The organism is Sphingomonas oligophenolica (assembly GCF_039522915.1).
Lineage (GTDB): Bacteria > Pseudomonadota > Alphaproteobacteria > Sphingomonadales > Sphingomonadaceae > Sphingomonas > Sphingomonas oligophenolica.
This window is the reverse complement of sequence record NZ_BAAAEH010000010.1, coordinates 109,356-199,763: the sequence shown is the minus strand read 5'-3', so window position 1 is coordinate 199,763 and position 90,408 is coordinate 109,356. Positions and strand designations below refer to the sequence as shown.

The following is a 90,408-nucleotide window of genomic DNA, read 5'->3' as shown; positions in this document are numbered from 1 at the left end:
ATATGTCGATGAAGACCCGGTAGCGGCCCTCGACATGCAGGCGATCAATCGCCTGGGTGAAGATCCGCGAGTAATCGACTCCCCGCTGCGCCGTGCCGTCCGCTTCCATGGAGGTTCACCTAACGCCGCCCGCCGCGGATTTCCAGCGATTTGCTCAAAATAGCGCCCCAACCGGCGGCAATTGGAAAAAAGAGTCGCCGATCTTGTTTTATATCAACCGCGACTCGGGCGGCTAGTGGTACAAGTAGGCATACAAGCCGACATCGCTGCCCGTCAGCCGCAAGCCCGCCGCGACCGAGAGACGATGCGCTCCCACTTGATGCAAGGAGCTTGACCGTGAACGATCGACCGGATTCGAGACATGATTATTATGCGCGCCGGGAGGCGCAGGAGCGCGCCCAGGCCGAACGCGCGGGCGACCCTATCGCCCGCCGAGTCCATGGCGAGCTCGCGACTCGCTACGCCGAAATCGCTGCCTGTGCCGCCGAGGCAGCCCCCGCCCAGAACAACGCATAAACCAGGCAGGACGAGATCCAATCGACCGGCTTGTCCAGGCCGTTGTGCGGGATCGTGAAACGCTGAAAACCGGTACCTTAGAACGTCTCGATCCGGCCGAGACCATATCCGCGCAGCGCGGGGGCGAGTCGGTCGTCAAGCGCGCCGGTGAAGATGGCGAGGCCTTCGCCGGGTGAATCGGGCCAATCCTGGCCCTGGGTAAGATGGGCGATCCGGCGTGCAATGCCGGCCGATCCGTCAACGAACCGCACCTTGTGCGCCGCCGCCGCCGCCAGCTCCTCGGCGACCAGCGGGAAATGGGTGCAGGCATTGACGATCATGTCGATCCGTTCGCCGCCGGGCTGATCGAACAGGCCGTTCAGAATCGCCGCATAGCGCTCGCGCGGTGCCGTTTCGCCACGCAGCTTCGCCTCGGCGAGCGTGACGAGCTCGGCCGAGCCGTGGCGCAGGACGCGGCAATCACGCGCGAAGCGCGCCGCCAGATCGTCGACATAAGGCTGGCGCACCGTCGCGTCAGTGCCGAGCACGCCGATTACCCGGGTCAGGCTCGCCTCGGCGGCCGGCTTGATCGCCGGCACGGTGCCGACGATCGGCAGGTCGAGTGCCGAGCGCACCGCGGCGAGCGCGATCGTCGAGGCAGTGTTGCAGGCGATCACGATCAGCCGCGGATGATAGCGCTCTGCGAGCCGGCCGAGCAGCGCCGGCACTCGGCCGGCAATCTCCGCCTCGGTCTTGGTGCCATAAGGGAAGCCGGCTGAATCAGCGACATAGATGAAGGGCGCGCGCGGCAGCAGCGCGCGCGTCGCCGCCAGCACGGAAAGCCCGCCGACGCCGGAATCGAAGAACAGGATCGGCCGGGTGTCCGCCATCGCCCGCGATGTAGCGCCGGCGCTGCGTTTGACAATGTCGCATGTTGAGCCTGATTGTTGGCGATACCGCGATGCAGGGCTATATCGCGGTGACGTGGGGGTTCGTTTTTGCCGACAGACTATCTCTGGATGGCTCCTGCAGGAGCGGCGCTGCTCGGCTATCTGCTGGGCTCGATCCCGTTTGGCGTGATCCTGACCCGCCTGTCGGGCGCGGGCGACCTCCGCCAGATCGGCTCGGGGAATATCGGCGCGACCAACGTATTGCGCACCGGCCGCAAGGGGCTCGCCGCGGCCACCTTGCTGCTCGATGCCGCCAAGGGCTTTGCGGCGGTGTGGCTCGCCCGGCATTTCTTCGGCGGTCAGGATGACAGTATCGCGGTGATCGCGGCCGCGGCCGCGTTTCTCGGGCATCTATACCCGATCTGGCTGCGGTTCCGCGGCGGCAAGGGCGTCGCGACGCTGATGGGGATCGTGCTCGCGCTGCACTGGCCCTGCGCCCTGGTCTATGCGGTGGTCTGGCTCGGGCTGCTCGCGACGCTGCGCATCTCCTCGGTTGCCGGGATGGCGGCCGCGGTGAGCGCGCCGGTAAGCGCCGCCTTCTTTTCCGCCTTCGACATCGTCCTGCTGCTGCTCGCGCTCGCGCTGCTTGTCCTGTGGAAGCACCGCGACAATATCGATCGCCTGTTGAACGGCACCGAACCCCGGATCGGCGCCAAAAAGGCCCCGAATCCCGCCATGCCCGACCCCGATGCCTGAAGAGGCGGCGATTGCGCGCCTGCAGCTGATCCGGACACCGCAGATCGGCCCAGTCACCTACCGCCAGCTGATCGCCCGCTTCGGCGATGCGGCGGCGGCGATCGCTGCCCTGCCCGCGCTGGCGGCGCGCGGCGGTGGCCGGCCGCCGGTGGTCGCGCTCCGCGCCGTTGCCGAACGCGAGCTGGCGGCGGGGGCCAAGCTCGGCGCGCGGCATCTCTTTCTCGACGACGCCGATTATCCGCGACTGCTCGCGGAGATCGACGATGCGCCGGCGGTGATGATGGTTCGCGGGGATCTCGCGCTGACGCGGCGGCCGGTGATCGCGATGGTCGGCGCGCGCAATGCCTCGGCCGCCGCCTGTCGCTTTGCGCGCCAACTGGCCGCCGAGCTCGGCCGCGAGGGCGCGACGATCGTTTCGGGCCTCGCGCGCGGCGTCGACACGGCGGCGCATATCGGCTCGATCGACGAAGCCACGATCGGGGTGATCGCCGGCGGCATCGATATCGCCTATCCGCCCGAGAATGCCGCCCTGCAGGAGCGGATCGCGACCGAGGGCCTGCTGATCGCCGAGCAGCCGCCGGGCACCGAACCACGGGCGCGCCATTTCCCCTATCGCAACCGGATCATCGCCGGGCTCGCCCAGGGCACGGTCGTGGTCGAGGCGGCGCCCAAATCGGGATCGCTGATCACCGCCCGGCTGGCGGGCGAGATGGGCCGTGAGGTGATGGCGGTGCCCGGCTCGCCGCTCGATCCGCGCGCCCAGGGCTGCAACAGCCTGATTCGCGACGGCGCGACGCTGATTCAATCCGCTGCCGATGTGCTGGAAACGATCCGCCCGATCGATTCGCGCATGGTCCGCGCGCCGGGATCGCCTTTCGGCGCGCCGCCGCCCGAGGACGCTGGCGATGCCGAACGCCGCCTCATCGCCGGGCTGCTCGGACCGGTGCCGGTCGCGATCGACGAGGTGATCCGCCAATCGGGATTTGCGCCAGCGATCGTCCAGATGGTGTTGCTGGAGCTGGAATTGGCGGGACGGCTGGAACGCCATGCCGGGGGACGGGTGAGCAGGATATAGCCGCAGGAGAAGTAAATGGCGGAGCGGATATTGACGGTCGGCGAGATCTTTGCGCGCCTGAGTGACCTTCTTCGGGAAAATCTCGGGCCGGTCGCGGGATGCGTGGTCGGGCTGACCGTCGCCAACATCGCGTTGGATTCGATTTCGACCGGGGCCGGCGCTACTCTTCCTGCGGGAATCGCCAGCCTGGCCGCGCAATATTATCTGATCCTCTACGTCTTCATGTTCAGCGCGTTTGCGGCTTCATGGCTCGCGGGGGTCGCGATCTATTCGCTGCTGAAGCCCGGCGTGAGCCGGCTCGCGGAGGTGTTTGCGTGACTCCCGGGCGGGCCATCCGGACGGCGCGGCAGATCTTCACCGCCGCCGCGCTCTATGGCGTGATCGTCCTGCTCCCGATGTATTTCGCCGAACCGATGATGGCCCGGGCCGGCAGGCCGGTGACACACCCTGAACTGCTCTACGGCTTTGTCGGCTTGGCGCTCGCCCTTCAGCTCGTCTACTGGACGATCGGCCGCGATCCGTTGCGCTTTCGTCCGTTGATGCCGATCGCGGTGCTCGCCAAATGGAGCTTCGGCATTCCGGTCGCGATCCTGTTCGCGGCAGGCCGTGTCGACGCTGCGACCTTCACCCTCTCGTCAATCGACCTTGCGATCTCCATCTTGTTCCTGGTCGCCTGGCGGATCACCCGGACGGCTTGACGCGCCCCCGCTCCCCTCTTCATCCTCGCGCGTACACGTAAGGACGCATCAGACCCCCATGCAGCTTGTCATCGTCGAATCGCCCGCCAAGGCGAAAACCATCGAGAAATATCTCGGCTCGGACTATCGTGTCCTCGCCAGCTACGGCCATGTCCGCGACCTGCCGCCCAAGGATGGATCAGTCGATCCCGACCATGGCTTCGCGATGGAATGGGAAAACTATGCCGACAAGGCGAAGCAGCTGAAGGCGATCACCGACGAGGCGAAGAAGGCCGATCGCCTGATCCTCGCCACCGACCCTGATCGCGAGGGCGAGGCGATCAGCTGGCACGTCCTCGAGGTGCTCAGGAACCGCAAGGCGCTGCCGAAAGAGGTCGAGCGCGTCACCTTCAACGCCATCACCAAGGCGACGGTGACCGAGGCGATGAAGCATCCGCGCCAGCTCGATACCGACCTGATCGATGCCTATCGGGCGCGCCGGGCGCTCGACTATCTGGTCGGCTTCACCCTGTCGCCGGTGCTGTGGCGCAAGCTGCCCGGCGCGAAATCGGCTGGCCGGGTCCAGTCAGTCGCGCTCAGGATCATCGTCGATCGCGAGCGCGAGATCGAGGCGTTCAGGGCGCAGGAATATTGGTCAGTCACTGCCGATATGGAGCAGGACGGGACGCCGTTCGTCGCGCGGCTCGTCACCTTCGAAGGCAAGAAGCTCGACCGGCTGTCCATCGGCGAGGAGGGCACCGCCCTCCGCGCGAAGAAGGCAGTCGAGGACGGGCGCTTCAGCGTCCAGACAGTCGAGGTCAAGCCGGCCACGCGCAACCCGCCGCCGCCCTTCACCACTTCGACCCTGCAGCAGGAGGCGTCGCGCAAGCTCGGTTTCTCGGCCGATCACACGATGCGGATCGCGCAGGGCCTCTACGAGGACGGCGCGATCACCTATATGCGGACCGACGGTGTCCAGATGGACAGCTCGGCCATCTCGGCCGCGCGCAAGGCAATCGCCGACCGCTATGACGCAGGCTATGTCCCCGACAAGCCACGCCTGTACCAGACCAAGGCGAAGAATGCGCAGGAAGCCCATGAGGCGATCCGCCCGACCGATTTCTCGAAGGACAAGGCGGGCAGCGGCGACCATGCCCGGCTGTATGACCTGATCTTCAAGCGCGCGCTCGCCAGTCAGATGGCATCGGCGCGCATGGAGCGCACCACGGTCGAGCTGACTGACGGCTCGGGCCAGACGGGCCTGCGCGCGACCGGCCAGGTCGTTCTCTTCCCCGGCTATCTCGCGCTCTACGAAGAAGGCACCGACGACAGCGCCGACGAAGACAGCCGCCGCCTGCCGCGCATGCGCGAAGGCGATGCGCCCGCCAAGAAGGCAGTCAATGCCGAGCAGCATTTCACCCAGCCGCCGCCGCGCTTCTCCGAAGCCTCGCTGGTCAAGCGGCTCGAGGAGCTCGGCATCGGCCGGCCTTCCACCTATGCCTCGATCATCAAGACGCTGAAGGACCGCGCCTATGTCCGGGTCGAGAAGAACCGCTTCTTCGCCGAGGAGAGCGGTCGGCTGGTGACGGCATTCCTCGAGCGCTTCTTCGAGAAATATGTCGGCTATGATTTCACCGCCGGGCTCGAGGACGAGCTCGACGAAGTCTCGGGCGGGCGCGCCGAATGGCAGGCAGTGCTCGAATCCTTCTGGAAGGATTTCAAGCCGCGCACCACCGAGGTGATGGAGCAGAAGCCGTCCGAGGTGACGGCGGAACTCGACAAGTTCCTCGAACCCTATCTCTTCCCGGCCAAGGCCGATGGCAGTGATCCACGGCTCTGCCCGAATTGCGGCCTCGGCCATCTGGCGCTCAGGGGCGGCAAGTTCGGGGCGTTCGTCGCCTGCTCCAATTACCCCGACTGCAAATATACCCGCCGCTTCGGCCAGCCCGGCAGCGAAGGCGACAATGGCGATAGCGGGCCCGAGGTGATGGGCCAGGACCCCGAGACCGGCGCCGAGGTGACGAAGCGCAGCGGGCGGTTCGGCCCCTATGTCCAGCTCGGCGAGGGCAAGGACGCCAAGCGTGCCTCGATCCCCAAGGATGTGCCGCCTGAGGATTTCGGGCTCGACTGGGCGCTGAAGCTGCTGAGCCTGCCGCGCACCGTCGGCACGCATCCGGAGAGCGGCACCCCGATCACGGCGTCGATCGGCCGCTATGGGCCCTATCTCGCGCATGACGGCAAATATGCCCGGCTGACCTCGACCGCCGAAGTGTTCGAGACCGGCATGAACGCAGCCGTGGTGAAGCTCGCCGAGGCAGCGGCGGGCGGCGGGCGCCCGCAACGCGGCAGCCGCGAGCCGCTGAAGATCCTGGGCAAGCATCCGCGCACCGAGGCCGAAATCAGGCTGATGGAGGGGCGCTTCGGCCCCTATGTGACTGACGGCGAGACCAATGCGACCTTGCCCAAGTCGATCGAGAAGGACGCGCTGACGCTCGAAGAGGCAGCCCAGCTGATCGATGCGCGGGCGGCAGCCGCCCCCGCCAAGAAAGGCAAGAAGAAGCCCGCTGCCAAAAAGGCGCCAGCCAGGAAAGCACCCGCCAAAAAGGCAGCCCCGAAAAAGGCAGCCCCGAAAAAGGCGGCCCCGAAAAAGACGGTCAGCGCCTGAGGATCAGTCAAGCAGCGGCGAATGCACCAGGATGAGCAGCCAGACCGCAAGCCCGACCAGAATGGCAAGGGTTGCGACAATCCCGATCGAGCGGGTGAGCGGTGGCGGCCCGGGCGGATTGAACAGGCCGATCGCGTTGAGCACCCGGGCGACGACGAAAGCGGCGGCGACGATCAGCAGCGGCTGATGGCCAGCGCCGTTCGCCTCGAGCAGGGCGATCAGGATCAGCCCGATCGGCGCATATTCAGTGAGGTTGCCATGCGCTCGGATCGCCGAGGTCAGGCGCTGCTCGCCGGCGTCGCCGAACGCGGCATTGTGCTTCATGCGCGCCCTGATCGTGATGACCGACAGGACGACCAATAACAGCGCCAGTGCCGACGCCGTCAGCGACGTGATGATGAGATGCATTGCCCGCTCCCGCTTGTTGTTTCGGGAGCATCATTATTCCTCTTCGCAGATCGGGTCGACTCAGGCGGCGCGGCGCGCCGTTCCGTTGAGCCAGGCCCGGGCTGCCTTTTGCGCCTCGGCGATCTCGCGCGCGCTCATGTCCTCGGCGATTTCGCTGCGGCAGCTTTGTGCCGCTTCGCTGCCCGCAACCGCTGCGAGGTTGAACCATTTATGCGCCTCGATCAGATCGACATCGATGCCGGCGGCGCCGCTCGAATAGACCATGCCGAGATCGTAAAAGGCGTTCAAATCACCCCGGGCGGCGTCGGCCAGCCGGCTCTCGACGAGGAACTGCGCATTCTTCAGGCTCGTGCCCATGCTCTTAACCCCTGTTAACCATTCCCAGGGATCAACATTGGGCAAAGACTTTCTACAAATGGTTAACGCAATTAACCCTGTTCGATCGGATCAACCGCGACATTGTCGATCAGCCGGGTCGATCCCATCCGCGCTGCGGCGAGCAACCGGCGCGGTCGCGCCGGATCGCCGCCTTCGGCCAGCGTCCCGGCATCGACCAGGGTGAGATAGTCAAGCTCGAAACCGGCCGCCGCAAGCGACGCGCGCGCGGCGGCGAGCGCCGTCTCGGCATCGCCGCCCTTACCGATGGCGCGCGCGGCGACGCCGAGCGCGCGTGGCAGCGCGACCGCGCGTGCCCGCTCGTCCTCGTCGAGATAGACGTTGCGCGAGGAGAGGGCGAGCCCGTCATCCTCGCGCTGGGTCGGGATGCCGGCGATCTCGATCCCGAAATCGAGATCGGCCACCATGCGTCTGATGACCGCGAGCTGCTGGAAATCCTTCTCGCCGAACCAGGCGATATCGGGCCGCACCTGATTCAGCAGTTTGGCGACAACGGTCGCCACCCCGTCAAAATGTCCCGGCCGCGCAGCGCCGTCGAGGCCGTCGCTCACCCCCGATACCGAGATGTTGGTCGCGAAGCCTTCGGGGTACATCACCTCGACCGGCGGCATCCACAGCAGGTCGCAACCGGCCGCGGCGAGCATCCGCGAATCGGCCTGTTCCTTACGGGGATAGCGCGCCAGGTCCTCGTCGGGGCCGAACTGCTTCGGGTTGACGAAGATCGATGCCACCACCCTTGTACCGGGCCGCTTCGCCGCCTCGATCAAGGCCATATGCCCGGCATGGAGCGCGCCCATGGTGGGCACCAGCGCGATGCGCGCGCCCTCCGCCCTTAATTCGGCGATCCCGGTGCGGAGCAGATCGAGCTGACGGATGGTTTGCACGCGCTACAGGCCTTCGATAAGGACGGGGCGGGCCTTCTATGGGGGGCGGCCCGACCGATCAATATGGCCAATCATCGAAGGACACGCTCGACTTGTCGACGGTTGCAAAGAAGCCACATGTCATCGTGTTCGCCAACGAGAAGGGCGGCACCGGCAAATCGACGACCGCGGTGCACGTCGCGATCGCGCTCGAGGCGCGCGGCGCCCGGGTCTCGGCATTCGATCTCGACCATCGCCAGCGAACGACGGGCCGCTATCTCGACAACCGCGCCGCCACGGCGAAGCGCACCGGCCGCGAGCTGATGACCCCGCGCCATGCCACCCATGACGGCGAAAGTCTGGCGCGCTTCACCGAAACCTATGACGCGCTTTCCCAGGGCGCCGATTTCCTGGTGATCGATACGCCGGGCCGCGACGACCGCTTCGCCCGGATGGCGGCACAGCGCGCCGATACGCTGGTCACGCCGATGAACGACAGCTTCGTCGATTTCGACCTGATCGGCCAGGTCGATCCGGTCACCTACAAGGTCACCAGGCCGAGCTTCTACGCCGAACTGATCTGGGACGCGCGCAAGGCGCGGGCCAAGGCGGACGGCTCGACGATCGACTGGGTGGTGCTGCGCAACCGGGTCCAGCATATCGAGGCGCGCAACATGCGCCGTGTCTCCGAGGCCCTCGACCAGCTCGCCAAGCGAGTCGGCTTCAGGATCGTCCCCGGGCTCGGCGAGCGGGTGATCTATCGCGAGCTCTTCCCCAAGGGGCTGACGATGCTCGACGCGCGCGAATTCGGCGAGATGGGCCTGGCCCATGTCGCCGCGCGGCAGGAGCTGCGCGAGATGATGGCGGCACTCGGCCTGCCCGAGCCGGCAATGCCGTTGTTCGCCTGATGGCAAAACTGATCTTCCTCGGCCTGATCCTCTATGGCGGATGGTGGCTGTTGCGCAAAAGCGCGGTCAGGCCGTCAATGCCGGAGGCGGAGGCGCGCGCCATCCTCGGCGTCGACAGCAACGCCGACGCCGACGCAATCCGGGCCGCGCACCGGCGCCTCGTCTCGGCGGTCCACCCGGATCGCGGCGGGTCGGCCGAGCTGGCGCGACGGATCAATGTCGCGCGTGACGTGCTGCTCAAGCGCTAGCGATTGAACTTTCTGGCCGCTCGCTGATTGGGCGTGCGACCCTATCGACAGGAACATCATGACTCATCGCTTCGATCCCACTTCCCTGCGCGAATATGACATCCGCGGCATTGTCGGCGAGACGCTCGGCACTGCCGACGCGACGGCGATCGGCCGCGGCTTCGCGACCCGGCTGCGGCGCGCGGGCGGCACGCGGGTGGCGGTCGGCTATGACGGGCGCCTTTCCTCGCCCGACCTCGAGCGTGCGCTGATCGAGGGACTGATCGCCGGCGGCGTCGACGTCGTCCGCATCGGCATGGGGCCGACGCCGATGCTTTATTATGCCGAGGCGATCCTCGAAGTGGATGGTGGCATCCAGATCACCGGCAGCCATAATCCCGGCAATTACAATGGTTTCAAGATGGTGCTCCAGCATCTGCCGTTCTTCGGCGAGGACATTCAGGATCTCGGCCGCCTCGCCGAAGCCGGCGACTGGGAGGAAGGTTCGGGCACCGTCACCAATCTCGACATCATCGACGAGTATGTCGGACGCCTGCTCGCCGGCTATGCCGGCGGCGCGTACAAGATCGGCTGGGATACCGGCAACGGCGCATCGGGCCCTGTGATCGAGAAGCTGGTGAAGCTCCTGCCGGGCGAGCATCATCTGCTCTTCACTGAGGTGGACGGCACTTTCCCCAACCATCATCCCGACCCGACCGAGGAGAAGAATCTCGCCGATCTCAAGAAGCTGGTCGCCGACAAGCAGCTCGATTTCGGGCTCGCGTTCGACGGCGATGGCGACCGGATCGGCGCGATCGACGGCACCGGCCGCGTGATCTGGGGCGACCAGCTGCTCTCGATCCTCGCCGAGCCGGTGCTGAAGGAAGAGCCGGGCGCGACGATCATCGCTGACGTGAAGGCAAGCCAGGCGCTGTACGACCGGATCGCCGAGCTTGGCGGCAAGCCGCTGATGTGGAAGACCGGCCACAGCCTGATCAAGATGAAGATGAAGGAGACGAAGAGCCCGCTCGCCGGCGAGATGAGCGGCCATATCTTCTTCGCGCATGATTATTACGGCTTCGACGACGCGCACTATGCCGCAGTCCGGCTGATCCGCGCGGCGCACATGATCGGCAAGTCAATGACCGAGCTGAGGGGCGCGATGCCGGCGATGGTCAACACGCCCGAGATGCGCTTCCAGGTCGACGAAAGCCGCAAATTCGCGGTGATCGACGAGGTGCTCGACCGGCTCGAAACCGAAGGCGCCGACGTCAACCGTACCGACGGCGCGCGGGTCAACACGCCCGACGGCTGGTGGCTGCTCCGCGCCTCCAACACCCAGGACGTGCTGGTCGCGCGCGCCGAGGCGAAGGACCAGGCCGGGCTCGATCGCCTGATGGCGATGATCGACGCGCAGCTGGCTGCAAGCGGGCTCGTGCGCGGCGAGCAGGCGGGGCACTGATCCAGCCGTCACCCCGGTCTCGTACGCACGACTTCCGGGATGACGGGAAGTTCTGGCATTTCACCCGCCGAACCGCCACTTAGGGACGATGGCCCCGCCACCCCAGCTGATCCGCGTCGTCGACCTCGAAACCACCGGGCCCGCACCGCCCGCGCATGGCGTTTGCGAGATCGGCTGGCAGGATGTCGCGCTGGGCGCTGACGGCCGGTGGGCGCTCCATGGCGAAGGCGGCAGCAGGCTGGTCAATCCGGGGCGGTCGATCCCGCCGCTCACTCAGGCGATTCATCATATCCTCGACGAGCAGGTCGCCGATGCGCCCTTCTGGCATGATGTCGCGCGGCAGGCGCTCGATCCCTGGCCGCGCCGGGTGGCGCTTGCCGCGCACCGCGCCACGGCCGAACTCGAATTCTGCACCCCGGCACTGACCCGCAACGCCGACTGGATCTGCACCTGGAAGTGCGCGATGCGGCTCTGGCCCGAGTGCCCGAGCTTCTCGAATCAGATGCTGCGCTATTGGCGCAAGCCTGAGGGAATCGACCATGAGCGCGGCCTGCCCGCGCACCGCGCCTTTCCCGACGCCTATGTCACTGCCTTCCACCTGCGCGACATGCTCAACGAAGTCGGGGTGGCGCAGTTGATCGAATGGTCGAACCAGCCGGGCCTGCTGCCGCGCGTTCGCCAGGGGCCAGACCGGGGCAAGGACTGGCGCGAGATCGAGGATGAATCGCTCGAGCGCTTCCTCGGCGATCGCGATATCGATGTCCGCTTCAGCGCCGAGACCGAGCTCGCGCGGCGGCGGGGCGGCGGCGCGGTCGGGCGAACGACGCTTCAGGACGTGGTGCTGTGACGATATCCGCTTGATTCAGGTTAACATGGGATGGCTGGCCTTCATCTGGGCGAGACAATAGAAGGCCGCGATGCTCGAGCGGCTCTTCACGCGGATTGGGGGAACGAGCCGATCAGTCAGCCGATGGCTGGTCGGCCTCATGGTGATCGGCTTCGCGAGCCTTGTCCTCACCGGGCTTTCAGCCGCCTGGTTGAGTGCTCGCACCCAGGATCACACTTCCTGGATCAACCACACTTATGAGGTCGAGCTCGCCATTTCGCAGGCGAACACACTGGTCGAGCAGGCCGAGACGACCCGGCGCGGCTATATCCTGTCCGACCAGCCGACCTATCTCGACATCTACAGAAGGACCACCGCGAAGCTGCCCGCTGCGCTCCAGCGGATCGGAGACCTGACCAGGGACAATCCGACCCAGCAAGCCAATCTTCGCAAGATGCGCGCGCTGATCGACGGCCTCCAGGCGCAGCGCGACCGCACCAACGCCCTGGTCACCGCCGGTCAGCTCGATCAGGCCCGGCGTGCCTTCATCACTGACACCGACGCGCGGCAGATGCCGGCAATCCGGGCGCTGACCGACGAGATGAGGCGGGTGGAGGAGCGGCTGCTTGCGATCCGCGATGCCGATCAACAGGCAAGCGTTCAGGCCTTTTACCTTGTCCTCGCCATCGCCGGCATCATCCTGCTGCTCGTTGCGGTCGCTTCGCTGGTGACGATCCTGCGCTACACCCGCGACCTTGCCGCTTCGCGCGATACGCTGCGCGATTTCGCTGACTCGCTCGAGGAGCTGGTGAAGGAACGCACTGCCGATCTCAGCCGCGCCAATGAGGAAATCCAGCGCTTCGCCTATATCGTCAGCCATGATCTGCGCTCGCCGCTCGTGAATGTGATGGGCTTCACTGCCGAGCTCGAAGCCGCGACCACCACGATCGCCGATCTGATCGAGCGCGCCGAACAGGCCTGCCCCGATATCGTCACCCAGGAAGCACGGCTTGCCGCCCGAGAAGACCTGCCCGAAGCGATCGGCTTCATCCGCACCTCGACCCAGAAGATGGATCGGCTGATCAACGCAATCCTCAAGCTGTCGCGCGAAGGCCGGCGGCTGATCGCACCCGAGGCCATCGACATGGACGCTCTGGTCTCTGCGATCGGCGAGACCCTGCAGCATGCGATCAAAGATCGGGGTGCTCGGCTGGTGATCGAAAGCCCGCTGCCCGATATCGTCAGCGACCGGCTTGCGATCGAACAGATATTCTCCAACCTGATCGAGAACGCAGTCAAATATCTCCAGCCCGGCCGCCCCGGACTGGTCGCCGTGCGGGGATCGCGCGACGGCGCGCGCGTCACCTATGAGATCGAGGATAATGGCCGCGGCATCGATCCGCGCGACCATCAGCGCGTGTTCGACCTGTTTCGCCGCTCCGGCAACCAGGACCAGCCGGGGGAGGGGATCGGCCTCGCCCATGTCCGCGCGTTGGCGTATCGTCTTGGCGGCATTGTCGATGTCCAATCCGACCTCGGCAAGGGAGCAACCTTCCGGCTATCGCTTCCGGCCAGGCTGGCCGACGCACCCACCAGGTGAAATTGGGGAAAGACAGATGAACGACCACCGCTCCGTCAGCATCGTGATGATCGAGGACGATGAGGGCCATGCCCGGCTGATCGAGAAGAATATCCGCCGCGCCGGCATTCTGAACGACATCAAGCATTTCACCGACGGCACCAGCGCGCTCGATTTCCTGTACAACCACAGGGACGGCCCGGCATTGAACGGCCCTGCGCTCATCCTGCTCGACCTCAACCTGCCCGATATGAGCGGCACCGACATTCTCGCCAGGATCAAGGGCGAGGGGCCGCTGAAACGCACGCCGGTCGTCGTCCTCACCACCACTGACGACAAGGTCGAGATCCAGCGCTGCTATGACCTGGGCTGCAATGTCTACATCACCAAGCCGGTCAATTATGAGAGCTTCGCCCAGGCGATCCGGCAGCTCGGCCTGTTCCTGTCGGTGATCCAGGTGCCCGAAATCGAGGGCGAAGGGTGAACGAAACCGCGCCGGTCAAAATTCTCTATATCGACGACGACGCTGGCCTGAGGCGGCTCGCGGTGCGCACGCTTTCGCGCCTCGGCTTTGCCGTGACTGCGGCTGAAGGCGGCGCAGAGGGAATCGCGCTGGCGCAGGCCGAGCCCTTCGACCTGATTGCGATCGACCATTATATGCCCGGCATGGATGGGCTCGAAACGCTCAAGCGCCTGCGCGCGCTGCCCGCCCCGCCGCCGCTCGTCTATGTCACCGGTTCCGAAGAGGGGCGGATCGCGGTCGCTGCGCTGAAGGCGGGCGCGGCGGATTATGTCGTCAAGACGGTTGGCGAGGATTTCTTCAAGCTTCTCGCCAGCACTTTCGAGCAGGTACTGGCGCGCTCAGCGCTCGAGCGCGGCAAGGCAGCGGCCGAGGAACAGCTGCGCGCGAGCAATGCGCGGCTTGCAGCGCTGCTCAGCGAGGTCAACCACCGCGTCGCCAACAGCCTCCAGCTGGTCTCGGCAATGGTCGGCATGCAGGCGAGCGCGCTGGCCGATGCCGGTGCGCGGAGCGCGCTCGAAGATACCCAGCGCCGGATCACCGCGATCGCGCAGGTTCACAAACGGCTCTACACCGCCGACGATGTCGAGCAGGTCGACATGCAGGAATATCTCGGTGCGCTCGTCGCTGAACTGGGCGAGACCTGGTCGACCAAAGGGGCGCGGCGCATATTGTCGCTTGCTGCCGAACCGATCCGGCTGCCCACTGACCGTGCCGTCTCGCTCGGGGTGATCGTGACCGAGCTTGTCTCCAACGCCTGCAAATATGCCTATCCGGCGATGTCGGGCGAAGTCCGTGTCGGGCTGTCGCGGGACGGTGATGGTCATTTCATTCTCTCGGTCGAAGACGACGGAGTCGGCATGAAGGCAGACGCGGCGCCGCGCGGCACCGGGCTCGGCACCAAGCTGATCCGGGCGATGGCGCAGAGCCTGCACAGCGCCGTCGAATATGATGCCGGCCGTCAGGGCGTCCGCGCGACGCTCAGGGCCACGCTCGCCTGAAAGCCGGCCTGCCCGGTCAGCCGGGTTTCCTGAACTTGTAGATGAACTGATCGGTCCGGCCGCGGATCTTCTTGTCGAACACGATGATCGTGTGATCGTCCGCCGGATTGGCGAGCAATTTGCTCTCGCCGACAAAGCTGAAGCCAGCCGCAATCACCTGCTTCTTGACGATCGCCGGATCGATGCGGTGGAGCGTGTCGGTATCGCGCATCCCCGACCCCGCCGCCGCGACATGATCGATCACGAGGAAGATTCCGCCCGGCTTCAGCGCAGCGAACACCGCCTTGTTGAAGATCGCCGGATCGATCGACCCCATGAACTTGTCGGGATAATCATGATAATTCTGCGCGGTGAAGACGAGATCGGCCCTGGCCGGCGCGCTGAGCTCGGTCGCCGGCTCGATCGTGCCGGTGACGTTCGGGTAGTCGGCCGAGCCGGCGAGCTTCATATAGGTCTCGACATCGGTCTTGGCTTCCATCGCATAGGGCTTGGGCCAGATGCCGTAGACATGGCCCTTCGGGCCGACCGCCTTGGCGAACAACCGAGTCCAATAGCCGCCGCCCGGGATGAGATCGATCACGACAGCGCCCTGCTTGAGGCCGGCGAAACGGAGGATTTCAGGTCCGTGCCGCCGCGCGTCCGAGGCGACATCGGCGGCGCGCGCCGGGTCAGCGGCGGCCGCGGCGATATCCGCGGGCTTGCCCGGCGTGGACGCGGCGGTGCACGCCGTCGTCACCGCGGCACCGACCAGCAGAATGGCGAGCAATCGGGATTTCTGACTCATTGACCCCTCCTTCGAAATGAAGGCGGAATCTTGCATGGCGCCGCCACCGGCACCAGCCCCTCACCCCCGTGACGCCACCAACTGCATCGACAATGGCACCAACGACACGGCCGACAAAGCCAGGCCGGGAAGCCCGGTCGTGGTCAGCCCGGCTTGCGGAATTTGTAGATGAACTGGTCGGTGTGGCCACGAATCGCCGGATCGAACACCTTCAAACTATGGTCGTCAGCCGGGTTACGCAGCGCGTCGCTTTCACCGACGAACGTGAACCCAGCGGCAATCACCTGCGCCTTAACGGCCGCCGGCTCGATCCGATGCAGCGTGTTGGTCGTGGTGATGCCGGTGCCGGCTGCGCTGGCATGATCGATCACGATATAGATGCCGCCCGGCTTCAGCAGGTTGAAAATGCCCTTGTTGACAGCCGCCAGCGCCTGCTCGCCGCCATTATTCGCGACGTCGTGATAATTCTCGACCGTCCAGAACAGGTCGACCGGGGTGTCGCTGGCGGGAATATTGGTCGTCTGCACCAGCGGCGTCACGTTCGCGAGGTTGCGGGTCTTGAGATCGTCGACGGTGGCTGTCGCGCGGGCAGCGGCAGCGGCGGGCCACATCGGATAAACATGACCCTTCGGCCCGACCACGCCCGTGAAGATGCGTGTCCAATAGCCTTTGCCCGGCAGGTAATCGATTACCGTATCGCCGGGGCCAACGCCCGAGAAGACGAGCGATTCGAGCGCCTTGCGCCGCGCATCGTCGACTGCCTGGTCAGCGCGGGCGGGGTCGGCGAGGGCGGCCGTAACCGCCGCCTTCGTCTCGGCTGGCTTGTGGTCTTTCGCCAATGCGCCGGTCGCCATCAGCGCCGCGATCGCGACGCCCGTCAGTGCTGCCCTCATCTACCCGCTCCTCTTTTAGCCTATCAGACGTCGAGATTGACCACGCTCAGCGCATTGTCCTGGATGAATTCGCGGCGCGGCTCGACCACGTCGCCCATCAATCGAGTGAAGATCTCGTCGGCGACATCCGCCTGATCGACCTCGACGCGGAGCAGCGAGCGGTTCTGCGGATCGAGCGTGGTCTCCCACAATTGCTCCGCATTCATCTCGCCCAAGCCCTTGTAGCGCGATATCGCCAGGCCCTTGCGGCCGGCGGCGAGGATCGCTTCGAGCAGCTGGCTCGGCCGCGCGATCATCGTCTCGCCCTTGCCGAGCGCGACCGGCGCATCATCGTCCTCGGCCGCCGCATCGGCCTCGGCCTGGACCGCCGCGGCCGCCTTGGTCGAGACCAGCTTGGCGGTCTGGGAGAAGGCGTCGCCCTGCTCATCGGCCAGCGTGTGGAGCTTGCGCGCCTCGGCCGAACCGAGGAACGCAGCCTCGATGATGTGATGATCGGTCACGCCGCGCCAGATGCGCTGGAAGTGGATGCTGCCCTCGGGCGTGATCGTCGCCGACCAGCGCGCATCGCTGTCCGCCGCGTCGAGCCCGCGCACCACGGTCGCGACAAGCGTGCCGCGTGTCTCGTTGCTGAGCGTCGGATCGAGCACGCCGCCCATCGCCAGCGCCTCGACCATGGTCGGGTCGTAGCGCCGCGGCACATAGCGCATCAGCGTGCGCATCCGCCGCGCATGATCGACCAGCGAGCGGAGATCGGCGCCCGAGCGCGCCCCGCCCGCCCCTTCGAGCACGGTGCCGGCAACGCCATTCTCGATCAGATAATCATCGAGCGCGTTATCGTCCTTCAGATAGACTTCGGAGCGCCCGCGCGTCGCCTTGTAGAGCGGCGGCTGGGCGATGAAGAGGTGCCCGTTGGTGATGATCTCGGGCATCTGCCGGTAGAAGAAGGTCAGCAACAGGGTGCGGATATGCGCGCCGTCGACATCGGCGTCCGTCATGATGACGATCTTGTGGTAGCGGAGCTTCGCGACGTTGAAATCGTCGCGGCCGATGCCGGTGCCCATCGCCTGGATGAGCGTGCCGATTTCGCGGCTCGAGAGCATCCGGTCGAAGCGCGCGCGCTCGACATTGAGGATCTTGCCCCTGAGCGGCAGGATCGCCTGGAAATGCCGGTCGCGGCCCTGCTTCGCCGAGCCGCCGGCCGAATCGCCCTCGACCAGGAACAGCTCGGACTTGGCGGGATCGCGTTCCTGACAGTCGGCGAGCTTGCCGGGCAAGGACGCGATATCCATCACGCCCTTGCGCCGCGTCAGCTCGCGCGCCTTCTTGGCGGCTTCGCGCGCGGCGGCGGCATCGATGATCTTGGCCACGATCGCCTTGCCATGCCCGGGATTCTCCTCGAGCCACTCAGCGAGCTTGTCAGCCATCAGGCTTTCGAGCGGCTGGCGGACCTCGGACGAGACGAGCTTATCCTTGGTCTGCGAGCTGAACTTGGGATCGGGCAGTTTCACCGAGACGATCGCCGTCAGGCCCTCGCGCATGTCGTCGCCGGTGAGCGTCACCTTCTCCTTCTTCAGGAGGCCGGACTTCTCGGCATAATTGTTGAGCGTGCGGGTCAGCGCGGCGCGGAAGGCCGCGAGATGCGTGCCGCCGTCGCGCTGCGGGATGTTGTTGGTGAAGGCGAGGACATTCTCGTAATAGGAATCGTTCCACTCCAGCGCGACGTCGATCGTGACGTCGTCACGCGTGCCCGAGATCGCGACCGGATCGGGCATCAGCGCGACCTTGTTGCGATCGAGATATTTCACGAACGCAGCGATCCCGCCCTCATAGAAGAGCTCAACGGTCTTCGGCTCCTCGTGCCGCGCGTCGTTCAGGAACAGCCGGACGCCCGAATTGAGGAAGGCAAGCTCGCGATAGCGGTGCTCGAGCTTCTCGAAATCGAACTCGGTGATCTTGAAAGTGGCCGGGCTCGGCAGGAAGGTGACCCGCGTGCCCTTGCGGCCCGGCGCCGGGCCGACGACCTTCAGGGGTGCCACCGCATCGCCGAAGGCAAAGCGCATATAATGCTCGGTCTCGTCGCGCCAGATCGTGAGATCGAGCCATTCACTGAGCGCATTGACGACCGAGACGCCGACGCCGTGCAGGCCGCCGGAGACCTTGTAGGCATTGTCGTCCGACGTGTTCTCGAACTTTCCGCCGGCATGGAGCTGGGTCATGATGACCTCGGCTGCAGACACGCCTTCCTCGGTATGGATGCCGGTCGGGATGCCGCGGCCATTGTCGGTCACCGAGACCGAGCCGTCGGGGTTGAGCGTGATGTCGATCCGGTCGCAGTGGCCGGCCAGGGCCTCGTCGATCGCGTTGTCCGAAACCTCGAACACCATATGGTGGAGGCCCGATCCGTCATCGGTATCGCCGATATACATGCCGGGGCGTTTGCGGACGGCGTCGAGGCCCTTCAGGACTTTGATCGAATCCGCGCCATAATCATTGGCGTTGGGCTGGTTGTCGGGGACACTGGTTTCAGGCGTATCTGTCATGGCAATTCTATAGGGATTGCCGCCCGAAAACCCAAGTTAATTGCGCAGCGCCGCCCCTTGGGAGGTTTGCGTAGAGAGAAGGCCTTGTGACGGCGCTAGTCCCCGGGCTCGCCGCCCGCACACCGCACCGGCGCAGGAGCCCAGCATGACCAGTCCCGCACCCCAAACCACCCCACATTCCTATCTGGTCGGCGGCGGAATCGCGACAATGGCCGCCGCTGCCTTCATGATCCGTGACGGGCATGTTCGCGGCAGTACCATCACCATTTTCGAACAGCTCGGCCGTGCCGGTGGCAGCCTCGACGGCGCGGGCAACCCCAAGGACGGCTATTCGCTGCGCGGCGGGCGGATGCTCGAGAGCAAATATCTGTGCACCTATGATCTCTTCTCGGCGATCCCGACTCTGGATGAAAGCCGGACGGTGACTGACGAGATCCTCGCCTGGAACGAGACGATGGAGACCTCGTCGAACGCACGGCTGTTTGGCGACAATCGCCCGATCGATGCCCCGGAATTCGGCCTGAGCGAAGCGCATATCCTGGCGATCGAGCGGCTCGCGATCGAGCCGGAGGCGATGCTCGGCCGGACCAGCATTGCCGATCAGTTCGACCCGGCATTCTTCGAGACCAATTTCTGGTTCATGTGGTGCACGACCTTCGCCTTCCAGCCCTGGCACAGTGCAGTCGAGTTCAAGCGCTATCTGGTGCGCTTCACGCATATGGTGGCTGGCTTCAATCGCCTGCAGGGCATCATGCGCACCGTCTATAATCAATATGATTCGATGGTGCTGCCGCTGCGTAAATGGCTCGAGGACCGTGGCGTTCGGTTCGTGCTCGAGGCGCAGGTCACCGATCTTGGCTTCGGCGCTGACGATCGTGGCAAGCGCGTCGACTCGATCACCGTCGCGCGGAACGGCAAGGCAGAGACGATCCCACTCGGCGCCGACGACCGCGTGATCGTCACGGTCGGTTCGATGACCGAGGGATCGCATCTCGGTGCGCATGATCGCCCCGCTGCGCTCGGCACCAAGCGGGACGGCGGCGCGTGGACGCTCTGGGAACGGATCGCGCAGGGGCGGCCCGAATTCGGCCGCCCGGCGGTCTTCAGCGACCATATCGACGAATCGAAATGGCTGTCGTTCACGACCACCTTCAGCAACCATGATTTCTTCCACCTGGTCCGCGACCTGACCGGCAATGCACCAGGCGAAGGCGGGCTGATCACCTTTGCCCAATCCAACTGGCTCGCCTCGATCGTGCTGCCGCACCAGCCGCACTTCATCGGCCAACCCGACAGCGTCTCGGTGCTCTGGGGCTATGGCCTGCATATGGACCGGCCGGGAAATTTCGTCGCCAAGCCGATGGCTGACTGCACCGGCGCCGAGATCATGACCGAAATCATCGGCCATCTCGGTCAGGCGGCGCTGACGGAGGCGCTGCTCGCACCAGCCAATTGCATTCCCTGCATGATGCCCTTCATCACCAGCCAGTTCCTGCGCCGCGGCGAAGGCGACCGTCCTGCGGTGATGCCGGAGGGCTGGCACGACCTCGCTCTGGTCGGGCAATTCTGCGAGATGCCGGACGACGTGGTCTTCACGGTCGAATATTCAGTGCGCGCCGGGCAGCTGGCGGCCTATCGCCTGCTCGGTCTCGACCGCGACCCGCCGGCCGTGTTCAAGGGCCAATATGATCCGCGCGTGCTGTATCGCGCCTTTCGGGCGCTGCACGATCTGGGTTGATCGAGGTCCGCGCCCGGCAAGGCATGCCGGACGCGGCTTTCCTCAATCGTCGCGCGCGAAGCGATCGGCGCGCTGGCCGAGCAACGTCACCTCGACACGGCGATTCTGGCGCATGCCTTCTCTGGTCGCGTTGGTGGCGACGGGATCATGCTCGCCATGCCCGGTAATCGTGAAGCGTGCCCGCACCACCCCCATTTCGTCGAGTGCCGCGCGGACGCTGGCTGCGCGCCGCTCGGACAGATCCTGGTTATGCGCATCGCTACCGCGCGAATCGGCATAGCCGTCGATCGCGACACGCACGCCCGGCTCGGAGCGCAGATAGCCGGCGAGCGGCCTGAGCTTGTCGACCGCACCGGGGCGGAGCACATCGCTGTCGGTCCTGAACAGCACGTCTTCCTGCAATCGCAGCATCGCGCCGCGCGCGGTCTGGCGGAAGCCATAGCCGCGCATGGCGCGATGATCCCAGCCGGCGCCCTGTTCGCCACGGCGATCACGGACCTCACGACCGTCATGGTCATCGCCGGCGTGATCGCGCGACTCCCAGTCGAACCGGTCGCGGCGCGGGCCGGCGGTTTCGGCAAAGGCGCGGTTGGCCGCCTGAGCTTCGCGCGGGCTGATCCGGCCGTCACGATTGAAGTCGAAATTGCGCATCACGAAGGCGCGGCCGCGATGGGTCGAGCGCAATTCCGGATAGAGGATGGGCACGCCGCGACCCGCCAGGCCATAATCGCGATCGCCTGAGCGGCCACCGCCGAAATCCCAGCTTTGCGCAAAGGCGGGGCCGGCGCACGTCGCCAGCGCGACGGCGGCGATCGTGGTTCGGATCATCGGGTTCATCTTCGTCATCATCATCTCCATGGCCCCCGCCATGAAGCGACCCTGCAGTGCGGTGGTTGAACTCGGGGTGAGCCGGAACGACAGACGAGGTTCATCCGCCCGCAACCGCCCGCGTCGTTCAGCTCGCCGCTGCTATCCTGCCGCCATTGACCAGCAATTGGGTGGCGCCAGCCCCGAGCCCCTCGAACAATGACTGCTCGGTGCCGGTCATCCACACCTGTCCCGCGCCGGCCAGCCGAGCGAACAGGGCGGCACGACGGGTGGGGTCGAGATGGGCTGCGACTTCGTCGAGCAGCAGGATCGGCGGCTGACCGGTGCGTTCAGCGACGAGATCGGCATGGGCGAGGACGAGCCCGAGCAGCAGCGCCTTCTGCTCGCCGGTCGAGCAGAGCGCGGCGGGCTGATTCTTGCCGAGATGGGTGACTGATAGATCAGCACGGTGCGGCCCGGCCAGAGTCCGCCCGGCGGCGGCGTCGCGCCGACGCCCCTGGGCGAGATCGGCGGCAAGCGTGCCGCCCGCCCCGCTCCAGCCTTCGAGCAGCAGTCCGGCGCGGGCGAACGGGCCTTCAGGCTGGTCGGCGAGGCGTTCGCCGAGCGCGGCCACCGTTTCGCGGCGGGCGATGTCGATCGCGTCGCCATGTTCGGCCATCTGGGCTTCGAGCGCGCTCAGCCATTCCGGGTCGGCTGGGCGGCTGCCTTCATTGGCTTCGGCGAGGAGGCGGTTGCGCGCGCGCATCGCAGCTTCGTAGCGGTTGCTGTGGACTGCGTGGCCTGGGTTGAGCGCGAGCGTGAGGCGGTCGAGGAAACGGCGGCGCTCGCTGGCCGGTTCGACGAACAGCCGGTCCATCGCCGGGGTGAGCCAGAGTATGGTGAGCCATTCGGCGAGCGCGGTCGCGGCGACGGGGGCGCCCTGGATGCGGACGATGCGGCGCTCGGGGGCTGAGGGTTGGGTGCCGGTGGCGATCAAAACTAGCCCCTCCCCTTCAGGGGAGGGGTTGGGGTGGGGGACCAACACGGACGCTTCCTTGACTCCCCCACCCCCAACCCCTCCCCTGAAGGGGAGGGGCTTAAGAGAGGCCGCCACGCCGAACCCGCCGCCGCCCGCCTGCCTTGCCATCTCGCCAAGCGCCGCACGCCGTAGCCCGCGCCCCGGCGCAAGCAGCGAGATCGCCTCCAGTACATTGGTCTTGCCCGCGCCATTCTCGCCAGTCAGCACGACGAAGCCGGGGCCGGGCACGATCACGGCGTCTTCATGATTGCGGAAATCGGTCAGGACGAGACGGGCGAGCATTGCCCTGCGCTGTAGAGCATCGTGCTGGAAAGTGGGTATCGGTTTTCAGCTTTTCACGACGCGACAACAAAGCCGGCAGAACGTGCGCCGGGTGGCCCAGCCATTCGCGTCAGGCGGCGAGTCGCTCCGGCGCAGCGGCCTTGTCCTTCGGCGCGCTCAGATAGGAAGCCATTTCGGCGCCGAGTTCGCGCTGCGCCTTGAGATAGGCAACCGGCGTCCGGATGCCGAGCCGGGCACGGGCGGAGTCGATCGGCTCATGGAGCAGCTTTTCATAATCCTCGCCGGAAATCCATTTGGCCTTGCGGCCATTGCGATAGCCTTCCCACACGGCACGCGCGAACAGCGTGTTGCCGGTCACACCCAGGCTCTTGAGCGCGGCCGCCCCGCCGATGAACGCCCAGCCGAGGCCGCCGACCTGCGCATAGCTGAACGCGACCAGGGCCGCCTCGCCCAGGCTCTCGTCAGCCTTGTAGCCGGTCAGCACATGCCAGATGTCGTGCGTGTCGCGTACCCGCCGCCCGAACCAGGCATAGGGGTGGAGCATTTGCTCCTCGCTGTTGATCTTGCTGATCTCGGCGAGGCCGTCGGCCGAATAGCCTGTCGTCTCGAGAAAATGGCGATAGGCGGCGCCGACCGTGCCGGGCGCGAACTGGGCGACATAGGCCTTGTCGGAAAGGCGCTCAGCGAGCTCGACCCGCTCATAGGCCATCCGCCCGCCCTCGGCGGTGGCGATGAACCTGGCATAGTTCATCGGCGCGTTGCCGACGTTCAGCGCGCGCATGATGCGGAACACCTGGGTGGTGTCGTCGCCATTGGCGAGCAGCTTGCGGATCGCCTCGAAAGCGGTTTTCCAGTCGCGGCGGCCGCTCGTGCCGGGAAAGGGAGGAAGCTTGGCCATCGAGTCGAATCCTTACTGACACTTGTGTCAATAGTGTGAATCACCGATGCGGTCAACCCCTACGGGGTCAATGCCCGGGGAGCCGTTCATAGATCACCCGGTACCGTATCCCTATTTTCCACGAGGCGGCAGGGCGGTAATCCCGCGCCAGGACAGCCTGCATGTAGTTCCAGGTTCTCCAATTCATCTTTCGCTCGGGCTCGTCGGAGGAAACCACGAGCGCAGGTCGCCCGGCCATGATCCGTCTGGTCTCGGCGAGCGGATCGACGCCGATTGCCCCGTCCTCGATGCGGTTGTTGAGATGATCGGGAAACGGCCAGCGCGTCGGCAGGCAACTGCCGGTGAGGTGATAAAGGATCGGCTCGCCATCGTAGACGAACAGACAGCCGGTCAGCCGGCTACGGATGAAATCAGCCATCTCCTGCACCTGCTCACCCACGCCGCGTGCGTGCCTGTTCTTGCCGATCGTGGTGACCGTCACGACGCCGGTCAGGAGCGGCAAAGCGACAGCCGCCGGAATCAGGTGTGTCCGCCCCCGCGCGACCACCGCGACGCCTGCTGACGGATCGCCGAGAACCGGCGCGGTCGCCACGGCAAGCGGCACCAGCAACGGCAGCGCATAGTGATCGAAATAGTCGCCGAAGATCCCGACGCCGGCAATCGCGACGATTGCCCAGCCCGCCACGATGCGGCGAACCAGGATGGGGGTAGAGGCCGGCTCGGCGGGCGGATCGGGCGCTGGCCGGAGTCCCGCGGCGCCGGCATAGCCAAGCGGCAGGAGCTTGGCCGCCATGGTGACGAGCCGTCCTAAGGTCTGGGTGGACGGTTCGTGGCCGCGCCCGAAAATCGAGGTGAAGTTGGCGAAGAAAAAGTCTCCGCCATGTCCGATCGCAGCATAGGCCGCCCAGGCGATAGCGGTCGGTGCAATTCCGAGCGCCATCCAGAAAGCCATCAACGCAGCCAGCCGATACGGGCCGGTGCCCCCGCGCTGGGCCTTCCAGGCCAGCACGAGGCCAAGATAGGCGCCCTCGAACAAGACGGTATATTTGACCTGCAGCGCGAGCCCCATCAGCAGCATCGCCAGCACCGAATCAGCCATGCCCCTGGCATCCAGCCCCGGCCGCTCGACCACCCGGATCGTCGCGAGCACGGCCTGCGCGACGAGCAGATTGTAGAAGACGGGGGATTGCCCGGCTTCCCCGCCACACATGCCGAGCGAGGTCAGATACAAGACCCCTGCCGCAACCGCGCCCAGCGGCGACGCGATCCGGCCGGCAATGCGCTGGATGGTGATCGCCGTACCGGCCGCGAAGGCGGTCGCGACGATCTGATATTGGATAATGCCGCCGCCCCCGAGCCCGCGGATCGCTGCATAGATCAGGAACAATCCGATCGGCTTGCGGTCCCAGATGTCGACATAGGGCAGGGCGCCCTGCCACATCCGGTCCCCAACCAGCAGGTAGAATTGATCGTCGACCTGGACCGCCGGATTGCCGAACTGAACCGCCCGAGCGGCAAGCGCGACCAGACATAACAGGATGGAAGCTCCGCCCGGACTTGCGACGAGGGCACGCAGGATGGCGGGAAGATCGACAGGGTGCCGACGAAATACGGTAGCCATTGCCGCGGCAATGCAACGCCCGCCGGAAACTTCTACAATTCAGCGCTTTCCCGTTGGAAATATGGGATAATTAGTTAGTCTCGCGCGCGCTGTATCGCCGGCCTGAACGAAAACGGGGTCGCTCAGCCTCCATTCCCCATTCTATCCGGCAAGCCCTGGCAGTTGCTGGCCCGATCCGGCGTCGCGATGGCCTGGCCGACCCCGGGTAGCCGTCCACGCTTCCAGATCCGCACAGCTTGCGAACCTGCAGGGCATGTCAGACACGCATCGGCATCAACACGTACAGCGCCGAGGACTTGTCATTCTCGCGGATCAGGGTCGGCGCGGCGGCATCGGCGAGGTGCACCTCGATCGTATCGCCATCAAGCTGCCCGAGGATATCGAGCAGATAGCGGCTGTTGAAGCCGATCTCGAACGGCATCGCGGCATAATCGCCCGGCACTTCTTCCGCCGCAGTGCCATTCTCGGGGCTCGTCACCGACAAAGTGATCTTGTCGCGGTCGAGCGCCATCTTCACCGCGCGCGTCTTCTCGGTCGCGATGGTGGAAACGCGGTCGACGCCTTCCTCGAAGCTGCGCGGATCGATCCTCAGGATCTTGTCGTTGCCGGTCGGGATCACCCGGCTGTAATCGGGGAAAGTGCCGTCGATCAGCTTCGACGTCAGCAGGGCCTGGCCGAGATCGAAGCGAATCTTGGTCGGCGACAGCGACACGCCGACCGAGCCGTCAATCTCCTCGAGCAGCTTGCGCAGCTCGGCGATGCACTTCCGCGGGATGATCACGTCGGGCATCTTCTCGGCGCCGTCGGGGCGCGGCATGGTGACGCGGGCGAGGCGGTGGCCGTCGGTCGCGGCCGCCTTCAGCACCGGCAGCGGATCGTCCGACACGTGCCAGAAGATGCCGTTGAGATAATAGCGGGTCTCCTCGGTCGAGATCGCGAAGCGGGTCTTGTCGATGATCTGCTTCAGCGTCTCCGCGGGCAGCTCGAACGAGACCGGCAGTTCCCCTTCGGCGATCACCGGGAAATCGTCGCGCGGCAAGGTGCCCAGCTGGAACTTGGCGCGGCCGGCCATGATCGTCATCTTGCCGTCGGCCGCGGCAATCGAGACCTGCGATCCCTCCGGCAGCTTGCGGGCGATATCGAACAGGGTGTGCGCCGAGACGGTGGTCGCGCCGGGCTGATCGACCGCGGCGGCAATCGTTTCGTTGATCTGGAGATCGAGATCGGTCGCCATCAGCTTCAGCCCGCCCTCGGCGGTCGCCTCGAGCAGGACGTTGGAGAGGATCGGGATCGTGTTGCGGCGCTCAACGACCGACTGGACGTGGCTGAGGCCCTTCAACAGAGTCGCGCGTTCAATCGTGGCCTTCATCGTGTATCCCCCGGGCCGCCGCCCATTCACTTTCCCTCCGAGCGTTCACAGCCGGGGGCAATTCGCCGTCTCCTTTCCTTAACGATAAAAGGGGCCGGAGCAAGCGCCCCGACCCCTTGTTTTGGCCCGTTTTAAGAGGCCGATGGCTCAGAAGCGGATGCCAACGCCCGCGACGACCTGATGACGATCGGTATCGACGTCGAAATTATTGGTGTTCGCGCCGTTCGGATATTCGAGACGGGCATTGCCATAGTTCGAGTAGCGATATTCGATCTTCGCATAGGCCTTGCCGCCGAGCGCCTGCTCGACGCCGGCACCGAGACGGTAGCCGTCGAGATTATAGTGCGCGCCGGTCTCCGTCGTGCCGTTGCTCGCGACCAGGTCGAGCCGCTGGTTGGTATAACCGCCCTTGGCGTAAATCAGCGTGCTCGGTGCGGCGCGGAAGCCGAGACGGCCGCCGATATAGAGGTCACGGCCGGCCTTGACCCGGCCATAGCCCAGTGCGGCTGCGTTGGCAGGGTTGTTGGTCACCTTGCTCGTCGAACCGGTGACTTCGCCTTCGGCGCCGATCACCAGGCCGCCGATCGCGGCGTCATAGCCGACGTCGCCGCCATAGGTCAGGCCATCGGCCTTGTGATCGCTGCTGATGTCCGAATCGGGGCCGCTGCCGGGCTGCAACCGGTCATAGCCAAGGATCACGCCGGCGCGCGGGCCGGTGAACGTGGTTGGTGCGTCCTGCGCGAAAGCGGGGGCAGCGAGGGCTGCGGTCGCGGTGGCGGCAGCAAGCGCGGTAAGAACAAGCGTACGCATAACGGTAACTCCATTGAAACTCCCGACGATACCGGGTCGGGAAGCGTCAAATAGGCGGACGGAGCCGAAGTTTCATGAACCTCAGACAACAAGGAAATGCGTTGCTTTTGCGCCACACGGGGTTGAAAGCCGGGCCATGGCTTCCAAGGCAGAAAGAGCGGTGAATTGAGGCTTGGACGCGACTTCATCGCGCGCCACGGCGAAACGGTGTTCAACGCCGCCCAACGGTTGCAGGGCGATGCGCCGCACACGCCGCTGACCCGTGCGGGTTTCGCCCAGGCTGATGAAATGGGCAGGGCACTGCGTGCCGAGCTCGGCGCGAAACCGCCGCTGACGCTCTGGGCCTCGCCGACCGGCCGCGCGCTGCAGACGCTCGCGGTGATCGCCGAGCATCTCGAGCTCGATTGGCATGATGCCAAGACCGACGACCGGCTCGTCGAGATCGGCATGGGCGCCTGGGGCGGGCGCTACTACGCCGATGTCATCGCCGATGTCGGCCCGGTGATCGATCCGGTGACGGGGTTGCTCATCCCGGCGCCCGACGGCGAACTATACCCCCAGATCGCCGAGCGGGTGACCGGCTGGCTCAGCGACACGGACAGCGACCCCGGCGACCGCCTGGTGATCATGCACGGCATTTCGAGCCGGGTGCTGCGCGGCGTGATGACCGGCCAGGACTCTATTCCGGGCTTCGGCGCGCCGACGGCAATGGCCCTGCCCCAAGGATCGGTGGTGATGATTCAGGACGGCGTCGAAACGGTCACCCATCGCGGCACGGGCTACGCCCCGGCATGAAACGGGTGTTCCTCCCGGTGCTGCTGCTCGTCGCAACGCCCGCCGCCGCACGCGAGTCGCTTGGCGTGTTCGACAATTGGGGCGCCTTCACCGACGCCTCACCGAAGCGCTGCTATGCGATCGCCCAGCCGATGCAGCGCAGCCGGACATCAGGCTGGCGCCCCTTTGCGAGCGTCGCGACCTGGCCCGGCCAGGGTGCGCGCAACCAGCTCCACATCCGCCTCAGCCGCGAGCGCGATCCCCGCGCCCGAGTGACTCTCTCGGTCGGCGAGCGCCGTTTCGAGCTGATCGCGGGCAATGCCGATGCCTGGGCGCCCGATGCGCGCACCGATGCAGCGGTGGTCGCCGCGATCCGCTCGAGCCGCAGCATGAGCGTCGAGACGCTCGGCAAGAGCGGCCAGCCCTTTGCCGACATCTATCCCCTGCGCGGTGCCGCGACCGCGATCGACGCGGCGACCCTGGGCTGCGCGGCGCGCTGACGATCGTCCCTTATCCGATCACCCCAGATATTTACCCAATCCGGCCACCAGATGATCGAACACCACCCGGATCCGCGCCACGCCGCGCAGATCCTCATGAGTCACTACCCAGGTCTCGAGCGGGAATTCGAACAGATCCGGGAGTAGCCGGACCAGCGCCGGGTCACGCGTGGCGAGCGGAACCTGGCACACGCCGATCCCCACCCCCGCCCTGAGGGCCGCGATCTGGGCGAGATCGCTGTCGCTCCGGAAAGCGAAATCGCCCGGCCGCACCGACAGCCCGTCGATCCGCAGCGAGCGGAGCATCGCGCCGTCATGCTCGGGGCCGATCAGCCCGATCCGGAGCACCTCGCCGAGGCTCTGCGGCGCGCCGTGCCGCGCGAGCAGGTCGCGCCGCCCATAGAGCCCGAGCGGGATCGCGCCGATCCGCCGCGCGACCAGCGCTTCCTGTACCGGCCGCACCATCCGCACCGCGATATCAGCCTCGCGGCGCAGTACATCCTCGTTGCGGTTGCTCGGCGACAGCGCGATCACCAGCCCGGGATGCGCCGCGCGGAGCTTGGCGAGAATCGGCGGCAGGACCTCGACCGCGATCACGTCGCTCGCAGTGATCCGGACGACACCCGCCACCTCGCCCGCCTCGGCCGAGGCGGCACGGACGAACGCGGCGGCCGCATGGGCCATCGCCTCGGCATGGCCGGCGAGCGCAAGCGCCGTCTCGGTGGGATCGAGCCCGGCCGGCGTCCGGGTGAACAGGGCAACCCCGAGCGATGCCTCGAGATCAGCGATACGACGCCGCACCGTCGGCTGCGCAACCCCGAGCGCGCGCGCCGCGCCCGACAGACTGCCCTCGGCAAGGACCGCAAGAAAGGTACGTTGCCGCTCCCAGTCAAAGGCCTCGTTACCCATCAAATTTGTATAGGCTGCCTGGCAGATCCTGACAATTTTATTTGACCCCCCCGCCCTCATATCCGCCCCATCGACAATGGAGACGATCATGGAAAAGACGGCATTGATTCTCGGCGCGGCCGGCGGGGTTGGCGGCGAGACGGCGCGGGCGCTGATCGCGCATGGCTGGAACGTGCGCGGCCTGATTCGCCGGCCGCGCTCCGAGCCGGACGGCATCGAATGGGTGACCGGTGACGCGCTCGACCGCGAGGCAGTGCTCGGCGCGGCGCAGGGCGTGTCGGCGATCATTCATGCAGTGAACCCGCCGGGCTATCGCGACTGGGAAAAGCTCGTTTTGCCGATGCTCGACAACAGCATCGTCGCAGCCGAGGCGGTTGGAGCGCGGCTCGTGCTGCCCGGCACGATCTATAATTACGATCCGCGCCATAATCCGATCGTCGCTGAAACCACTGCCCAGCGGCCCGACACCCGAAAAGGCGCGATCCGCGTCGAGATGGAGCGGCGGATCGAACAGGCCTGCAACCGCGGCATGCGCGCGCTCATCCTGCGCGCCGGCGATTATTTCGGGCCGCGGCCGGGCAATGGGTGGCTCTCGCAGGGAATGGTCACCCCGGGCAAGCCGGTACGCCGGATCATCTATCCCGGCGACAAGGGCGCCGGGCATGGCTGGGCGTATCTGCCTGATGTCGGGGAGACCTTCGCCCGGCTGCTCGACCGCGACGCAACCCTCCCCGCTTTCGCCCGCTATCATTTCCGCGGTATCTGGGATGGCGACGGCACGGTGTTCGTCGACGCGATCCGCACCGCGACCGGCAAGCCCGGCCTCAAGGTTCACAGGCTGCCCTGGGCCCTTCTCCCGCTGATCGCCCCTTTCAATCCGACACTGCGCGAGTTGATCGAGATGCGGCCTTATTGGCGGCATCCTGTGGCGCTCGACAATAGAGCGCTTGTGGCGATGCTGGGCGAGGAGCCGCATACGCCGCTGAACAAGGCAATGACCGAGACGCTCGGCGCCCTGGGCTGTATCTAGAGCGCCCCGAGCAAAACCTGGCGAGTCAGATCTTGCCCAGGCCGTTTCAGCCGCAGGAGCGGGTTGGCGCCGGCGATCGCGCCACCAGCGACCGGGGTTTTCCGCTGTTCCTTGCTGTTATCGGCATTTTTTATTTTTCGCCGCTGTTATGTTGGAATTTCGGGCCGATTTTTTGATCTGTAATCAACATGTTGCCGGCGATCCCGCTGTTATTGAAGAACAGCGAAATAACAGCGGGAGAACAGCGGCGATAACAGCGGGAGGAACAGCGGGGAACAGCGGGGAACAGCGGGAATGGCCGCTGCCGGAATGACGGCGCGGCCGGCTGGCCAACAAAAACGGTCATGTCAAAGAGCCGGGCGGAACCGACACGGCATGCTGCCCGCTCGCGCCGTTCCATAATATCCGCCGCAGTTGAATCGACCCGCTTATTCCCGACCACTGGATGGGGTGTGCATAGGCGCCAGGCGCTTCCCGGTGGAGCGCCTCGAGTCCAACCAAGGGAATCAAGATCAGCGCGTTGACACTGGTCTCGCGGCCGAGATCGAACCGCACCCGCAAATGATCGCGCCGGCACGATCGCGTGCGGATGGGCCGGCAAGATTGGGCGCCGATCGCCGGAGCCGGCATCCGAGATCATGGAATTTCTTGCCGATCGCTATCTCCTGGTCCATTTCTGCCGCTCCCGGTCTCGCTGCACCCTATCGCGGCGCGTGTCGGTCTTTTCGCTCATGTGGGGAGAGAATGATGGCGCTCGGACGAGACGATGCCCCTGTCGGCGGGCACCCCAGCCGATGATCCCCGCCCTCATCGCAGGCGCCATCGCCTCGGTCGCCGCCCTCGCCCTCTTTTCTCGCGTCGCCGCCCGCCGCATCGAGCGCCAGGCCCCAGCCGACGGGCATTTCATCACCGTTGACGGCGTTCGCCTCCACTATACCGATCGCGGCCATGGCCCGGCGATCGTGATGATCCACGGTCTTGGCGGGCAGATGCGCAATTTCAGCTATGCGCTCGCCGACCGGCTGGTCGCCGATCACCGAATCATCCTCGTCGATCGCCCCGGCTCGGGCTATTCAGCCGCCGCGCCCTCGGCCGCCATCCTGGCACAGGCAAGGCTGATCGCCGGCCTGATCGACGCGCTCGGGCTCGATCGCCCGCTGGTGGTCGGCCACTCGCTGGGCGGCGCGATCGCGCTGGCGCTGGCGCTCGATCATCCCGACAAGGTCGGCGGCCTGGCGCTGATCTCGCCGCTTACCCAGCCACAGGACTCGGTGCCGCCGGCCTTCAGGGCCATCGACATTGGTTCGCCCGCGCTTCGCCGCGCCGTCGCCTGGACGATCGCGACGCCGCTGGGCATCCTCTCCGGGGACAGGGGCGCAGTGGCCGTGTTCGCGCCCGAGCCGGCGCCGGCCGATTTCGGGACGAAGGGCGGCGGCGCGCTGGTGCTGCGGCCGGGCGCCTTCCTTGCCGCGTCGACCGATCTCGCCGCCACCCGCACCGACATGGCTGCGCTGGCCGCGCGGTATCATGAGCTCTCGGTGCCCGTCGCGATCCTGTACGGCCGCGAGGACGCGATCCTCGATCCCGGACTGCATGGCGCAACGATCGCGGCCGATGTGCCGCGGGTCGACCTGACGCTGATCCCGGGCGGGCACATGATTCCGGTGACGGCGCCCGGGCAGGTGGCGAGCTGGATCAGGGGGCGGGTCGGCGCGCCAGCCTGAGGTCGCCCTCAGCCGGTCACTGCCACCAGTCCCCTTGTGCCATCGGGACCTTGATCTCGACCCGGCCGAGACGGACCAACGGAAAGGGACTCTCCGGCCCTGCCGTCGACAAGCCGATCGCGAAGCAGAGGGCAGCGCGGCTGTCCTCGGGCCGTGCGGCGGCACGCCAGGCGACAAGCGCTTCGACCATGTCTCGCCGAAATGCCGCCACCGCTACCGTGCCGTCCGACCCAGCGGGGGACGACGCGAGCGTTTCTCGCGTTCGGAAGATCGGAACGCCGCTGTCGAGCGGCGTCTCCTCGGCGCCCAGCGCGACATTGTACGATATGTCGAGGTCGATCCGGACGTCGCGCAGGGCAAGCCCGGCCAGCGTCGGCCCGGCCAGCAGCGACGCCAGGAGATCGTCCATCGCCTCAGACAGCGTCGCCGCGCCTGCCCCGACCTTGAAAAGAGATGACGGCAAGTCGGCAAACGGGCGTATAGCTGCACCCAGCACCGGCGGCGTCCTGTAGACGAAGGCCGGATCGACCAGGGTGCCGTCTGGCGCGCCGGGTGGAACCAGATTGGCGTTGCGCCGCGCGCTTGCCGCAACCTGCACCGCAGGCGCCCATAACAGGGGGAGCCCTGCCCAGATGAAGGTCAGCGGCGCTTCCGCAGCAAAGGGAGCCGAAGCCTCGGCCTGGTAGCGATCGGTCGCCTGACCCTTCTCGGAGGGCGTGACGAAGCCGGCAATCGCCGGCCATGGCGGCAACGCGCCCCCCGCGACGGGAAGGCGCGTGAGTCGAAGCACCGGAAGCTGGCTGAAATCGACCAGATAGCTCCAACCGGCCTGTTCCACCGCGGGCGCCGGCCCGGCACCTTCCGCGGCCGGCGGCGCGCCCTCAAACCACTCCGGCCAGGTCCGGGCGACCTCGCCGATCAGCGCCGTCAGGCGTTGCAGCGCGGCCCGCGCCACGATCGGATCGCCGCCCTTGAGTATCTTTGCGAGATGCGGCCAGACCTGCGGATGCTCGAAAGCCATTCGGGCGAGCGCGTCGAGCAGTGTTGCTGACGGCGGCGGCGCCACTACACAGGTCGCGGTCGCCAGGTCGGCCGGAGCGGCCGGCAGATCCTTCGCGATGACCGACAACAGCAGCTCGTCCTGTGCCGCCTGTGAGGTCGCGACCGTGACGACACAGTCCCACAAAAGTGCCTCGGCAACCGACCCTGGCGCTGATGCGGTGACGGCGCGACCATCGCGGACCACGGGCGACGGCGGACAGACCAGCACCGGACCCGCGTCACCAGCCCGCGACGCATAGGCCGCGCCGAGACGTTCGAGCAGGGAGCGGCGGAAGAGCGCGCGCGCCGATTCGACCGCCGGCGCCTCGCCGGGAGCCAGGAGCACGGCTGTCAGCGTCCCGGCGATGAGCGTGGCGAACTGCTCCCTGAGCCCGGCAAGCGCTGCCGCGCAGTCCGGATCCAGCGCAGCGATTGCGCCCGCCATATGCGGCGAGAACAGCGCGTCCGTTGCAGTGAGGCAGGAAGCCGCCCAGGCCGTCATGTCGATGTCGACAAAGGCATGCACGCGATCGGGCAGCAAGACGTCGCTGTCGTCGCCGACCCAGCGTTCCTTGTAGCTGCGCACGACCACGCTTCCCGACATCAGCCGCGTCGAAACCGGTACCGGGGCGAAACCCGCGAGGCTGGTGGCGACAGGCGCGCCATCATCATCCTGTTCAGACATCCGCATCCCCCAATTCGACGACCAAATTTGTATCGCAGATGCAAATGACAGCTGGCGGCGTGTTGGTCCAACACCGATAGCCGCACGTGGTTGAAGGCCGGGGCGGCGGCCCGAGCGCAGTGCTCGCGGCCGGACGACAAGCGCGTGTTCCGGCCGTGCAGTAGAAAAAGCCGCAGGAATCGCCTATGTGCGCCCTCATGCTTGATACCCCGACGCATTCCATGCCCATTCCCGGGCACATCGATCCCGTGCCCGTGCCTCGCGCGCCGACGCTGCGCGCCGATGGCCGGACCGACCTGATCGGCCTGCCGAGAGAGGCGATCCGCGCCGCGCTCGAAGCGGCCGGGATGGAGCCGAAACAGGCGAAATTGCGCGCCAAGCAGCTCTGGCACTGGATGTACAATCGCGGCGCGACCGAGTTCACCGCGATGACCGATATCTCGAAGAGCCAGCATCCGTGGTTCGCCGAGCGTTTCGTGATCGGCCGGCCCGAGGTGGTCGAAGCGCAGGTCTCGACCGACGGCACCCGCAAATGGCTGCTGCGCTCGCCCGACGGCCAGGATTACGAGATGGTCTTCATCCCCGATGCCGATCGCGGCACGCTCTGCGTCTCGAGCCAGGTCGGCTGCACGCTGAACTGCCGCTTCTGCCATACCGGCACGATGCGGCTGGTGCGCAACCTTACCGCGGGCGAGATCGTCGGCCAGGTGATGCTCGCGCGCGACGGCCTCGGCGAATGGCCGAGCCAGCCCGAGGGGCGCATGCTCACCAACATCGTCATGATGGGAATGGGCGAGCCGCTCTATAATTTCGACGCGGTGCGCGATGCACTGAAGCTGGTGATGGACGGCGACGGCCTCGCGCTGTCGAAGCGCCGCATCACGCTTTCCACCTCGGGCGTGGTGCCGATGATGGCGCGCGCCGGCGCCGAGATCGGCGTCAACCTCGCCGTCTCGCTCCATGCCGTCACCAAGGAAGTCCGCGACGAGATCGTCCCGATCAACCGGAAGTACGGCATTCCGGAGCTGCTCCAGGCCTGCGCCGATTATCCCGGCGCGAACAACGCGCGGCGCATCACCTTCGAATATGTCATGCTGCGCGACAAGAATGACAGCGACGCTGACGCGCACGAGCTGGTCAGGCTGATCCGCCAGTACCGCCTGCCCGCCAAGGTGAACCTGATCCCGTTCAACCCCTGGCCCGGCGCGCCGTACGAATGCTCGACCCCCGAGCGGATCCGGTCCTTTTCGAGCATCATCTTCGAAGCCGGCATCTCCGCACCGGTCCGCACGCCGCGCGGCCGCGACATCGACGCCGCCTGCGGCCAGCTCAAGACCGCGTCCGAGAAGAAGAGCCGGGCGGAGCTCGACCGACAGGCCGAGGAGAAGCTCGCGGCGCTTGGCTGACCTGTCGGAGCCGGGCCGACTGGCGCGGGCATCGCTCTGTCGTTACGATTGCGACTCAACAATGAAGGCGAAATGGGCCAAGTGGGCCTCAGGAGCCAGACGATGGATGAACCGACCCCAGTTTCACCGCGCGACGGAACACCGCGCGCGGCCTCGGTGATCTATCGCCACCGCATCGCGACGCGGCTGTGGCACTGGGTCAACGCCCTCACGATCTTCATCATGATCGGCAGCGGCCTGACCATCCTCAACGCTCATCCGCACCTCTACTGGGGCAATTACGGCGCGAATTTCGATCATCCCTGGCTGAACCTGCCGCGCTGGCCGGGCTGGCTCACCATCCCCGCCAGCTATAATCTCGCGATCGCGCGGCGCTGGCACCTGCTGTTCGCCCTCGTTCTCGGCTTCGGCCTGCTTGCCTTCATGGTCGCGAGCCTGATCAACCGCCATTTCCAGCGCGACCTGCGGGTGCGCCCCGACGAGCTCAAGCCGCACAGCCTGCTCCATGATCTCAAGGAGCATCTCGCCTTCCGCTTCCACGATCCCGCCAACCCGGGCGCGTTCAACATCTTCCAGAAGCTCTCGTACGTCCTCGTCATCTTCATCCTGATCCCGCTGATGATCCTGACCGGGCTCACCCTCTCGCCGGGCATGGACGCAGCCTGGCCCTGGCTGCTCGATCTCTTCGGCGGCCGGGCGTCGGCACGCTCGATCCACTTCATCGCGGCGGCCGGGCTGGTGGTTTTCATCATCGTCCACCTCGTCCTCGTCATCCTGGCTGGGCCGATCAATGAGGTGCGCTCGATGATCACCGGGCGCTGGACGGTTCCGGAGGAAGACGCATGACGTTGATCACTCGCCGCGCGCTCGTCACCTCAGCCGCGATCGGCACCGGCGCGCTGCTTTCGGGCTGCGACAAGGTCGCCGCCAATCCGGGTTTCCGGAAGATCCTGTTCTCGGGCGAGAAGATCAATCTCGGCCTGCAACGCGCGCTGATGAACCGCGATGCGCTTGCCGCCGAATATCGGGCCGATCAGATGTCGCCGGTCTTCCGGGTCAACGGCACGCGTGATCCGGGGACCCCCGATTACACCCAGATGGTCGCCGAGCGCTTCGCGCATTGGCGGCTCGGGGTGGGCGGGCTCGTCGCCCGGCCGCTGTCGATCTCCTACGCCCAGCTCCGCGCAATGCCGGCGCGGACCCAGATCACCCGCCATGATTGCGTCGAGGGCTGGAGCGCGATCGGAAAATGGCACGGCCCGATGCTCGGGACGATCCTGAAGGCGGCCGGCGTCCGCAGCGAGGCGCGCTATATCGTCTTCACCTGCGCCGATCTCTATCACGGCGAGCCCTATTATGAATCGATCGACCTGGTCGACGCCTTCCACCCCCAGACGATCCTCGCCTGGGCGCTGAACGATTCAGTGCTGAGCGTCGGGCATGGCGCGCCGGTGCGGCTCCGGCTCGAGCGCCAGCTCGGTTACAAGCACGCTAAATATGTGATGCAGATCAATGCCGTGGCTTCGCTCGACGGGATCGGCAAGGGAAAGGGGGGTTATTGGGAGGATAATGTCGATTACGATTGGTATGCCGGCATCTGATTGATAACTGCCGCCGATATGGCACTGATCGATCGATTCCTCGCCGCCCGCGTCAAACGCGGCACGCTCACCGTCCACCATGCCAACGGCGCGGTCCGCACTTTCGGAACCCCCGATCCCGATTTTCCCGACGTCACGATCCGCTTCGCTGACAAGGGCGCGGCGAGCTTTATCGTCCGCAACCCGAGCCTCGGCGCGGGCGAGGCCTATATGCAGGGGCGACTGACGGTCGACGGCGACGACATCAGGGGCCTGGTCACGCTGATGACCGCCAATGATCTCTGGGAAGACGGCAAGGGCGCGCTTCACGCCAATCGCGGGCGACGCCTGGTCGCCGCGGTGACTCATCGGCTCAACCGCATCAACATGGCGCGCCGATCGAAGCGCAACGTCGCCCATCATTATGACCTGTCGGACCGGCTCTACGATCTGTTCCTTGATTCGGACCGCCAGTATAGCTGCGCCTATTTCACCGATCCCGCCAACAGCCTCGAACGGGCGCAAAGCGACAAGAAGGCGCATATCGCCGCCAAACTCGCGCTCAAGCCCGGCATGAAGGTGCTCGATATCGGCTGCGGCTGGGGTGGCCTCGCGCTGTATCTCCATGCGAAGACCGGCGCCGAGGTTCTCGGCGTCACCCTGTCCGAGGAGCAGATCAAGGTCGCCCGGCGCCGCGCCGAGGAAGCCGGCGTCGCCGACAAGGTGAAGTTCGAGCTGATCGACTATCGCCATGTCACCGGCAGTTTCGACCGGATCGTGTCAGTCGGCATGTTCGAGCATGTCGGCCCACCTTTCTACCGGACCTTCCTGCGCAAGTGCCGCGACCTGCTGACCGATGACGGCGTGATGCTGCTCCACACGATCGGCCGTGCCGGCGGCCCCGGCGTCACCGACGACTGGACCGCCAAGTACATCTTCCCCGGCGGCTACAACCCGGCGCTCTCCGAGATCGTCCGCGCCAATGAGTCGCTTCGCTTCTTCCTGACTGATGTCGAGGTGCTCAGGCTCCATTACGCCTATACGCTCGACCATTGGTACGATCGCACCGTCGCTGCCCGCGAGGCGATCGTCGCGCTTTATGACGAGCCCTTCTATCGCATGTGGACCTTTTATCTGGCCGGCGCCGCCGCCGCGTTCCGCTATGGCGGAATGGTCAATTACCAGCTCCAGTTCGCGAAGAACCGCCACACTTTGCCGATCACCCGCGATTACATGATCGAGGGCGAGCGCGGGCTGCGCGAGGATCAGACCGCCGGTTCGTGAGCCCAGGCTTTGGCGATCAGCGCCTCGAGCACCGCTTGATCCACATCGGCGAGCTTCCTGATATAGAGGCAGCCCTTGCCGGTCGAATGCCTGCCGAGCGTTGCCAGCAAGGGGTCAAGCCGCCCCGAACCGGCACCGATATAGAGAACGAGCTGCGCCCTGCGGGGTGAAAAGCCGATCCGGCAGATATCGCCCTCCCGCCCGCTTTCGTAGCGATAATGGCGGGTGCCGAAGCCAATGATCGAAGGGCCCCACATCGTCGCCGGCTCGCCCGTGATCCGGGTCATCATCGCGCAGACGATGCGCCCGTCATCGCGGCGCTGCTCAGGCTCGACCTTGGCCAGAAAAGCCTCGACGCTCGCCCCGGTCGCCTGTGTCTTGTTCCCCGTCATGCGAATCCTCCGGGCTCGCGGACGATCGAGGCTAGCGCGGCGCGGAGCCGCCGCCTAGTCCGCGCCGATGGCACCCGCCTCGCTTACCCGCCGGTCGATCTTCGCCCAGGCCTGGCCGATCATGCTCGGCCAGACGACCGTGCCGCTGGTCGGGCTGGTCGACACCGCGATCATCGGCCGCACCGGCGATGCCGCCGCGCTGGCCGGCGTCGCGCTCGGCACCACGATCATCAACTTCCTGTTCTGGACCTTCGGCTTCCTGCGCATGGGGATGACCGGGATGACCGCCCAGGCGCTCGGCGCCGGCGAGCCCGCCGAGGTCGATGCGATGCTGGTGCGCGGCCTCGGCATCGGCCTGGCCCTCGGCGCGGCGCTGCTCGCGGCCCAATTGATCCTGATCCCGCTCGCCTTCGCCGTCCTCGCCGGCGGGCCGGCGATCGATGCGTCGGCCGGCCCCTATGTCGGCGCCCGCTTCTTCGGTGCGCCGGCGAGCCTTGCCGTCTTCGCGATCAACGGATGGCTGCTGGGCCTCGGGCGCACCCGCGCCGCGCTGGCGCTGCAGATCGTGATGAACCTGGTCAATGCCGGGCTCGACATCCTCTTCGTGTGGCACTTCCATCTCGGCGCGCGCGGCGTCGGCCTCGGCACCGCCTGTGCTGAATGGACTGCGCTCGCCACCGGTCTGTGGATGGTCAGGCCGCATCTGCACGCGTTCAAGGATCGAGTCCGGCTGTTCGAGCCCGCGGCACTGAAGCGGCTCTTCGCCGTCAATGCCGACATCATGATCCGCACGGTCGCGCTGCTCACCCTCTTCGCCTGGTTCACCAATGCCGGCGCCCGGCTCGGCGCCGAGGCGCTGGCGGCGAACCAGGTGCTGATGCAGGCGGTCGGCCTGGTCGCCTTCGTGCTCGACGGCTTCGCCTTCACCGCCGAATCGCGCGTCGGCCATGCGCTCGGCGCCGGCTCGCGGCCGGCGCTGGTGCGCGCGATCCGGCTGACCGGCGAATTCTCGATCGGTGTCGCGGTCCTCGCGGGCGCCCTGATCGCAGCCGCCGGCGCGCCCGGCGTGCGCGCGCTGGTTGTCGATCCCGGGGTCCGCGCCCAGGCGATCCACCTGTTGCCGCTGGTCGTCGCGCTGCCGCTGATCGGCGTGCCGGCCTGGCTGCTCGACGGCATCTTCATCGGCGCGACGCGCGGGAGGGCGTTGCGCAATGCGGCGATCGTATCGACCGCGCTCTACATCGCCACCGACCTCGCGCTGCGCCCGTTCGGCGCGGTCGGCATGTGGTGTGCCTTGATGGCGAGCTATGTCTATCGTGGGCTGGCGCTCGGCGTTCAGCTTCCGGCGTTGCTCGACTCGGTTGCGCGACCCAGCGCCCGCCCGTAGAGCGCGGCGACTTTCGAAAACTGGAGCCCCCTCATGACCGACAAGATCAACCGCCCCGAAAAAATCGAGCGGGTGGTCCTCGCCTATTCGGGCGGGCTGGACACAAGCGTGATCCTGAAATGGCTCCAGCAGACCTACCAGTGCGAGGTCGTGACCTTCACTGCCGATCTGGGCCAGGGCGAGGAGCTCGAGCCCGCCCGGCGCAAGGCCGAGCAGGCCGGCGTTAGACCCGAGCATATCTTCATCGACGACCTGCGCGAGGAATTCGTCGGCAATTATGTCTTCCCGATGATGCGCGCCAACGCGCTCTATGAGGGGCTCTACCTGCTCGGCACCTCGATCGCGCGGCCGCTGATCGCCAAGCGCCAGATCGAGATCGCGAAGATGGTGGGGGCCGATGCCGTCAGCCATGGCGCGACCGGCAAGGGCAATGACCAGGTCCGTTTCGAGCTCGGCTATTATGCGCTGGCGCCCGATATCAAGGTGATCGCGCCATGGCGCGAATGGGACCTGACCAGCCGCACGAGGCTGATCGAGTTCGCCGAGCAGCACCAGATCCCCGTCTCCAAGGACAAGCGCGGCGAGGCGCCCTTCTCGACCGACGCGAACATCCTGCACACCTCGTCCGAGGGCAAGGTGCTCGAGGATCCGTGGGAGGAAGTGCCCGACTATGTCTTTTCGCGTACCGTCAATCCGGAGGATGCGCCCGACCAGCCCGAGATCATCACGATCGATTTCGAGCGCGGCGACGGCGTCGCGCTGAACGGCGAGGCGATGTCGCCGGCGACCCTGCTCGCCGCCCTCAACGATCTCGGCCGCAAACACGGCATTGGCCGGCTCGACCTGGTCGAGAACCGCTTCGTCGGCATGAAGTCGCGCGGCATGTACGAGACGCCGGGCGGCACCATCTATCATCTCGCGCATCGCGGCATCGAGCAGCTGACGCTCGACCGCGGCGCAGCGCATCTCAAGGACGAGCTCGCGCCGCGCTATGCCGAGCTGGTCTATAACGGCTTCTGGTTCTCGCCCGAGCGCGAGATGCTCCAGGCGGCGATCGACCATAGCCAGGCCAAGGTTTCGGGCACTGTCCGGCTGAAGCTCTACAAGGGCGGCGTCCATGTGATCGGCCGCAAATCGCCCAATTCGCTCTATTCGGAGAAGGTCGTCACCTTCGAGGACGATCAGGGCGCCTATGACCAGCGCGACGCTGCCGGCTTCATCAAGCTCAACGCGCTCCGGCTCAGGCTGCTGGGGCGCCGCGACCAGACGTAATATTTGCGCCCAAATGGACCCAAGTCTAACGCGGCCTTAACCGGTATCCGCTAGCCCGCGCTGATGCGAACGGGCACTGAGCGACGGCTGGTCTATGGCGACGCGGCCTTTGCGATTCTGCTCGCGGGGTCGCTCGCCGCCGCCTGGAGCCTGCGCGACTGGCACCAGCTCTCGGCGCTGAGGCTGCCGGACACCGATGATGCGATGCGCCTGCAACAGATCCGGGACTGGATCGCAGGGCAGAGCTTCACTGATCTCTCGCAGCACCGGCTCGGCGACGCTCCCGGCATGCCGATGCACTGGTCCCGGCTGCCTGATCTCGTCCCGGCGGCGATCATCGCGCTGCTGCGCCTGCTGGTCGGCACGCATCAGGCCGAACTCTTTGCCGTCATCGCCTGGCCGACGATGCTTTTCGCCGCAGCCCTGTTTCTCGTCGCCCGCATCGCGCGCTCGATCGGTGGGCCCGGCATTGCGCGCACTGCGCTGATCGTCGCTGCGATCGCCTACCCCGCCACGACGATTTTCGTGCCCGGCCGGATCGACCATCACGGCTTCCAGATGGTGCTGCTGCTGATCGTGGCCCGGACGCTGACGAGTCCGCCGACCCTCGGCGACGGCGTCATCGCGGGGCTCGCGGCCGCGGCGAGCCTGGTGATCGGCATGGAAACCGCGCCTTTGCTCGCCGCCGCCGGCCTTGCCATGGCGGTGGAATGGCTGTTCGTCCGGCACGCCGCCGACGACCGGATGATGGGCTTCGGCATCGCGCTTGGGGCCGGGCTGCTCGGCGCGTCGATCATCTTCAAGACGGACCAGTGGAATTTTGCCGCCTGCGACGGCTTCACCGCGACCGCCTGGCGCGGTGCGGTGATCGCTGCGTTCGCGCCAATGCTGATGGCACTCGCGGCGCGCGATTTCGCGAAGCCTGCGGCTCGCCTGGTGCTCGCTGTCCTGGTCGTGGGCGTCATCGGCGCCGGCGTGATCGCCGTAGCGCCCCAGTGCCTTGCGCCCTACGGCATGGTCGATCCGATACTGGCCCGACTGTGGCTCGGCAAGGTGGGGGAGGCGCAGCCGCTGTTCGCCGCGGCACCCGGGGAGGCGATCGGCTATGCCGGGGTGATGGTCGCCGGAATCGCGGCGACCGCCTGGCGGCTTCATGTAACACGGGACCGGCGCTGGCTCGCGCTGCTGCTGCTTCAGGGCGCTGCCCTGGCGCTAACCTGCGTCCAGCTGCGCGGCGCCTATGCCGGCGCCATCCTCGCCGCACCCGGGCTCGCGGCGGCGATCGCGGAAGCGCGACGGCGCGGCACTGGCTGGCTTGCGGGCGCCTGGATCATATCGGCGGGCATGCTCTACCCGCTCGCCGCCGATGCCTTTACCCAGCGAGGGACGGGACATACCGCGAATCCGGTCGAGGGCAATTGCACCTCACCCGAAGCATTGGCGACCCTCACCAGGCTTCCGCAGGGCCGGTTGCTGGCGCCCCTCGATCTCGGCGCCTACGCGATCGGTACGACTCGTCTCAGCGTCGTCGGCGCGCCCTATCATCGCAACAACGCCGGAAACCTCGCCGTCTATCGTTTCTTCCTCGGCCACCCCGACCGGGCGGCGGCGATCGCGCGCAACTGGGACGTCAGCTATATCGCGCTCTGCGGGGATAGTTTCAGCGAGCTCGGCGCGGCACCCGCCGGAAGTTTGCTTGCCCTTCTCAAGGCGGGGCATCCGCCACGATGGCTAAAGCCGACGTCGACTCAACGACCGGGCCTCTTTCTGGTCGATCTTGCGTCTGGCAAGGCCCGAAGCTAGTTTGCCGGATGAGCACAGCGATGGCGTGGGCGCGCCGCAACGAACGGTGGATCTTCCTGACGCTGGTTCTGATATCGGCCCTGCCGATGATCTGGCCATCCGTGCCGCCGCTCCTGGATGCGCCGGGCCATATCGGGCAATATCGGATCTTTGCCGAAGCGGGGCAGGAACCGCTGGCGCGACACTATCTGGTTCACTGGGCCTTGATCGGCAACCTGGGCGTGGATTCCCTGGTGTACGCGCTGTCACCAATCTTGGGGGTCGAGCTGGCCTCCCATCTGATCATCGGCCTTATCCCGCCCCTGACCGTTGCATCGATGCTGTGGGCCGCCCGCGAGGCGCACGGTCGCATCCCACCCGCAGCCGGCTTCGCGCTGCCGCTAGCCTATGCGTTGCCGTTTCAAATGGGCTTCCTGAATTTCACGCTTGCCGCCGCCTTGGCGTTGGCTGCGCTCGCGCTGTGGATCAGGCTGGCCCGTCGAACCAATGACGTTGTACGTGTTGCAGTTTTTATCCCAATCGCTGGCATAATATGGGTATGTCACACCTTTGGCTGGGCAATGTTCGGCCTTTTCATTGTCGCCGCCGAATTCGCCCTGCGCCGCGAACGCGGGGAACCAATATGGCGGGCGGTCCTACTCAGCGGCTTCACATGCGCGCCGATGGCGTGGCCCCAGGCGGTGGCGCTGCTGGTTGGTGGCAGTGTGAGCGGGGACACCGGCGAATGGTTTCACATGAGCGCCAAGCTCCAGTTCCTACTGACGCTTCTTCAGGAGCGCTGGAAATTATATGATGTTGTCAGTATAGCTATTATCGTAACGGTGATATGGAGCGGCGTGCGCTCTAAATCGCTGTCTCTTGTACCAATATTGGCAATCCCTGCGACTCTGACATTATTTGCATTTATTGTACTACCGCGCATTTATATGAGCGGCGTATTCATCGACCTGCGCTTGCTGCCGTCCGGCCTTGCTTTGATGCTGCTTTCCATCAAGGTAAAGACGGGTGCTGAGTCAGCGGAACCCTATCTGTTTTGGGGCGGTATGGGCTTTTTCGGAGTGCGGACAGCCACCACGCTGATCGCTTTCATATTGTTCGCCCAAGCCCATCAAGCCGAGCTCAAGGCGGTGGAGGTGCTTCCTGAGGGGGCCACCGTTCTGACCCTGGTCAACCAGCCTTTGGCCACACAGTGGATGAACCCGCGCATCGCGCATCTTGCGGGCATTGCCGTCGCACGGAAGCGCATCTTCACTAACGAGCAATGGGGCGCGACAAAGGGCCAGCAACTCATCGAGCAGCTCCATCCGCGGGCCGGCCGATTTCTCCAGGATCCGTCGCAACTCGTATATCCGGCCGGCAGCGGTATTACGCCAACCAATTTTGACGATGCCATTGCGACCTTCGATCGCGGTACTTTTGAATATGTCTGGACGATCGGCTTTCCGTTGGGCCGCGCCCATGCGCGCGATCTCACGCCCATCTGGTCAAACCAGCAGTCCGCTTTGTATCGCGTCAACCCAGCGCACAACGGGCCCTTGTCTAGTACTGCGCCACGCCGGTAAGGGTCGTGGCAATGAGGGGTGACCAGCCTAGAACGCTGCATTGGTGGCAAACGCGATGGTTCGTCGTGGCGATGGCGATCGTGGCAACCATTCCCCTATGGGTGCCGGATATCCCGCCTCTCGTCGACCTGCCCGGCCATATGGGGCGCTACCGAGTTCAGCTTGCGATCGGCGATAATCCGTGGCTGGGCAATTGGTACAATTTCAGTTGGCAGCTAATCGGCAACCTCGGGGTCGATATCCTACTGATTCCCCTTGAAAAGATCTTCGGCCTGGAATTCGCGGTCAAGCTGATCGTTATTACGATCCCCGCCATGACTGTAACGGGATTGCTGTGGATTGCGCGCGAAGTGCATGGCCGCATTCCCGCTACCGCCTTGTTCGCGCTGGCGATTGCCTACAGCTTTCCCTTCCATTTTGGTTTCGTTAACTTTGCCTTGTCCATGGCGATTGCGCTTAACGCTTTTGCCCTATGGCTCAGGCTCGCGCGGTTGGGCGCGTTTCGGCTGCGGGCGATCATCTTCGTGCCTCTGTCCTGCGCTCTCTGGCTGTGCCACACTTTTGGCTGGGGCGTGCTCGGCGTCCTCGCCTTTTCGGCCGAGATGATTCGCCAACATGATGCCGGGCATCGCTGGATCAAGGCGTGGGTGCGGGCCGGGCTCGGCTGCCTCCCCCTTGCGCTGCCAATGGTGCTGATGGTGCTATGGCGCAGCGGGAACCATGTCGGTGGCGAGACCTCCGACTGGTTCGACTGGAAAGCCAAGATGATGTGGCTGACCAAGATCCTGTGCGATCGCTGGCCCCGTTTCGACATCGCGTCGGCGGCAATCCTGTGCCTGATCCTGTTCAAGGGATTCCGCGATCCGGCCATCGAATATTCGCGCAATCTCGGCCTGTCTGCGCTGTTCCTGCTCGCCGTGTTCATCGTCCTGCCGCGGATCGTGTTCGGTTCAGCCTATGCCGATATGCGCCTCGCGCCCTTCATGATCGCAATCGCGGTCATCGCGTTGCGGCCTCGGCCGGGCCTGTCGATCCGCCACGCGGCGACATTGGCGGCGGTGGGGCTGGTTTTCTTTCTGGTCCGGATCGGCGGAACGACTGCAAGCTTCTGGATTTACAACCAATCCTATCAGCGCGAGCTGAAGGCGCTCGATCATGTGCCGGTCGGCGCCAAGATGGTCAGTTTCGTCGGGACGACCTGCAACAATCCGTGGTTCATGTCGCGGCTCGAGCACCTCCCGGCAATCGCGCTCGAACGCAAGCTCGCTTACACCAATGATCAATGGTCGATGGCGGGCGCGCAGCTGTTGACGACGCGCTACTCGATCGCGCGGGGCTTTGCGCATGACGCCTCACAGATCGTGACCGAGCATAAATGCCGGGGCGAATGGTGGCGCAGCCTGAACGTCTCGATGGCGCGCTTCCCGCGCGAGGCGTTCGACTATGTCTGGCTCATCAGGCCACCGGCCTATGATCCGAAACTCAATGCCGGCCTGGTCGAGATCTGGCGCGACGGCACGAGCGTGCTGTTCCGGGTCGACCACAATGCCAACCCGCCGCCGGCACCGCTGTTTCCGGAGGAAATCCGCTTTCTCGAAGCTCGCGCGCGCCTGCTCAGGGCGCGCGGCGGAACGGCGTCATCTCTCCCTGCCACTCCCGCTCCGACGCCACTGCCTCCCGCTCCCGCGCCAGGAAATCGGCAACCGCGCGCCTGAAACCGGCGTCGGGGATGTAATGCGCTGACCAGGTCGGGACCGGAATATAGCCGCGGGCGAGCTTGTGCTCGCCTTGCGCGCCCGCCTCGACCGTCTTCAGCCCAAGCGCGATCGCCGCATCGATCGCCTGATAATAGCAAAGCTCGAAATGGAGGAAGGGCACTTCCTCGACGCACCCCCAATAGCGCCCGTACAGCGTATCGGCGCCGATCAGGTTGAGCGCGCCAGCGATCGGCCGGCCGTCGCGCTCGGCGAGGATCAGCAATATCCTGTCCGCCATCCGTTCGCCCAGCAAGGAGAAGAAGGCGCGCGTCAGATAGGGCCGACCCCATTTGCGCGAGCCGGTGTCCTGGTAGAAAATCCAGAACGCATCCCAATCAGCCTCGGTGATCGCATCGCCGGTCAGGTGGCGAATCGTCAGCCCGTCGACCGCGCCGGCGCGCTCCTTGCGGATCGCCTTGCGCTTGCGGCTCGCCAGCTCGCCAAGGAAATCCTCGAATCCGGCATAACCCTGATTCTGCCAGTGATATTGAGTGCCGGCACGGATCAGCCAGCCCGCCGTCTCGAACAAGGGCAATTGCTCGGGGGCAATGAAGGTCGCGTGTGCCGAGGAAAGACCGTGCCGATCAGTCACCGCCTCGATCGCCGCGATCAGCGCGGGCGCATGCGCCACCTCGCGCAGCAACAGGCGCGGGCCCGGCACGGGCGTGAAGGGAACGGCAATCTGCAGCTTGGGATAATAGCGCCCGCCGGCCCGCTCCCATGCATCGGCCCAGCCGTGATCGAAGACATATTCGCCCTGGCTGTGGCTCTTGCCATAAGCAGGCGCGATCGCGGCCGGGCGGCCATCCGCCCCATCGATAACGATCGGAAGCGGCTGCCATCCGGTCGCCGCGGTCGCGCTGCCCGATTCCTCGAGGATCGAGAGAAAGGCATGGCTGGTGAAGGGATTGGCGGTGCCGGCGCACGCATCCCAGTCGCCGGCCGCAATCGAGACAACGCCTTCGGCGATTCGGGCGGTAATGGCGGCTTTGCTCACCGGCCCTAACTAGGGAGCGCCGCCACCCGCGACAACGGGCGTTTCAGCAATCGAAGCAACCGGATGGAGCGTGATCGGCGGTAAGCGGGACCGACTTCACGCGAGAGCCGCGCGACTGTCGGGCGGCACCTCGCCCCGCTCGTTCATGCCGTAATCGCGCATCACCGAGGCAATACGGAGCCGATAGTCCTCGAACACCGCGCCACGCCCCAGCGCCTGGGTTTTCCGGTGGGAGGGCCGGTTGCGCCAGGCCGCGATTGCCGCCTCGTCGCGAAAGAAGGAAAGCGAGAGGATCTTGCCCGGTTCGACCAGGCTTTCGAAACGCTCGATCGAGATGAAGCCGTCGATCGTGTCGAGCTCCGGGCAGAGCGCCGCCGCCAGATCGAGATAGCGCGCGCGCTGCCCCGGAGCGGGCAGCGCCTCGAAGATAACCGCGATCATTGGCCTAATACCAGGCGCAGGAAAATCCGGTCTTCGCGGCGGATGAACCGCTCGGCCTGCGCGAAGGCAAAATTGTCGCGACCGAGCGGATCGTCGCGTAGCCTGGCGCGATACGCCTCGTAAGCGGCGAGATCGGCAACCGAATAAACGCCGTAGGCCGTGGTAGCCGAACCCTCATGCGGCGCGAAATAGCCGATCAGGTCGGCGCCGCAGCGCGGGATCGCCTCGCCCCAGTTGCGCGCATAATGGTCGAAAGCCTCGACCTTGAACGGATCGATCTCATAACGGATGAAACAGGTGATCATGATGTCCTCCAGGTGGCGAGCCGCCTGATACCCGCTTGAGCGACGCCAATGGTTCGGCTAAGAACGAACTATGAAAGAGGGCCCAAGCATTGCCTCGATTGCGGCGCTGATCGGTGATCCGGCCCGCGCCAACATGCTGAGCGCGCTGATGGATGGCCGCGCGCTGACCGTCAGCGAACTGGCCGGAGCAGCTGGAATCGGCCTGCCAACCGCGAGCGGGCATCTCGCCAGGCTGAGCGAGGCAGCGTTACTGACGGCGCGCAAGCAGGGACGGCATCGCTATTTCGAGCTGTCGGGGCCCGATGTCGCCGAAGTGATCGAGAACCTGATGGGGCTGGCCCAGCGCACCGGCGCTGTCCGCACCCGGACGGGCCCGCGCGATGCCGCGTTACGCGCCGCGCGCGTCTGTTATGACCATTTGGCCGGTGAACGCGCGGTCGCGCTGATGGAGCGGCTGCAGCAACGCGGCGTGATCACCGCCGGCGACGCCCCGGTGGTGACCGCCGACGGCGTCGCCTTTTTCAGCGGCATTGGCCTGGCCATGCCGGCACTGCGTGGCGCGCGGCGACCCTTGTGCCGGCTCTGCCTCGACTGGAGCGAGCGCAAAAGCCATCTCGGCGGCGCGTTGGGGGCGGCCATTCTCGATCACATCGTTGCGGCAGGCTGGGCATCGCGTGGCGACGGGCGTGTAATTCGCTTCCATCCGCGCGGCGCCGCGGCGTTCGAAGCGGCGTTCCTCGTCGACTAGAGTGGTTGCCAAGCACTTAACCAAATTGTGACGCCAATGGCGTTAGAGGGGACTCGCCAAAGGGAGCAGGACCGCGTGATGGAGCTTTTCGGAACGATGCAACCGGCCAGCTCGCGCCGCAGCGCGGTGCGGACGATCCTCGCGGTCGACGACAGCCGGACCAATCTCAACGTGCTTGGCCGACGGCTCGCCCATCTCGGCTATCTGACCGTGCTCAGTGACAACGGCGCCGAGGCGCTTGACCTGATCGCTGCGCGCGGCTTCGATCTCGTGCTGCTCGACATGGTCATGCCGCATATGTCCGGCATCCATGTCCTCAAGGAAATCCGGGGCAGCCGCGAGACCGTCGATCTGCCGGTCATCATGGTGACCGGGCGCGGCGATCCCGCCGCCGCGGTCGAGGCCCTCGCAGCGGGCGCTGACGACCATGTCGCCAAGCCTTACGCCTTCGAGGTCCTCGCCGCGAGGATCGAGCGTGCGCTTTCCCGTGCGCGGCGGATCGCTGAACTGAAGCGCTCCAACGCAACGCTTGATGCGCGGATCGCAGCGCGCGCGATGGAACTGGGCGAGACGAAGACTGCGCTCGCCGCCACCCGGGCCGATCGTCAGCGGCTGATCATCTCGATCCAGGCGCTCAACGAACAAGTGGACCGGCTCAGCGCCGGAACCAGCGCTGCTGGATGAAGTAGATCGAGATCGCGGCTGCGATCACCCCGCATGTCGCCGTGACGGCATCGAAAGCCCAGGGTTCATGGGCGTAGGGAATGCCGTCGACGTTCATGCCGAGCAGGCCGGTAATGAAGGTGAGCGGCAGGAACACCATCGCCACCACGGCAATGATCAACGCGCGATTGTCGATCTGTTCGGCGCGAAGGTCAGTCAGCGCCTCGTGCGTCAGCGCGGCCCGCTCGCGAATGCTCTCGAGTTCCTCGGCCATTCGCGCGGCACGATCAGCGGCGGAGTTGAGATGGAGCCGGTCATCATCCTGCAACCAGTCGCACGGCAACGCGGCGAGCTTCTCGAGCGCTGCCCGCTGCGGGGCAAGGAAGCGGCGATAGCCGATCGCGGCCACGCGAACCTTGGTGACGTTGCGGCGCAGCTCGAACACCTTGTCGGCATCGAGATCAGCCTCGCAGTCGTCGAGCAGGTCGCCGAGATCGGCCACGTCGGGATCCAGGTTGCGGGTGATGGCGGTCGCGAACTCGGCGATCAGATCGCCAGGATCGCGGATCTCGCCACCCTCGATCGCCTCGATCACATCGTCAACCGCGATCAGCGCCCGCCGAGTCACCGAGATCACCCGGCCCTTGGTCGCCCAGATTCGTACCGAGGCAAGCGGATCCGATGAGCTCGTTTCCTCGCTCGAGCGGCCGCGCATGTTGAGAAAGGCGCCGTCGCCGAGCGCATCGCAGCGCGGCCGGGTCTCGGTCGCGGTGAGCGCATCGACGATGTAATCGGGCGCCTTCGCCTCGTCGATGAGCCAGGTCTGGGCATGTTCGTTGTTGGTCGTGAGATGGACCCAGACCAGATCGGCTTCCGATGCCAGTGCCTGCTTGATCTCGACCCGCTCGGCCTTGCCGCCCGACACCCGATACGCAAAACCGCTCATGCCATCTCCATATAGATTGCGAGGCCGGGGCCGGGCGCGATCGGCGGGCCGGCGCTCGGGACCCGAATCGCGTCGGCGCGCGCGCGATCGAGAATGGCGCGCGGCACATCGGCGCGGAAGTAAAGCTGGTCGGCCAGCCCAAGCAGCCGCGCCTCGCGGATCGTCAGGTCGTCAGGGTCTGCGGACCGGAGCTGAATGGTGAGCAGCCCGCTGCCGGTCACGCCAGCATCTGCCAGCCATGCCGGCACTGCCTCGGCACTCGCCTCGAGCGGATCGAGCGCACCACCCGGCGCAAGCGCGCGGCCCAGCGCACGGCGGCGATCATCGATCGCCGGCCATTTCGCCCGAAGCGCCGTGCGGGACTGGTACAAGGCAGTTGCCAGCCCCCCAAGGCCCGCCGGCAACAGGGTTTCGAGCCGCTGGCGCAAGGCTGCCGCAATCCCGGCCGAGGCGCCGCCGGTGCCGATCGCGATCAGGACCGGATCGCGATCGACGATCGCCGGCAGGGTGAAATCGCACCAATCGGGCCGGTCGACTGCGTTCACGAGGATGCCGCGCGCCTTCAGCCGCGCGACCGCTTCACCCGCCTCGCGCGCCTCCGCAATCGCGACGACCGCCAGCGCCGCATCGGTGCGTTCATCGGCAATCACCGCCCCGGCGCGCTCGAGCAACCGCCTCTTGGCATCGGCCGCCTCCCCTTCGCCCAGCAGGATCACCGGCCGGCCCGCCAGCCGCACGAAGAGCGGCAGGCTGTGAAGGGTCATGCAGTCAGCCACTCCGGCAAGCGTTCGGCGGCGATGATCGTCTCGGGCTCGATCCGGTCGGCGACCACGGCATATTTGTCGCCATCAACCATCACTTCGGGCACCAGGGCCCGGCTGTTGTAGGTGCTCGCCATCGTCGCGCCATAAGCGCCCGCGGTGCGGAAAACGGCGAGATCCCCTTCGACCACCGCATCGATATCACGCGCCATCGCAAAGGTGTCGCCGCTTTCGCAGACCGGCCCGGCGATATTCGCGACCATGCGCTTTCCCGTAGGGCGGACCGCGGCGAAATCATGCCAGGCATCGTACAGAGCCGGGCGGGCGAGATCGTTCATCGCGGCATCGACGATAACATAGGGGTGGACGACGCCAGGCTTTACCCAGATCACCCTGGTCAGCAGCACGCCCGCATTGCCTGCGATCACCCGGCCCGGCTCGAACATCAGCATGACGTTCCAGCCCTTCGTCACCCGCGCGACCATCGCGCCATAGTCGGCCGGGCTCGGCGGATTGTCGCCTTCCTTGTAGGGCACGCCGAGGCCGCCGCCGAGATCGACGCGCTCAATGACATGACCCGCCGCGCGCAGTGCGGCGACCAGCTCGCCGATCCGGCGATAGGCGGCCTCGAGCGGGGCGAGATCGAACAGCTGGCTGCCGATATGGATTGCGATACCGCGCATCGCGAGGCCCGGGAGCACAGCGAGCCGGCCGTAAATGGCAATCGCCTGATCGATCGGCACGCCGAACTTGTTCTCGCGCTTGCCGGTCGAGATCTTGGCGTGCGTGCCGGCATCGACATCGGGATTGACCCGCAGTGTGGCATTGGCGCGGGTGCCGGCCGCCATGGCGAGGCCGGACAGCGCAATACCTTCTTCCTCGAGCTCGAGGTTGAACTGGCCGATCCCGGCATCGAGTGCGCGCTGCAGCTCGGCGCGGGTCTTGCCGACGCCCGAGAACACGACATCCTCAGCGCGCATCCCCGCCGCCAGCGCCCGGGCAAGCTCGCCGCCCGAGACGACGTCGGCGCCATAGCCGGCATCGGCAAGGACGCGCAGCACCGCGAGATTGGGGTTGGCCTTGATCGCGTAGGCGAAATGTGCGCGTTCGACTCCGGCAAGGCCTTCACGGAAGACCCGCGCATGGCGCGTCAGCGTCGCCCGCGAATAGACATAGACCGGCGTGCCGACCGTGGCTGCGATCAGTTCGAGCGGGACGCCCTCGGCGTGCATCGCGCCGTCAATGAGACTGAAATGATCCATGCGTCAGTTCGGCGGCAGATCGAAATCGTCGCTGCGCCGGTCCTGCGACCCTTTGAGCAGCTCGTCGCTGCGCTCGGGCCGCGCCTGGTTGCTCGCGGTCAGAAGCTCGGTAGCGGTCAGCGGCTTGGTCGCGCCATAAGGCGCGGGCGGTAAAGACGCGCCTTTCTGCGGAGTCAGTCCCTTGGAGGCGCCGCACCCCGACAGGATGAGCGCTGCCCCCAGCACAACGGCGATCCTCATGGCTTTCGTCCTTCTCTCGCGACTGCGATCGCAGCCCGCACCCGCGCCGGCGCGGTACCGCCGAAGCTCGTCCGGCCGGCGACCGACGCGTCGACTCCGAGCACGTCATAGACCCGTTCGTCAATCCGCGCATCGATCGACTTCAGATCGTCGAGCGACAGGGTGTCGAGCGCGACGCCCAGTGTTTCGGCGCGTTTCACCGCATGGCCGGTAATATGATGCGCCTCGCGGAACGGAATATTCGCCACCCGCACCAGCCAGTCGGCAAGGTCGGTCGCGGTCGCGAAGCCGGCCTCGGCCGCGCCGCGCATCCGATCGGTCCGGAAGGTCGCGCTCGACACCATGCCGGTCATCGCCGCGATCGACAGGCCGAGCAGATCGCTTGCCTCGAATACCGGCGGCTTGTCGTCCTGCATGTCCTTCGAATAGGCGAGCGGCAGGCCCTTCATGGTGATCATCAGCGCGGTCAGGCAGCCGATGATCCGCCCCGAATGGCCGCGCACCAGTTCGGCTGCATCCGGATTGCGCTTCTGCGGCATGATCGACGAGCCGGTCGACCATTGATCGCTCAATGACACGAAACCGAAGGGCTGCGACGCCCAGAGCACGAACTCTTCCGCGAGCCGTGACAGATGCAGCGCGCACTGCGCCGCCGCGGCCAGATAGTCGATCGCGAAATCGCGGTCGGACACGGCGTCGAGCGAATTGCGGGTGGGACCGTCGAAACCGAGCGCAGCAGCGGTCATCGTCCGGTCGATCGGAAAGCCGGTCCCGGCCAGGGCGGCCGAGCCGAGCGGGCACAGGTTGAGCCGCGCCCGCGCATCGGCGAAACGGCTGCGATCGCGCGCGATCATCTCGTAATAGGCCATGAGATGATGACCGAGGGTGACCGGCTGCGCGCTCTGGAGATGAGTGAAGCCCGGCATCACGCTCGCGGCATGCTCCTCGGCGCGCGTCAGCAAGGCCTCCTGGAAAGCGGCCAGCGCCGAATCGGTCTCGTCGATCGCGTCGCGGACCCAGAGCCGGAAATCGGTCGCGACCTGATCGTTGCGCGAGCGTGCGGTGTGGAGCCGCCCGGCGACCGGTCCGATCGCCTCCGCGAGCCGCGCCTCGGTCTGCATATGGATGTCTTCGAGCGCGAGATCGTCGGCCACGCCATTCGCTTCATAGCCGGCCGCGACCGTCTCGAGCCCGGCAAGGATGGCCGCGGCATCCTCCGGCGAGATGATGCCCTGGGCGCCGAGCATCGCCGCATGCGCTTTCGAGCCGGCGACATCCTGGCGCCAGAGGCGCTTGTCGAACGGGATCGAGGCATTTATCTCGCGCATCACCGCCGCCGGCCCTTCGGCGAAGCGGCCGCCCCACATCGCATTGGATGCGTCCATGTCCTTCCGCTCGACGATCGTGCCGCTCCTGATGCTGGGCCTGTTGGCGGGCTGCGATAGGCAAGTCTCAACGCAGGAGCAAGCAAACGCCAACAAGCTGCCTGTCGAGGGCACCGGCACCCCTGCCGGCGAAGCGCCGAAGACGGGCGACAAGGTGATCGTCGACGCGATCGGTACCATCGACCGCAGCCACAAGGGCACAGCGGCGCCGGCAATCTCCTTTCAGGATCCGGCGGGCAGGCCGACATCGATCGCCGCATTCAAGGGCAGGCCGGTGCTGCTCAACCTCTGGGCGACCTGGTGCGCGCCGTGCGTTACCGAAATGCCGACTCTCAATGCTGCCGCCAGCAACATGACGGTGGTCACGGTGAGCCAGGACCTGGGCGATGACGCCAGGGCCAAGGTGACGTCCTTCCTGGCCAGGGGCGGCTATACGAAGCTCCAGGCCAATCTCGATCCCAAGGCGGATCTGAGCGTTGCCTATAATGCCAGCCTGCCGACCAGCATCCTCTATGATTCGGCCGGCCGCGAAGTGTGGCGCATGACCGGCGGGATGGACTGGACGACCGGCACGGCCAAGGCGTTGCTCGCCGAGGCGCGCTGAGTCGACTCGCCGTCGCGGCGCGTTGCCGCACATGGGGAGCCGCAACCCGGCGCAGCGATAACCGCCCCTCGAGGGTGCTCCTGCTGCGCGCCGCATCTGCATGCACATCACATCGAATGGGACCGGTGCGGAACCGCTTGACGCGGCCCGGAACCGATCCTAGACCTGCCTCGATTTCCGATCCTATATAATATCAAATCAGATCGGGGATTGAGAGGATAACCAATCTGAAAGGGGGAGCGAGATGCGATTCTCGTCCAAGATCAAACTGAGCGGTTCCGTGATTGCACTGTCGGTTGCGATGGTGCTGCTTCCCGGAACAGCGTTGGCCCAGGCCACGCCAAGCATCACGACAGCGAACGACGCCGCCTTGCCCACGCCGCAGGACGCTCCAGCGGAGACCTTGTCGGACGGTTCCGCGACTGACCCGTCCAAGGACGTCATCGTCACCGGCACCAGCATCAAGGGCGTTGCGCCGATCGGCTCAAACCTGGTTTCGGTCGGCCGGGCAACGATCGAAAAGACGGCCCCGGTCAATGTTTCCGAACTGGTCAATACCGTCCCCGCCATCACCACTTCCGGCTCGGTGGCACAGGGCGAGAACGCCTATTCCTATTATTCGCCGCAGATCCACAGCCTCGCCGGCTCTTCGTCGAACACCACCTTGGTGATCGCCGACGGCCTGCGCCTGCCGGGTGGCGGCACCCAGTTCGCCCAGACCGATCCGAACATCATCCCGGTCAGCGCGATCGAGCGCGTCGAGGTCCTCGCTGACGGCGCTTCGTCGGTCTACGGCTCGGACGCCGTCGCTGGCGTGGTGAACTTCATCACCCGCAAGACCTTTGACGGGCTCGAGGCGAATGCCCGCTACGGCGCCGCCGACCATTACCACAATTACGACATCAACTTCATCTGGGGCAAGAAATGGGATACCGGCGGCGTCTATATCGCCGGCGCCTATAGCCATCAGAGCAGCCTGTTGAATCGCGACCGCGACTTTTCGAGCATGGGCGACTATCGGTCGGTCGGCGGCAGCAATACCAACAGCTATTCCTGCAATCCCGCGACCCTCGCGGTGACTCACCTGTCCGGCGGCGGCGCCACGCCGTCCGGGGTGTTCCTCTCGCCGTCGGCGACCAGCCCGGTTGCGAACACCGCGGCAAATGCCCCTTGCAACAACTCGATCTATGCAACGCTGCTGCCGAGCCAATACCGCGCCAATGTGCTCTTCAAGGTGACGAATCGATTCTCGGATCGCTTCCAGGTCACCGCGATGATCAACTACAACAACCAGAAGACCAAGGCGCTCAACGCGCCGGGCACAATCAGCGCCGCCACCGCCTTTGGTCCGGGCCGCGGCTTCGTTGCTGGCCAGGTGAATCCGTTCTTCGTTGCCCCCGCCGGAGCCATGACTGCTGACCAGGAAAATGTCAGCTATCGCTTCGACCGTGCGGACGGTGCCTATGGGAAGACCGAATCGGAAGAGGATTCGATCTACGCGACGCTGGTTGGGGAATATGAGATCACCAACAGCTGGTCGGTGAAGCTGAGCGACGCGTTCGGCAAGAACCGCTCTGCGCTCAACACGATCGACGGGTTCTGCGCCCCTTGCGCGCTGCTCGCGCTCAACGGGACCGCGCAGCTCAGCGGCGATCCGACAAAGACCGATATCGCCGGCCAGAACGTGATCGCGCTCAACCTGCCGTTGAATGCGTCCAACGCGCTCGATGTGTGGAATACCGGATCGGCCAACCGGACCTCAGCCGCCGTGCTGCGGTCGCTCTACGGCGCCGACTCACAGAACACGAACTACAACATCTTCAACCAGGCCAAGCTGGATTTCCAGGGCGGACTGTTCAACCTCCCCGCTGGCCAGGTGAAGCTGGCATTTGGCGGCGAATATTATTGGGCCGAGGAGACCCAGAAGATCAACGGCCTGAGCAATACCGGCCCGTCCGTCACCGGCTCGACCTTCCGGCAATATGATTACCACCGCACGGTCAAATCGGCCTATGCCGAAATCGTCGTACCGCTCGTCTCCCCGGAGATGGACATCCCGCTGATTCACCGGCTCGATGTGGATATTTCGGGCCGCTACGACAGCTATTCCGACGTCGGCGACACGACCAATCCGAAGTTCGCGGCCAATTGGGAGCCGGTGGAAGGCGTCAAGTTCCGCGCCAACTATGCCACCGCCTTCGTGGCGCCGCCGCTCGCGGTGATCGGCGATCCGAGCCAGGGCTATCTCTATGCTTCGGGCAGCGTCGGGCCGCAAAACGGTACCTTGTTCGTACCGATCGCGAATTATCCGGACGTGGTGTCGATCCCCGGCGCGTCCTGCACAGCGACCACCTGCACGATCGGCCTCACCTCCAATCCGGGCCTTCGGCGTCAGCTCGGCGGCGGCTTCACCCACGAGGTGCCGCAGACCGGCCAGAGCTATTCCTTCGGTGTCGACCTGTCGCCGCGCTTCCTGCCTGGCTTTGTTGCGGCGGTGACCTTCTTCCACAACAAGTTCGTCGGCGGCGTCAGCTCACCCAGCCCGTCGGCAATCGTCAACTCGGCGGGCCTGCGCAACCTGCTGACGCTCTGCCCGACCGGCTGCACCCAGTCGCAGATCGACACCTTCGCCAATATCGCCAACGGCGCGACTATCTCCGGCGCAGTGCCGGCGACGGTTTACTTCCTGCTCGATCAAAGCACGCGCAACGCTCTCAACCTGACGGTCGAGGGCATCGACGCCCAGTTCACCTATCGCCGGCCGATCGGCGACCTGGGCACCTTCACGATCGGAACTGCGCTCACCTACTTCACCAAATTCACGCAGAATTTCGGCGGAGGTACCGACTTCAACATCCTGAACACATCGGGGTACAACACCACCTTCCCGTCGGTGCAGTTCAAGAATCGTGCGCAGTTCGGGTGGGAAATGGGCGGCTTCTCGGCCGACCTGTTCTGGAACCATACCGGCGGCTATCGCAACTGGATCAGCAGCTCGGTGGCGCCGATCACGGTTAATTCCATAGGCAACCCGACCGGCGGCGGCGACCATGTCAAGGCCGACAACACCTTCGACCTCCATGTCCAATATACCATGAAGGGCGAGGGCATGTTCAACGGCTGGCAGGCCTATGTCGACGTGAAGAACCTCTTCGACAGCGATCCGCCCTTCTACAATGGCAACACCGCCGGCATTCTCGGCGGCGCGTGGGGCTATAACGGCTTCGTCTCCAACCCGATCGGACGCATCATTTCGGTCGGCCTTCGCACTAAATTCTGATCCCTCCCCTGTCCGCCCGCTCCCTTGCGGGGGCGGGCGGATCTTTTTGCCAGACGGAACATGACGACCATGGCGATCAGTATGCGTCCCCTGACGTACCGGACCAAACAACGGCCTCGACAACGCGCCACGATGATAGCGATAACAACATCGGAAAATGGGCGATCAATGCCCTTGGCAATGGAGTGGATCTGATGGCGATTGTCAGGAAACTGGCGCTGGGCGCGCTGCTCGCGAGCGGCGCGATGCTGGCAATGCCGGCGAGCGCGAAGACTGTGGTGCTCTCGCATTTCACCCTGATCGACGGCACCGGCCGGGCGCCGGTACGCGATGCAGCATTGATCATCGAGAACAAGCGGATCACCTGGGTCGGGCCGGCGGTGCGGCTGAAGGCGCCCAAGGGCGCGAAAATTCGCAACCTGGCAGGCAAGTTCGTCATGCCAGGCCTTATCGACAGCCATGTCCATCTCGGCCTGGTCGACGGGATCACCCAGGACCTCAAATATTATACCCGCGAGAATGTCGAGCGGCAGCTCCGTCTCTATGCGGCATATGGCGTAACGAGCGTCCAGGTGCTGGGCACCGACAAGGACGAGATCCACGATATCGTCCGCGACATCCGTGCCGATCCGGCAGGCCGGGCGCGGGTGTGGACCGCCGGGCGCGGCGTTGTGTTCAAGGGTAGCTATGGCGGGGTGCCCGGGCTCGACGCCCAGGTCGCGACCCCGGCCGAAGCAAAGGCGATGGTCGACCGCGAGGCGGCCAAAGGCGCCGACTTCATCAAATTATGGGTCGATGACGAGTTTGGCAGCCTGCCCGACCGGATGCCGCCGGCGATCAGCACCGCAGTGATCGACGAGGCGCACAAGCTGAGCAAGAAAGCGATCGCGCATGTCTTCTATCTCGACAATGCCCGCGAACTGACCCGCGAGGGCATCGACGGCTTCGCCCACGAAGTCCGCGATGCGCCGATGGACACGCAGCTGCTCTCCGACATGAAGGCGAAGGGCGTGTGGCAGATCGCCGCCACGCTCAGCCGCGAAGCATCGTTCACTTACGACCTGCTGCCCTTTGTCGACGATCCCTTCTTCTCGCGCGGCGTGACGCCGGCGGTGATCGACCAGCTCAAGGATCCGACACGGCGCAAGCGGCTCGCCTCGGGGCCGAACTTCCCGAAATATCCCGGCGTCCTCAACCTCGCGATGGCGAACTTCGCGCGCGAAGCGAAGGCAGGCATCCCATACGGCATGGGCACCGACAGCGGGCCGACCGCGCGCTTCCCCGGCTATTTCGCGCACTGGGAACTCGAGCTGATGGTCAAGGCTGGCGTCACCCCGCTCCAGGCGCTGACCGCGGCCACGGGGCGCAACGCCCAGCTCATGCATGCGACCAATGTCGGCACGCTCCAGGCCGGCAAGGCAGCCGATCTGCTGGTGCTCGACAAGGACCCGACCCGGGACATCCGCAATACCCGGACGATCGACATGGTGTTCGTGGCCGGCGAGCGCGTGCCGACGATCTGGCAGACCTGCACCGGCCGTCCTGCTGACGCCTGCGGAGCCGCCGGCCGGTGAGCCTGTCCCCGATCCCCCTTTCGGCGATCGTCTCGGGCGGCGGGCCGCGTCCGTCGCGGGTTCGGTACATGGTGCTGGGCTTCGTTATCGCCGCCTATTTCATCACGTATATGGATCGCGTCCTGCTGTCCGCGTCGGTGCCGTCGATCGAGAAGGAGTTCGGCTTCACCACCATCACCATGGGCTGGGTGCTGTTCTGCTATCAGATCGCCTATGCGCTGTTCCAGATTCCGGGCGGCTGGCTCGGCGACCGGATCGGGCCGCGGCTCGCAATGGCCGGGGTCGTGGTGTGGTGGTCGACCTTCACCGCGCTGACCTCGTTCAGCTGGGGCGCGACCTCGATGGCGATCTGCCTGTTCCTGGTCGGCATGGGCGAGGCGGGCGCGTTCCCGATCGCCAATCGCGCGCTGTCGCGCTGGATGCTGCCCTCGGAGCGCGGCCTGGCCCAGGGCGCGACTCATGCCGGATCGCGCTTCGGCGGCGCCGTGACGCCGGTGATGGTGGTGGCGCTGATCTCTGCCTATAGCTGGCGCGCGCCGTTCCTGATCTTCGCCGTGGTGGGCATGGTCTGGGCGGTGTTCTGGTATCGCTTCTATCGCAACACGCCGGCCGAACATGCGCTGGTCAACGACGGCGAGCGCGACACCATCACCGCGGCCCTTGGGCATTTCGCCAAGGGCAGGCGCATAGTGCCCTGGGGCCAGATCCTGTCCAACCCGCAGACCTGGCTACTGTCGGCGATGTATTTCTGCTATGGCTATGACATCGGCGTGTTCCTCAGCTGGTTTCCCAAATATCTGAGCGCGGCGCGTGGCTTCGATCTGGCGCAGATGGGTTTCTATGCCAGCCTGCCGCTGATCGCCGGGCTGATCGGTGACATTTCGGGCGGACTCACCTCGGATCTCATCCTGAAGCGCACCGGCAATGTGAAATTCGCGCGGCGAATCGTGTCGGTGGTCGGATTCGGGCTGTCGAGCGTCGCCGTGACGCTGGCCGCGCTCGCCGCCGATCCGATGATCAGCATTGCGTGGTTCTGCCTCGGTGTGTTCGCGCTCGAGCTGACGGTCGGCGTATCCTGGGCAGTGACACTCGATGTCGGCGGCGAGTTCGCCGGCTCGGCATCGGCCGTGATGAACACGCTGGGCAATATCGGCGCGTCGCTGGCGGTGGTCGCGACCCCCTATGTCGCCAAGGCCTATGGCTGGGGTGCGGCGTTCGGCATCATCGCCGGCCTCGCGCTTCTCGCCGCCCTGCTGTGCCTGACCGTCGACGCCTCGCGCCGCCTGTACGCCACCGAGCCAATAGTCGCGTGAAACGGAGTAAAATGATGAAACTTGCTTTGCTGACAACGTTGGGCCTGCTGGCCGGATCGAGCGCGCTTGCAGCGCCGCATGCCGATCCGGTGGCGGGCGCGACGGTGTTCAAGAAATGCGCCGCCTGCCACAGCGTCGACCCGTCGGGCCGCAACGGGCTTGGCCCCAATCTGCGCGGCGTGGTCGGCCGACGCGCTGCCAGGGCGCCCGGCTTCTCCTACTCGCCGGCGATGGCCGTCTCGAAGCTCGTCTGGAACGAGAAGACGCTCGCCCGCTTCCTCGCCGCCCCGAGACAGGTCGTTCCGGGCACGAGGATGACCTTTCCAGGCCTGCCCGGCGCGCAGGATCGAGCCAATGTCATCGCCTATCTCAAGCACGGCGACGCGAGAAAATGATCGCGATTTCCCTTTCACTTCCTCTTTCGGCAGAGATTCAATGACGATTTTCGGCGCCATGCGCCTTCCCCGCTCAGTTCTGTTCGGCGCCGGCCAGCGCCGCGCCATCGGCTCGGTGACTGCCTCGCTCGGCAGGCGCGCGCTGATCTGCACCGATGCCCGGCTGAGCGCAGACCCCGCTTTCCGGACGATGCTCGCCGATCTCGCGGCCGCGGGCGTCGAGACTCATGTCTATGACCAGACCCAGCCCGATCTGCCGATCGAATCGATCCTCGAATGCGTCGCGCGGGTGAGCGACTTCGCGCCCGATGTCGTGCTCGGGATCGGCGGGGGCAGCTGCATGGACCTGTCCAAGGTAGTTGCGGTGCTGCTCGCGCATGGCGGCCAGATCAGCGACTATTATGGCGAGTTCAAGGTGCCCGGCCCGGTCCTGCCCTTGGTCGCCGTACCGACCACGGCCGGCACCGGCTCCGAAGTGACGCCGGTCGCGGTCGTCGCCGACAAGGAGCGTGGCATCAAGATCGGCATCGCCAGCCCCCATCTGATTCCGGTCGCTGCGATCTGCGACCCCGAGCTGACGACCACCTGCCCGCCCGCGCTCACCGCCTGTTCGGGAGCGGATGCGATGACTCATGCAGTCGAGGCCTTCACCACGCTGGCGCGGCCGATCGACGCAATGCTGACTCAGGAGCATGTCTTTGTCGGCAAGAATGCGCTGTCGGATCATTTCGCCCGGCTCGCGGTCAAGAGCATCTGGGACAGCCTGAAGCCAGCCTATGACGATGGCAGCAACGCGGCCGCGCGCGAGGAGCTGATGCTCGGCGCGCTGGCGGCGGGCTGCGCGTTCGGCACCGCCGGCACGGCAGCGGCGCATGCGCTGCAATATCCGGTCGGTAATCTGACTCATACAGCGCATGGTGACGGCGTCGCGACGCTGCTCCCCTTCGTCATGCAGTTCAATCGTCCGGCCTGCACCCCGGCCTTTGCCGAGCTCGCCCGGATCGTCGGCCTGGGTACGCCGGAGAGCAGCGAGGAAATATTGTCGCAGCTCTTCATCGACGGCATTGCAGCGCTGTTCGCCTCGGTCGGCATTCCGAAATCGCTCGAGCAGCTTGGCCTGGCCGAGGACCAGCAGGAATTCGTCGCCGAGAATTCGCTGCTCGCCGGCCGCCTGATCAAGAACAACCCCCGCCCGCTCGATCTCGACGCGATGCGCCGCATCACCCGGGCAGCCTTTGCCGGCGACCGCGAGCGGCTGCTCGACGGCGTCAATTTGAACCTCCAGAAGGCAGACTGATGAAATCCCTGAATCACTACGACGCGCCCGCAGCCGGAGAGCACAAGGCGCCATTCGCGATCCCGACTGACCTGCTGATCGGCGATGCCTGGGTGGAGGGCAGCGCCCGCGGCAGAATTCCGGTGAGCAATCCGTCGACCGGCAAGGTGCTGACCATGATCGCCGACGGCAGCGTCGAGGACGGGCTCGCCTGCGTGTCGGCTGCCTATGACGCCGGCCCGGCCTGGGCGGCGACCGCGCCGCGCAAGCGCGCCGAGATCCTGGTGAAATGCTGGGAGATGATGATGGCCAACGCCGAATGGCTTGCCCAATTGATCAGCCTCGAGAACGGCAAGTCGCTGGCTGATGCGCGCGGCGAGGTCGGCTATGCTGCGGAATTCTTCCGCTGGTATGCCGAGGAGGCGGTGCGGATCAACGGCGAGCTGGCGATCTCGCCGGCAGGCAACAACCGGATCCTGGTCCAATATCAGCCCATCGGCGTGTCGCTGCTGATCACGCCGTGGAATTTCCCCGCGGCGATGGCCACGCGCAAGATCGCGCCGGCGCTGGCGGCGGGCTGCACCGTGATCCTCAAGGCGGCGGCCGAGACGCCGCTGACCGCGCTCGCCGTCGCCCAGATCATGCTCGACGCGGGAGTGCCCCCGGGCGTGGTCAACGTGATCAACACCAGCAATGCGCCCGGCGTATGCCGCGCGATGCTGCACGATCCGCGGGTGCGCAAGCTCAGCTTCACGGGCTCGACCGAGGTCGGCCGGATTCTGCTCCACGAATGCGCCGACCAGGTGCTGAGCGCCTCGATGGAGCTGGGGGGAAATGCGCCGTTCCTGGTGCTCGACGATGCCGATCTCGACGCGGCGATCGACGGCGCGATGATCGCCAAGATGCGCAACGCCGGCGAGGCCTGCACCGCGGCCAACCGATTCTATGTCCAGCGCGGTGTCTACGAAGCGTTCACCGCGAGACTGGTCGAGAAGATGGGCGCGCTGAAGGTCGGGCCGGGCTATGACCCGGCGACCGAGTGCGGCGCAATGATCAACCAGGAAGCGATCGACAAGATCGAGATGCTGGTCGCGGATGCCCAGGCCAAGGGCGCTCGCATATTGCTCGGCGGCAAGACGCCCCAGGGCGACGGCTATTTCTACCCGCCGACGGTGATCGCCGACATCCATCCCGAGTCGCTGATCCTGACGACCGAGGTGTTCGGGCCCGTCGCGCCGATCACCCCGTTCGACGATGTCGACGAGGCGATCCGGCTCGCCAACGCGACCGAGTTCGGCCTTGCCGCTTATGTCTATACCAGCGATTTGAAAAAGGGACTGGCGATCTCCGAGCGGATCGAGGCCGGCATGGTCGCGCTCAACCGTGGGCTTGTGTCGGATGCGGCAGCGCCGTTCGGCGGCGTCAAGCAGAGCGGGCTCGGGCGCGAGGGCTCGCATCATGGGCTGCATGAATATACCGAGGCCAAATATATCGCCGTGAGCTGGTAAGGCTCTTCGGGTCGCGAGGCGGCCGCTCCCGCATGGGGGCGGCCGTTTTGGCCTATTCGCGACCGCCCAAAACCGTCATGCCGGACGTGTTCCGGCATCCACTGCCCTGCACCCTCAACTCTCGGATTCGCGGCGCCGTGGACCCCGGAGCAGGTCCGGGGTGACGAAGTGTTTTTGGGATCGGACTCGATCCCAGTCGATCAATCCCCTGACCAGATCGGCGTCTTTTTCGTCTTCGCCAGGAACTCCTGCACGCCGCGGCGGAAGTCGTTGCTGCCATAGACGGTTGCGATCAGGTCCTGGATGTCGGGCAGATTGTCGAAGGTCATGCGGCGGATCGCCTCCTTGGTCGTCCGCGTGGTGAGCGGCGCGTTCTCCGCGGCGCGGTGGACCACGGCCTCGACCACGGCATCGAGCTCCTCGGGTTCGGCGATCCGATAGAGGAACCCGCTGTCGAGCAACTCTTGCGCGGTGATCATCTCGCCCAACAGCACCATGCGCTTGGCAATCTGCACCCCGATGGCGCCCCCGATCCGCGCATAGCTGCTGCTCGACAGGCAATTGCCGATGGTGCGGCCGATCGGCGAGCCGAACTTCGCGCTCGGCGTCGCAATGCGGAAGTCGCAGGCGCTGGAAATGTTGAGGCCGCCGCCGACTGCCCACCCCTCGACGATCGCTATCGTCGTCGCCGGGATCTTGTCGATCGAACGCATGAAGATGTCGATCTCGTTCTCATAAGCGACACCATCCGCGCCGCTCGCGAAATCGGCGAAGCCGCTGATGTCAGTGCCCGAGATGAACGCCTTGCCGCCGGTGCCGCGGAACGTGACGACGCGGACGCTCGGATCAGAGGCTAGTTCAACGCAGATGTCGTGAAGATCGACCCACATCTGGTGAGTCAGCGCATTATGCGCGGCGGGATTGTCGAACCGCACCCGGGCAATCGCGCCGTCGCGGTCGAGATGGGTCTGGCCGCTCATTCCGCAGCCGCCCGCATCGCCGGGAGCAGGCCTTTTTCCCGGAGCTCGCGGATGATCTCGTCCGAATGTTCGTTGATCAGGGGCGGCGGGAAGCGGACCTGTTGCGGGGTGCCGCCCATCTTCACCGGGAAGCCGAGCGCCTTGAAGCTGCCCTCGACGGGATGCGCGATCTCCTGCACCATGTTGCGCGCAACCGCCTGCTCGCTGACGACGGCCTCGCCATAATCGAGGATCGGTGCGGCGGGGACGCCGGCGGCGAGCAGGGCCTCGATCCATTCCTCCTTGGTGCGGTTGAGGAAGGTCGGGGCGAGATCGGCGATCAGCGCCAGGCGATTGGCGACCCGGGCGGCGTTGGTGGAATAGAGCGGATCCTCCTGCAATTCCTCGCGGCCGAGCACCTTGAGGAAGGTCAGCCACAGGCCCTGATTGGCGGCACCGATGACGAACCAGCCGTCCGACGCCTGCACTGCCTGATAGGGCGCCGACATGCGGTTGGCCGAGCCGATCGGGGTGGGCGACTTGCCCGTGCCCCAGAGCTCGGTCGTCTCCCAGATCGACAGGCCGAGCGCCGCCTCGAGCAGCGAGGCGTCGACATACTGGCCGACACCGGTCTTTTCGCGGCCGATGATCGCGCTGAGGATGCCGTACACCGAGAACAGCCCGGCGCCGAGATCGGCGACCGCGATCGAGTTCTTCGCCGGCTCCATGCCGGGAAAGCCGTTCGAGCTCAGCACGCCCGACATGGCCTGGGCGATCAGGTCGAAGCCCGGGCGCTGCGACCAGGGGCCGGTCTGGCCGAAGCCAGAGATGCTGGCATAGACAAGCCGAGGATTGATCGCGCTGAGCGTCTCATACCCCATGCCGAGTCGCGCCGCGACGCCGGGCCGGGCATTCTCGACCAGCACGTCCGCCGTCTTGACCAGCGCGTACAGCACCTCGCGGTCAGCCTCGTCCTTGAGATCCAGCGTGATGCTGCGCTTGTTGCGGTTGAGCGCGAGGAAGCCCGGGCTGTCCTCCCCTTTCAGGCGGAAGCCCATCGAATGACGCGTCGAATCGCCGACGCGCGGCGGCTCGATCTTGATCACATCGGCGCCCATGTCGCCGAGCAGCATGCACGCGAACGGGCCCGCCATGACCTGGGAGATATCGAGCACCCGGATCCCCGAGAGCGGCAGCGTCGTCATTGTCGGTTCCTCATTCTTCGTCATCAGGCGATAGCCTCGATCGAGCCGATACGCTGCTCCATTCCGGGCACGAGCGGTTTGTTCGGGTTGACCAGCGCCCAGATCACGCAGCCGGCGATGGCGAGCGCACCGGCGACGCCGAACGCAGCCGTCCAGCCATATTCAGCGGCGATCCAGGGGGTGAGCGACGAGGTCAGCGCGCCGCCGATCTGGCAGCCCATGTTCATGAATCCGGCGACCACGCCGGTATGCGGCCCGGCGATATCGGCGCTGACCGACCAGAACGAGCTTTGCGAGAGGTAGAGCGCGCCCGCCCCACCGGCCAGCACGACGACCGCGAGGCCGGTGCTCTGCGCCATCGAGCCAAGCACCACGAAGAGCGCGGTGAGGGCGAACGACACCATCGCGAGCCCGGACCGGCCGGGATAAAGGCCCCGCGCGGCGGTGACCCGATCGCTGATCCAGCCGCCCGACAGGCAGCCGAGCATCATCATCAGCGGCGGCAGCATCGAATAAAAGGCACTCGCCTTCAGGTCGACGTGCCGCGCCTCGGCGAGATAGATGAAGAACCAGCTGAAGAAGATCCAGGCGACATAGCCGAACGCGAAATAGCTGAAGAACAGGGCCCAGACATTGCCGCTCGAGAGGATCGCCCCCCAGGGCAAGGCAGCGCGCGGGGCGCCCGGCGCGACCAGCCCGGCATGGATATGCGCGAGCTCGGCGGGCGATACGCCTTCATGTTCCTCGGGCGTGTCGCGGGCGAGCCAGAACCAGGCGAGGCCGGCGATCAGGCCGATCCCGGCACAGGCATAGAAGGCGGCGCGCCAGCCATCGGCGATGATGATCGCGGTGATCAGCGGCGGGCTGAGCGTCGAGCCGGCGCCGACTCCGGCAAAAATCCAGCCATTGGCCTTGCCGCGTTCCTGTACCGGAATCCAGCGCGAGATGAACTGGTTGCCGGCCGGGTACATGACCGATTCGCCGGCACCCAGCGCGAAGCGAACGAGGATCAGCAGGATCAACGCGTGCGCGCCCTGCGGCGAGACAAGGGCAGTGAGGACGCAGAGCACGCCCCACCAGACCAGTGCGACCGCTAGCACGCGGCGCGGCCCGAAGCGCCAGGCGAGCCAGCCGGCCGGCACCTGGAAAACGGCATAGCCGATCAGGAAAGCGCTGAAGACCCAGCCGAGATGAATCTGATCGATTCCATATTCCTGGCGCATCTGGACGCCGGCGACCGAAATGTTGGTGCGATCGAGAAAGGCGACAGCGCTCAGCAGGAAAAGCATGAAAATCAACAGGATTCGTACCCGCGAGCGTCTTGCTGTCGCCATCATGTCCGGTCCCCTCACGCTGTTTTCGCCCGGCGCCGACCGCCGCAGGATCATATTGTATATGATATTGCACCCTGCTAGCATCGCTCGAAACAAAGAACAACGGCAGTCCCGGATGCCACGCAAGCGGGCAGTTGAAATCTTAGGGGAGATGGTTTGAAAAAGCACCGACTCGCGTGCGCGTTGATCGCGCCGATGCTGTTTGTCTCAGCCGCCGTCGCGCAATCAGCGCCGCCGACCAGGCCGCTGGCGCAGCGGATCGGACATACCAATCCCAGCAAGTACCGCCACAGCGAGGCGGTCCATAACGGCGCCGGATCAATGGAGTTCGCCCCGATCTTCGGCACCGATGCCCTCAGCACCAACCTGATCTTTGTCCATCGCGGGGTGATCGCGCCGCACAGCGGGATCGGCGAGCATTTCCACAACAATTGCGAGGAGATGTTCGTCATTCTCGACGGCGAGGCGCAATTCACCATCGACGGCCGCACGTCGCTGTTGAAGGGGCCCGCCGCGGTGCCGGACCGGATGGGGCATGCGCACGGCATCTACAATGCGACCGACAAGCCGCTGCAATGGGTCAATATCAATGTCGGCCTGACCAAGCTCTATGACGCGTTCAATCTCGACGATCCGCGCGTCGGCGTGCCGCTCGATCCGATTCCGCAATTCATCTCCGCGCGTTTCGACCCCGCGCTGCTGCGGCCGGTCGCCGGCATGGACGGCGGCACCGGCACGGTGATGTTCCGCCGCACGCTCGAGCCGAGCGTGTTCGCTACCCCCTGGTCCTATGTCGATCATCTCCGCATCCCGGCCGGCGCCTCGATCGGTGCGCGGACGATGCCTGACATGAGCGAGGTCTATCTGGTGCTGTCGGGCGACGGCGACGTGACGGTCGGATCGGAGACAGCGACCGTTCATACCGGTGATGTCATCCCCGTCGATCTCGGCCAATCCCGGTCGATCCGCTCCACGGGATCAGCACCGCTCGACGTGATGATCATCGGCGTCGCCCGCGACCTCGCCTCCAAGGCAGCCTTTGTCGCCGCCAATGCCCCCCGCCCGAGGATCGCCCGTTGAAGCACGCCTTGTTTCTCGCCACCGCCTTCATCGCCGTTTCAGCCCAGGCCGCGGGGCCATCGGGAAGCGACTGGCCGAGCTATGGCAATGACCAGGGCGCGACACGCTATTCGACGCTCAAACAGATCACGCCGGACAATGTCAGCAAGCTCCAGGTCGCCTGGACCTATCATATGCGCCCCGCCGGCTATGTGCCGCCGCCCTTGCCGCCAAACTTCCCGGCGGGCTTCCACCTGACCGGCTTCTCCTCGTCGCAGGCGACGCCGATCGTCATCAAGGGCGTGATGTATTTCCCCTCGCCGTACGGCAAGGTCGTCGCGCTCGATGCCGATACGGGCAGGGAGATCTGGACCTATCAGCTGCCCCAGCGCGACCAGGCTTCGACCCGCGGCGTGCAATATTGGCCCGGGACGAAAGGCGCCAGGCCCGAGATCGTGTTCGGCACCCGCAGCGGCCGGTTGATCGCGCTCGACGCGGCGACCGGCGTGCCCGTCCCGACCTTCGGCGACGCCGGGATCGTCGACATGAAGACGCCCGACGTGATGAACGGCAATCCCCGCTCGCAATACGGCATGTCGGGCCCGCCCGCCATTTACGGCGACCTGATCCTGACCGGCTCGCGCGTGCAGGAATCGCCGTCGCTTGGCGCGAAGGGCGATGTCCGCGCCTGGGATGCGCGCACCGGTAAGCTCGCCTGGACCTTCCACACCGTGCCGCAGCCCGGTGAGCCCGGCCACGAGACCTGGGAAGGCGACAGCTGGAAGAATCGCTCCGGCGTGAATGTCTGGACTCAGATCGTCGTCGACGAAAAGCGCGGCATTGCTTATCTGCCGGTCGCGGCGCCCGCTTTCGATCGCTGGGGCGGGGACCGCAAGGGCGACAATCTGTTCGGCAATTCGCTGGTCGCGGTCGATGCGCGGACCGGCAAATATCTCTGGCATTTCCAGGTGGTCCATCACGACATCTGGGACGTCGACCTGCCCGCCGCGACCCTGCTCGACGTAAAGAAGAACGGCCGGACAATCCCCGCCATCGCGGTCATGAGCAAGATGGCGATCCTGTTCCTGCTCGATCGGGTGACGGGCAAGCCGATCTATGACGTGAAGGAAGTCCCGGTGCCGACCGACACCGACATTCCGGGCGAACAGCCGTCGCCGACCCAGCCGATGCCGGCAGCGCCGCCGCCGCTCACCCGGCTGTCGTTCGACATGTCGGAGATCGCCGCGCTCACGCCGGAGATCAAGGAGCGGTGCCAGAAGCTGGTCGACCAGTATCACATCGTCTCGAGCAAGATGTTCCAGCCGCTCCGCGCCGATTCAGCGGTCGCCTTCTTTCCCGGCAGTCTCGGCGGGATCGATTATGGCGGCGGCGCTTTCGATCCGCAGCGCGGGCTCTACATCGTCAACGTCAATTCGCTCGCGAGCCCGCAACAGCTCGCCAAACAGGCCAATGGCTCCTGGGATCTGGCCGGCGGCTATGTCTATTTCATGGATCGCGAAACGCGTAACCCGTGCGGGCCGCCGCCCTGGGGCGAGCTGGTCGCCGTCAACGTCAATGACGGCACGATCGCGTGGCGCCGGCCGCTCGGCACCACCGACAGCCTGCCCGAGGGCAAGCGCGATACCGGCCGGCTGAGCTCGGGCGCACCGGTCGCGACTGCGACCGGACTCGCCTTTTTCGGCAGCACTGACGAAAACAAGATGCGCGCCTTCGATACGCGGACGGGCGAGGTGATGTGGACGGCGCCCTTGCCGGCCGCGATTTACGGCGCGACCATGACCTATCAAGGCAAGAGCGGCCGACAGTTCGTCGCCGCAGTGGATACCGGCGGATTCAACGGCGCGCCGGTATCGAGCGACGAAGTGATCGCCTTTGCGCTGCCGAAATAACCTTTGGAGTGATGGTCGAGATGCTGACGATACGCAGGACGGCGACGATGGTGACGGGGCTTGCTTTCGCCCTGGTGGCAACGCGGGCGCTCGAGGCTCAGACGGCGCCGACAACGCCGGCCGCGCCGACAGCAGCCACGCAACCGGCGCCTCCGCCGGGGCCTGGCCTCACGATCATCAACGAGAAGTGCAGCGGCTGTCACACCACAGCGAGCGTGTTCAGCCAGCGCCGCAGCCCGGACGACTGGGCAGCGACCGTTCAGCTGATGGTAGACCGCGGCGCTGATCTGTCGCCCGATGATGAAAATGTCGTGATCGGCTATCTCGCCGAGAATTTCACGGCACCGGCCAAGCCGGCGGCGAAATGAGGACGATAGGAACAAGGGGGATGACGATGAGGATCAGGCTGACATTCGCGCTCGCGCTGGGAAGCACGCTGGGATTGGCCGGCACCGCACCCGCCCAGGAGGTGCCGGCGCAGGCAACGCCCGAGATCGTGCGCCTCGACCCCGCCCTTGACGCGCTGATCGCGCCCGGCACGCAGATCGAACGGGTGGCGACCGGCTTCAAGTTCATCGAGGGACCGATGTGGCGCCAGGGCCGGCTTTGGTTCTCGGACGTCGGTGGCGAGGAGATCCGCGCCGTCACGCCGGAGGGCAAGGTCGAGCTCCTGGTCGCCCATGCCGGCGGCTATCCCAACCCCAAGCCCGGCAAGACGCTGGGACCGAACGCAATGGTCACCGACAAGGACGGCACGATCCTCTACGCCCAGCAGGGCGGCCGCAACCTCTCGCGACTCGATGCCAATCTCAAGATCACGCCCTTCCTGAGCACCTATCAGGGCAAGAAGATCAACAGCCCCAACGACCTGGTCTTCGCGAAGGACGGCGCGCTGTGGTTCACTGACCCGCCCTTCGGCCCGATGAACATGGAGCCCTCGCCCCCGCTCGAACAGCCATTTGCCGCTGTCTATCGCTACGCGAACGGCAAGCTCATGCCGATGGTCACTGACCTGAAGCTTCCCAACGGGCTCGGCTTTTCGCCGGACGGCAAGACCTTCTACGTCAACAGCTATGGGCCGGAGATGTTCACCCGCGCCTATGATGTCGGCCCGGGCGGTACGCTCTCCAATCCGCGGGTGCTGATCGCCTATGATCGCAGCATGGGCCGCGGCGGGCCCGACGGGCTGAAGGTCGACATGAACGGCAATGTCTGGAGCACCGGCCCGGGCGGCATTCGAATCATCACGCCGCAGGGCAAGGTGCTTGGCCTGATCAAGCTGCCCGAGGTAGCGGCCAATCTGGGCTTTGGCGGCCCCGGCTATCGCGACCTCTACATCACTGCGTCGACCAGCGTGTATCGCATCCATCTCAAGGTGATGGGAGAGATGCCACTCTATCGCCGCTGACGCTGACCTACCCCCCCCCCCCCGCGCCTTGCCGCTCGGGAGCACCTGGGCAGGGCGGTCCCCACGCCGCCCTGTCCTTTTTTTCCATCTTTCCCAAGAGTTCGCGCCGAGCCTTTTCGAATAACGGCTTATGCTATATCCTATAGGATCACTCGGGCAGCTGTGCTAGCTGCCGTTCAGGGCCGCGAAAGACTGCCCGTCACAGGAGCGTTGAATGTCCAGCTTGTCCAGACGAAGCCTGTTGTTGAGCACCGGCGCCACCCTGTTGCTGGCCAGGGCAGGTGTCGCAAAGACTGCGTCCGGGTGGACGCCGCCGCCGATCCCGCCCCACGACCCCAAGGTCGACACTGAATGGCGCCATTATGCGGCTGACCAGGCGAACACGCGCTACGCCCCGCTCGACCAGATCAACGCGGCCAATTTCAACGATCTCGAAGTCGCCTGGCGCTTCAAGACCGATGCGCTCGGCGCGCGGCGGGAATATCAGTTCGAGGTGACGCCGCTGCTGGTCAAGGGCCGGCTGTTCCTGACCGCGGGGGCGCGGCGCGACTGCATCGCGCTCGATGCGACGACCGGCGAGATGCTGTGGATGTACCGCATGGACGAAGGCCAGCGCGCCGCGAACTCGCCGCGTCAGCTCTCGGGCCATGGCTGCTCCTATTGGACCGACGGGACCAGGGAGCGGGTCCTGTTCGTCACCACCGGCTACCGGCTAGTGTCGCTCGACGCGGCGACCGGCATTCCCGACCCCGATTTCGGCGACAAGGGCGTGATCGACCTCAAGGCCGATTTCGACCAGCAGATCGATCCGCTGACCGCTGATGTCGGCCTGCATTCGACGCCGCTGGTCGTGAAGAATGTCGTGGTGGTCGGCGCTGCCCACAGCGCGGGCGATGTGCCGGCGACGCGGTTCAACGTGAAAGGCTATGTCCGCGGCTTCGACGTCACGACAGGCAAGCGGCTGTGGATCTTCCACACCATCCCGAAAAAGGGCGAATTCGGCTACGACACCTGGCTCGACGGCGATGCCGACCAGGCGGGCAATGGCGGCGTCTGGGCACAGATGTCAGCCGACGAGGAGCTCGGCCTGGTCTATCTCCCGATCGAGCTGCCGACCGGCGACGAGATGGGGCTGTATCGCCACGGCGCGGCGCTGTTCGGCGAATCGCTGGTTGCGGTCGACATCATGACCGGCCAGCGCAAATGGCATTATCAGTTCGTCCATCACGGCCTGTGGGACCGCGATATCCCCTGCGCGCCGATCCTGTGCGACATTCCGCATGAGGGCAGGATGGTGAAGGCGCTCGCCCAGCCGACCAAGCAGGCCTTTCTGTACGTCCTCAACCGCGAGACCGGCAAGCCGATCTGGCCGATCGTCGAGCGCAAGGTCCCAGCCGGCGACGTGCCGGGCGAATGGTATTCGCCCACCCAGCCCTTCCCGACCAAGCCGCCGGCCTATGACCGCCAGGGCTCGACCCCGGACAATCTGATCGATTTCACCCCCGAGCTCCATGCCGAGGCGCTCGAGCTGGTCAAGAATTACGTCACCGGCCCGCTTTATACGCCGCCGACGCTGAGCAAGCCGGGCGGCCCGTTCGGCACGCTGGTCGCGCCGGGGCTTCAGGGCGGCACCAACTGGCCGGGCGGCTGCTACGATCCCGAGACGTGCAAGGTCTATGTCTATTCCAAGACGACGATGCAGCCGATCGGCATCGTGCCGAGCACCGACAAGAATGTCTCCGATTTCGCCTATGTCCACGGCATGGCCGGGGTGCCGCCCCAGGCGCAGCACGCAATGGGTGCTGCGAACGAAGGCAGCTTCCGACCGCCGCCCCCGCCGCCGCCTGGCGCCCCCAAGGGGCCGCGCCCCGGCCCGGTCAGCGTACGCGGCCTGCCGCTCATCAAGCCGCCCTATGGCCGGATCACTGCGATCGACCTGACCCGGGGCGATATCGCCTGGCAAATCGCGCATGGCGAGACGCCGGACAATATCCGCAACCACCCCGCGCTGAAGGGCCTGAAGATTCCCCGTACCGGCCGCGAGGGCAATCTCGGGCCGCTGTGCACCAAATCGCTGGTAATCTGCGGCGAGGCCGGATTCTTCACCAACCCGCAGGGCGTGCGCGGTGCGATGCTGCGCGCCTATGACAAGGCCACCGGCGAGGAAAAGGGCGCCGTCTATATCCCGGCGCCACAAAGCGGATCACCGATGACCTATATGCTCGGCGGCCGCCAATATCTTGTCGTCGCGATCGGCGGCGGCAACTATAGCGGTGAGCTGGTTGCGTTCAAACTGCCCAGGGAGACATGAGTATGCGTACCCCCTTCAAGCCCTCCGCCGGACGGGCCGCGTTGCTGGCGGCGACCGGCCTGTTCGCGGTGACCATTGCGGTTGCAACGCGCGCGCAGGCGCCGGCCGCCAATGTCTGGGGCGGGGTCTATACCGCCGACCAGGCAAGCCGCGGCAAGGCGGCCTATATGACGAGCTGCGCGAGCTGCCACGGCCCGGCGCTCGCCGGCGGCGATTCAGCCCCGGCGCTGATCGGCGGCACCTTCCTCAACAACTGGAACAGCACCACCACGGGCGACCTGTTCAGCCGAATCCATGATACGATGCCGGCGAACGACCCGGGCAGCCTGGGCGGCAAGACGGTCTCCGATATCGAAGCCTTCATTTTCCAGGCCAACGGCTTCCCGGCGGGCACGACACCGCTGCCGAGCGAACCGGCAATGATGGCGGGAACCAAGATCCTCGGCACCAAGCCGGCGGGATGAGCCGGGCGCGTGGCGGACCTGGCGGTCCGCCGCGGATTGTACCAATCCGGCTGAACTTGATCGCCTGGGCGTCGTTCGATCGTCCTTTCGCGATTCGATCGGATATCCTATAGTTCCCGCATTGGACGCTTCGGCGCCGTTCCAGTTCGAGACCCTATGGAAAACCCCGACCCCCCCTTGTCTTATCCGCCGGCAGGCTATCGCTCGCCCCGCCCGGCGCCGGTGCCGACATTGGTGGCCTGGGCGCATGAGCATTTGCTCTCGATGCTCGTCTCGATGGAGATCGCCCCGGGAACGCGGATCGGCATCGACGCGGTCGCACGCAAGCTCGGCATCTCGCAGACCCCGATCCGCGAGGCACTGAGCCGGCTCGAAGCCGAAAAGCTCGTCATCAAGGTGCCCAATGTCGGCTATCACGCCAGCGCGCAGATGACCCCGTCGGAAGTCAGCGACCTCTATGTGCTGCGCCAGCTGATCGAGCCCTATGCGGCCGCCCGCGCCGCCGAATCGATGACCGACGAGACGCTCCGTCAACTTGCGGCGATGGAAGAGGAGATGGACCGGATCCAGGCCGAAACCGGCGTCGCTTATGCCCGCTTCGCCGAGGCCGACGCGATGCTGCACAGCCTGGTCGCGACCGGGAGCGGCAACCCGCTGATCGCCGACACCATCGCGCGGCTGCACATGCATCTCCACATCTTCCGCTTCCTGTTCAACACCAACGCTCCGCAGGAAGCCGCACAGGAGCATGCCGAGATCATCCACGCCCTGCTCGCGCGCGATCCGGCGGCAGCCGAAGCGGCGATGCGCACCCATCTCGAACGATCGCGGGTGAGGATGGAGGAGGCATCGGTGCGGATTGCCGCCCGAACCAGCCCCGAGCCACGCGCCGTGAGCCCGGCACGGCGGGGCGGAATCTAGGCGATCGTCGACGGCGCTGGCGAGCCCGGCGCATCGCCCTGTCGCTGCGCGGCGCCATCCCGGCCGGGGCTGCCGGCATTTACGTATTTTTCCTGAGAGTCCTTCTCGGCGATCCGGGCTTAATTGCGAGCCACCGACCGAGACGGCTCGCCCCCCGAGCCGCTTACGGTGGTAAAAAGTCGGCCGGGCGACCATCTCCCCCCAGAAGGCCGCCCGGCCGCGTCTCTCCCGCACAAATGATTGTCCAATACGTTGCGCCGCGCGTGACGCGCATGCCGCATCGGCGCCCCGATCAAGCGAGGCTCTTCGATCGGCTGAATGCGGGCGGCCAGCGCCGCAGATGACGGGCGGAAATGGATGCCCCGTGAGGATTCGAACCTCAATTAACGGAGTCAGAGTCCGTAGTCTTACCTTTAGACGACAGGGCAGCGCGGCTGGCGATCTAGGGTGGCAGGCGCTGGCTGTCAACCGAGCCGCGGCGGACTGCTTGCCGCAAGCCGCGCCCTGCGCTACCCCTTGCGTCAAGCACCGAACGGCAGGCCTGCGCCAGCCGCGACGGCAGAACATAATAGCGAGTACACACGGCATGGCGGATCACTCGCCGAAAATGCCGTACCGGCAGGATCGTCCTGCCCGTCCGGCGCCGACTCCCAATGCCACCGCGGCAGGGCGCCCGCGTTGGCCAGAGGCGCGCCATTTCGCCGCGCTCGACCTAGGCACCAATAATTGCCGCCTCCTGATTGCCCGGCCACAGGGCACGGGCTTCGCGGTGGTCGATGCCTTTTCGCGAATCGTCAGGCTGGGCGAAGGGCTCGCGGCGACCGGACGCCTCAGCGACGCGGCCATCGACCGGACGCTTGCCGCGCTGAAGGTCTGTGCCGACAAGCTGAAGCGCCGCAACGTCGCGCTCTCACGCTCGGTCGCGACCGAGGCGTGCCGCCGCGCCAGCAACGGGACGGAGTTCATCGCCCGCGCCTATGCCGAGACCGGCATCCATCTCGACGTCATTTCGGCCGAGGAAGAGGCGCGGCTCGCGGTGCTCGGCTGCCACGCGCTGATAGAGCCCGGCGACGACCCGGCGCTTGTGTTCGACATCGGCGGCGGATCGACCGAACTGGTGCTGATCGACACCCGCCCGCGCGTGCCAGTCGTGCTCGACTGGCACAGCGCGCCCTGGGGGGTCGTCTCGCTGACCGAAAGCGTGGGCAGCGGCGACGGGCGGGACGGACTCGCGGTCGCCTATGCCCGGATGCGCTCCCTTGTCGCCGAAAGCTTTGCCGGCTTTGCCGGCCGCCTGCCGCGCAACATCGACCGCCCGCGGCTGCTCGGGACCAGCGGCACGGTGACGACGCTCGCCAGCGTCCATCTCGGCCTGTCGCATTATGACCGCTCGGCGGTCGACGGGCTGATCGTGCCGGCAAGCTCGATGCGCAAGATCAGCAGCGACCTGTCGCGGATGAGCCTCGCCGAGCGCGCCACCCTGCCCTGCATCGGCACCGAGCGCGCCGACCTGGTGGTGGCGGGGTGTGCGATCCTCGAGACGATCATGGATCTATGGCCCGCCGAACGCCTCGGCGTTGCCGATCGCGGCATTCGCGAGGGCATCCTGCGCCGGTTGATCGGGGGGAAAGCCCTGTGAGCAAGGACACGCGATGAGCAAGGATGGGGGCGGCCTCAGGGTCCGCGTCAAGACAGCGCGCCGGCGCACCGCGCAATCGACGCGCTGGCTCGATCGCCAGCTCAACGACCCCTATGTGAAGCGCGCCAAGGCGGAGGGCTATCGCAGCCGGGCCGCCTACAAGCTGATCGAACTCGACGAGCGGTTCGGATTCCTGAAGGGAACCAAGCGAGTCGTCGATCTCGGCATCGCCCCGGGCGGCTGGGCGCAGGTTGCGCGCCGGCGCCTGCCGCGCGCGGCGATCGTCGGGATCGACCTGTTGCCGGTCGATCCGATCGACGACGTCGTCATCCTCCATATGGACTTCATGGACGACGCAGCACCCGACAGGCTGATCGAGGCGCTGGGCGGCGCGCCCGACCTCGTCCTGTCGGACATGGCCGCCAACACCGTCGGCCATCCCCAGACCGATGCCCTACGGACGATGGCGCTGGTCGAGGCGGGGCTCGCCTTTGCCGTCGATGTGCTCGAGCCCGGCGGGGCGTTCATCGGCAAGGTGTTCGCGGGCGGCGCCGATTCGGCGCTGGTCGCCGAACTCAAGCGCAACTTCAAGACAGTGAAGCATGCCAAGCCGCCGGCGAGCCGCAAGGGATCGTCCGAATGGTATGTCGTGGCGCAGGGGTTCAAGGGGCGGAGCGCCACCGCCTGACAGCAAAAGGCCCGCGAATCACGCGGGCCTTTCAACTCAAGCAAGACGGCGAAGGCTCAGCCCTCGTAATCGCCGCCCAGATTCTGGTTGCGCGGGGGCGCGGCCGCAGTGAGGCGGAGCGCTTCGGCCGAGGCCGCGAGGCTGCCGATCTCGTCGGGCGTATCCTCGTCATCGACCTGGACGCGCTGCAGGCCCGAGACGACCGCTTCCTCGAGGTGATTCGGACGGACGGTTTCCTCGGCGATCTCGCGGAGCGCGACGACCGGATTCTTGTCACGATCGCGATCAATGGTGAGATCGGCGCCGCCGGAAATCTGCCGCGCACGCTGCGCTGCATAAAGTACCAGGTCGAACCGGTTGGGGATCTTGTCGACGCAATCCTCGACAGTGACGCGCGCCATGAACGGCTTCCTTCGCAACAACGATAAAAGAGAAGACGCGCGATCTAGGGCGCGCGCCCTCCCAAGTCAAGGAAAGCAGCTTGCGCGGGCGCGCGGGCGGAAAGCGGCTTGCGCGCGCTCGCGCGCGTGGCCATCACCCTTTCGTGCCAGAACCCGCGATCCAGCCGAGCTTCACCGTCGACGGCAACCAGCTGACGATGCTCGACACCGGCCCGCGGCGGCTCGACGCGCTGATCGCGCTGATCGAGGGCGCCGAGCGGACGCTGCGCATCATCTATTATATCTATGTCGACGATGGAGCCGGCGCCCGGGTTCGCAAGGCGATGATCGATGCCGCGACCCGCGGCGTGAAGGTCCACCTGGTCGTCGACGGCCTTGGCAGCGAGCTGGCCGAGCAGCACCGATTCTTCGAGCCGCTCCGTGAGGCCGGCGTCGATGTGTGCCGCTTCGTGCCGCGCTGGGGGCGGCGCTATCTGCTGCGCAACCATCAGAAGCTCGCGCTGGCCGACGAGGGGCGCGCAATCATCGGCGGTTTCAACGTCGAGGACAGCTATTTCGGCACGCCCGCCGAACAGGCCTGGCGCGATCTCGGTCTGCTCGTCGAGGGGCCGGCAGCGGGGCATATCGCCGGCTATTTCGATTCGCTCGCGCGCTGGACCCGGCACCCCAAGGCGCCGCTACGCGCGCTGCGCCGCTCGCTCCAGGCCTGGAGCGAGCCCCAGGGCAAGACGCGATGGCTGTTCGGGGGCCCGGGCCGGAAGCTCTCGCCCTGGGCGCGCGCGATCAAGCGCGATCTCCAGACGGCGCGCAAGACCGACATCATCGCCGGCTATTTCGCGCCGAGCCCCGGCATGCTCAACCGGCTCGACCGGGCAGGCATGCGCGGCCGCGTTCGAATCGTGCTGCCGTCCAAGAATGATCACGGCGCCGCGATCTGGGCGTCGCGCTTCACCTATGCCGGCTTGCTGCGCAAGCGCGTCGAGATCTACGAATATCAGCCGACCAAGCTGCACACCAAGCTCTTCGTGGTCGACGATGTCGTCTATATCGGCTCAGCCAATTACGACGTCCGCAGCCTGTTCCTCAACCTCGAGATGATGCTTCGGATCGAGGACACCGGCTTTGCCGCTCATGTCCGCGGCTATGTCGATGGCGAGATCGCCGATTCGGAGCGAATCACCGCAGCGCTCTACAAGGCGCGCACCAACTGGTGGGTGCGGGTGAAGCAGGCGGCCGCCTTTTTCGTGATGACGGTGCTCGATTTCAACGTGACCAAGCGGCTGAACTTCGGACCCGAGCAGCGTTGAAGGAGGCGCCGCCGGGATCCGCGCCGGGTGATTTCCGCTGTTCCCGCTGTTTTTCGAAAAATTCTTTTTCGCCGCTGTTATGTAGGGTTTTGGGAACAATTTTCTTAGGCGTTATCAAAAGCTTGTACGCGATTTCGCTGTTATCGCATAACAGCGGCGGAACAGCGGCGATAACAGCGGCGGAATCGCCGGAACAGCGGGATAACAGCGGCGCGGCCCACCGGAACAGCGGTGGGCGTCGTTACGATAGTGCAGTCATGTCAAAGAGCGGGGACGCCGACACGACGTCCGTCCGCATCGTTGCGCGATTGCCGGCTCGATTGAATCGATTCACCGCTCCGGACGGGCCAGGCGATGCCGGTTCAGTCCTTCCAGGCCCAGTAAAGCTGGGCCGGCGGAACGTTCCACCATTCCATGTCGTGATCGATACGCGGCAGATAGGGCTCGATGAAGTCACGGCATTTGGGCGAGAATTGATACACCAGAAAGGCGCCGCCCGGGCGAAGCACATCTGCGGTCGCCTGGCCGATGGCGTCGCCGACACCCGCGGGGAGAGTCGAAAAGGGCAGCCCCGACAGGACGTAATCGGCGTGATCGAAACCATGATCGTTGACGATCTGGCGCACATCGGCGGCTGAACCGCCAACCGCCATGAAGCGCGGATCGGTGATCTCGTGGCGCAGATAGCGGATGAAGTCCGGGTTGGTATCGATCGCGATATATTTGGCGTCCGCCGGGAGCCGCTCGAGGATGTGCGGGCAGAAGGTGCCGACGCCGGGGCCATATTCGACGAACAGCCTGGTATTCTCCCAGTCGACCGGGCCAAGCATCTTGCGGATCAGCTTGCCCGACGAGGGGACGATAGACCCCACCATCACCGGATGCTTGAAAAAGCCCCGCAGGAACATCCCCCAGGGCGAGGGCACGCCGGCAGCGGCCCGGCGCTGACGTCGGGCGGCGGTGGTCGAAACGGTCACAGGCGATCCCTTTTGAAACTGGACTGACTCATGTCTGTCGCAATCCTGTAACGAACATTCAAGCTTTAGGGTTGCGATCTCCTTTCGATCCGGCGTGATCCTGGCCCCGTTCGGGGTTGCACGAGAGGATGAAGCGCCTAATCGGAGGCAATGCGCAGCGACCGATCCGGCCAGATCGTGGTGATCTTCCTTTCTATCCGCACCGGAGCCGATGACGCCGGCTATGGCGCAGCCGCGGCGGCGATGGAGTCGCTCGCTGCAGCGCAGCCCGGCTATCGCGGCATCGAGAGCACGCGCGGCACCGACGGGCTTGGCATCACCCTGAGCTTCTGGGCTGACGAAGCGAGTGCGCTGCAATGGCGCGACCACCCCGAGCACAAGGCGATCCGCGATGCCGGGCGCGACCGCTGGTATCAGCGCTATGAGGTGATCGTATGCGCGGCGCAGCGATCCTATGCGTGGGAAAAAGGGTGAGAAGCCCGGCGATCAATCGCGACTTCGCCTTGCTGTTCATGGTGATGCTGACGATCGCGGCGGGAAATACGGCGCTGCAATCAGTGCTGCCCGCGCTCGGGCGCGAACTCAAGGTCGCCGACAGCGCGGTGGCGGCCGCCTTTTCAGTCTCGGCGCTGCTCTGGGTGCTCGCCGCGCCCTACTGGGCAAAGCGCTCGGACCGGCACGGCCGCCGTGCGATGATCCTGCTCGGGATCGGCGGCTTCAGCGTATCGCTGTCGCTGTGCGGCCTGTTTCTCGCTGCCGGAATCAATGGCTGGATCAGCGGCACCGCGGCGTTCATCTGCTTCATCGCCGGGCGGCTGATCTACGGAACCTTTGGCGCGGCGGCACCTCCCGCGGTGCAGGCGCTGGTCGCCGGACGGACGAGCCGCGAGGAGCGGACGCGCGCGCTGACCCTGCTCGGGTCGGCCTTCGGGCTCGGCACGATCCTGGGGCCCGCGATCGCGCCTTATCTGATCCTCGGCGGCATCGGCGCGGTGACGATCGGGCTTTCGGGACCTGCTTTCCTGTTCGCCCTGTTCGGTGCGGGCATGTTCCTCGCTGTATGGCGCCGCCTGCCCAACGACCTGACGCCGCAGCCGGGCACGCACGGCGCCGCCAATGCCTATCCCTCGATCGGCGGGCAAAGCTCGGGCGCCAGCGTCACCGCCGCGACCGAGCCCCACAGCGAGCATGTCGGCTATGCTGATCCGCGCATCCGCGCCTGGATGATCGCCGGGCTGGTGATGGGCCATGCCCAGGCGATGACCGGGCAGGCGATCGGCTTTCTGGTCATCGACCGGCTGCATGTCGCGCCGGCCGACGCGCTTCAGCCGACCGGCATCGTGCTGATGATGGGTGCCGGCGCCGCCTTGCTCGTGCAATGGGGAATCATCCCGCTGCTCGACCTGAAACCGCGCCAGCTCGTGCTGACCGGGCTGGTGTTCGCCAGCGCGGGCTGCGCGATGACCGGGCTTGCGACCTCGCTTTACGGCATTGCGACCGCCTATGCGCTTGCCTCGATCGGCTTCGGCTTTACCCGGCCGGGCTTCACCGCCGGCTCCTCGCTCGCGGTGGGGCATGCAGCGCAGGGGTCGGTCGCCGGCAAGGTGACGTCGATCAACGGCGCGGCGTTCGTGCTCGGGCCGTCAATCGGCGTCGGCCTGTACGAGTGGCGGCATGCGCTGCCCTATCTGACCGCGAGCGCCGCGCTTGTGCTGATGTTCGGCTATGCATGGGTGGCGTTGCGCGAACCGCGCCACGACTCCTGGCCGTCGGGCGCTTAGCTAGAACATCGTGCGTTAGATCAGGACCGCTACCCGCTCAGGACGAATGGCTCAGATTTTACGCCGGCTGCTCTCATCGGCGGCGGCTGTGACAATCCATGTCGCAGCTCGCAGACTCACTTTGCCGCCTTGCTCGCGCGCCGACAGAGCGGCGCGCACCAGCGGCTCGGCTTCGGGAAGGAGCGCCGGCGCTTCCCTCAGGATCTTTCCCAAGGCACCGACGCGTGTGACCACTTTCACCATCGCGTCGGCATCGCCGCTGGACACGCGGCTGTCGTTGGCTGTGATGGTGATATCGTGAAAGCCTGCTGCTCGAAGAAGCTGATCGATCGTGTCGGCACTCTCGAAGCTGAAGGGCGTGCTATCGACCATGGCGCCGAGACCGGCGGCCTCCACCGGACCGAAGTCCAATTCATTCTCCCGCATCGATCTCCAGCAGACAAAGCCTATCCTCCCGCCGTGCTTCAGCATTCGACGCATGTTCGCAAAGGCGACGATTGGATGAGCAAAGAACATCATTCCAAAACGAGAGAAAATGCAGTCGATGCTTTGATCAGGCAGCGTCAAGCCTGCGGCATCCCTTTGCAACACCGTCACTTGAGGCAGATGCGCTGTCCTGGCGCGCGCGACCGCCAGGACGCGCGGCGCGATGTCGACGCCGATGACGCAGCCGGCTGGTCCTACCCGATCGACCAACTGCAAAAGCGATTCGCCTGCACCGCACCCGACGTCCAACACCGTCTGGCCGCTCGCTGGAGCCAGGGCATCCATGGCGATCAAGCCAAGCGGAGACATTTGCAGATCGATGAGCTCGGCCAGCTCAGCCCGCGCCTGATCTCCCGGATCCTGCACTGTGGGGGGCGCCGTCATACCTCAGGTCTGCGAGGGAAATGGTCAAAGCGCAATGTCAGCTTATGCCGGTGCGGCATGATCGTCAGCGGCCGATCCTTCGGCACTTCCGGCCGGTCCTCGTATCGATCCCGAACCGTCGGAGCCGGTATCGGGTTCCGGGAGCTACCGAAGCCCCCGGAACCCAAGGTCGCCGGATAGCGAACTGCCAGGCCACCGCCCTGTGGATGCAGGACGAGACGCCCCGAGCATTTTCTGATCATCCCGGGGCATGACGACCTGCTGCCCGCCCTTAATCGCTCTCCTTCGGACCGCGCGATCGAAGCTGGCCGTGCGTGATGAAACCGATCGGCTGGATGGCCGAGGCTTCCTGCTTAAGCCGCGCGGCCATCTGTTCATACTCCCGCTCCATTTCGGGTGTTACCGAAGCGCGCGAGTCGAGGAGCGCCTCCTCGAAATGCGCCATCGTCACCTCGGCTACACTGAGCGACTGGCGCAGCGCGACGAGACCGGCGCGGCGGACCAGATCCTCGAGATCGGCGCCGGTGAAGCGCTCGGTGCGGCTCGCCATCTCGTCGAGATCGACATCGGGGGCGAGCGGCATCTTGCCGGTCTGGATCGCGAGGATGCGTCGCCGCCCGGCCTTGTCGGGCACGCCGACATAGACCAGCTCGTCGAAGCGGCCCGGGCGCAGCAACGCCGGGTCGATGAGGTTCGGCCGGTTGGTCGCGCCGATCACCACAACCGATTGAAGCTCCTCGAGCCCGTCCATCTCCGACAGAATGGTGTTGACCACCCGCTCGGTCACCTGCGGCTCGCCCATGCCGCCGCCGCGCGCGGGGACCAGCGAATCGAGCTCGTCAATGAAGATGATGCACGGTGCCACCTGGCGCGCCCGGGCGAACAGGCGCGCGATCTGCTGCTCCGATTCGCCATACCATTTGCTCAGCAGGTCGGACGATTTGGTGGCGATGAAATTCGCCTCCGCCTCACGCGCGACCGCCTTGGCGAGCAGGGTCTTGCCGGTGCCGGGCGGGCCGTAGAGCAGAAAGCCCTTGGCCGGCCGGATGCCGAGGCGACGGAACGCGTCGGGATCCTTGAGCGGCAGCTCGACGCCTTCCTTCAGGCGCGCCTGCGCCTTGTCGAGCCCGCCTACATCCTCCCAGCGGACCCGCGGCGCCTCGACCATCACTTCGCGCATCGCCGAGGGCTGGACGCGCTTCAGCGCATCGAGGAAATCCTCGCGCGTGACCGCCAGCGTATCGAGCACTTCGGGCGGAATCGTGCCCTCGGCGAGATTGAGCCGCGGCATGATCTTGCGCACCGCCTCGATCGCCGCCTCGCGGGCGAGCGCGGCGATATCGGCGCCGACAAAGCCGTAGGTGGTCCGGGCGAGCTCGCCGAGATCGACCTTGTCGCCGAGCGGCATGCCGCGGGTATGGATGCCGAGAATCTCGCGGCGGCCGCGCTCGTCGGGCACGCCGACGACGATCTCGCGATCGAACCGGCCGGGCCGGCGCAGCGCTTCGTCGATCGCCTCGGGGCGATTGGTCGCGGCGATGACGACGACATTGGTACGCGCCTCGAGCCCGTCCATCAGCGTCAGCAGCTGCGCGACGAGCCGCTTCTCCGCCTCGCCCGAGACCTGGCCGCGCTTCGGGGCGATCGAATCGATCTCGTCGATGAAGACGATCGACGGCGCCGCCTTGGCTGCATCCTCGAACACCTGGCGCAGCTTGCTTTCCGATTCGCCATACGCCGACCCCATGATCTCGGGACCATTGATCAGGAAGAATTCAGCCGCCGATTCATTCGCGACGGCACGGGCGAGCCGCGTCTTGCCGGTGCCGGGCGGCCCATGAAGCAGCACGCCCTTGGGCGGATCGACGCCGAGGCGCTGGAACAGCTCGGGATAGCGCAGCGGCAGTTCGACCATCTCGCGGAGCTGGTCGATCGTCTGCCCCATGCCGCCGATATCGTCATAGGTGACATCGGCGCGGCGCGCTTCCTTGGGCTCCTCATATTCGGGGCGGAGCTCGATCTCGGTATTCTCGTCGACATGGACGACGCCCTTGGGCGTCGTCGCGATCACCGCGAGACGGATCTCCTGAAGCGCATAAGCGGGCGCGCGGAGGAATTGCTGGACCCCGGGAGGCATATTGTCGACGCGCTGCTGGCCGGCAGTCGCCACGACATCGCCCTGGGTGAGCGGGCGGCCGAAAAAGGTGCGCTTGAGCGCGCTCGATGAGCCCTGGAGCCGCAGATTCTGCTGGGCGGGGGCGAAGACGACACGCGTCGCTGGTTTGGATTCGACCTTGCGGATCTCGACGAAATCGCCCGAACCAACCCCGGCATTGGCGCGCTGCAGGCCGTCGATCCGGATGATCTCTAGTCCTTCGTCCTCGGCATAGGGCGCGACCACGCGCGCCGGCGTCGTGCTCTTGCCGACGATCTCGATCACGTCCCCTTCGCCAATGCCGAGCGCCGCCATCAGCGCACGCGGGACATGGGCAAGCCCGCGGCCGCTATCTTCGGGCCGCGCATTGGCGACCTGCAATTTCCGGACGGGGACTTCGCTATCCGCCATGTAAGGATATCCTCTGGAGCTCATCGTTGAGCGCGCGACATAGGAGGCAGGTTCCCGTTATGCGAGCATTTGACCAGGAGGTTCGCACAAGCCGCTGAAATAAAGACAAAAAAAGGGCCGATCCCGAGGGACCGGCCTGGAAAGTTTTAGGAGAGGATGCCTGAAAGGCACCCCCTATGTGCGCCGCAGCGGTTTATGTTGCAAGTGCGAAGTAAGACGCGGTGATTGCGTCTGATGCAATCGGCACTGGCAATATGCCGAGGGGGAATGCTAGGTTTAGAGAAGTGGGTATATGATGCACTGCACAAGGGAGCGCTACCAAGATGCGTAGATTGCCGCCGTTGACCGCGATCGAGGCGTTCGTCCAGGTCGCCAGGCTCGGGTCGATCAAGGCTGCCTCGCAGGAGCTGGCGCTGTCGCCGCCTGCGCTCAGCCGGCGCGTCCAGGCGCTCGAGCGCTTCATCGGCAAGCCATTGTTCGATCGCCGGCATCAAGCGGTGGTACTCAACGCTGATGGCGAGCGGCTGCTCCAGCAGATCGCGCCGGCGCTCGACAGCCTCTCCGACGCGGTCGAGGTGATGACCAGCGGCACCGATGTGCTGCGGCTGCGGCTCGGCATCCTGCCGTTGTTCGCCTCGCAGCGCCTGTTTCCCCGCCTCGGCGAGTTGCGGGCGAAGCATCCCGAGCTCCATCTCGACATCGATACCGCGGCGCACGGCCTAGCCCGGCTCGGCGACGGGCTCGATGCGGTGATCGCGCTCGCCCGCGAAATCGATCCGGCGCTCTACGCAAAGAGGCTCGACCGCAATTCAGTCTATGTGATCGGCGCGCGCAACCTGATCGAACGCGAAAACCCGATAACCCGTCCTGAACAGCTCGCCGGCCTCACCGTGCTCGTCCACCGCGACATGCCCGACACCTTCAGCGCCTGGCGCCACGCCGCCGGCCTTGGCGATATCGAGCCGCTGGCGATCGACCATTTCGATTCGGGCGCGCTGATGCTCGAGGCGGCGGCGCAGGGGCTCGGCATCGCCTTCATGCATGAGAGCCATTTCGCCGACGCGCATGACGAGCGGCTGGTCAAATTGTTCGATATCGATGTCGAGAGCCCGTACAGCTACTGGTTCGCCTGCCGGCCCCGCGCGCTGACTCAGCGCCCGGTGCGGCTGTTCCACGACTGGCTGATCGCGACGATCGGCGATCCGGGGGTGTGAGCCCATTCGCCCCTCCCCATCAGGGGAGGGGCTTTCAAGCAAGCTTACGCAGCGCGTGCCTTGACGATCTTGCCGGGCTCGCGGGGCGGCTCGCCCTTGGGCAGCGCGTCGATATGCTCCATGCCCTCGGTCACTTCGCCCCAGACGGTGTACTGGCCATCGAGGAAGCGGGCATCGTCGAAGCAGATGAAGAACTGGCTGTTGGCGCTGTTCGGGCTCTGCGCGCGCGCCATCGAGGCAGTGCCGCGCTTGTGCGGCTCCTTCGAGAATTCGGCCGGAAGATTGGGCTTGTCCGAGCCGTGCATGCCGGTGCCGGTGGGGTCACCGCCCTGGGCCATGAAGCCCGGAATCACGCGGTGAAAGACCACGCCGTCGTAAAAGCCGTCATTGGCGAGCTCGACGATTCGCGCGACATGCTGCGGGGCGAGATCTGGGCGCAGCTTGATCGTGACATCGCCGGTGGCGAGCGTCAGCGTCAGGGTTTCGGGGGTATCGGCCATAGGGAAAACTCTCCTGGAAAACGGGTTGCGACGCCCCTAGCCCCGCGCAGCTTCGCTGGCAAACCGGGATGATTGGTCCAAATGATTGGCAGGGCGCCGACACGGCGCTAGACCGCGCCCGAACGGGCAAGGAGGTCCATGATGAGCGAGACCGAGCTTAGCCAGCCCGAGGCCGATTCCCAGCAGCTCGACGAGGACGACCGGCTCAAGCCGGAATTCGTCCGCGCGGTGCTCGATGCTGTCGAGGAGGGCGACTCCGAAGCGGCGCGGGCGTTGGTCGAGCCGCTTCACCCGGCCGATATCGCCGACCTGTTCGAGCTGACGCCGCACGAGGAGCGCGCCGCGCTCGCCAAGGCGATCACCGACTTGCTCGACGCCGATGTGTTCGCCGAGATGAACGATTATGTCCGCGAGGATCTGATCGACGCGCTCGAGCCGCATCAGGTCGCCGACATCGCCTCCGAACTCGATACCGACGACGCGGTCGCGATTATCGAGGACATGGAGGAGGACGACCAGCGCGCCGTGCTCCGCGCGCTCGACCCCGACGACCGCGCCGCGATCGAGGAAGCGCTTTCCTATCCCGAGGAATCAGCCGGCCGCCTGATGCAGCGCGAGCTGATCGCGGTGCCCGAGCATTGGACCGTCGGCGATGCCATCGATTATCTGCGCGGCCATGAGGAGCTGACGACCGACTTCTGGGAAATCTACGTCGTCGATCCGGCGCACAAGCCGGTCGGCACCTGCCAGCTCTCCTGGATCCTGCGCACGCCGCGCGGGGTTGCGATCAGCGATGTGATGAAGCGCGAGCAGACGCTGATCCCGGTCGACATGGACCAGGAAGAGGTCGCGCTGCGCTTCCAGAAATATGCGCTCATCTCCGCAGCGGTGGTCGATTCGGGCGGGCGGCTGGTCGGCATGATCACGGTCGACGACGTGGTCCACATCATCTCCGAAGAGGCGGGCGAGGATATCCTCCGCCTGTCGGGCGCCGGCGAGGGCGACATCAACGAGCCGATCCGGCTCACCGTGCGGACGCGCTTCGTCTGGCTGGTGATCAATCTCGGCACCGCGTTGCTGGCAGCATCGGTGGTGGGTCTGTTCGAGGCCGAGATCGCCAAATTCGCGCTGCTTGCGGCGTTGATGGGAATCGTCTCGGGAATGGGCGGCAACGCCGGCACCCAGACGCTCGCGGTGGTCGTGCGCGCGCTCGCGACCAATCAGCTGACCAGTTCGAACACGACTCGGATGATCACGCGCGAATTCATGATCGCGCTTGCCAACGGCATGTTGCTCGGCCTGCTGATCGGGTGCGGCACCGGACTGATCTACGGCAATCTCTCGCTCGGCATCGTGTTCGGGCTGTCGATCCTGATCAACAACCTCGTCGCCGGGCTTTCGGGCGTCCTGATTCCGGTCGGGCTGGAGCGCGCCGGAGTCGATCCGGCGGTGTCGTCAGCTGTATTCGTGACGATGATGACTGATTGCATGGGCTTTTTCACCTTTCTCGGCCTGGCGATGCTCTGGGGGCTCAGCGCCTAGAGCCTGTTCAACGCGACGGCGGCTGCAAGACTCCGGTTGCCGAGCGGCGCCATCGTCCCCAGATCGCCATCATGCCGCTTCACATCACCAAGGTCGCGTTCGGGACGACGGGCGTCGAGCATCTCGCCGAGCGGCTGCGCGCGCGCGCCGAGGCCGGTCCGGTATTCCTGACGACGCGCTATCTCCCCAAGCGACACGAGGAAATTGCCGGTCAGGGATCGCTGTTCTGGATCCTCAAGCACCAGCTGATCGCCCGCTCGCCTATCCTCAGCTTCGGCGAGGCCGAAGGCGGGCGAGTCGCGATCCATATCGATCCGGTGCTGATTCTCACCCATGCCCGGCCCAAACGCGCCCATCAGGGGTGGCGTTATCTGGAGGACTGCGATGCCCCCGTCGATCTGGGCGACGACATGGTTGTGGGCGACCAGATGCCCGCGGCGTTGATGGGCAAGCTCTCGGGTCTTGGGCTGCTCTGAAGCGCCCGGCTGATCAGGGTGCGGGCAGCTTGCCGCAGCTGATCGGACCACCGGCCATTGCCTTCACCGTGCAGGCCGGGGTGCCGTAAACGGTGGCGGCGCCGAGGCCGGTGGTGGTGACCGTGGCAGTGTAGCGCGCGGTCACCCGGGTCTCGCCATTGCCGTCGAGGCGGAGCGTGAGATCGTCGGCGACGAGCGGCGCAGCGGCGATCCGGCCCGGGCCGCTGGTGGTGAGATGCGCTTTGGCGGCATGCCCGGCGAGCGCGATGTCGCCCGCGCCGAGCAGGGTGACGAAAAGCTGGTCCGCCTCGAGCCCGCCGACGCTCAGCGATCCGCTGCCGGTCAGCGAGAGGTCGATCCGCTGGCCGCGGACCGGGCCATCGATCGACAGCCGGCCGCCGCCGATCACCAGCGCGCTGCGGATCGTCGCGATCGAGACGGTGACGACCGGCGCGGCGATCGCGCCGGTGGCGGCCTGCTCGCCCCAGCCGCCGACCCCGGCGCGGACGATCAGGGTGGTGCCTTCTACTCGGATATCGAGAT

85 protein-coding genes and 1 tRNA gene (1 of these 86 cut by a window edge) are annotated in these 90,408 nt (G+C 65.9%); 51 read left to right on the top strand and 35 right to left on the bottom strand.

From position 1 onward, the window contains the following. Positions 1-336: 336 nt before the first annotated feature. Positions 337-516, top strand: coding sequence for a hypothetical protein (locus ABD050_RS07770; protein WP_343888686.1), 180 nt, complete (start codon positions 337-339; stop codon positions 514-516). A gap of 77 nt (positions 517-593) precedes the next feature. Here ABD050_RS07770 and murI read toward each other — a convergent pair whose 3' ends face one another. Then, positions 594-1,385 (bottom strand): glutamate racemase, encoded by a 792-nt coding sequence (murI, locus tag ABD050_RS07765; protein ID WP_343888685.1) that lies wholly within the window; start codon positions 1,383-1,385, stop codon positions 594-596. A gap of 129 nt (positions 1,386-1,514) precedes the next feature. Here murI and plsY point away from each other — a divergent pair, with 129 nt between their 5' ends. Genes plsY through topA form a run of 5 tightly spaced genes read left to right on the top strand, consistent with a single transcriptional unit; the run spans position 1,515 to position 6,558 of the window. Then, positions 1,515-2,141, top strand: coding sequence for a glycerol-3-phosphate 1-O-acyltransferase PlsY (gene plsY / locus ABD050_RS07760; RefSeq protein WP_343888684.1), 627 nt, complete (start codon positions 1,515-1,517; stop codon positions 2,139-2,141). After that, positions 2,134-3,216, top strand: a complete 1,083-nt coding sequence (gene dprA / locus ABD050_RS07755; RefSeq protein ID WP_343888683.1) for a DNA-processing protein DprA — start codon at positions 2,134-2,136, stop codon at positions 3,214-3,216. Before plsY ends, dprA begins: the two co-directional genes overlap by 8 nt. A 15-nt stretch (positions 3,217-3,231) precedes the next feature. Continuing rightward, the gene (locus ABD050_RS07750; RefSeq protein WP_343888682.1) at positions 3,232-3,534 is read left to right on the top strand and encodes a hypothetical protein; all 303 of its coding nucleotides are present in this window, start codon (positions 3,232-3,234) and stop codon (positions 3,532-3,534) included. Further along, positions 3,531-3,914 (top strand): hypothetical protein, encoded by a 384-nt coding sequence (locus tag ABD050_RS07745; RefSeq protein WP_343888681.1) that lies wholly within the window; start codon positions 3,531-3,533, stop codon positions 3,912-3,914. The genes ABD050_RS07750 and ABD050_RS07745 overlap by 4 nt, the downstream gene beginning before the upstream one ends. A gap of 58 nt (positions 3,915-3,972) precedes the next feature. After that, on the top strand, positions 3,973-6,558 hold the full coding sequence (gene topA, locus ABD050_RS07740; protein WP_343888680.1) for a type I DNA topoisomerase: 2,586 nt from the start codon (positions 3,973-3,975) through the stop codon (positions 6,556-6,558). 3 nt (positions 6,559-6,561) lie between these two features. On the opposite strand, the gene ABD050_RS07735 is transcribed toward topA, so the two are convergent. The 3 genes from ABD050_RS07735 to panC all read right to left on the bottom strand — a co-directional run bounded on the left by ABD050_RS07735 (position 6,562) and on the right by panC (position 8,246). Then, on the bottom strand, positions 6,562-6,966 hold the full coding sequence (locus tag ABD050_RS07735) for an MAPEG family protein (protein WP_343888679.1): 405 nt from the start codon (positions 6,964-6,966) through the stop codon (positions 6,562-6,564). Between the two features lie 60 nt (positions 6,967-7,026). Continuing rightward, on the bottom strand, positions 7,027-7,323 hold the full coding sequence (locus tag ABD050_RS07730; RefSeq protein ID WP_343888678.1) for a hypothetical protein: 297 nt from the start codon (positions 7,321-7,323) through the stop codon (positions 7,027-7,029). 71 nt (positions 7,324-7,394) lie between these two features. Beyond that, on the bottom strand, positions 7,395-8,246 hold the full coding sequence (gene panC, locus ABD050_RS07725) for a pantoate--beta-alanine ligase (protein WP_343888677.1): 852 nt from the start codon (positions 8,244-8,246) through the stop codon (positions 7,395-7,397). Between the two features lie 92 nt (positions 8,247-8,338). On the opposite strand from panC, the gene ABD050_RS07720 reads away from it, so the two are divergent. The 7 genes from ABD050_RS07720 (at position 8,339) to ABD050_RS07690 (ending at position 14,748) form a co-directional block, all read left to right on the top strand. After that, positions 8,339-9,133, top strand: a complete 795-nt coding sequence (locus ABD050_RS07720; protein WP_343888676.1) for a division plane positioning ATPase MipZ — start codon at positions 8,339-8,341, stop codon at positions 9,131-9,133. Next, complete coding sequence (locus ABD050_RS07715; protein WP_343888675.1) at positions 9,133-9,381, top strand: J domain-containing protein; 249 nt, start codon at positions 9,133-9,135, stop codon at positions 9,379-9,381. The genes ABD050_RS07720 and ABD050_RS07715 overlap by 1 nt, the downstream gene beginning before the upstream one ends. Before the next feature lie 58 nt (positions 9,382-9,439). Further along, positions 9,440-10,822, top strand: a complete 1,383-nt coding sequence (pgmG, locus tag ABD050_RS07710) for a phosphoglucomutase/phosphomannomutase PgmG (protein ID WP_343888674.1) — start codon at positions 9,440-9,442, stop codon at positions 10,820-10,822. 88 nt (positions 10,823-10,910) lie between these two features. Then, positions 10,911-11,669 carry a 3'-5' exonuclease gene (locus ABD050_RS07705; RefSeq protein WP_343888673.1) on the top strand — a complete coding sequence of 253 codons (759 nt, stop codon included), beginning with the start codon at positions 10,911-10,913 and terminating at the stop codon, positions 11,667-11,669. A 70-nt stretch (positions 11,670-11,739) separates the two neighbouring features. Further along, a complete protein-coding gene (locus tag ABD050_RS07700) occupies positions 11,740-13,248 on the top strand; it encodes a sensor histidine kinase (protein ID WP_343888672.1) in 1,509 nt (502 codons plus the stop codon). 16 nt (positions 13,249-13,264) lie between these two features. Next, complete coding sequence (locus ABD050_RS07695) at positions 13,265-13,711, top strand: response regulator (protein ID WP_343888671.1); 447 nt, start codon at positions 13,265-13,267, stop codon at positions 13,709-13,711. After that, positions 13,708-14,748, top strand: a complete 1,041-nt coding sequence (locus ABD050_RS07690) for a sensor histidine kinase (protein WP_343888670.1) — start codon at positions 13,708-13,710, stop codon at positions 14,746-14,748. The genes ABD050_RS07695 and ABD050_RS07690 overlap by 4 nt, the downstream gene beginning before the upstream one ends. Positions 14,749-14,764: 16 nt before the next feature. Here the strand turns inward: ABD050_RS07690 and ABD050_RS07685 are convergent, their stop codons facing one another. From ABD050_RS07685 to gyrB, 3 genes are all read right to left on the bottom strand, one after another. Next, positions 14,765-15,532 carry a class I SAM-dependent methyltransferase gene (locus ABD050_RS07685; RefSeq protein WP_343888669.1) on the bottom strand — a complete coding sequence of 256 codons (768 nt, stop codon included), beginning with the start codon at positions 15,530-15,532 and terminating at the stop codon, positions 14,765-14,767. 143 nt (positions 15,533-15,675) lie between these two features. Next, positions 15,676-16,425 (bottom strand): class I SAM-dependent methyltransferase, encoded by a 750-nt coding sequence (locus ABD050_RS07680; RefSeq protein ID WP_343888668.1) that lies wholly within the window; start codon positions 16,423-16,425, stop codon positions 15,676-15,678. A 23-nt stretch (positions 16,426-16,448) separates the two neighbouring features. After that, positions 16,449-18,965, bottom strand: coding sequence for a DNA topoisomerase (ATP-hydrolyzing) subunit B (gene gyrB / locus ABD050_RS07675; protein ID WP_343888666.1), 2,517 nt, complete (start codon positions 18,963-18,965; stop codon positions 16,449-16,451). Between the two features lie 145 nt (positions 18,966-19,110). Here gyrB and ABD050_RS07670 point away from each other — a divergent pair, with 145 nt between their 5' ends. Next, on the top strand, positions 19,111-20,703 hold the full coding sequence (locus ABD050_RS07670) for an oleate hydratase (protein WP_343888665.1): 1,593 nt from the start codon (positions 19,111-19,113) through the stop codon (positions 20,701-20,703). A gap of 42 nt (positions 20,704-20,745) precedes the next feature. On the opposite strand, the gene ABD050_RS07665 is transcribed toward ABD050_RS07670, so the two are convergent. From ABD050_RS07665 to ABD050_RS07640, 6 genes are all read right to left on the bottom strand, one after another. After that, positions 20,746-21,549, bottom strand: coding sequence for an OmpA family protein (locus tag ABD050_RS07665; RefSeq protein WP_343888664.1), 804 nt, complete (start codon positions 21,547-21,549; stop codon positions 20,746-20,748). A 109-nt stretch (positions 21,550-21,658) separates the two neighbouring features. Next, on the bottom strand, positions 21,659-22,831 hold the full coding sequence (locus ABD050_RS07660) for a DNA replication/repair protein RecF (RefSeq protein WP_343888663.1): 1,173 nt from the start codon (positions 22,829-22,831) through the stop codon (positions 21,659-21,661). A 109-nt stretch (positions 22,832-22,940) separates the two neighbouring features. After that, complete coding sequence (locus ABD050_RS07655; RefSeq protein WP_343888662.1) at positions 22,941-23,729, bottom strand: Coq4 family protein; 789 nt, start codon at positions 23,727-23,729, stop codon at positions 22,941-22,943. Positions 23,730-23,796: 67 nt separating this feature from the next. Continuing rightward, the gene (locus ABD050_RS07650) at positions 23,797-25,350 is read right to left on the bottom strand and encodes a hypothetical protein (RefSeq protein WP_343888661.1); all 1,554 of its coding nucleotides are present in this window, start codon (positions 25,348-25,350) and stop codon (positions 23,797-23,799) included. A 256-nt stretch (positions 25,351-25,606) separates the two neighbouring features. Next, positions 25,607-26,719 carry a DNA polymerase III subunit beta gene (dnaN, locus tag ABD050_RS07645; protein WP_343888660.1) on the bottom strand — a complete coding sequence of 371 codons (1,113 nt, stop codon included), beginning with the start codon at positions 26,717-26,719 and terminating at the stop codon, positions 25,607-25,609. 147 nt (positions 26,720-26,866) lie between these two features. Then, positions 26,867-27,529 (bottom strand): outer membrane protein, encoded by a 663-nt coding sequence (locus tag ABD050_RS07640; RefSeq protein ID WP_343888659.1) that lies wholly within the window; start codon positions 27,527-27,529, stop codon positions 26,867-26,869. A gap of 165 nt (positions 27,530-27,694) precedes the next feature. Here ABD050_RS07640 and ABD050_RS07635 point away from each other — a divergent pair, with 165 nt between their 5' ends. Both ABD050_RS07635 and ABD050_RS07630 read left to right on the top strand, forming a co-directional pair. Further along, on the top strand, positions 27,695-28,324 hold the full coding sequence (locus ABD050_RS07635) for a histidine phosphatase family protein (RefSeq protein WP_343888658.1): 630 nt from the start codon (positions 27,695-27,697) through the stop codon (positions 28,322-28,324). After that, the gene (locus ABD050_RS07630; RefSeq protein ID WP_343888657.1) at positions 28,321-28,803 is read left to right on the top strand and encodes a hypothetical protein; all 483 of its coding nucleotides are present in this window, start codon (positions 28,321-28,323) and stop codon (positions 28,801-28,803) included. Before ABD050_RS07635 ends, ABD050_RS07630 begins: the two co-directional genes overlap by 4 nt. An 18-nt stretch (positions 28,804-28,821) precedes the next feature. Here the strand turns inward: ABD050_RS07630 and ABD050_RS07625 are convergent, their stop codons facing one another. Then, entirely contained in the window at positions 28,822-29,712 is an 891-nt protein-coding gene (locus tag ABD050_RS07625) for a LysR family transcriptional regulator (protein WP_343888656.1), read from the bottom strand. Positions 29,713-29,788: 76 nt separating this feature from the next. Here ABD050_RS07625 and ABD050_RS07620 point away from each other — a divergent pair, with 76 nt between their 5' ends. Continuing rightward, positions 29,789-30,742, top strand: coding sequence for an NAD-dependent epimerase/dehydratase family protein (locus ABD050_RS07620; RefSeq protein ID WP_343888655.1), 954 nt, complete (start codon positions 29,789-29,791; stop codon positions 30,740-30,742). Between the two features lie 130 nt (positions 30,743-30,872). Here the strand turns inward: ABD050_RS07620 and ABD050_RS07615 are convergent, their stop codons facing one another. Then, entirely contained in the window at positions 30,873-31,142 is a 270-nt protein-coding gene (locus ABD050_RS07615) for a hypothetical protein (protein ID WP_343888654.1), read from the bottom strand. A gap of 394 nt (positions 31,143-31,536) precedes the next feature. Here ABD050_RS07615 and ABD050_RS07610 point away from each other — a divergent pair, with 394 nt between their 5' ends. Then, on the top strand, positions 31,537-32,466 hold the full coding sequence (locus ABD050_RS07610) for an alpha/beta fold hydrolase (protein ID WP_343888653.1): 930 nt from the start codon (positions 31,537-31,539) through the stop codon (positions 32,464-32,466). Between the two features lie 16 nt (positions 32,467-32,482). On the opposite strand, the gene ABD050_RS07605 is transcribed toward ABD050_RS07610, so the two are convergent. Then, a complete protein-coding gene (locus ABD050_RS07605; protein ID WP_343888652.1) occupies positions 32,483-34,192 on the bottom strand; it encodes a hypothetical protein in 1,710 nt (569 codons plus the stop codon). Positions 34,193-34,413: 221 nt separating this feature from the next. Here ABD050_RS07605 and rlmN point away from each other — a divergent pair, with 221 nt between their 5' ends. The 4 genes from rlmN (at position 34,414) to ABD050_RS07585 (ending at position 38,462) form a co-directional block, all read left to right on the top strand. Beyond that, positions 34,414-35,598 carry a dual-specificity RNA methyltransferase RlmN gene (rlmN, locus tag ABD050_RS07600; protein ID WP_343888651.1) on the top strand — a complete coding sequence of 395 codons (1,185 nt, stop codon included), beginning with the start codon at positions 34,414-34,416 and terminating at the stop codon, positions 35,596-35,598. Between the two features lie 102 nt (positions 35,599-35,700). Next, positions 35,701-36,444, top strand: coding sequence for a cytochrome b/b6 domain-containing protein (locus tag ABD050_RS07595; protein ID WP_343888650.1), 744 nt, complete (start codon positions 35,701-35,703; stop codon positions 36,442-36,444). Then, positions 36,441-37,199 carry a molybdopterin-dependent oxidoreductase gene (locus ABD050_RS07590; protein WP_343888649.1) on the top strand — a complete coding sequence of 253 codons (759 nt, stop codon included), beginning with the start codon at positions 36,441-36,443 and terminating at the stop codon, positions 37,197-37,199. Before ABD050_RS07595 ends, ABD050_RS07590 begins: the two co-directional genes overlap by 4 nt. An 18-nt stretch (positions 37,200-37,217) precedes the next feature. Then, positions 37,218-38,462 carry a class I SAM-dependent methyltransferase gene (locus tag ABD050_RS07585; protein WP_343888648.1) on the top strand — a complete coding sequence of 415 codons (1,245 nt, stop codon included), beginning with the start codon at positions 37,218-37,220 and terminating at the stop codon, positions 38,460-38,462. On the opposite strand, the gene ABD050_RS07580 is transcribed toward ABD050_RS07585, so the two are convergent. Continuing rightward, positions 38,444-38,854, bottom strand: coding sequence for a DUF1801 domain-containing protein (locus tag ABD050_RS07580; RefSeq protein ID WP_343888647.1), 411 nt, complete (start codon positions 38,852-38,854; stop codon positions 38,444-38,446). The two genes, ABD050_RS07585 and ABD050_RS07580, sit on opposite strands and share 19 nt — an antisense overlap. A 67-nt stretch (positions 38,855-38,921) precedes the next feature. Between ABD050_RS07580 and ABD050_RS07575 the strand changes: the two genes are divergently transcribed. The 5 genes from ABD050_RS07575 (at position 38,922) to ABD050_RS07555 (ending at position 46,593) form a co-directional block, all read left to right on the top strand. Further along, on the top strand, positions 38,922-40,241 hold the full coding sequence (locus ABD050_RS07575; protein WP_343888646.1) for an MATE family efflux transporter: 1,320 nt from the start codon (positions 38,922-38,924) through the stop codon (positions 40,239-40,241). 33 nt (positions 40,242-40,274) lie between these two features. Then, positions 40,275-41,513 carry an argininosuccinate synthase gene (locus tag ABD050_RS07570; RefSeq protein ID WP_343888645.1) on the top strand — a complete coding sequence of 413 codons (1,239 nt, stop codon included), beginning with the start codon at positions 40,275-40,277 and terminating at the stop codon, positions 41,511-41,513. 63 nt (positions 41,514-41,576) lie between these two features. Further along, a complete protein-coding gene (locus ABD050_RS07565; RefSeq protein ID WP_343888644.1) occupies positions 41,577-43,316 on the top strand; it encodes a hypothetical protein in 1,740 nt (579 codons plus the stop codon). Between the two features lie 8 nt (positions 43,317-43,324). Then, positions 43,325-44,878, top strand: a complete 1,554-nt coding sequence (locus tag ABD050_RS07560) for a hypothetical protein (protein ID WP_343888643.1) — start codon at positions 43,325-43,327, stop codon at positions 44,876-44,878. A gap of 11 nt (positions 44,879-44,889) precedes the next feature. Then, positions 44,890-46,593: a hypothetical protein gene (locus tag ABD050_RS07555; RefSeq protein ID WP_343888642.1), complete on the top strand. Its 1,704-nt coding sequence runs from the start codon at positions 44,890-44,892 to the stop codon at positions 46,591-46,593. Here ABD050_RS07555 and ABD050_RS07550 read toward each other — a convergent pair. From ABD050_RS07550 to ABD050_RS07540, 3 genes are all read right to left on the bottom strand, one after another. Further along, a complete protein-coding gene (locus tag ABD050_RS07550; RefSeq protein ID WP_343888641.1) occupies positions 46,493-47,632 on the bottom strand; it encodes a GNAT family N-acetyltransferase in 1,140 nt (379 codons plus the stop codon). The genes ABD050_RS07555 and ABD050_RS07550 overlap by 101 nt on opposite strands. 96 nt (positions 47,633-47,728) lie before the next feature. Further along, entirely contained in the window at positions 47,729-48,073 is a 345-nt protein-coding gene (locus ABD050_RS07545; protein WP_343888640.1) for an antibiotic biosynthesis monooxygenase family protein, read from the bottom strand. Then, positions 48,070-48,378: an NIPSNAP family protein gene (locus ABD050_RS07540; RefSeq protein WP_343888639.1), complete on the bottom strand. Its 309-nt coding sequence runs from the start codon at positions 48,376-48,378 to the stop codon at positions 48,070-48,072. The genes ABD050_RS07545 and ABD050_RS07540 overlap by 4 nt, the downstream gene beginning before the upstream one ends. A gap of 70 nt (positions 48,379-48,448) precedes the next feature. On the opposite strand from ABD050_RS07540, the gene ABD050_RS07535 reads away from it, so the two are divergent. Continuing rightward, positions 48,449-49,126 (top strand): ArsR/SmtB family transcription factor, encoded by a 678-nt coding sequence (locus tag ABD050_RS07535; protein WP_343888638.1) that lies wholly within the window; start codon positions 48,449-48,451, stop codon positions 49,124-49,126. 78 nt (positions 49,127-49,204) lie between these two features. Continuing rightward, entirely contained in the window at positions 49,205-49,810 is a 606-nt protein-coding gene (locus ABD050_RS07530; RefSeq protein ID WP_343888637.1) for a response regulator, read from the top strand. Here the strand turns inward: ABD050_RS07530 and ABD050_RS07525 are convergent. Genes ABD050_RS07525 through argH form a run of 5 tightly spaced genes read right to left on the bottom strand, consistent with a single transcriptional unit; the run spans position 49,782 to position 54,365 of the window. Next, on the bottom strand, positions 49,782-50,735 hold the full coding sequence (locus ABD050_RS07525; protein WP_343888636.1) for a zinc transporter ZntB: 954 nt from the start codon (positions 50,733-50,735) through the stop codon (positions 49,782-49,784). The genes ABD050_RS07530 and ABD050_RS07525 overlap by 29 nt on opposite strands. Then, positions 50,732-51,499, bottom strand: coding sequence for a precorrin-2 dehydrogenase/sirohydrochlorin ferrochelatase family protein (locus ABD050_RS07520; protein ID WP_343888635.1), 768 nt, complete (start codon positions 51,497-51,499; stop codon positions 50,732-50,734). Before ABD050_RS07520 ends, ABD050_RS07525 begins: the two co-directional genes overlap by 4 nt. Further along, positions 51,496-52,758, bottom strand: a complete 1,263-nt coding sequence (gene lysA / locus ABD050_RS07515; protein WP_343888634.1) for a diaminopimelate decarboxylase — start codon at positions 52,756-52,758, stop codon at positions 51,496-51,498. Before lysA ends, ABD050_RS07520 begins: the two co-directional genes overlap by 4 nt. Before the next feature lie 3 nt (positions 52,759-52,761). Continuing rightward, positions 52,762-52,998: a hypothetical protein gene (locus ABD050_RS07510; protein WP_343888633.1), complete on the bottom strand. Its 237-nt coding sequence runs from the start codon at positions 52,996-52,998 to the stop codon at positions 52,762-52,764. Next, positions 52,995-54,365 (bottom strand): argininosuccinate lyase, encoded by a 1,371-nt coding sequence (argH, locus tag ABD050_RS07505; RefSeq protein WP_343888696.1) that lies wholly within the window; start codon positions 54,363-54,365, stop codon positions 52,995-52,997. The genes ABD050_RS07510 and argH overlap by 4 nt, the downstream gene beginning before the upstream one ends. Before the next feature lie 16 nt (positions 54,366-54,381). Between argH and ABD050_RS07500 the strand changes: the two genes are divergently transcribed. From ABD050_RS07500 to ABD050_RS07470, 7 genes are all read left to right on the top strand, one after another. Next, positions 54,382-54,987, top strand: a complete 606-nt coding sequence (locus ABD050_RS07500) for a TlpA family protein disulfide reductase (RefSeq protein WP_343888632.1) — start codon at positions 54,382-54,384, stop codon at positions 54,985-54,987. Between the two features lie 244 nt (positions 54,988-55,231). Beyond that, the gene (locus tag ABD050_RS07495) at positions 55,232-58,267 is read left to right on the top strand and encodes a TonB-dependent receptor domain-containing protein (RefSeq protein ID WP_343888631.1); all 3,036 of its coding nucleotides are present in this window, start codon (positions 55,232-55,234) and stop codon (positions 58,265-58,267) included. A 194-nt stretch (positions 58,268-58,461) separates the two neighbouring features. Beyond that, complete coding sequence (locus ABD050_RS07490; protein WP_343888630.1) at positions 58,462-59,841, top strand: amidohydrolase family protein; 1,380 nt, start codon at positions 58,462-58,464, stop codon at positions 59,839-59,841. Continuing rightward, positions 59,838-61,154 (top strand): MFS transporter, encoded by a 1,317-nt coding sequence (locus ABD050_RS07485; RefSeq protein WP_343888629.1) that lies wholly within the window; start codon positions 59,838-59,840, stop codon positions 61,152-61,154. The genes ABD050_RS07490 and ABD050_RS07485 overlap by 4 nt, the downstream gene beginning before the upstream one ends. Before the next feature lie 14 nt (positions 61,155-61,168). Then, complete coding sequence (locus ABD050_RS07480) at positions 61,169-61,549, top strand: c-type cytochrome (RefSeq protein ID WP_343888628.1); 381 nt, start codon at positions 61,169-61,171, stop codon at positions 61,547-61,549. Between the two features lie 40 nt (positions 61,550-61,589). Next, positions 61,590-62,846, top strand: coding sequence for an iron-containing alcohol dehydrogenase (locus ABD050_RS07475; protein WP_343888627.1), 1,257 nt, complete (start codon positions 61,590-61,592; stop codon positions 62,844-62,846). Then, positions 62,846-64,333 (top strand): NAD-dependent succinate-semialdehyde dehydrogenase, encoded by a 1,488-nt coding sequence (locus tag ABD050_RS07470; protein ID WP_343888626.1) that lies wholly within the window; start codon positions 62,846-62,848, stop codon positions 64,331-64,333. The genes ABD050_RS07475 and ABD050_RS07470 overlap by 1 nt, the downstream gene beginning before the upstream one ends. Positions 64,334-64,533: 200 nt before the next feature. Here ABD050_RS07470 and ABD050_RS07465 read toward each other — a convergent pair whose 3' ends face one another. The 3 genes from ABD050_RS07465 to ABD050_RS07455 are packed head-to-tail and all read right to left on the bottom strand — an operon-like array spanning position 64,534 to position 67,786. Beyond that, positions 64,534-65,313 (bottom strand): enoyl-CoA hydratase, encoded by a 780-nt coding sequence (locus ABD050_RS07465; RefSeq protein WP_343888625.1) that lies wholly within the window; start codon positions 65,311-65,313, stop codon positions 64,534-64,536. Beyond that, entirely contained in the window at positions 65,310-66,497 is a 1,188-nt protein-coding gene (locus tag ABD050_RS07460; RefSeq protein ID WP_343888624.1) for a CaiB/BaiF CoA transferase family protein, read from the bottom strand. Before ABD050_RS07460 ends, ABD050_RS07465 begins: the two co-directional genes overlap by 4 nt. 23 nt (positions 66,498-66,520) lie before the next feature. Beyond that, positions 66,521-67,786, bottom strand: a complete 1,266-nt coding sequence (locus ABD050_RS07455; RefSeq protein ID WP_343888695.1) for an MFS transporter — start codon at positions 67,784-67,786, stop codon at positions 66,521-66,523. A 201-nt stretch (positions 67,787-67,987) separates the two neighbouring features. Here ABD050_RS07455 and ABD050_RS07450 point away from each other — a divergent pair, with 201 nt between their 5' ends. The 7 genes from ABD050_RS07450 (at position 67,988) to ABD050_RS07420 (ending at position 75,904) form a co-directional block, all read left to right on the top strand. Further along, positions 67,988-68,911, top strand: a complete 924-nt coding sequence (locus tag ABD050_RS07450; protein ID WP_343888623.1) for a cupin domain-containing protein — start codon at positions 67,988-67,990, stop codon at positions 68,909-68,911. Continuing rightward, complete coding sequence (locus ABD050_RS07445; RefSeq protein WP_343888622.1) at positions 68,908-70,800, top strand: pyrroloquinoline quinone-dependent dehydrogenase; 1,893 nt, start codon at positions 68,908-68,910, stop codon at positions 70,798-70,800. The genes ABD050_RS07450 and ABD050_RS07445 overlap by 4 nt, the downstream gene beginning before the upstream one ends. An 11-nt stretch (positions 70,801-70,811) precedes the next feature. Next, complete coding sequence (locus ABD050_RS07440; protein ID WP_343888621.1) at positions 70,812-71,168, top strand: hypothetical protein; 357 nt, start codon at positions 70,812-70,814, stop codon at positions 71,166-71,168. A gap of 20 nt (positions 71,169-71,188) precedes the next feature. Beyond that, positions 71,189-72,208, top strand: a complete 1,020-nt coding sequence (locus ABD050_RS07435; protein WP_343888620.1) for an SMP-30/gluconolactonase/LRE family protein — start codon at positions 71,189-71,191, stop codon at positions 72,206-72,208. Positions 72,209-72,422: 214 nt separating this feature from the next. Further along, positions 72,423-74,519, top strand: coding sequence for an outer membrane protein assembly factor BamB family protein (locus ABD050_RS07430; RefSeq protein ID WP_343888619.1), 2,097 nt, complete (start codon positions 72,423-72,425; stop codon positions 74,517-74,519). A 2-nt stretch (positions 74,520-74,521) separates the two neighbouring features. Then, positions 74,522-74,983, top strand: coding sequence for a c-type cytochrome (locus tag ABD050_RS07425; protein WP_343888618.1), 462 nt, complete (start codon positions 74,522-74,524; stop codon positions 74,981-74,983). Between the two features lie 222 nt (positions 74,984-75,205). Beyond that, complete coding sequence (locus tag ABD050_RS07420) at positions 75,206-75,904, top strand: GntR family transcriptional regulator (RefSeq protein ID WP_343888617.1); 699 nt, start codon at positions 75,206-75,208, stop codon at positions 75,902-75,904. 354 nt (positions 75,905-76,258) lie between these two features. On the opposite strand, the gene ABD050_RS07415 is transcribed toward ABD050_RS07420, so the two are convergent. Continuing rightward, positions 76,259-76,332: transfer RNA gene (locus ABD050_RS07415), tRNA-Gln, on the bottom strand. A gap of 158 nt (positions 76,333-76,490) precedes the next feature. On the opposite strand from ABD050_RS07415, the gene ABD050_RS07410 reads away from it, so the two are divergent. Together ABD050_RS07410 and ABD050_RS07405 are read left to right on the top strand one after the other, a co-directional pair. Continuing rightward, the gene (locus tag ABD050_RS07410; protein WP_343888616.1) at positions 76,491-77,543 is read left to right on the top strand and encodes a Ppx/GppA phosphatase family protein; all 1,053 of its coding nucleotides are present in this window, start codon (positions 76,491-76,493) and stop codon (positions 77,541-77,543) included. Between the two features lie 13 nt (positions 77,544-77,556). Continuing rightward, complete coding sequence (locus tag ABD050_RS07405; RefSeq protein ID WP_343888615.1) at positions 77,557-78,231, top strand: RlmE family RNA methyltransferase; 675 nt, start codon at positions 77,557-77,559, stop codon at positions 78,229-78,231. A gap of 56 nt (positions 78,232-78,287) precedes the next feature. Here the strand turns inward: ABD050_RS07405 and rpoZ are convergent, their stop codons facing one another. Further along, positions 78,288-78,632, bottom strand: a complete 345-nt coding sequence (gene rpoZ / locus ABD050_RS07400; protein ID WP_343888614.1) for a DNA-directed RNA polymerase subunit omega — start codon at positions 78,630-78,632, stop codon at positions 78,288-78,290. Between the two features lie 143 nt (positions 78,633-78,775). On the opposite strand from rpoZ, the gene ABD050_RS07395 reads away from it, so the two are divergent. Further along, positions 78,776-79,939 (top strand): phospholipase D-like domain-containing protein, encoded by a 1,164-nt coding sequence (locus tag ABD050_RS07395; protein WP_343888613.1) that lies wholly within the window; start codon positions 78,776-78,778, stop codon positions 79,937-79,939. Between the two features lie 362 nt (positions 79,940-80,301). Here ABD050_RS07395 and ABD050_RS07390 read toward each other — a convergent pair whose 3' ends face one another. Then, the gene (locus ABD050_RS07390) at positions 80,302-80,916 is read right to left on the bottom strand and encodes a class I SAM-dependent methyltransferase (RefSeq protein ID WP_343888612.1); all 615 of its coding nucleotides are present in this window, start codon (positions 80,914-80,916) and stop codon (positions 80,302-80,304) included. A gap of 150 nt (positions 80,917-81,066) precedes the next feature. Between ABD050_RS07390 and ABD050_RS07385 the strand changes: the two genes are divergently transcribed. Both ABD050_RS07385 and ABD050_RS07380 read left to right on the top strand, forming a co-directional pair. Then, positions 81,067-81,390 (top strand): antibiotic biosynthesis monooxygenase family protein, encoded by a 324-nt coding sequence (locus tag ABD050_RS07385; RefSeq protein ID WP_343888611.1) that lies wholly within the window; start codon positions 81,067-81,069, stop codon positions 81,388-81,390. 38 nt (positions 81,391-81,428) lie between these two features. After that, positions 81,429-82,697, top strand: coding sequence for an MFS transporter (locus ABD050_RS07380; protein WP_343888694.1), 1,269 nt, complete (start codon positions 81,429-81,431; stop codon positions 82,695-82,697). Between the two features lie 51 nt (positions 82,698-82,748). Here ABD050_RS07380 and ABD050_RS07375 read toward each other — a convergent pair whose 3' ends face one another. Together ABD050_RS07375 and ABD050_RS07370 are read right to left on the bottom strand one after the other, a co-directional pair. Further along, complete coding sequence (locus tag ABD050_RS07375) at positions 82,749-83,567, bottom strand: class I SAM-dependent methyltransferase (protein ID WP_343888610.1); 819 nt, start codon at positions 83,565-83,567, stop codon at positions 82,749-82,751. A 271-nt stretch (positions 83,568-83,838) separates the two neighbouring features. Further along, complete coding sequence (locus ABD050_RS07370) at positions 83,839-86,133, bottom strand: CDC48 family AAA ATPase (protein ID WP_343888609.1); 2,295 nt, start codon at positions 86,131-86,133, stop codon at positions 83,839-83,841. A gap of 323 nt (positions 86,134-86,456) precedes the next feature. Between ABD050_RS07370 and ABD050_RS07365 the strand changes: the two genes are divergently transcribed. Further along, positions 86,457-87,347, top strand: coding sequence for a LysR substrate-binding domain-containing protein (locus ABD050_RS07365; protein WP_343888608.1), 891 nt, complete (start codon positions 86,457-86,459; stop codon positions 87,345-87,347). Positions 87,348-87,391: 44 nt separating this feature from the next. Here the strand turns inward: ABD050_RS07365 and ABD050_RS07360 are convergent, their stop codons facing one another. Further along, positions 87,392-87,847 (bottom strand): peptidylprolyl isomerase, encoded by a 456-nt coding sequence (locus ABD050_RS07360; protein WP_343888607.1) that lies wholly within the window; start codon positions 87,845-87,847, stop codon positions 87,392-87,394. Between the two features lie 141 nt (positions 87,848-87,988). Between ABD050_RS07360 and mgtE the strand changes: the two genes are divergently transcribed. Both mgtE and ABD050_RS07350 read left to right on the top strand, forming a co-directional pair. Continuing rightward, on the top strand, positions 87,989-89,389 hold the full coding sequence (mgtE, locus tag ABD050_RS07355) for a magnesium transporter (protein ID WP_343888606.1): 1,401 nt from the start codon (positions 87,989-87,991) through the stop codon (positions 89,387-89,389). 71 nt (positions 89,390-89,460) lie between these two features. After that, complete coding sequence (locus tag ABD050_RS07350; RefSeq protein ID WP_343888605.1) at positions 89,461-89,865, top strand: DUF1489 family protein; 405 nt, start codon at positions 89,461-89,463, stop codon at positions 89,863-89,865. 13 nt (positions 89,866-89,878) lie between these two features. On the opposite strand, the gene ABD050_RS07345 is transcribed toward ABD050_RS07350, so the two are convergent. After that, on the bottom strand, positions 89,879-90,408 hold the 3' portion of the coding sequence (locus tag ABD050_RS07345) for a head GIN domain-containing protein (protein WP_343888604.1). 181 nt of this gene lie beyond the right edge of the window; the window shows 530 of its 711 coding nt (coding positions 182-711); its start codon lies off the right edge, out of view; its stop codon occupies positions 89,879-89,881.

Excerpts from the sequence above, each read along its gene's own strand:
- ABD050_RS07670 (WP_343888665.1), top strand. The coding sequence starts at position 19,111 with ATGACCAGTCCCGCACCCCAAACCACCCCACATTCCTATCTGGTCGGC.
- ABD050_RS07555 (WP_343888642.1), top strand. The coding sequence starts at position 44,890 with ATGAGGGGTGACCAGCCTAGAACGCTGCATTGGTGGCAAACGCGATGG.
- rpoZ (WP_343888614.1), bottom strand. The coding sequence starts at position 78,632 with ATGGCGCGCGTCACTGTCGAGGATTGCGTCGACAAGATCCCCAACCGG.
- ABD050_RS07605 (WP_343888652.1), bottom strand. The coding sequence starts at position 34,192 with ATGTCTGAACAGGATGATGATGGCGCGCCTGTCGCCACCAGCCTCGCG.
- rlmN (WP_343888651.1), top strand. The coding sequence starts at position 34,414 with ATGCCCATTCCCGGGCACATCGATCCCGTGCCCGTGCCTCGCGCGCCG.
- ABD050_RS07365 (WP_343888608.1), top strand. The coding sequence starts at position 86,457 with ATGCGTAGATTGCCGCCGTTGACCGCGATCGAGGCGTTCGTCCAGGTC.
- ABD050_RS07350 (WP_343888605.1), top strand. The coding sequence starts at position 89,461 with ATGCCGCTTCACATCACCAAGGTCGCGTTCGGGACGACGGGCGTCGAG.
- ABD050_RS07545 (WP_343888640.1), bottom strand. The coding sequence starts at position 48,073 with ATGATCGCGGTTATCTTCGAGGCGCTGCCCGCTCCGGGGCAGCGCGCG.
- ABD050_RS07590 (WP_343888649.1), top strand. The coding sequence starts at position 36,441 with ATGACGTTGATCACTCGCCGCGCGCTCGTCACCTCAGCCGCGATCGGC.
- dnaN (WP_343888660.1), bottom strand. The coding sequence starts at position 26,719 with ATGAAGGCCACGATTGAACGCGCGACTCTGTTGAAGGGCCTCAGCCAC.
- ABD050_RS07650 (WP_343888661.1), bottom strand. The coding sequence starts at position 25,350 with ATGGCTACCGTATTTCGTCGGCACCCTGTCGATCTTCCCGCCATCCTG.
- gyrB (WP_343888666.1), bottom strand. The coding sequence starts at position 18,965 with ATGACAGATACGCCTGAAACCAGTGTCCCCGACAACCAGCCCAACGCC.
- ABD050_RS07565 (WP_343888644.1), top strand. The coding sequence starts at position 41,577 with ATGCGAACGGGCACTGAGCGACGGCTGGTCTATGGCGACGCGGCCTTT.
- ABD050_RS07625 (WP_343888656.1), bottom strand. The coding sequence starts at position 29,712 with ATGGGTAACGAGGCCTTTGACTGGGAGCGGCAACGTACCTTTCTTGCG.
- ABD050_RS07410 (WP_343888616.1), top strand. The coding sequence starts at position 76,491 with ATGGCGGATCACTCGCCGAAAATGCCGTACCGGCAGGATCGTCCTGCC.
- ABD050_RS07380 (WP_343888694.1), top strand. The coding sequence starts at position 81,429 with ATGGTGATGCTGACGATCGCGGCGGGAAATACGGCGCTGCAATCAGTG.
- ABD050_RS07490 (WP_343888630.1), top strand. The coding sequence starts at position 58,462 with ATGGCGATTGTCAGGAAACTGGCGCTGGGCGCGCTGCTCGCGAGCGGC.
- ABD050_RS07695 (WP_343888671.1), top strand. The coding sequence starts at position 13,265 with ATGAACGACCACCGCTCCGTCAGCATCGTGATGATCGAGGACGATGAG.
- ABD050_RS07535 (WP_343888638.1), top strand. The coding sequence starts at position 48,449 with ATGAAAGAGGGCCCAAGCATTGCCTCGATTGCGGCGCTGATCGGTGAT.
- ABD050_RS07530 (WP_343888637.1), top strand. The coding sequence starts at position 49,205 with ATGGAGCTTTTCGGAACGATGCAACCGGCCAGCTCGCGCCGCAGCGCG.
- ABD050_RS07700 (WP_343888672.1), top strand. The coding sequence starts at position 11,740 with ATGCTCGAGCGGCTCTTCACGCGGATTGGGGGAACGAGCCGATCAGTC.
- ABD050_RS07510 (WP_343888633.1), bottom strand. The coding sequence starts at position 52,998 with ATGAGGATCGCCGTTGTGCTGGGGGCAGCGCTCATCCTGTCGGGGTGC.
- dprA (WP_343888683.1), top strand. The coding sequence starts at position 2,134 with ATGCCTGAAGAGGCGGCGATTGCGCGCCTGCAGCTGATCCGGACACCG.
- ABD050_RS07610 (WP_343888653.1), top strand. The coding sequence starts at position 31,537 with ATGATCCCCGCCCTCATCGCAGGCGCCATCGCCTCGGTCGCCGCCCTC.
- ABD050_RS07630 (WP_343888657.1), top strand. The coding sequence starts at position 28,321 with ATGAAACGGGTGTTCCTCCCGGTGCTGCTGCTCGTCGCAACGCCCGCC.
- ABD050_RS07470 (WP_343888626.1), top strand. The coding sequence starts at position 62,846 with ATGAAATCCCTGAATCACTACGACGCGCCCGCAGCCGGAGAGCACAAG.
- ABD050_RS07665 (WP_343888664.1), bottom strand. The coding sequence starts at position 21,549 with ATGACGAAGATGAACCCGATGATCCGAACCACGATCGCCGCCGTCGCG.
- ABD050_RS07540 (WP_343888639.1), bottom strand. The coding sequence starts at position 48,378 with ATGATCACCTGTTTCATCCGTTATGAGATCGATCCGTTCAAGGTCGAG.
- ABD050_RS07680 (WP_343888668.1), bottom strand. The coding sequence starts at position 16,425 with ATGAGGGCAGCACTGACGGGCGTCGCGATCGCGGCGCTGATGGCGACC.
- ABD050_RS07640 (WP_343888659.1), bottom strand. The coding sequence starts at position 27,529 with ATGCGTACGCTTGTTCTTACCGCGCTTGCTGCCGCCACCGCGACCGCA.
- ABD050_RS07615 (WP_343888654.1), bottom strand. The coding sequence starts at position 31,142 with ATGGAACGGCGCGAGCGGGCAGCATGCCGTGTCGGTTCCGCCCGGCTC.
- ABD050_RS07655 (WP_343888662.1), bottom strand. The coding sequence starts at position 23,729 with ATGGCCAAGCTTCCTCCCTTTCCCGGCACGAGCGGCCGCCGCGACTGG.
- ABD050_RS07475 (WP_343888627.1), top strand. The coding sequence starts at position 61,590 with ATGACGATTTTCGGCGCCATGCGCCTTCCCCGCTCAGTTCTGTTCGGC.
- ABD050_RS07500 (WP_343888632.1), top strand. The coding sequence starts at position 54,382 with ATGTCCTTCCGCTCGACGATCGTGCCGCTCCTGATGCTGGGCCTGTTG.
- ABD050_RS07715 (WP_343888675.1), top strand. The coding sequence starts at position 9,133 with ATGGCAAAACTGATCTTCCTCGGCCTGATCCTCTATGGCGGATGGTGG.
- ABD050_RS07440 (WP_343888621.1), top strand. The coding sequence starts at position 70,812 with ATGGTCGAGATGCTGACGATACGCAGGACGGCGACGATGGTGACGGGG.
- ABD050_RS07660 (WP_343888663.1), bottom strand. The coding sequence starts at position 22,831 with ATGCTCGCCCGTCTCGTCCTGACCGATTTCCGCAATCATGAAGACGCC.
- ABD050_RS07585 (WP_343888648.1), top strand. The coding sequence starts at position 37,218 with ATGGCACTGATCGATCGATTCCTCGCCGCCCGCGTCAAACGCGGCACG.
- ABD050_RS07750 (WP_343888682.1), top strand. The coding sequence starts at position 3,232 with ATGGCGGAGCGGATATTGACGGTCGGCGAGATCTTTGCGCGCCTGAGT.
- ABD050_RS07430 (WP_343888619.1), top strand. The coding sequence starts at position 72,423 with ATGTCCAGCTTGTCCAGACGAAGCCTGTTGTTGAGCACCGGCGCCACC.
- plsY (WP_343888684.1), top strand. The coding sequence starts at position 1,515 with ATGGCTCCTGCAGGAGCGGCGCTGCTCGGCTATCTGCTGGGCTCGATC.
- ABD050_RS07620 (WP_343888655.1), top strand. The coding sequence starts at position 29,789 with ATGGAGACGATCATGGAAAAGACGGCATTGATTCTCGGCGCGGCCGGC.
- argH (WP_343888696.1), bottom strand. The coding sequence starts at position 54,365 with ATGTGGGGCGGCCGCTTCGCCGAAGGGCCGGCGGCGGTGATGCGCGAG.
- ABD050_RS07595 (WP_343888650.1), top strand. The coding sequence starts at position 35,701 with ATGGATGAACCGACCCCAGTTTCACCGCGCGACGGAACACCGCGCGCG.
- mgtE (WP_343888606.1), top strand. The coding sequence starts at position 87,989 with ATGAGCGAGACCGAGCTTAGCCAGCCCGAGGCCGATTCCCAGCAGCTC.
- ABD050_RS07575 (WP_343888646.1), top strand. The coding sequence starts at position 38,922 with ATGGCACCCGCCTCGCTTACCCGCCGGTCGATCTTCGCCCAGGCCTGG.
- lysA (WP_343888634.1), bottom strand. The coding sequence starts at position 52,758 with ATGGATCATTTCAGTCTCATTGACGGCGCGATGCACGCCGAGGGCGTC.
- ABD050_RS07425 (WP_343888618.1), top strand. The coding sequence starts at position 74,522 with ATGCGTACCCCCTTCAAGCCCTCCGCCGGACGGGCCGCGTTGCTGGCG.
- ABD050_RS07570 (WP_343888645.1), top strand. The coding sequence starts at position 40,275 with ATGACCGACAAGATCAACCGCCCCGAAAAAATCGAGCGGGTGGTCCTC.
- ABD050_RS07360 (WP_343888607.1), bottom strand. The coding sequence starts at position 87,847 with ATGGCCGATACCCCCGAAACCCTGACGCTGACGCTCGCCACCGGCGAT.
- ABD050_RS07405 (WP_343888615.1), top strand. The coding sequence starts at position 77,557 with ATGAGCAAGGATGGGGGCGGCCTCAGGGTCCGCGTCAAGACAGCGCGC.
- ABD050_RS07735 (WP_343888679.1), bottom strand. The coding sequence starts at position 6,966 with ATGCATCTCATCATCACGTCGCTGACGGCGTCGGCACTGGCGCTGTTA.
- ABD050_RS07435 (WP_343888620.1), top strand. The coding sequence starts at position 71,189 with ATGACGATGAGGATCAGGCTGACATTCGCGCTCGCGCTGGGAAGCACG.
- murI (WP_343888685.1), bottom strand. The coding sequence starts at position 1,385 with ATGGCGGACACCCGGCCGATCCTGTTCTTCGATTCCGGCGTCGGCGGG.
- ABD050_RS07460 (WP_343888624.1), bottom strand. The coding sequence starts at position 66,497 with ATGACGACGCTGCCGCTCTCGGGGATCCGGGTGCTCGATATCTCCCAG.
- ABD050_RS07370 (WP_343888609.1), bottom strand. The coding sequence starts at position 86,133 with ATGGCGGATAGCGAAGTCCCCGTCCGGAAATTGCAGGTCGCCAATGCG.
- ABD050_RS07705 (WP_343888673.1), top strand. The coding sequence starts at position 10,911 with ATGGCCCCGCCACCCCAGCTGATCCGCGTCGTCGACCTCGAAACCACC.
- ABD050_RS07375 (WP_343888610.1), bottom strand. The coding sequence starts at position 83,567 with ATGACGGCGCCCCCCACAGTGCAGGATCCGGGAGATCAGGCGCGGGCT.
- pgmG (WP_343888674.1), top strand. The coding sequence starts at position 9,440 with ATGACTCATCGCTTCGATCCCACTTCCCTGCGCGAATATGACATCCGC.
- ABD050_RS07465 (WP_343888625.1), bottom strand. The coding sequence starts at position 65,313 with ATGAGCGGCCAGACCCATCTCGACCGCGACGGCGCGATTGCCCGGGTG.
- ABD050_RS07520 (WP_343888635.1), bottom strand. The coding sequence starts at position 51,499 with ATGACCCTTCACAGCCTGCCGCTCTTCGTGCGGCTGGCGGGCCGGCCG.
- topA (WP_343888680.1), top strand. The coding sequence starts at position 3,973 with ATGCAGCTTGTCATCGTCGAATCGCCCGCCAAGGCGAAAACCATCGAG.
- ABD050_RS07385 (WP_343888611.1), top strand. The coding sequence starts at position 81,067 with ATGCGCAGCGACCGATCCGGCCAGATCGTGGTGATCTTCCTTTCTATC.
- ABD050_RS07730 (WP_343888678.1), bottom strand. The coding sequence starts at position 7,323 with ATGGGCACGAGCCTGAAGAATGCGCAGTTCCTCGTCGAGAGCCGGCTG.
- ABD050_RS07480 (WP_343888628.1), top strand. The coding sequence starts at position 61,169 with ATGAAACTTGCTTTGCTGACAACGTTGGGCCTGCTGGCCGGATCGAGC.
- ABD050_RS07525 (WP_343888636.1), bottom strand. The coding sequence starts at position 50,735 with ATGAGCGGTTTTGCGTATCGGGTGTCGGGCGGCAAGGCCGAGCGGGTC.
- ABD050_RS07685 (WP_343888669.1), bottom strand. The coding sequence starts at position 15,532 with ATGAGTCAGAAATCCCGATTGCTCGCCATTCTGCTGGTCGGTGCCGCG.
- ABD050_RS07495 (WP_343888631.1), top strand. The coding sequence starts at position 55,232 with ATGCGATTCTCGTCCAAGATCAAACTGAGCGGTTCCGTGATTGCACTG.
- ABD050_RS07580 (WP_343888647.1), bottom strand. The coding sequence starts at position 38,854 with ATGACGGGGAACAAGACACAGGCGACCGGGGCGAGCGTCGAGGCTTTT.
- ABD050_RS07560 (WP_343888643.1), top strand. The coding sequence starts at position 43,325 with ATGAGCACAGCGATGGCGTGGGCGCGCCGCAACGAACGGTGGATCTTC.
- ABD050_RS07455 (WP_343888695.1), bottom strand. The coding sequence starts at position 67,786 with ATGCTTTTCCTGCTGAGCGCTGTCGCCTTTCTCGATCGCACCAACATT.